At 37.4% G+C, this 115,343-nt stretch carries 109 protein-coding genes, 1 tRNA gene and 1 other RNA gene (2 of these 111 cut by a window edge); 10 read left to right on the plus strand and 101 right to left on the minus strand.

Annotated features, from left to right (window positions below; translation table 11 throughout):
* A protein-coding gene (locus tag AC4PG0_RS12875; protein WP_010991236.1) for an alpha/beta hydrolase crosses the window boundary here: on the plus strand, positions 1-531 show its 3' portion. Its footprint begins 228 nt before the window's first position; 531 of the gene's 759 nt are visible here — the last part of the coding sequence; its start codon lies off the left edge, out of view; the stop codon is at positions 529-531.
* Between the two features lie 38 nt (positions 532-569).
* On the opposite strand, the gene gad is transcribed toward AC4PG0_RS12875, so the two are convergent.
* Positions 570-1,973 carry a glutamate decarboxylase gene (gad, locus tag AC4PG0_RS12880; RefSeq protein WP_492167760.1) on the minus strand — a complete coding sequence of 468 codons (1,404 nt, stop codon included), beginning with the start codon at positions 1,971-1,973 and terminating at the stop codon, positions 570-572.
* A gap of 125 nt (positions 1,974-2,098) precedes the next feature.
* Here gad and AC4PG0_RS12885 point away from each other — a divergent pair, with 125 nt between their 5' ends.
* Positions 2,099-2,407, plus strand: coding sequence for an SdpI family protein (locus AC4PG0_RS12885; RefSeq protein ID WP_003763830.1), 309 nt, complete (start codon positions 2,099-2,101; stop codon positions 2,405-2,407).
* Positions 2,408-2,466: 59 nt separating this feature from the next.
* On the opposite strand, the gene licT is transcribed toward AC4PG0_RS12885, so the two are convergent.
* Entirely contained in the window at positions 2,467-3,324 is an 858-nt protein-coding gene (gene licT, locus AC4PG0_RS12890; RefSeq protein ID WP_003763832.1) for a BglG family transcription antiterminator LicT, read from the minus strand.
* A 268-nt stretch (positions 3,325-3,592) separates the two neighbouring features.
* Between licT and AC4PG0_RS12895 the strand changes: the two genes are divergently transcribed.
* A complete protein-coding gene (locus tag AC4PG0_RS12895; RefSeq protein WP_010991239.1) occupies positions 3,593-4,003 on the plus strand; it encodes a VOC family protein in 411 nt (136 codons plus the stop codon).
* Positions 4,004-4,021: 18 nt separating this feature from the next.
* On the opposite strand, the gene AC4PG0_RS12900 is transcribed toward AC4PG0_RS12895, so the two are convergent.
* Positions 4,022-4,534: a ClbS/DfsB family four-helix bundle protein gene (locus tag AC4PG0_RS12900; protein WP_194317647.1), complete on the minus strand. Its 513-nt coding sequence runs from the start codon at positions 4,532-4,534 to the stop codon at positions 4,022-4,024.
* Between the two features lie 122 nt (positions 4,535-4,656).
* Here AC4PG0_RS12900 and AC4PG0_RS12905 point away from each other — a divergent pair, with 122 nt between their 5' ends.
* The gene (locus tag AC4PG0_RS12905) at positions 4,657-4,998 is read left to right on the plus strand and encodes a YxeA family protein (protein WP_010991240.1); all 342 of its coding nucleotides are present in this window, start codon (positions 4,657-4,659) and stop codon (positions 4,996-4,998) included.
* Positions 4,999-5,030: 32 nt separating this feature from the next.
* On the opposite strand, the gene AC4PG0_RS12910 is transcribed toward AC4PG0_RS12905, so the two are convergent.
* From AC4PG0_RS12910 to AC4PG0_RS12945, 8 genes are all read right to left on the minus strand, one after another.
* On the minus strand, positions 5,031-5,414 hold the full coding sequence (locus tag AC4PG0_RS12910; protein WP_492167761.1) for a GyrI-like domain-containing protein: 384 nt from the start codon (positions 5,412-5,414) through the stop codon (positions 5,031-5,033).
* A 54-nt stretch (positions 5,415-5,468) separates the two neighbouring features.
* A complete protein-coding gene (locus AC4PG0_RS12915) occupies positions 5,469-6,365 on the minus strand; it encodes a helix-turn-helix transcriptional regulator (protein WP_194318594.1) in 897 nt (298 codons plus the stop codon).
* A 40-nt stretch (positions 6,366-6,405) separates the two neighbouring features.
* Entirely contained in the window at positions 6,406-6,975 is a 570-nt protein-coding gene (locus tag AC4PG0_RS12920) for a YdcF family protein (protein WP_492167762.1), read from the minus strand.
* Between the two features lie 161 nt (positions 6,976-7,136).
* Positions 7,137-7,506: a transfer-messenger RNA gene (gene ssrA, locus AC4PG0_RS12925) on the minus strand.
* A 115-nt stretch (positions 7,507-7,621) separates the two neighbouring features.
* Positions 7,622-8,674, minus strand: a complete 1,053-nt coding sequence (locus tag AC4PG0_RS12930) for an internalin N-terminal domain-containing protein (RefSeq protein WP_194318595.1) — start codon at positions 8,672-8,674, stop codon at positions 7,622-7,624.
* Positions 8,675-8,726: 52 nt separating this feature from the next.
* Positions 8,727-12,659, minus strand: a complete 3,933-nt coding sequence (locus AC4PG0_RS12935; RefSeq protein WP_194318596.1) for a TIM-barrel domain-containing protein — start codon at positions 12,657-12,659, stop codon at positions 8,727-8,729.
* 14 nt (positions 12,660-12,673) lie between these two features.
* Entirely contained in the window at positions 12,674-13,618 is a 945-nt protein-coding gene (locus tag AC4PG0_RS12940) for an internalin N-terminal domain-containing protein (protein ID WP_185334534.1), read from the minus strand.
* A gap of 55 nt (positions 13,619-13,673) precedes the next feature.
* The gene (locus tag AC4PG0_RS12945) at positions 13,674-16,949 is read right to left on the minus strand and encodes a TIM-barrel domain-containing protein (RefSeq protein ID WP_492167763.1); all 3,276 of its coding nucleotides are present in this window, start codon (positions 16,947-16,949) and stop codon (positions 13,674-13,676) included.
* A 382-nt stretch (positions 16,950-17,331) separates the two neighbouring features.
* Here AC4PG0_RS12945 and AC4PG0_RS12950 point away from each other — a divergent pair, with 382 nt between their 5' ends.
* A complete protein-coding gene (locus AC4PG0_RS12950; protein WP_010991248.1) occupies positions 17,332-18,240 on the plus strand; it encodes a helix-turn-helix domain-containing protein in 909 nt (302 codons plus the stop codon).
* Between the two features lie 54 nt (positions 18,241-18,294).
* Here the strand turns inward: AC4PG0_RS12950 and smpB are convergent, their stop codons facing one another.
* From smpB to AC4PG0_RS13040, 18 genes are all read right to left on the minus strand, one after another.
* Entirely contained in the window at positions 18,295-18,759 is a 465-nt protein-coding gene (gene smpB, locus AC4PG0_RS12955; protein WP_003723350.1) for an SsrA-binding protein SmpB, read from the minus strand.
* A gap of 15 nt (positions 18,760-18,774) precedes the next feature.
* Positions 18,775-21,156: a ribonuclease R gene (rnr, locus tag AC4PG0_RS12960; RefSeq protein ID WP_031649562.1), complete on the minus strand. Its 2,382-nt coding sequence runs from the start codon at positions 21,154-21,156 to the stop codon at positions 18,775-18,777.
* Positions 21,157-21,189: 33 nt separating this feature from the next.
* Positions 21,190-21,936, minus strand: coding sequence for an alpha/beta hydrolase (locus AC4PG0_RS12965; protein WP_492167764.1), 747 nt, complete (start codon positions 21,934-21,936; stop codon positions 21,190-21,192).
* Between the two features lie 363 nt (positions 21,937-22,299).
* The gene (gene secG / locus AC4PG0_RS12970) at positions 22,300-22,533 is read right to left on the minus strand and encodes a preprotein translocase subunit SecG (RefSeq protein ID WP_003739713.1); all 234 of its coding nucleotides are present in this window, start codon (positions 22,531-22,533) and stop codon (positions 22,300-22,302) included.
* An 89-nt stretch (positions 22,534-22,622) separates the two neighbouring features.
* A complete protein-coding gene (locus tag AC4PG0_RS12975) occupies positions 22,623-23,366 on the minus strand; it encodes an alpha/beta hydrolase (protein ID WP_003763862.1) in 744 nt (247 codons plus the stop codon).
* 182 nt (positions 23,367-23,548) lie between these two features.
* Positions 23,549-24,268: an alpha/beta fold hydrolase gene (locus AC4PG0_RS12980; RefSeq protein ID WP_492168008.1), complete on the minus strand. Its 720-nt coding sequence runs from the start codon at positions 24,266-24,268 to the stop codon at positions 23,549-23,551.
* Between the two features lie 131 nt (positions 24,269-24,399).
* Positions 24,400-24,573, minus strand: coding sequence for a hypothetical protein (locus AC4PG0_RS12985; protein ID WP_010991252.1), 174 nt, complete (start codon positions 24,571-24,573; stop codon positions 24,400-24,402).
* A gap of 102 nt (positions 24,574-24,675) precedes the next feature.
* The gene (gene eno, locus AC4PG0_RS12990) at positions 24,676-25,968 is read right to left on the minus strand and encodes a phosphopyruvate hydratase (RefSeq protein WP_003727923.1); all 1,293 of its coding nucleotides are present in this window, start codon (positions 25,966-25,968) and stop codon (positions 24,676-24,678) included.
* A gap of 133 nt (positions 25,969-26,101) precedes the next feature.
* On the minus strand, positions 26,102-27,634 hold the full coding sequence (gene gpmI / locus AC4PG0_RS12995) for a 2,3-bisphosphoglycerate-independent phosphoglycerate mutase (protein WP_045552570.1): 1,533 nt from the start codon (positions 27,632-27,634) through the stop codon (positions 26,102-26,104).
* A 1-nt stretch (position 27,635) separates the two neighbouring features.
* The gene (gene tpiA, locus AC4PG0_RS13000; protein ID WP_003726581.1) at positions 27,636-28,391 is read right to left on the minus strand and encodes a triose-phosphate isomerase; all 756 of its coding nucleotides are present in this window, start codon (positions 28,389-28,391) and stop codon (positions 27,636-27,638) included.
* 45 nt (positions 28,392-28,436) lie between these two features.
* Positions 28,437-29,627, minus strand: a complete 1,191-nt coding sequence (locus AC4PG0_RS13005) for a phosphoglycerate kinase (RefSeq protein WP_070752472.1) — start codon at positions 29,625-29,627, stop codon at positions 28,437-28,439.
* A 134-nt stretch (positions 29,628-29,761) separates the two neighbouring features.
* On the minus strand, positions 29,762-30,772 hold the full coding sequence (gap, locus tag AC4PG0_RS13010; protein WP_003726583.1) for a type I glyceraldehyde-3-phosphate dehydrogenase: 1,011 nt from the start codon (positions 30,770-30,772) through the stop codon (positions 29,762-29,764).
* A 33-nt stretch (positions 30,773-30,805) separates the two neighbouring features.
* Complete coding sequence (locus tag AC4PG0_RS13015; RefSeq protein ID WP_003727920.1) at positions 30,806-31,852, minus strand: sugar-binding transcriptional regulator; 1,047 nt, start codon at positions 31,850-31,852, stop codon at positions 30,806-30,808.
* Positions 31,853-32,294: 442 nt separating this feature from the next.
* Positions 32,295-33,638, minus strand: coding sequence for an RNA polymerase factor sigma-54 (gene rpoN, locus AC4PG0_RS13020; RefSeq protein WP_003763875.1), 1,344 nt, complete (start codon positions 33,636-33,638; stop codon positions 32,295-32,297).
* A 150-nt stretch (positions 33,639-33,788) separates the two neighbouring features.
* Positions 33,789-34,715 (minus strand): dipeptidase, encoded by a 927-nt coding sequence (locus AC4PG0_RS13025; RefSeq protein ID WP_492167766.1) that lies wholly within the window; start codon positions 34,713-34,715, stop codon positions 33,789-33,791.
* Between the two features lie 78 nt (positions 34,716-34,793).
* Entirely contained in the window at positions 34,794-36,956 is a 2,163-nt protein-coding gene (locus AC4PG0_RS13030; protein ID WP_041918401.1) for an MMPL family transporter, read from the minus strand.
* Between the two features lie 78 nt (positions 36,957-37,034).
* Entirely contained in the window at positions 37,035-37,643 is a 609-nt protein-coding gene (locus AC4PG0_RS13035) for a TetR/AcrR family transcriptional regulator (RefSeq protein ID WP_010991256.1), read from the minus strand.
* A 16-nt stretch (positions 37,644-37,659) separates the two neighbouring features.
* Positions 37,660-38,058 carry a hypothetical protein gene (locus AC4PG0_RS13040; protein WP_003772373.1) on the minus strand — a complete coding sequence of 133 codons (399 nt, stop codon included), beginning with the start codon at positions 38,056-38,058 and terminating at the stop codon, positions 37,660-37,662.
* 190 nt (positions 38,059-38,248) lie between these two features.
* Between AC4PG0_RS13040 and AC4PG0_RS13045 the strand changes: the two genes are divergently transcribed.
* Complete coding sequence (locus AC4PG0_RS13045) at positions 38,249-38,584, plus strand: YjgN family protein (RefSeq protein WP_194318600.1); 336 nt, start codon at positions 38,249-38,251, stop codon at positions 38,582-38,584.
* A gap of 53 nt (positions 38,585-38,637) precedes the next feature.
* Here the strand turns inward: AC4PG0_RS13045 and AC4PG0_RS13050 are convergent.
* Both AC4PG0_RS13050 and AC4PG0_RS13055 read right to left on the minus strand, forming a co-directional pair.
* Positions 38,638-38,709, minus strand: a tRNA-Arg gene (locus tag AC4PG0_RS13050).
* Between the two features lie 120 nt (positions 38,710-38,829).
* Entirely contained in the window at positions 38,830-40,266 is a 1,437-nt protein-coding gene (locus AC4PG0_RS13055) for a lytic polysaccharide monooxygenase (protein WP_010991298.1), read from the minus strand.
* A gap of 157 nt (positions 40,267-40,423) precedes the next feature.
* On the opposite strand from AC4PG0_RS13055, the gene clpP reads away from it, so the two are divergent.
* A complete protein-coding gene (gene clpP, locus AC4PG0_RS13060; RefSeq protein WP_003768278.1) occupies positions 40,424-41,020 on the plus strand; it encodes an ATP-dependent Clp endopeptidase proteolytic subunit ClpP in 597 nt (198 codons plus the stop codon).
* A 50-nt stretch (positions 41,021-41,070) separates the two neighbouring features.
* Here clpP and bcaP read toward each other — a convergent pair whose 3' ends face one another.
* The 46 genes from bcaP to degU form a co-directional block, all read right to left on the minus strand.
* Entirely contained in the window at positions 41,071-42,462 is a 1,392-nt protein-coding gene (gene bcaP, locus AC4PG0_RS13065) for a branched-chain amino acid transporter BcaP (RefSeq protein WP_492167767.1), read from the minus strand.
* 239 nt (positions 42,463-42,701) lie between these two features.
* On the minus strand, positions 42,702-43,718 hold the full coding sequence (gene namA / locus AC4PG0_RS13070) for an NADPH dehydrogenase NamA (protein WP_070752463.1): 1,017 nt from the start codon (positions 43,716-43,718) through the stop codon (positions 42,702-42,704).
* A gap of 25 nt (positions 43,719-43,743) precedes the next feature.
* Positions 43,744-44,715: a DNA-binding protein WhiA gene (whiA, locus tag AC4PG0_RS13075; RefSeq protein ID WP_003768282.1), complete on the minus strand. Its 972-nt coding sequence runs from the start codon at positions 44,713-44,715 to the stop codon at positions 43,744-43,746.
* 7 nt (positions 44,716-44,722) lie between these two features.
* A complete protein-coding gene (locus AC4PG0_RS13080) occupies positions 44,723-45,691 on the minus strand; it encodes a YvcK family protein (protein ID WP_492167768.1) in 969 nt (322 codons plus the stop codon).
* Position 45,692: 1 nt separating this feature from the next.
* A complete protein-coding gene (gene rapZ, locus AC4PG0_RS13085) occupies positions 45,693-46,568 on the minus strand; it encodes an RNase adapter RapZ (RefSeq protein WP_003763899.1) in 876 nt (291 codons plus the stop codon).
* Positions 46,569-46,676: 108 nt separating this feature from the next.
* Entirely contained in the window at positions 46,677-48,407 is a 1,731-nt protein-coding gene (locus AC4PG0_RS13090; protein ID WP_492167769.1) for a phospho-sugar mutase, read from the minus strand.
* A gap of 44 nt (positions 48,408-48,451) precedes the next feature.
* On the minus strand, positions 48,452-49,513 hold the full coding sequence (locus tag AC4PG0_RS13095) for an aldose epimerase family protein (protein ID WP_492167770.1): 1,062 nt from the start codon (positions 49,511-49,513) through the stop codon (positions 48,452-48,454).
* Between the two features lie 15 nt (positions 49,514-49,528).
* The gene (gene galE / locus AC4PG0_RS13100) at positions 49,529-50,512 is read right to left on the minus strand and encodes a UDP-glucose 4-epimerase GalE (RefSeq protein ID WP_033838239.1); all 984 of its coding nucleotides are present in this window, start codon (positions 50,510-50,512) and stop codon (positions 49,529-49,531) included.
* A 115-nt stretch (positions 50,513-50,627) separates the two neighbouring features.
* Entirely contained in the window at positions 50,628-51,587 is a 960-nt protein-coding gene (gene trxB, locus AC4PG0_RS13105; protein ID WP_003772358.1) for a thioredoxin-disulfide reductase, read from the minus strand.
* Positions 51,588-51,664: 77 nt separating this feature from the next.
* Positions 51,665-53,140: a tetratricopeptide repeat protein gene (locus AC4PG0_RS13110; RefSeq protein ID WP_003772357.1), complete on the minus strand. Its 1,476-nt coding sequence runs from the start codon at positions 53,138-53,140 to the stop codon at positions 51,665-51,667.
* Positions 53,141-53,224: 84 nt separating this feature from the next.
* Positions 53,225-53,722 (minus strand): acyltransferase, encoded by a 498-nt coding sequence (locus AC4PG0_RS13115; RefSeq protein WP_003772356.1) that lies wholly within the window; start codon positions 53,720-53,722, stop codon positions 53,225-53,227.
* Between the two features lie 3 nt (positions 53,723-53,725).
* Positions 53,726-54,379 carry a pyrophosphatase PpaX gene (gene ppaX, locus AC4PG0_RS13120; protein WP_003763908.1) on the minus strand — a complete coding sequence of 218 codons (654 nt, stop codon included), beginning with the start codon at positions 54,377-54,379 and terminating at the stop codon, positions 53,726-53,728.
* Positions 54,380-54,421: 42 nt separating this feature from the next.
* Positions 54,422-55,255: a prolipoprotein diacylglyceryl transferase gene (gene lgt, locus AC4PG0_RS13125; RefSeq protein WP_003772355.1), complete on the minus strand. Its 834-nt coding sequence runs from the start codon at positions 55,253-55,255 to the stop codon at positions 54,422-54,424.
* 91 nt (positions 55,256-55,346) lie between these two features.
* The gene (hprK, locus tag AC4PG0_RS13130) at positions 55,347-56,285 is read right to left on the minus strand and encodes an HPr(Ser) kinase/phosphatase (RefSeq protein WP_003763911.1); all 939 of its coding nucleotides are present in this window, start codon (positions 56,283-56,285) and stop codon (positions 55,347-55,349) included.
* A 186-nt stretch (positions 56,286-56,471) separates the two neighbouring features.
* Positions 56,472-56,825: a phage holin family protein gene (locus AC4PG0_RS13135; protein WP_003763913.1), complete on the minus strand. Its 354-nt coding sequence runs from the start codon at positions 56,823-56,825 to the stop codon at positions 56,472-56,474.
* Between the two features lie 8 nt (positions 56,826-56,833).
* Positions 56,834-57,034: a PspC domain-containing protein gene (locus tag AC4PG0_RS13140; protein ID WP_003772354.1), complete on the minus strand. Its 201-nt coding sequence runs from the start codon at positions 57,032-57,034 to the stop codon at positions 56,834-56,836.
* Positions 57,035-57,057: 23 nt separating this feature from the next.
* Positions 57,058-58,269 carry a DUF4097 family beta strand repeat-containing protein gene (locus tag AC4PG0_RS13145; RefSeq protein ID WP_010991307.1) on the minus strand — a complete coding sequence of 404 codons (1,212 nt, stop codon included), beginning with the start codon at positions 58,267-58,269 and terminating at the stop codon, positions 57,058-57,060.
* A gap of 67 nt (positions 58,270-58,336) precedes the next feature.
* Complete coding sequence (locus AC4PG0_RS13150; RefSeq protein WP_033533637.1) at positions 58,337-59,590, minus strand: DUF4097 family beta strand repeat-containing protein; 1,254 nt, start codon at positions 59,588-59,590, stop codon at positions 58,337-58,339.
* Between the two features lie 208 nt (positions 59,591-59,798).
* The gene (gene uvrA / locus AC4PG0_RS13155) at positions 59,799-62,669 is read right to left on the minus strand and encodes an excinuclease ABC subunit UvrA (protein WP_003772352.1); all 2,871 of its coding nucleotides are present in this window, start codon (positions 62,667-62,669) and stop codon (positions 59,799-59,801) included.
* A gap of 7 nt (positions 62,670-62,676) precedes the next feature.
* A complete protein-coding gene (uvrB, locus tag AC4PG0_RS13160) occupies positions 62,677-64,653 on the minus strand; it encodes an excinuclease ABC subunit UvrB (protein ID WP_010991310.1) in 1,977 nt (658 codons plus the stop codon).
* 247 nt (positions 64,654-64,900) lie between these two features.
* Entirely contained in the window at positions 64,901-65,140 is a 240-nt protein-coding gene (locus tag AC4PG0_RS13165; protein ID WP_492167771.1) for a CsbA family protein, read from the minus strand.
* Positions 65,141-65,161: 21 nt separating this feature from the next.
* Entirely contained in the window at positions 65,162-65,809 is a 648-nt protein-coding gene (locus AC4PG0_RS13170; protein ID WP_003763925.1) for an HD domain-containing protein, read from the minus strand.
* 21 nt (positions 65,810-65,830) lie between these two features.
* Positions 65,831-66,217: a hypothetical protein gene (locus tag AC4PG0_RS13175; RefSeq protein ID WP_003763927.1), complete on the minus strand. Its 387-nt coding sequence runs from the start codon at positions 66,215-66,217 to the stop codon at positions 65,831-65,833.
* Between the two features lie 106 nt (positions 66,218-66,323).
* The gene (locus AC4PG0_RS13180) at positions 66,324-66,629 is read right to left on the minus strand and encodes an ArsR/SmtB family transcription factor (protein ID WP_010991311.1); all 306 of its coding nucleotides are present in this window, start codon (positions 66,627-66,629) and stop codon (positions 66,324-66,326) included.
* A 270-nt stretch (positions 66,630-66,899) separates the two neighbouring features.
* Entirely contained in the window at positions 66,900-67,559 is a 660-nt protein-coding gene (gene phoU / locus AC4PG0_RS13185) for a phosphate signaling complex protein PhoU (RefSeq protein WP_003772348.1), read from the minus strand.
* A 12-nt stretch (positions 67,560-67,571) separates the two neighbouring features.
* Positions 67,572-68,351, minus strand: a complete 780-nt coding sequence (pstB, locus tag AC4PG0_RS13190; RefSeq protein WP_003722628.1) for a phosphate ABC transporter ATP-binding protein PstB — start codon at positions 68,349-68,351, stop codon at positions 67,572-67,574.
* Positions 68,352-68,365: 14 nt separating this feature from the next.
* On the minus strand, positions 68,366-69,181 hold the full coding sequence (gene pstB / locus AC4PG0_RS13195; protein WP_003763935.1) for a phosphate ABC transporter ATP-binding protein PstB: 816 nt from the start codon (positions 69,179-69,181) through the stop codon (positions 68,366-68,368).
* A gap of 27 nt (positions 69,182-69,208) precedes the next feature.
* Positions 69,209-70,093: a phosphate ABC transporter permease PstA gene (gene pstA / locus AC4PG0_RS13200; RefSeq protein WP_003722630.1), complete on the minus strand. Its 885-nt coding sequence runs from the start codon at positions 70,091-70,093 to the stop codon at positions 69,209-69,211.
* A complete protein-coding gene (pstC, locus tag AC4PG0_RS13205; protein ID WP_003741167.1) occupies positions 70,090-71,013 on the minus strand; it encodes a phosphate ABC transporter permease subunit PstC in 924 nt (307 codons plus the stop codon). Before pstC ends, pstA begins: the two co-directional genes overlap by 4 nt.
* Before the next feature lie 93 nt (positions 71,014-71,106).
* Complete coding sequence (locus tag AC4PG0_RS13210) at positions 71,107-72,015, minus strand: phosphate ABC transporter substrate-binding protein (RefSeq protein ID WP_003763937.1); 909 nt, start codon at positions 72,013-72,015, stop codon at positions 71,107-71,109.
* Between the two features lie 255 nt (positions 72,016-72,270).
* On the minus strand, positions 72,271-74,046 hold the full coding sequence (gene pnpS, locus AC4PG0_RS13215; protein WP_492167772.1) for a two-component system histidine kinase PnpS: 1,776 nt from the start codon (positions 74,044-74,046) through the stop codon (positions 72,271-72,273).
* Entirely contained in the window at positions 74,046-74,756 is a 711-nt protein-coding gene (locus AC4PG0_RS13220) for a response regulator transcription factor (RefSeq protein WP_010991313.1), read from the minus strand. The genes pnpS and AC4PG0_RS13220 overlap by 1 nt, the downstream gene beginning before the upstream one ends.
* Before the next feature lie 140 nt (positions 74,757-74,896).
* Positions 74,897-76,072, minus strand: a complete 1,176-nt coding sequence (locus tag AC4PG0_RS13225; RefSeq protein WP_492167773.1) for a PDZ domain-containing protein — start codon at positions 76,070-76,072, stop codon at positions 74,897-74,899.
* Between the two features lie 30 nt (positions 76,073-76,102).
* Positions 76,103-77,551: a cardiolipin synthase gene (cls, locus tag AC4PG0_RS13230; protein WP_003768327.1), complete on the minus strand. Its 1,449-nt coding sequence runs from the start codon at positions 77,549-77,551 to the stop codon at positions 76,103-76,105.
* A 121-nt stretch (positions 77,552-77,672) separates the two neighbouring features.
* Entirely contained in the window at positions 77,673-78,986 is a 1,314-nt protein-coding gene (locus AC4PG0_RS13235) for a murein hydrolase activator EnvC family protein (protein WP_010991315.1), read from the minus strand.
* Between the two features lie 120 nt (positions 78,987-79,106).
* Entirely contained in the window at positions 79,107-80,303 is a 1,197-nt protein-coding gene (locus AC4PG0_RS13240; RefSeq protein WP_003772338.1) for an NlpC/P60 family protein, read from the minus strand.
* Between the two features lie 75 nt (positions 80,304-80,378).
* Positions 80,379-81,263 (minus strand): permease-like cell division protein FtsX, encoded by an 885-nt coding sequence (gene ftsX, locus AC4PG0_RS13245; protein WP_010991316.1) that lies wholly within the window; start codon positions 81,261-81,263, stop codon positions 80,379-80,381.
* Positions 81,253-81,939, minus strand: a complete 687-nt coding sequence (gene ftsE / locus AC4PG0_RS13250) for a cell division ATP-binding protein FtsE (RefSeq protein ID WP_003772335.1) — start codon at positions 81,937-81,939, stop codon at positions 81,253-81,255. The genes ftsX and ftsE overlap by 11 nt, the downstream gene beginning before the upstream one ends.
* A gap of 504 nt (positions 81,940-82,443) precedes the next feature.
* On the minus strand, positions 82,444-83,307 hold the full coding sequence (locus AC4PG0_RS13255) for a YitT family protein (protein ID WP_003772332.1): 864 nt from the start codon (positions 83,305-83,307) through the stop codon (positions 82,444-82,446).
* Positions 83,308-83,312: 5 nt separating this feature from the next.
* Positions 83,313-84,414 (minus strand): peptide chain release factor 2 gene (gene prfB / locus AC4PG0_RS13260; protein ID WP_115848561.1). Its coding sequence is split into 2 segments (ribosomal slippage): positions 83,313-84,341 and positions 84,343-84,414, totalling 1,101 coding nucleotides; the frame shifts between segments, so codons are not numbered across the junction.
* Between the two features lie 85 nt (positions 84,415-84,499).
* A complete protein-coding gene (secA, locus tag AC4PG0_RS13265; RefSeq protein WP_003772328.1) occupies positions 84,500-87,013 on the minus strand; it encodes a preprotein translocase subunit SecA in 2,514 nt (837 codons plus the stop codon).
* Between the two features lie 229 nt (positions 87,014-87,242).
* On the minus strand, positions 87,243-87,806 hold the full coding sequence (hpf, locus tag AC4PG0_RS13270; protein WP_003722643.1) for a ribosome hibernation-promoting factor, HPF/YfiA family: 564 nt from the start codon (positions 87,804-87,806) through the stop codon (positions 87,243-87,245).
* A gap of 192 nt (positions 87,807-87,998) precedes the next feature.
* The gene (locus tag AC4PG0_RS13275) at positions 87,999-88,655 is read right to left on the minus strand and encodes a ComF family protein (RefSeq protein ID WP_045552588.1); all 657 of its coding nucleotides are present in this window, start codon (positions 88,653-88,655) and stop codon (positions 87,999-88,001) included.
* Positions 88,648-89,967: an ATP-dependent helicase ComFA gene (locus AC4PG0_RS13280; RefSeq protein WP_492167785.1), complete on the minus strand. Its 1,320-nt coding sequence runs from the start codon at positions 89,965-89,967 to the stop codon at positions 88,648-88,650. The genes AC4PG0_RS13275 and AC4PG0_RS13280 overlap by 8 nt, the downstream gene beginning before the upstream one ends.
* Positions 89,968-90,162: 195 nt before the next feature.
* Positions 90,163-91,014: a DegV family protein gene (locus AC4PG0_RS13285; RefSeq protein WP_003763963.1), complete on the minus strand. Its 852-nt coding sequence runs from the start codon at positions 91,012-91,014 to the stop codon at positions 90,163-90,165.
* Between the two features lie 20 nt (positions 91,015-91,034).
* The gene (gene degU / locus AC4PG0_RS13290; protein WP_003722647.1) at positions 91,035-91,721 is read right to left on the minus strand and encodes a two-component system response regulator DegU; all 687 of its coding nucleotides are present in this window, start codon (positions 91,719-91,721) and stop codon (positions 91,035-91,037) included.
* A 383-nt stretch (positions 91,722-92,104) separates the two neighbouring features.
* Here degU and AC4PG0_RS13295 point away from each other — a divergent pair, with 383 nt between their 5' ends.
* The 3 genes from AC4PG0_RS13295 (at position 92,105) to AC4PG0_RS13305 (ending at position 94,511) form a co-directional block, all read left to right on the plus strand.
* Positions 92,105-92,740 (plus strand): YigZ family protein, encoded by a 636-nt coding sequence (locus AC4PG0_RS13295; protein WP_003772318.1) that lies wholly within the window; start codon positions 92,105-92,107, stop codon positions 92,738-92,740.
* 1 nt (position 92,741) lies between these two features.
* Positions 92,742-93,287 carry a GNAT family N-acetyltransferase gene (locus AC4PG0_RS13300; protein WP_033533647.1) on the plus strand — a complete coding sequence of 182 codons (546 nt, stop codon included), beginning with the start codon at positions 92,742-92,744 and terminating at the stop codon, positions 93,285-93,287.
* A 174-nt stretch (positions 93,288-93,461) separates the two neighbouring features.
* Positions 93,462-94,511, plus strand: coding sequence for an LCP family protein (locus tag AC4PG0_RS13305; RefSeq protein ID WP_003772314.1), 1,050 nt, complete (start codon positions 93,462-93,464; stop codon positions 94,509-94,511).
* A 37-nt stretch (positions 94,512-94,548) separates the two neighbouring features.
* Here the strand turns inward: AC4PG0_RS13305 and AC4PG0_RS13310 are convergent, their stop codons facing one another.
* The 24 genes from AC4PG0_RS13310 to AC4PG0_RS13425 form a co-directional block, all read right to left on the minus strand.
* Positions 94,549-95,601, minus strand: a complete 1,053-nt coding sequence (locus AC4PG0_RS13310; RefSeq protein WP_033533648.1) for a glycosyltransferase family 4 protein — start codon at positions 95,599-95,601, stop codon at positions 94,549-94,551.
* Positions 95,602-95,608: 7 nt separating this feature from the next.
* Positions 95,609-96,733 carry an o-succinylbenzoate synthase gene (menC, locus tag AC4PG0_RS13315; RefSeq protein WP_492167774.1) on the minus strand — a complete coding sequence of 375 codons (1,125 nt, stop codon included), beginning with the start codon at positions 96,731-96,733 and terminating at the stop codon, positions 95,609-95,611.
* Position 96,734: 1 nt separating this feature from the next.
* Positions 96,735-97,469, minus strand: coding sequence for a WecB/TagA/CpsF family glycosyltransferase (locus tag AC4PG0_RS13320; RefSeq protein ID WP_003772308.1), 735 nt, complete (start codon positions 97,467-97,469; stop codon positions 96,735-96,737).
* Between the two features lie 122 nt (positions 97,470-97,591).
* Positions 97,592-98,434, minus strand: a complete 843-nt coding sequence (locus AC4PG0_RS13325; RefSeq protein ID WP_492167775.1) for a 3D domain-containing protein — start codon at positions 98,432-98,434, stop codon at positions 97,592-97,594.
* 389 nt (positions 98,435-98,823) lie between these two features.
* Positions 98,824-99,189, minus strand: coding sequence for a single-stranded DNA-binding protein (locus tag AC4PG0_RS13330; RefSeq protein WP_270908543.1), 366 nt, complete (start codon positions 99,187-99,189; stop codon positions 98,824-98,826).
* A gap of 254 nt (positions 99,190-99,443) precedes the next feature.
* Positions 99,444-99,878, minus strand: a complete 435-nt coding sequence (gene fabZ, locus AC4PG0_RS13335; RefSeq protein ID WP_003763977.1) for a 3-hydroxyacyl-ACP dehydratase FabZ — start codon at positions 99,876-99,878, stop codon at positions 99,444-99,446.
* A 21-nt stretch (positions 99,879-99,899) separates the two neighbouring features.
* Positions 99,900-100,895 carry a rod shape-determining protein MreB gene (gene mreB, locus AC4PG0_RS13340; RefSeq protein ID WP_010991326.1) on the minus strand — a complete coding sequence of 332 codons (996 nt, stop codon included), beginning with the start codon at positions 100,893-100,895 and terminating at the stop codon, positions 99,900-99,902.
* 162 nt (positions 100,896-101,057) lie between these two features.
* Positions 101,058-102,350 (minus strand): UDP-N-acetylglucosamine 1-carboxyvinyltransferase, encoded by a 1,293-nt coding sequence (gene murA, locus AC4PG0_RS13345; protein ID WP_003772302.1) that lies wholly within the window; start codon positions 102,348-102,350, stop codon positions 101,058-101,060.
* 180 nt (positions 102,351-102,530) lie between these two features.
* Positions 102,531-102,767 carry a DUF1146 family protein gene (locus AC4PG0_RS13350; protein ID WP_010991327.1) on the minus strand — a complete coding sequence of 79 codons (237 nt, stop codon included), beginning with the start codon at positions 102,765-102,767 and terminating at the stop codon, positions 102,531-102,533.
* A gap of 122 nt (positions 102,768-102,889) precedes the next feature.
* Positions 102,890-103,294 carry a F0F1 ATP synthase subunit epsilon gene (locus AC4PG0_RS13355; protein WP_003723461.1) on the minus strand — a complete coding sequence of 135 codons (405 nt, stop codon included), beginning with the start codon at positions 103,292-103,294 and terminating at the stop codon, positions 102,890-102,892.
* 21 nt (positions 103,295-103,315) lie between these two features.
* On the minus strand, positions 103,316-104,737 hold the full coding sequence (gene atpD, locus AC4PG0_RS13360) for a F0F1 ATP synthase subunit beta (protein ID WP_003772293.1): 1,422 nt from the start codon (positions 104,735-104,737) through the stop codon (positions 103,316-103,318).
* Between the two features lie 60 nt (positions 104,738-104,797).
* On the minus strand, positions 104,798-105,670 hold the full coding sequence (locus AC4PG0_RS13365; protein ID WP_003723463.1) for a F0F1 ATP synthase subunit gamma: 873 nt from the start codon (positions 105,668-105,670) through the stop codon (positions 104,798-104,800).
* A gap of 37 nt (positions 105,671-105,707) precedes the next feature.
* Complete coding sequence (atpA, locus tag AC4PG0_RS13370; RefSeq protein WP_003739782.1) at positions 105,708-107,222, minus strand: F0F1 ATP synthase subunit alpha; 1,515 nt, start codon at positions 107,220-107,222, stop codon at positions 105,708-105,710.
* 26 nt (positions 107,223-107,248) lie between these two features.
* On the minus strand, positions 107,249-107,788 hold the full coding sequence (locus tag AC4PG0_RS13375; RefSeq protein ID WP_003772291.1) for a F0F1 ATP synthase subunit delta: 540 nt from the start codon (positions 107,786-107,788) through the stop codon (positions 107,249-107,251).
* Positions 107,785-108,297, minus strand: a complete 513-nt coding sequence (gene atpF / locus AC4PG0_RS13380) for a F0F1 ATP synthase subunit B (RefSeq protein WP_003739784.1) — start codon at positions 108,295-108,297, stop codon at positions 107,785-107,787. The genes AC4PG0_RS13375 and atpF overlap by 4 nt, the downstream gene beginning before the upstream one ends.
* Before the next feature lie 87 nt (positions 108,298-108,384).
* Positions 108,385-108,603 carry a F0F1 ATP synthase subunit C gene (gene atpE / locus AC4PG0_RS13385; RefSeq protein WP_003723467.1) on the minus strand — a complete coding sequence of 73 codons (219 nt, stop codon included), beginning with the start codon at positions 108,601-108,603 and terminating at the stop codon, positions 108,385-108,387.
* Between the two features lie 71 nt (positions 108,604-108,674).
* Positions 108,675-109,391 carry a F0F1 ATP synthase subunit A gene (atpB, locus tag AC4PG0_RS13390; RefSeq protein ID WP_003723468.1) on the minus strand — a complete coding sequence of 239 codons (717 nt, stop codon included), beginning with the start codon at positions 109,389-109,391 and terminating at the stop codon, positions 108,675-108,677.
* Positions 109,392-109,397: 6 nt separating this feature from the next.
* A complete protein-coding gene (locus AC4PG0_RS13395) occupies positions 109,398-109,796 on the minus strand; it encodes an ATP synthase subunit I (RefSeq protein ID WP_003729250.1) in 399 nt (132 codons plus the stop codon).
* A 193-nt stretch (positions 109,797-109,989) separates the two neighbouring features.
* Positions 109,990-110,157, minus strand: coding sequence for a hypothetical protein (locus tag AC4PG0_RS13400; RefSeq protein ID WP_072218559.1), 168 nt, complete (start codon positions 110,155-110,157; stop codon positions 109,990-109,992).
* 470 nt (positions 110,158-110,627) lie between these two features.
* The gene (gene wecB, locus AC4PG0_RS13405) at positions 110,628-111,767 is read right to left on the minus strand and encodes a non-hydrolyzing UDP-N-acetylglucosamine 2-epimerase (protein ID WP_033838236.1); all 1,140 of its coding nucleotides are present in this window, start codon (positions 111,765-111,767) and stop codon (positions 110,628-110,630) included.
* 117 nt (positions 111,768-111,884) lie between these two features.
* The gene (upp, locus tag AC4PG0_RS13410) at positions 111,885-112,514 is read right to left on the minus strand and encodes a uracil phosphoribosyltransferase (protein WP_003764001.1); all 630 of its coding nucleotides are present in this window, start codon (positions 112,512-112,514) and stop codon (positions 111,885-111,887) included.
* 137 nt (positions 112,515-112,651) lie between these two features.
* On the minus strand, positions 112,652-113,893 hold the full coding sequence (gene glyA, locus AC4PG0_RS13415) for a serine hydroxymethyltransferase (RefSeq protein WP_003772282.1): 1,242 nt from the start codon (positions 113,891-113,893) through the stop codon (positions 112,652-112,654).
* A gap of 135 nt (positions 113,894-114,028) precedes the next feature.
* The gene (locus tag AC4PG0_RS13420) at positions 114,029-114,436 is read right to left on the minus strand and encodes a low molecular weight protein arginine phosphatase (RefSeq protein WP_203574113.1); all 408 of its coding nucleotides are present in this window, start codon (positions 114,434-114,436) and stop codon (positions 114,029-114,031) included.
* Positions 114,433-115,343, minus strand: partial view of an L-threonylcarbamoyladenylate synthase gene (locus AC4PG0_RS13425; protein ID WP_194320394.1) — the 3' portion only. Its footprint extends 127 nt past the window's final position; 911 of the gene's 1,038 nt are visible here — the last part of the coding sequence; the start codon falls outside the window, past its right edge — the gene reads right to left on this strand; it ends in the stop codon at positions 114,433-114,435. Before AC4PG0_RS13425 ends, AC4PG0_RS13420 begins: the two co-directional genes overlap by 4 nt.

A 115,343-nucleotide genomic window follows, 5' to 3' on the forward strand; every position in this document is an offset into this window, starting at 1 on the left:
CATAGTTTCTATTCTAATATGGTTCACGGTCGCGATTTTTTCCAATTTGTCAGTACTGAACTTCCTCACGTGATGAAAAACTGGTTCCCACTTTCGGACAAAAAAGAAGATACTTTCATAGCTGGGCATTCTATGGGTGGTTACGGTGCGTTCAAAGTTGCACTTACTTTCCCAGAAAAATTCCAAGCCGCTGCAAGCATGTCTGGTGTCATGGATATTAATTATATCATTAAAGAAGATTGCTTCGAAAATTTCAGCACACGTGCCATCACTGGAGAAATGACTAGCCAAACTGGTACGGAAAATGACTTATTTCATTTATTAGAAACTAATCTAACGAACAACGTGGAGTTACCAGCTCTTTTCCAAAATTGTGGTACAGAAGATTTTCTTTATGAAGACAATCTTCGTTTCCGTGATTTTGCGCTTGCCAAAAACGCTCCACTAGAATACCGCGAAGGTCCTGGTGATCATGATTGGGATTTTTGGGATAAAAGCTTAAAAGAAATTATCGACTGGCTTCCACTTTAATAAAAAGAAGACTTGGACTCGCATCCAAGTCTTCTTTTTTAATGCGTAAATCCGTATGAATCGTTTCGTTCCTTATCATGATACAGCACTCTAGCATGTTCTAAATTATGGAGTGCATCCGCGAAATCAGCTGCAAATTCTTCCGCCACATTATAACCTAAGTCCGCCCGGCAAACAAACCGCTGAATAATCGTATCACTTAAATCAGCCGGCAGCGGATAAGCCGGAACTTGCCAGCCTTTCATAAGAAGCTGGTCCGCAAGATCATAGAGCGTCCACTCAACATCAAGGCCATCTTTCAACTTATAACAAACAATCGGCAAATTAGAGCCATCATTAATAATTTCAAAGTAGCCACTTTTTTCTACCGTTTTTGAGAGATATAGTGCTGTTTTCTTTGTTTTTTCGTGAATTTCTCGATAGCCTTCAAAACCATAACGCAAGAAATTATAATATTGACCAATAATTTGACTAGCACTACGCGAAAAATTAATCGCCATGGTTGGCATTGAACCACCTAAATAACTCACTTCAAAAATAAGCTCTTTTGGTAAATATTCTTTATCTTTCCATAAAATCCAACCAACACCCGGATAAACTAAGCCATATTTATGACCAGAAGTATTGATTGAAACCACATTTTTAAGCCTAAAATCCCACGCTAATTCTGGATTTACAAATGGAGTAAACATTGCGCCACTTGCCCCGTCAATATGAATCACTAATTGATGCTCGTTTGCTTCATTATAAGCTTCTACTTTTTCATCTAATAAAGCAATATCATCGAATTTCCCTGTGTAAGTAATACCTAAAATCCCAACGATACCAATCGTATACTCATCCACTAACTCAAATACCTTCTCAACATCAAGGCTTAGATGCTCTTTATCCATTGGAACGACACGCATATCAACATCCCAGTACACACAAAATTTTTCCCAACACACTTGGTAGCCTGATGAAATAATTAAATTTGGCCGTTTCGCTTGAATATCTAGACCACGTTTTTCAGCATTATTACGCCAACGAAATTTCATTGCCAAGCCGCCAAGCATACACGCTTCCGAAGAACCAACAGTGGAAGTGCCTAGATAAGACATTTCTTTTGGCGCATTCCATAAATCCGCTAAAATATTAACGCAGCGATTTTCTAGTTCTGCTGTTTGTGGATACTCAGATTTGTCGATAGCATTTTTTTCCAGTGTTTCTGCCATCAATATTTCGGCTTCTTTTTCCATATATGTCTGACAAAAAGTCGCCAAGTTCTGTCTCGCATTTCCTTCATCCATCAGCTGATCTTTCACTAATTGATAAGCAATGCGCGGTTCCATTGGTTCCTTTTTTAATACGTATTTCGGGATGCTAGTACTTTCTTCTTCAGATCCAAAGAGCGGGATTTGATAACTTTCATGTTTTCGCTTGTCGTTTTCACTATAAAGCATCTTTTTTCCTCCTTTAAAATAACTGATCATCTCTTTCACCAATACCCATTAAAGCAAATAGGCAAACCGTTCAATTTTTCACAAGAATTTGTTATACTACGGTGGTACGTAAAAGGAGGTTTGCTATGTTTGATTTAATTTTCCCGTTTTTATTAATTATTATTGGCATTTTTTACAGAGTTAATCCACCCAAAAATAAAAATGGCCGCTTTAGTTACCGGACGAATGCTTCTTTAAAAAACGACGCCAACTGGAAAAAGGCTCATCGATTGCTTGGAATTTACTGGATAATCATTGGCGTGTGTATTCTAGTTTTTTCACTGATACTTGCATTTATTCCAATGTATGCCATGATTCGCAGCTCCATTTTATTAACTACTAGTGTTTTCGCAGTGTTATTTTCGGTCATATTAGTAGAGAAAAAATTACAATAAAAAAAGCACCGCGATAAGCGGCACTTTTCTGTAATCCATTACATATAAGTCCAAAAAAATTATTCTTCTTCTTTTGCTATTGTGTTTCTTTCAGTAACGCGGTAAATATGAATTGCGAGGTAAACACGTTCGTCTCTTGTTAATTCCGTATGATGCGTATTAATCAGATATGCATCAATTTTTTTCGTACAATTAAAAGCTTCTGGATACTTAATTTGCACTTGTTCATATAAAAAGTCATCGCCGGAATCGACAATTTCTTTTCGAAGTAAACGTTGTGCGAAATACTGTAAATGAGTAATAAAACGTGTATAGTTCAGTGAAGTTTCATCTAAAACCATACCATAATGATACGTGACAATGCTTAAAATATCTTGAACAATTTGGGTCATTGCTACTGTCATGTGCATTTGTTGTCCGTCTTGTCTCGCATTTACAATGTGGAGAGCAATAAAACCAGCTTCATCTTCGTCTAGCCTAATTCCTACTTCTTTCTCAATAAAATCAAGGGCCTTCATTCCAACTAAATACTCTGCGTGATAAAATCGTTTTATTTCCCACAATAGTGCATTTTTCAAGTTAATACCTTGATTATAACGTGATACTGCAAAATTAATATGATCTGTGAGAGTTAAATAGATATTATCGCTTAAGTCTGTTTCAAGTGTTTCTTGCGCGTACTGGACAACATCATCCGCGATACGTAAATGTTTCAGCGGAATCTCACTAAGTAATTCTGAAAGCTTTTCTGAAAGTTCGTGTGTTTCCATTACAAATGTTTTTTCAATCTTGGATACCTCCACCTCATCTCCAAGTTTCTTTTGAAAAGCAAGACCACGGCCCATCACTACAGACTCCTTGCCACTTTTACCCTCGGCGATTACGACATTGTTATTCAGTATTTTTTTGATAATCATGCATTTTCACCTCTTTCAAAAGAAAAAAACCCAAACTAATTCCAACGCTATTAATATCAAAATAGCACTTGAATTAATCTAGGTTTTGCCTGCCTCAGCAGTAACAATCCTATTCTTTTCTCTAACATTATAGTACAAAAAGAAACCGATTACAAGGGGTATTTTTGATATTCAATTTTGGATTACTTTATATCTTCCCTACTTTAACATAACTTATTCATTGACAGGAAGTTTTCTGCATGCTATTTTTGGCTGGAGGTGATAAATTATGGCAACACGCTCGGAACAAATTTTTATTAATTTGCCTGTAAAAGATTTACAAGCAACCGTCGCTTTTTTCACAGAACTTGGCTACGAATTTAATCCTCAATTCACAGACGAAAATGCTACCCAAATGCTCATCGGAGAAAATATTTTCGCCATGCTCTTGAAAGAAGATTTCTTCCAGACTTTCCATAAAGAAGGCATCGCTGACACAACAAAAGCACGCGAAGTCCTCATCACCATCACCCAAGATAGCCGCCAAGCCGTTGACACACTGGTCGATCATGCGCTAAAAATTGGCGCAAAACCAGCAGGCGAAACACAAGACTACGATTTCATGTATAGCAGAAGTTATCTTGACTTAGACAACCATCTCTGGGAAATCGCTTATTTAGACGAATCCGCTTTAAAATAAAAAAAGAACCGCTGGAATTCATTTGATTCCAGCGGCTTTTTTAAATTTCCGTATTTTCTTCATAGCCCATTCATAGTGGCTCGTTGTGCTTGAAATAAAAATAGCACCAAGCGACGTTGTATTCGTCCACTTATAATATTTTTTAGTAAACAGTTCTTCATCCGAGTGTTCCGCGATAATTTCCATTTCCGCATGATGCGTTTTATTTAGTAATTCCATCGCCTTCTCTAAATCCGTTTCCTGGTACTTTTGCCAAATAACCAAATTCAGTTCTGGCGTGGTCCTCCAAGTATAACCTTCCGCCGGCATAAAAGGTTTATCGCCCCTCATCCCAATTTGGTACCAATCAAGCGCCATATTGTGCCATTCATGCAAATGCACTACAACGTCACGAATATTCTTATCCCTGTCCTCAAATGGAAACGCAAGCTGCTGTTTTTCTTTTGGAATAGAGTCAATTAAATCCAATAGCTTTTGATAACTTTCCGCACTTTGTTGAAGCAATTCTTCTTTATTTTTTGGTCTCGCCATGAAATATTACTCCTTTCTAACAAATATGTAAGTTTAAAAATCCATTTCGTTGCCTTTTGCGAGGGTTTGTCCCGCTCTTTTCTTATACAATAAGTGTAATAACTCAGCAAAGGATGATTGACTTGAAAAAAATCGTTATACTTATTATAAGCGTACTATTACTTGGTGGAATTATCGGTGGCGTATATTACTTTAAAAACGCCAACAAAATAGGTGCAGATGCTTCCTATGTTAAAATTACAAAAGATCCCACAAAAAGTAATGAAATAAGCTTCAACAATAATTATACTCTTCCTGCATACGACGAAAATGGTAAAGAGACAGAAGTTACTTTTTCTGCAGATAAAGAATTACGTAAAGGTGCTTATTTAAAACTTTATATTAAAGAAGACAAAGGCGTAACTTCATTTGAAGAAGTGCCTGAAAAAGAAGTCCCAGCTAAAGCAGCTGAAAAACTTAAATAATGACAGAATCTCCTCCTTGTGAGGGGATTTTTTTAAATAGAAATATAAACTTCTATTTTTCCATTCGTATGATACCATTCAAAATCTGTTTTATAAGCGCGCTGTAATTCACTATCCCTCGCCCAGATTTCTTGCCAAACTTCCGCCACGCCTTTATGACTCGTATTATCTACAGTAAACACGAGATATTCTCCAGCTTCAATTACTGTACTTTTTTCTTCATCCCAGTCGCTAGTCCCTACTAATAAATCATATTCACCCGTAAAATCACTCGCATAATTACTATACACCGCAAAAATATCTCCGGCTGGCTTTTCAACCATGACTTCACCCCAAAGTTCTGCAATTGGACTAAAATCACTATTACTTGTACGTATTTGCTTTCCATTAATCACTCTATTTTCTTGTAACTTCATTGTTTGTCGCCTCCTCTAACATCATTATAGCGATCAAAACTTGACAACTATCTGTCAAGAATTCAAATTAAAATAAAGTTTTTCCACTTCGGACTTATATTCTTTTTGTAGCGAATCCGGTTCTAAAATCTTCACCGCACTTCCAAACATCAATAAAAACGGGATAATATTCCGCTCAGAATCATATTGAAACGTTACACGAACCAAATCTAACTCCATTTGCATTTCTTCTAACAAAAAGTAATCCAGTAATTTTCCAAGCTGATTTTTCGGAAACTCTAACACAATTTTTTCTGTTACTTCAGCTTGTTTTTGGTCTTCTTCTATTTTCATACTAGTTTTACTCGTTTCTTTCAAAGACGTTATTCTTGTTAATTTAAAGTGGCGAATGGCTGCTCTTTTGTGACAGTATGCTTCTAAATACCAACTGCCATCCATTAAGTTTAATTTTTGAGGTGAAATTTCTCGGTTTGTTTCTGTTCCGTCCATCGCAATATATGTTATATCTAGCTGTTTTTTCATTGTAAAAGCTTTTTGAATATAGGCGATTTTTCGTTTTACTTCAGCCTCAATTTGTTTGCGATGTTGTGTCGCTGAATCAAAGAAAATATAATTGCTAGTTGGTTTTTCTGTTTGTAATAAAGTGATTTTTTCTCGTAAAGTTTCTTGGCTATCATTCAACATAAATTCCGAACGTGCCTCTAAAGCTTCAAGCAAAATCCGCTTCTCTTCCTCCGAAAAAGTAAACGTCGCTAATTTATATGTATCAAGCATCGTAAATCCGCCATTTTTCCCCGGTAAAGCAACGACTGGAAATCCCGCATAAAGGAGCGTATCCATATCGCGGTAAATCGTTCGTGTGCTTACCTCGAATTTTTCAGCGAGCTCACTTGCTAGTACTTTTCGCTCTAAAATCATGACTAATATTGCTAAAATCCGCTCTAGTTTCATCCCAAAACCTCCAGCCCTTTTAGCCTTATTATAGCATGTATTATCGGTCAAAAACCCATGCATATGTGATGGATAAAACTTCGCGCATCATTCCTTTGTACTTGGCAGGTGTCCGAGATTTTGCTGGAAGACCGGTTGCATTTATCCCCTGACGTTTTGCTAGCATTAGCGCCCTATACATATGATAGTCACTTGTCACAATCACTGTTTTTCCTAAATCAAATTTTTCATTGCTATATTTAATATTTTCTTCCGTTCTTTTGGATTTAGTTTCCTTTTTAATCCGATTTCTCGCAATGCCTTCATTAACCAAATATTCTTCCATAACCGCAGCTTCCGTCGTGCTTTCATCAGCACCTTGCCCACCACTAACAATCACCTTTGCCTTTGGATATTCATTCAAATAAGCCACTGCCGTATCCAATCTTTCCTCTAAAACTAACGACGGGGTAGCCGGATCCCCATTAATTTTCGCACCTAAAATAAGTACCGTATTTACGTTTTCATCAGGTTTGGCCCACGTCCCGCTAAACATAAATGCCGCTACAATCAAGACATATATAAATCCAATTACAATTAAAATAACGAAAAATTTCTTAAAGCGTAGCATCTTATTTCTCCTCTCCTTACTTCTTTTTTTAGTTTAGCAAATGATTCTTAATAAAAGAGAAAGAAATACTCAAGTTAATGGAAAATAAAAAAAGGTCCTATGTTCTTAAATGGCTTAATAACACCATTAAAGAACATAGGACTTTCTTTACGCGTTTCAAAATATGGAGATGGTGGGAGTCGAACCCACGTCCAGAAATATCGGCACTTGAATATCTACGAGCGTAGTCACCGTATTAGCATTTCGCATAAACATCAGCCCGGTAACAGGCTTCCATTCAGCTAGTCTGATTAAGCTCTTCTATTTAACCTCAGACGGAGATTAACTAGTGTAGCCCACTTAGAGTGAGACCCTTACCGTAGCACATGGGCGATGCACGGAGGATCAGCTATGCTACTGCTTATTAGGCAGCGAAAGCTAGGTTTTGTTTTTCTTTGCCAGTTATTATTGGCTTTGACGTTGATAACGAGGACGATCCCCCCGACTCGCAACTCAAGCTCGAACTATCCCTGTCGAATCCGTAACATCCCCAGAGTTAAAGTCTAACATTAGATATTATACAGGAAAAAACGAGCCTTTACAAACAGAAAAAACTTGTGACACAGCCAAATGTACAACTATTATTTAGCATGCCACAAGTTTTCAATTAATTGATAGTTAATTTCAGTGAGTATTTCATAACTTCGCCTTCTTCAATATAGGGCTCTATTCCATTAAAATCAATACCAATCGTGTACTCGCCTTTATCAAGATTACTTGTAGGAACAATAATTTGCGCCTTGTCCTCATCATAATTTACTTTAAATGAATCAAACACTTTATCATCATCTGAATTTCGAATCCACACTTCTTGAACACCATTAATATCCTTTAAATCATACAGTTGTGTATAAATTGGTAGTGTGATATATGCATCTTCCCCATAAGCAACCGTTTGATCTGGTAAAGTTCCAATTTGGCCTAGTACAGTTATTTTATCAACAATAGTAGGTGGTAGTATGTTTAAATAATTATAGCTCAAATCCATACTTACCAAACTATCCAAATGAGTGAAATCTGTCATTTCTGTTGTGAATTGATTCGACTCAAAGTTTACTTCCTGTAAATTTTTCAAGTTTGTAAAATCAGGTACATCTTCTGAAGCAAGGCCACATTCATTTAGCAACAACGTTTCTAGTTTAGGAATATTAGAAAAGTCAGGCAAGCCCCCCACAATAGTTCTACTACCAAAATTAAGGTACTTTAATTCTGGATAATTTTGATAATCTGGTACGGTAATATTTTCAGGTGGTATTTCACTTGTTATACTTACTTCTGCTCTTAAAGTATCTAATAGGGGTAAAGTCGGTAAATCCGGAAATTTAGTGAACTTTGTTTGGGTAGGATAAATCATAATATTATTTACATTGCTAAAATAAGCATTTCCTAGCATTTCTAAAGTTTCATCTGTTAAGTAATTTGTAAAATAGCCCAATCCTAATGATGTCGCTGCATTTATATCATCTTGCGTAATGACGTCTGTAACATCACTTTTGTGCAAGTTTTCTACCATATCTTCTGCTAAGTTTTCATTTGGAAAAACATCAATTATTCTGGCTGGCAATGGATATACCTCTGTCACACTAGCATTTGCATCCATTGCATTCAAGCTAACAACTCCAATAATAATCAAACTAAATACTATAAATAGTCTTTTCATCTTTTCTCCTCCTTAAAGAAAAGAGCGGGATAAATCACCCCGCTCTATCTAATTATTTGGCAGATGGCATAACTCTAACATTATCAATATGAATACTTGTTCCGCCTTTAGAGTCCATCACAAAACTTGTATTAATATTTCCTGTTGTTACTTTGACATTCTTAATAGAAACATAGTGCCAAACATTATCTGCTACTAAATCAATAGTCTGACCTTCACTGCTATCGTAGTTATTAACTGTCATTTGTGCTTTTGCAGTATCATCTTTACTTACTTTAACCCAAGCTTCCACATCGTAATTCGCATTATTAGTTGGAACTGCGATTTGTTGCGCTAGTGTTTGCTGGTAAGCTCCTGGTAGGTAGAAATAAGCGCTCTGACTTCCAAAAGCTGGTGATTCTGGAGGATTGACACCTGAACCACTATCAACGCCATATGCCTTATCCTGACCGTCTGGATGAGACTCTACCCAATTAGTAGTTGCAGCAGGGTCACGTTCAAAACCGCCGTTATCAAGTAGATTTACTTCTGATTGAACGGGACTGTTAATCGGATCCGCTGAGACAAGGATTCTATCAATATTGATATTTCCTGTAGTTTCACCGTCCATTAAGAAAGTGATTTTATTTGTACCCGCTTTTAAATTCACAGCTTTTTCTGTATCAGTCCAAATATTCCAGTTTTCCCCTTCTGAAGGGAAAGTTACGCGAGAATTATAAGTACCATTTGTGTACAAATCAAGCGTTTGCGGCATCCCACTTCCATTTGCAGTTCGGGTATTTAGCACATATTCCCCGTCTGCTGGCACATCCACTTCAAACTTGATTTCATCTCCTGCTGCTCCAAAGCCACCAACAAAGCCTTCTCCACTATAGAACCAATGATCATTTGCCACTTTTAAAGTTCCAGATAGAGCTGCTTCTTCCGCTTCTACTTTTGCTACAGTTGGAGTGAAACCGATATTTACTTTGTCTAATGCGACTTGATCTGCTTTGTCGCCTGTGTCTGTAACCACTTTATAAGAGATACTATTTTTCCCTGCTGCAAGTGGTAAGTTTTCCGCTTGAACAGTCCAATCTGCTGCTGGTTTTAAAGTTGTTTGTTTTACATATTCTCCATTTACAAAAATACTTAATGATTGGTTATCTTCGGAAGCATTTTTGTATGTTAAATCGACATTATAATCGCCAGCATCTTTTACATTTGCATAAATTGTTGTTCCAGAGCCATCTGAATCATATCCATCTACATAGGTTTGTTCAGTTACAGGTTTCTCGGCAACTGTATTTGCAAAACTAGAACCTTTTTCCATTTCATATGTTCCAGTTTGTTCCACGCTTTTAGAACCGGTTGCTGTGATGACTGTATCTGTGTCTCCTTGAGCTGGTACTTTCACATAAGTTACTGCACCATAAATATCGCTAGAAACAGCATAACCACTTCCATCTGCATTTTCGAGTGCAGATAAATCATCGTATAATTTGCTATCAGTGCCATTAACTTGGACACTTTCAGCAGCATTTCCGTGTAGTTTTACAATGTAATTTTCTGTGTCAGCTTTGTAACTTCCTTCTTTCGCGCCAACTGTGAAAGTAGTAGTATCTGCTGTTTTCGATGTTGTCATTTTTTGTTTCAAATAAACTTCTTTTTCATAATCAAAAGATTTTCCATCGTCATCATAATGTGTAAATGAAGTATCTTTTTCAGAAGCAAATGTGTCTAAATAAACGGTTTTAACTGCGGATTCACCAACATAGTTTTGCGGCTGTTGCATTGGTATAATTGCGCCTTGTTTAACGAACATCGGAACATCCGTCCAGTCTTCGTCATTTACTTCATAATTGATAGTTTGGTTCCCTTCGTAGATATCACCACGATTATAGTCTATCCAAGTTCCCGCTGGTAAATAGATTTCACGCGAACCAGTACCCTCTTCTAAAATAGGAGCTGCAAGGATAGCATCACCAAACATCCATTCATTTGTTAGGTTAACTACATTTTCATCTGTTGGATTATCAAAAGTAAGTGGTTGAACAAGTCCTACTCCAGATTCATAAGCTTGTCTTTCATAGGCATACATGTATGGAATCATTGAATAGCGCCAAGTCATACTACTTTTCGCCACTTCTTCTGCAGTCCCGCCGTAATACCAAGGTTGACGTTGTTGATTATCATTACCATGTGTTCTAAATACTGGTACAAGAGAGCTAAACTCCATCCAACGACTATAAAGTTCTGGATCTGGATTTAATACTTGTCCAGAATTGGCATTAAAACCACCTGTGTCCATGCCCCATTTCGTTTGTCCTAAATTGATAGTAGACAACATCGTACTTGGTTGTTCTTGCATTCCATTTGCCCAGTCAATTACTTCGCCTTTTTTCCACTGGACGCCGATATCGCCTGACCAAATGGATGTTGAATAGCGCTGAGCTCCTGGATAATATGTTCTTCCAGTCTGCCAAACACGTTCATTTGTGTAATCACGTTGACCTTCATACATTGCTTGAGACGTGAAACCTGTTGTGAAATTACCAAACCAATAATCCGCTCCATTGGAGGATACTTTGTCAGTTTCATCATTCCACCAACCGACGATACCTTTATCCAGCGCATCTTCAGAATGAGACCACCACCAATTACGTTCATCCGGATTATACGGATCGATACTTCTAACAGTAACTGGGAACGCGTAATCTTCATACGCTTCTTGGCCTGGATACCAGTAACCATTTGCCTCAGCATCTTTACCTTGTTGCGTTTCCGTTCCATCTTGTAGATTAGTTACCACACGAGGTTTAGTAATACCAATCATTTTTACACCTAGTGCATCCATATCATTTTTTAAAGTAGTGTCTTTTGCGGATGGGAAATTAGTTGTATTCCAAGCAAATTCACCGTAATCCCCTCCATAAACAGGATCTCCGTAAAATTTCCAATCGTAGTCAAAAGCAAAAGAATCAATCGGAATTCCCTTAGCACGATACGTATCAATATTTTTACGGAATTCATCTTCATTTGTTCCCCATTCGAAATTGGAGAAACCAAGAGACCATTTTGGCATCATAGGAGTGTGACCAGTTACATCAGCGTAAGAGGACATGATTTCTTCAGGTTCCCCTGACATCAAGTACATTTCTACATTTTCTTTTTCGTAACGACGGCCTTCAACAACCGTATCCCCGTAATAGAATTCTAGCTTTTCTTCGTCTGAAACAGAATAAGGATAACCCCCGTCACTATCTACTAAAAGACCATAACCTGCAGTAGACCACATAAACGGGCCACCAGCATTACCTTGTTGACCTGCTTGAGCTGTCTTTCCGCTATTTGCAGCTGTATTATCTCGCTCCATCCCAAGGTCTCCGTCGCTAAAACTAATACCATAAGCCCCATAAACATGGTCAGCTGCACCGCGTTTAAATCTCACACCACCATCGAAAATCCCACCATCAGCCGACTCAGATAATAAAGTTTTTCCCTCTTTATCTTTAAAAGTCATTCGCGCTGGTTCTTTAGAAATTTCAAGTGTGCATTCGTCCGTTGAAATAACCATAGGATCGGATTCTAAATCAATCTTAGCCCCAATTGCTGTAAAAGTTGCATTAGGATCAATCATCGGTGTCGACTCACTATTTTCGATATTTCGCGGTCGTAAATTAACTTTAAGCAGATTATTGGCAAGTGGTGAAATTTCTAAGTAGTCATCTTCTGCTTCATCCCCGTTATCGATTTTCAGCGTGATAACATTGTCTGTTACAGTTGCCTCTAAAACATTTCCAAGTCCTTCTTCTGCACTTAGCTTCGCATATTCTTCTTTACTAAGCTGTTTTGCAGTTTCTCCATTCGCTTGTTGTTTCACTTCTTTTTTCTCTGTTTCTTCTGCGTTAACTTCCACTTCTAATGGTTGCGTTATCCCTAAGTTCAACCAAACAAGCGGCACAACAGCCATACTGACACAAACTTGTTTCATCCCTTTTTTCATCATCTCGCTCCTTTTCATTCAGTAATTGTTACAGGAAAATCATACCACCCTAAATATTCTGATCCATTGTAATTTAGTGAGATTTCTAACAAATGTTCACCAGGCTCTAATCCTGCTGTTTCAATAGTGTACATGTAAGAACCCGTATAGGATGGATACACTGGTTTATAAAGAAATTCACCGTTATCATTAATTATCATCTCGTTCCCAGGAGCTGGTGCGATAAAATCTAGCGCTTGATAAATAAACGGCACAAAAACATCTAAATTTTCGCCTTGTTTAATTGTCCTTGGAGGATAGGTAGCTGTCTGTCCATCAAATGAACGATTCCTAATTTGCCCAGTTAGAAAAATATCTTCTGGAATTGAAATTAAATGATTATCACGAAGAAGTAATGTATCTAAATTAGGCATATTCATCCAAATGTCTTTCGCTATATATCCAGAAAGCTCTGCTTGCTCCATGTTAATGCTAACTAATTCTTCCATCCCAATGAACTCAGGAATATTAATTCCGAAATTATTTTTACTAAAATCTACTGTCGTTAAATTAGGATATTTTGCGTTTGGAAATTGAGTAATGTTTGCATCAGATGCTTTTATAGTTTCTAAAGCAGGAAGACTCTCCGATAAGTCAGGCATCTCGCCAATATTATTACTCCAAATAGCTAATTCTGTTGCGTTTGTAAAAACTTCATTATTCAATACATTCAAATCTTCCCCAGTTAAATTTAACCCTGGAAATGGTAGGATTGTGATTGTATCTAAATCTTCTTGCGTGATAATATCATTTACAGAATCTTTATCCAATTCTTCAGCAATCGCCTCAGCAATTGCTTCAACTGGAAATGCCTCAATGATTGGAGCTGGCAAAGGAACTGTATCCGCTTGCACTTTTATTGTTGGCGAAAGTAAAATACAACAACTTACAATGAACAACAATCCAATTATCTTTTTCATCTCTTACTCCTTTCAAAGTACCACCCTCTTCACCTCGAAAAGGGTGGCAATGTGTTTATTTTTTAATTACAACATGATCAAAGTTAATTCCCGCTGTATCGCCTGCTTCAAAATCAAAGACGACTTGGTTAATACCATCTTGCAAGGTTACTGGCACTTCCACTACGTCCCAAGTATCCCAGTCAGCCGTTTTCGGTAAAGCAATTTGTTGTTTGTTGCCATTTACATAAACCGTTCTTGTAGCATCTTCCACACCCGCGCTATAACGCACTTCCATCGTATAATCGGATGCGCCATCAACTGCATCAATATCAAACTCAACTGCTTCTTTTTCTTCATCAAATCCAGCTACAAAACCAGTTCCAGTGTAGCCAGCATGGTCACTTGCAGTTGATACATTTGTTAAATGCCCGAATTCCGCTTCATAAGGTGCATGATTTACACCATTTAAAACGATAGCTTGAGTAGTATCTGTTGCTGCAGTTTTGATGTAAGTTAAGTTTTGTACAGTGTCATAGTAATAAGCGCTCGTTGCTTCATTAAAGGCATCTAGTGTGTCTGCTTTAGCTACCTCAGTTCCTGCAACTGTTACACTTGTTGGCTCTGTACTGAAAACTTGCATCGTTGTTTCATCTGCCATTGCCGGAAGATTAACCGTAACTTTTTCATTGGCAAAATCTTCAGAAACGCTAATATCACGCATCTCGCCACCATTTACATCATCATAGAAACTGTACTCGCTGTTTCCTGATGGGTAAACTCGGAACGTTAAATTATCATATGCTTTTAAATCGTTTCCTACATTTTGTCCTAGTTGGTAACCATCTGTCATATTCATTGGAATAATCGCTCCAGCTTTTGCAAATACAGGTAACGTATCAACATCTGCATAGTAAGAAATTGTTTCGCCACCTGGATGGATACCGCCGTTCCAAATATCTATCCATTCGCCTTCTGGTAAATAAACTTCTTTTTCTGTTTGGCCTTCTTGTACAATTGGTGCTACAAGTAAATCATCGCCAAACATATATTGTTCATCTAAATTACGCGTATTAATATCTTCTGGATAATCCATAGCCATTTGACGCATCATAGATTTCCCATTATCAGCAGTATCTTTTGCCGCTGTATAAATATAAGGAAGTAAATTCATACGTGTATATAAATATTTTTGGAATGTTGGTAAAATCGTTTCGTCGCCAGTTCTAGCTACTGCATTCCACGGTGAGCGTTCTTCACTTGGCGATGGATCTGATTTTTCCGAGTGGAACTGCATAATCGGTGCAAAAGCCGCCATTGCTGTTGCGCGTTTATAAAGTTCTGCTGTTGGATAATTTCCTGTGAATCCTGCCATATCCCATGCCCAGTAAGAAACGCCTGATGTTGATGCACTAAGACCTGCTTTTACGGATGCTTGGAAAGAATCAAATGTAGAAGTTTGATCTCCAGACCAGTAAATGCCCGATTTTTGTGCCCCTGAAGTTCCAGAACGGCTAAAGGAAACTGCCTCTGGATTTATACTTTTTGCAAAATCGAAATAGCTGGAAACATAATCTGTTGGATAACGGTTTCTCATTTCTTGCCCTTTTTCCCCGTTAGAAAAAGTTGTATCACGGCCCCAAACCATTTCTCCACCATCTGTCTTGAATCCATCAATTCCGACATCTGTTAGTAAATATTCACGTTGAGATGTCCACCAATTTACCGCATCTTTATTTGTGAAATCTAGTAAAATCCCGTTACCAAACCACTGAGATGCTGGAACTCGGTAAGGCGCCCCTGTTCCATCGTCCGCACTGTACCCTTGACTTATCATGTAGTCTTCATCATTATCTCTTTGTTCATACACTGTATTATCATCTTTTAATACAGGAACTTGCCATAATACAATGTTCATTCCTGCATCATGTACGCTGTCTACCATTGCTTTTGGATTTGTCCATTTCCCGTTAAATGTAAAATCATCATAGGCAAAAGGTTCACCATTTTTCTTCGCAGTATATGTCGCGTCGTTCCAAATGTAGTAAGTTTCTTCATCACTCCATTGTTCTAATACAAATCCCGTTGCTGGAATTTCATTTTCTTTTGCATTAGAAAGTGCTGTACTTACATCAGATTCTCTATCCCATTCATTTGCTGACATCCAAAGTCCGAATGCCCATTTTGGTAATAATGTAGTTTTTCCAGTAATATCTGTGTAGTTATTTACAATATCATTTTGATCTTTTCCGCTGATGACATAATAATCAAGCATATTCGTCATATCGCCATCATTATCTAAAATAAAGCTATATTTATCTTCTACTTTTGAAGCCATTTGGAATTGTGAATGAAAATCAGAATTCACAAACATACCATATTTATTTGCACTTACAAAAAACGGTACTGCTAAATAAGTTCGTTCAGTTTGTGCTTGGTCTTGGTACTCATTATAAACATAGGTTTCAACATCTTTGCCTCGTTGATTAATAGTATCGTAACGTTCACCAAAACCATAGAACGCCTCATCACTTGGCGTCATAAAATTATTTTGATACTGATTGATAACATTTTTGCCATCTGTCAACCAACCTAAGCTGTTGGCAGTTGTATATTCACTTGTAAGTAGAGTTCCATCTGCTTGGTACACTTCCATGCGGTAAGGAGACTTTTGGATTTCTACTCGCAAATCGTCAGTTGTAACTGTTACTTTATCTGCACCATCATCTACTGTGTAACCAGTTTTTCCAGCATGTCCAGTTTCTTTACCGGTTGGTGATAGTTCCATACGAAGTGTATCTAAATCCTCAAACGAAAGATATAATTTTGGAGTGAATTCACCTGCAGTAGCTGTCATATTTAATGTAATAGAATCTCCATTATCTACAACGCTGCTGACATCTTGCACATACTCCCAGTCCGTCACGTAAAATGTAAACGGACCACTTTCATATTCAGTTCCTCCGTCAGTAGAACCTTTTGTTGTATAAGTAATTTCATCGCCTTTTTCAAATTTTCCTAAATCTGCTTTCCAGTAAGTATTGTTCCCGCTATTATAATCATAAGCTGCTGTAACATTTTCTTGTGCTACCCCGTTTTTAGTCCATTCTACCCAAACATTTTGTCCATCTTCAATTGGCCAGGTAGTAATATTTAATGTCACGTCTTCACCAGCTTTTGGATCTCTAGGAGAACGTTCTGTTGGTTGGACAGTATATAGATCATCATCCCCATATGGCGAGTGATATTCCCCATCCATCGCGAAAACGTTTGTCCCAAATCCACTTAAACAACTAAATATTAGTATGGTCAAAATGAAAATTAAACTAGATTTTCTTCCCTTTTGCTTCATCTCTCTTTCCTCCCTTAATGTATATTTTTACTAAAAACATATTACTTTTGATTTATTATTTCGCAAAATTATTAATTTTTGCATATCTATGATTGTAGAAATAATCACATAATGTTATAATTCTTTCACAGATACACTAAAAAAGTTCAAATTACTAATAATCCTACAAAAAAACGCAACTATGCCAGACCATTCTTCATGGAAAAACAATAATTGCGTTCATCAGAAGACCTTGCTTAAAAAACTTTAAAACAACCAGTTAATACTTTTGAACAAAGTTAACATGTCTTCTCCCTCCTTTTTCATCTATACAAAAATACTAACTCACAAATCTTACATAAAATTAAAAAGCATCAAATTTGAACAAATGGAGCTGAGTTTTATGCAAAATATTGGTGATACATTAAAATTTATTCGGAAAAGTAAAAACTTAACACAACAAGAGGCCTGTACAAATGCTCTCAGTCGTTCTAACTATCAAAAAATCGAGAATAATAAAATCATGCCTAGTATGGACCGTTTTATTCAAATCTTACTTAATTTCAATATGACGTTAGAAGAATTTGAATTTATAAAACGAGACTTTACACCTTCTCCAAAAGAAAATATCCTTTATCTATACTCCAAGATTATTACCTCCTCAGAAACAGATATGATACTTAATGTTATTTCCAAATGCGACGACTACTTAGAAACCCACAACGATATTTTTATCTCTGACATTAAAGCCTCACTTGAAGGCATTTTACTAGCTGAAAAAGAACATAATTTTAAACTTGCTCGAAAGAAAGTAACCTACATTTGGGACAGGCTTTCGGAAGCTGATGAATTATTTTGGAATGACATATTAATATTAAGAAATATTTTCTTTATTTTTGAAAATGAAACTGCTCAACATATTGTAAATCGTCTTATTTCTCAACTTAAAAAATATCGTTACTTATATCCAACACTTTCGATTGAGATTTCTCTTCATGTTAATCGTGCTACTTATTTAATTTTGGACGAAAAATATGAACTAGCTTTGCACTACATTGAATTATCTATTAAAATCGCTAAGCATAACCATTATTACTTACAATTTTGCATGGCTGTTGCGAAAAAAGGAATTGTTCTGTATAAGCTAGGTGAAAAACAAAAAGGTAAACACTTTATGCAACGAGCGCTCAGAGTGGCTAAAGTGCTTGAAGAAGAACGTATTTTAAGCGGGATTAAAAATGAAATCGATTATTTTCTTCATGATGAGATGCATAACCTCTCTTTGAATGAATTTACAAAAATAGACATATAAAAAAAGCCTAAATCTAGCTTCTTCAACTGTTGTTGAATGACTAGATTCAGGCTTTTATTGTTGGCGCTCTTTAAAGGCGCGTTCAATATCACGTTTTGCTTCTTTTTGTTTTAAGTCTTGGCGTTTATCGTATTTCTTTTTACCTCGAGCTACACCGATAAGTACTTTTGCGTAGCCATCTTTAATATACATTTTTAGTGGAACAATCGAATAACCGGACTCTTTCGTTTCTCCAATTAAACGGCTGATTTGCTTCTTATGTAAGAGCAACTTGCGCGTTCTTAGTGGATCATGATTGTAGCGGTTCCCTTGTTCATATGGACTAATGTGCATATTGTGTAAGAAAATTTCCCCTTTGTCGATACGTGCATAGGAATCTTTTAAGTTTACCCGTGCGTTTCTGACGGATTTGATTTCAGTACCTTGCAGGACAATGCCAGCCTCAAAAGTTTCTTCAATTGCGTAATCGTGGCGCGCTTTTTTATTTTGCGCGACTAGTTTACCATCACCTTTTGGCATAACTCCCCATCCTTTCTAGCGACGTTTTTTCTTCTTCGGGCTTTCTTTTGCTACACCTTGATAAAAAGGTTTTTTCTTCTTTTTCTTTTTAGGTTTTGTATACCATTCGTCTTCTTTACGTTCTGATTTTGGTTTCACGTCTTCTGATTTACCAGTTCTACGTTTGTTACGACCTTTTTTTTGGTTACTCTTAAAGTTTCTAGTTTTATCAATCGGTTTTTCACGTTGACGTTTTTGTTTATCGCTCACCGGACCTGGTTTGCCTTCACTACGAAGAGCAAAATCGATTTCACGAGCATCTACGTCGACTTTAGTTACTTCTACTTCCACTTCATCACCAATACGATAAATTTGGCCTGTTCTTTCGCCAATCATCGCTAATTGATTTTGGTGGAATTTAAAGTAATCGCCTTTCATTGCGCTCACATGGACTAAACCTTCAATTGTGGTCGGAAGTTCGATAAATAAACCAAAATTGGTTACAGAGCTAATAATTCCGATGAATCGTTCGCCCACTTTATCGACCATGAACTCAGTTTTCTTCAGTTCGTCAGTTTCACGTTCAGCTTCTACTGCACGTCGCTCCATTTTCGAGCTGTGTTCAGCAATCTCAGGAAGCTCCTCAGCGCGTTTTTCTAAAGTTTCCGGACGAACATCCCCGTTTATTAAATACTCTCTAATAAGCCTATGAACGATTAAATCCGGATAACGACGAATTGGCGACGTGAAATGTGTATAAAAATCAGTAGACAAGCCAAAGTGTCCCGCGCTTACTGTATCATACTTCGCTTGTTGCATCGAACGTAGCATTACAGTTGAAACAACCATCTCTTCTGGTTTACCTTTTACTTCTTCTAGTACTTGTTGTAAGGCTGCTGGGTGAATATCATTGGCAGTTCCTTTGACAATCAAGCCAAAATTAGTAATAAATTCAAAGAAACGTGCTAATTTATCTTCTTTTGGATCTTCATGAATACGATAAATAAATGGTACATCCATCCAGTGGAAATGTTCTGCAACTGTTTCGTTCGCAGCAAGCATAAATTCTTCAATCAAATGCTCTCCCGCTGAACGTTCGCGCATCACGACTGCTTCTGGATGACCTTCTTCATCAACAACTACACGTGCTTCTTTGAAATCAAAATCAATCGCACCACGTTTTTCACGTTTGCGGCGAAGGATTTCAGCTAAATGTTGCATCGCTTCAAGCATTGGAACGATTGGCGCATATTTTTCACGCAACGCTTCGTCTTTTTCAACTAAAATATCATTAACGTCTGTATAAGTCATTCGTTCCGTTGTTTTAATAATACTTTCAAAAATTTCATGATTAACCACGTGGCCCTCTTGGTCAATTTCCATTTCACAACTCATTGTAAAACGGTCTACTTGTGGGTTAAGTGAGCAAATGCCATTCGAAAGTTTATGTGGCAACATTGGAATTACTCGGTCGACCAAATAAACACTTGTTCCGCGGTCTTGCGCTTCTTTATCAAGTGGCGAGCCTTCTGTTACATAATGCGTTACGTCTGCAATATGAACGCCTAGCTTCCAGTTGCCATTTGGTAATTGTTTGACAGTAACTGCATCATCCAAGTCTTTGGCGTCTGCCCCGTCAATTGTAATTATCATTTGGTCACGAAGATCACGACGATTGCCAATATCTGAATCATCAACCACGTCAGGTGCTTTACTTACTTGCTCCATGACTTCTTCCGGAAAAGCAATCGAAATTCCATGTTTATGAATAATCGATAAAATATCTACTCCCGGATCATTACGGTGGCCGATAATTGACTTAACAACACCTCGAGCCCTAGCATGTCCAGTTGCATATTCAGTTAATTCCACGATAACTTTATGACCATCTACCGGTTTTAAGCCATCCTCTAAATCAATTTCTACTTCACCGAAAAGACGTTTATCATCTGGCATCACAATTGGAGTACCAGCTAAGTCTTCCATATAAGTTCCGACGATTTGTGTTGTCTTCCGTTCGACAATTTTCTTAATCGTACCTTCTGCCAAATTATCGCCTTTACGTTTCGTGATCGTCGCAAAAACTAAATCACCGTTCATTGCATCTTTAACTTCATTTGGCGGGATAAAAATATCGTCCATTTCTTTCTCTTCTGGGAGAACAAAGCCAAAACCTCGTTCATGTGCACGAAATGTTCCTTTTACTAAGTCCATTTTTTCTGGTAATGCATACCGATTCTTCCTTGAGCGGACAATAGTTCCGGAATCTTCCAGTTTTACTAAAGCTTTCACCATTAATTTAAAGTCATCCGCATTGTTTAAAGCTATTTCTATTTCTAAATCTTCTAGCGCAAATGTTTTATCAGGCGCTGAAGTTAATAGATTCATAATTTTTTCTTCCATTTGTTTTTGTTCCACTTCTGTCCCTCCTCTCTCTGTTTTAAAAATTGTTTATTCTTGCCAATCTAAGCTATCTAAAAATGTTAAAATTGATTGGTTTACGTCTTTTCTTTCTTTGTCTAATGTGATGACATGACCAGATTCTTTAAACCAGTGTAACTCTTTCTTTGTTGATTCTACTGTATCATAAATCAGCTGTGCCCCGCTCACATCAACCATATCGTCTTTTTCACCTTGAACGACCATGATTGGTGCATAAATCATATCTATTTCAGACACGACGCCATTAATTTCATCTTTTAGTTTAGCGATAGTATTCATTGGCGCGTCTTTATAGGCGACCATTTCTGCATCGATTTGTTCAGGCGTTTTACCTTCTAATTTTTTATAATTACGCACATAATCTAAAAAGCCTTGAATTATTGGTGATGAGCTGTCCATTCTTGTTGGAGTACTCATGGCTATAATTCCCTTTAACGGCCTAGAAAAACCTAATTTTAGTGAAAAAAGTCCACCGAGCGAAAGTCCCGCTACAGCAATTTCCGTGTAACCGAGTGATTTTAGGTGATCATAGGCTTTAAGAACATCTTCCCACCAGTCGTTTGGTCCTGTTTTTAGTAGTAGGTCTGGTGATACGCCGTGGCCTCTGTATTGAGGCGCATAGCAAGTGTAATTGTTTTCTTGTAAAAACCTACCTAATATTCTTACATCCGCTGAGCTACCTGTGAAACCGTGTAAGAGTAACACTGCTCTTTTGCCTTTTTCGAATAGGAATGGTTGTGGTGGTGTTATTTTCATAGTAAATATCGCTCCTTGGTTCTTTTTGGAGGTTTGGTTGGTCTGAGGTGGGTGTTGTTTTTGTTGGAGTTTTAGGGGATTTGTTGTACTTAAAAATTTGTGCTCCCCTTTTTGTGTTGTTCGTCCACTTTTTTATGGAAAACAATACTCCACCTTGTTACGCCTTGTATTGGAGTTCTAGGGGATTTGTTGAACTTAAAAATTTGTGCTCCCGTTTTTGTGTTGTTCGTCCACTTTTTTAATGGAAACAACGCTCCACTTCGTTACGCCTTGTATTGTAGTTCTAGGGAAGCGGACTACGCTTCTGGAGAACTACAATAATAAAAAACCACCTAAATTTTCATTCAGGTGGTTAACATCTCGTTACTGTACAAAATATGCCAGTGCAATTAGTATTGCGAAGAAAACAATGGATAGAACGATGGTTGTACGATGTAGAATAAGTTCTAGTCCTCTTGCTTTTTGCTTACCGAATAATTGCTCAGCTCCACCAGAGATGGCACCGGATAGCCCAGCACTTTTACCTGGTTGAAGTATGATAACTGTAATTAACAGTACTGATACGATGATGAGTAAGACCGTTAAAACTGTACTCATTGTTCTTTCCTCCTAAAACCGCCCAATTTGACTAAGGTTAATTTTACCATATTTGGTATTGTACGTAAAGGTTTGTTTCTATACAATAGTTAAACAACTTTTTCCTCAAGCCAAACTAGATCGTCTAAGAAGTAAATCAAGTCTTCTTCTAAAATATCTTTTTCACAGTCGTTCACAATATCGTGACCTGAACCTGCGTAGAAGCATAGTTGTTTATCATTTGTATGAATGTGTTTGAAGATATAATTGGCGTTATCTGCGTCGATTTCTTCGTCTTGGCAGCCTTGACCAATCATCGTTGGCACATGAATCTTTTCAATATCACGCGCAACATTTTTGTAGAAAGTAGCACGTGCTTCCGTCATTACGTCTATTTCAGGAAGGTAGTTTTTTAACATATCATCTGCTTCTTGTTCTACTATACCTTGTTTCTTTAATTGTTTAGTTAAATAGTTTTCGATTGGGATATAGCGCATTTTACGGTTTACATTGGCGCATAAAGGAACAATCGCTTTTGGTGAAAACGATTCTGCCATTTTAAGCGCAAAAACACCGCCCATTGCCACACCGACAATTGCAATTTCATTATATCCGTCTTTTTCAAGTTGACGATATCCAGCCACCGCATCTTCATACCACATTTCCGGTGTTGTTTTCAAGAAAATAGCGGGTTCATCCCCGTGACCTCTGAAGTTTGGTGCATGTACTGTGTATCCATTTTCTGCTAGAGTTTCTCCAAGTTCTCTTACGTCTTCTGTAGTCCCTGCAAAGCCATGCAAGAGCAAAACAGCACGATTTCCCGCTTTTAACGTAAAGCTACGATCCGCACTCATTTTTACGCAATCCTCCTAATATCATCACTTTTATAATCCACTCTATTGTAGCCCATCTGAACTAAATAAGCTACCTTTTGAGTTCTGACCAATAGACCAATATTAACGCTATCCAAGGAACTTGTCAAACACTTTTTTCTCGACCCTCAAACACGTTGGTAACAAAGGGTTTCAAGGCGATTCTATTTGTGAATTTCCGCGCTTAAATTGGAAAAGAAAGTATGAATTAATTGTAACAATTGTTTTGGTTTTTGCCTAGGTAAATAATGAAGCCCATTTCTAACAATAACCATTTCGCCGTGTTGAACAGAATGTACCATTTTCTTCGTATCTTTAGAAGAAATCAAATCGTATTCACCAACAACTGCCAAAAGTGGTGCGCTTATTTTCTTTAAATCCGCTTCTGACATATGTGGATGATAGATGGTTAAAGCAAGTTGCTGTTTCATACGTTCAAAAAAACGGCTAAACGGAGCTAAGAGAACTGTAGCTCCATAAGCAATGCGGCAAAACAAATCTGGTAAAAAGCGGATTTGGTTTACATGGTAATTTGTGCCAATAACGACAGAGGCGATTTGACGTTTTGGTTGCATTTTGCCCATTACTAGAGCAACAATACCACCGTCGCTATAACCAACGACTTTATATTTATCAATTTTCAAAAAATCGAGTAATGAAAGCATATCGAGAGCCATTATTTCAAAATCAAGCGGCATATTTCCTGCGTCACTTCTACCGTGTGCGCGACTATCTACAGCGATTACTTGATGATTAAGTGCTAAGTCATCAATAATTCGCTTTAAGGAACGATGATTTTGACCATTTCCGTGAATAAGAAGAATTGGTTCGCCAGTCCCGTAAATTTGATAAAACAAGTTAATTCCATTGATTTTTGTTATCATAAAGCATTTCTCCTTGCTCAAGACTTCTAATACTCTTATTTTACATCTGATTATACTTGATTTCATATAAAAATGCTTCTAATATATTAAAATACGCCTGATTCTAATCAAGCTAGAATCAGGCGCACTATTTATTTCATAAGTCTACGATGGTATTGTTGTTGCGGTACGTCTGCATCAATAATTTTCTTTGGTACAGAGCGCTTTTCGGCTAAGGGGTGGCTTTTTTCATGCACCACAGCGTCTTTGATTTTCGGAGTTTCGAGCACTTTTGAGGCCTGACTATTTTTTACTTTCATCAGCATTACCTCCTCTTCCAAATCATTACCCCTCTATCTATTTTTAAAACAGAAAAAACTCCGCGAAAATGTTACTTTTCGCGGAGTTTAGCGTTTTATTCAATCAACTTATTTTTTTAAGTTGTAGAAAGTGTCGTTACCATGATATTCAGCAAGATCAGCCAAATTGTCTTCGATGCGGAGTAATTGGTTATATTTTGCAACACGGTCAGTACGAGTAGGCGCACCAGTTTTGATTTGACCAGCGTTTGTAGCTACTGCAATGTCAGCGATTGTGGAATCTTCTGTTTCACCAGAACGGTGAGAGATAACTGCAGTGTAGCCAGCGCGTTTAGCCATTTCAATTGCATCCAATGTTTCAGTCAAAGTACCGATTTGGTTAACTTTGATTAGGATGGAGTTAGCGATACCTTTTTCGATACCTTCTTTAAGTTTAGTTGTGTTAGTTACAAATAGATCGTCACCTACTAATTGAACGCGGTCACCAATACGTTCTGTAAGTAATTTGAATCCGTCCCAGTCGTTTTCGTCTAGGCCATCTTCAATAGAGATGATTGGGTATTTAGTAATCATTTCTTCATACCAAGTTACCATTTCTTCAGAAGTACGAGTTACGCCTTCACCTTTAAGTTCATATTTACCAGTTTCGCGGTTATAGAACTCACTTGATGCAGCATCCATCGCAAGTTTAACTTCTTCGCCAGGTTTGTAACCAGCATCTTTAATTGCTTGCATGATTGTTTCAAGAGCTTCTTCGTTGGATTTAAGGTTTGGAGCGAATCCACCTTCATCACCAACACCAGTGTTTAAGCCTTTACCTTTAAGTACAGCTTTAAGTGCGTGTAGGATTTCAGCACCCATACGTAGAGCTTCTTTAAAGTTTGGAGCTCCAACTGGCATTACCATAAATTCTTGAACGTCGACATTATTATCAGCATGTTCTCCGCCGTTAAGGATGTTCATCATTGGAACTGGAAGAACTTTACCGTTCACTCCGCCAAGATATTCATATAAATGTACGCCTAGTTCGTCAGCAGCAGCACGAGCAGCAGCTAAAGAAACACCAAGAATAGCGTTAGCACCTAATTTACCTTTGTTAGGTGTACCATCAAGTTCGATCATTGCTTTGTCAATTCCGATTTGGTCAGTTACGTCAAAACCGATAATTTTGTCAGCAATAATGTCGTTTACGTTTTCAACAGCTTTTAAAACACCTTTTCCAAGGTAACGAGCTTTGTCGCCGTCGCGTAATTCTACAGCTTCGTATTCACCAGTTGAAGCACCACTTGGAACTAATGCACGACCAAACGCGCCAGCTTCAGTATAAACTTCAACCTCAACAGTTGGGTTACCGCGGGAATCTAAGACTTCGCGAGCATAAACTTCAGTAATAATAGACATTTATAATTCTCTCCTTTGTTGGGATTAATTGAATGAAATGAACAAGAATTCACTTCAAATCAAAGACCCATCCGTTTTTAAATTCGTATTTATTGTAGCTCTGTTTGCAAAAAAACTAAAGTAATAACTAAAATTATTTTTGAATTAAACTTTCACCTGTCATTTCGGCAGGTTTTTTAACGCCAAGTAAATCAAGCATAGTTGGCGCAACGTCAGCCAGACGACCACCTTCACGAAGCGTTACACCTTTTTTCGTTACAATTACTGGAACTGGAACGGTAGTGTGCGCAGTGTGCGGTTTTCCTTCTGGAGTAGACATTGTTTCAGAGTTACCATGGTCAGCAAAGATAATAGCTGAGCCACCTTTTTCTAAAATAAGATCTACTACACGACCAAGATTTTCATCTACTGCTTCGATTGCCTTAATCGTTGGCTCAAGCATACCTGAGTGTCCAACCATGTCTGGATTTGCGAAGTTTAAGATGATCGCATCGTGTTTGTCGTTTTTAATGTCTTCAACAAGTGCATCTGTTACTTCATATGCGCTCATTTCAGGTTTTAAATCGTATGTTTCTACTTTTGGCGAATTGATTAGAATCCGGTTTTCACCAGGGAATTCTTCATTTCGTCCACCATTCATAAAGAATGTTACGTGTGGATATTTTTCTGTTTCAGCGATACGCAGTTGCGACAAACCTTCATTAGAAAGTACTTCGCCGATAACATTTTTCATTTCAATTGGCTCAAAAGCAACTTCAGCATCAATGCTTGGGTTGTAAAGAGTCATTGTAACGAATTTGATGTTTTTAGGGTGATCTGCCCCACGGTCGAAATGATCCCATTCTTTATCAGTGAATGCATTAGAAAGTTGAATCGCACGGTCAGGACGGAAATTGAAGAAAATAACTGCATCGTTGTCTTTAACTGTTGCAACAGGTTTGCCACCTTTAGTAATGATAGCAGGAACAACGAATTCATCATTTTTGTCATTAGCATAAGAAGCTTTGACAAGTTCGATTGGATCTTCAAATTTTTCACCTTCAGCGCTTACGATTGCTTTGTATGCTTTTTCAACACGTTCCCAGCGTTTATCACGATCCATCGCGTAGAAACGTCCAGAAACAGTAGCAATTGCACCATAGTTTAAGTCACTAATAGCTTTTTCTAGTGTTTCTAAATATTCTAGTGAAGATTGTGGAGCCACGTCACGTCCATCAAGGAATGCATGGATATAAACGTTTTTCACGCCTTTATCTTTTGCAGTTTCTAAAAGTGCAACGAGGTGATTAATATGACTATGCACGCCGCCGTCTGATAGTAAACCGAAAAGATGTAAGTCCGAGTTGTTTTCTTTTGTATGAGTGAAAGCATTGTTTAGGGCTTTGTTCTCTTGGAATTCGCCTTCTTCAATAGCTTTGTCAATACGAGTTAAGCTTTGGTAGACAATACGTCCAGCTCCGATGTTTGTATGGCCAACTTCAGAGTTACCCATTTGACCTTCTGGAAGACCAACATCAAGGCCGGCAGCTTTAAGTTCCCCGTGAGGAAAATTAGCCCAATAACGGTCGAAATTTGGTTTGTTTGCTTGAGCTACAGCATTACCTACTGTTTCTGCACGTTTACCAAAACCATCGAGGATAATAATTGCTACAGGTGATTTACTCATTTTATTTTACTGCCTCCAATAATGCTAAGAACGATGCTGGTTCTAAGCTTGCTCCACCTACAAGAGCGCCGTCAATGTCGGACTCTGCAAGATAATCAGCAATGTTTTCAGGTTTTACGCTACCGCCGTATTGAATACGAACTGCGTCTGCTGCTTTTTGAGATACAGCGTCAGCAACTTCTGCACGAATAACTGCACAAGTTTCATTAGCATCAGCACTTGTGGAAGATTTCCCAGTACCGATTGCCCAAATTGGTTCATAAGCAATAACGGATTTGATTACTTGTTCTTCAGTTAATCCAGCAAGAGCTGCACGGATTTGACCACGTACCCAAGTATCTGTTTGACCAGCTTCACGTTGGTCTAATGTTTCACCACAGCAAATGATTGGTGTCATGCCGTGTTTGAAGATTGCGTGTGCTTTTTTGTTAATATCTTCATCTGTTTCGTGGAAGTACTCACGACGTTCAGAGTGTCCGATAATAACATAAGAAACACCTAAGTCAGCAAGTGCAAACGGGCTAATTTCGCCAGTGAAAGCACCTTCGTCTTCAAAATAACAGTTTTGTGCAGCTACGCGAAGATTAGTTCCTTCAGTAAGACGAACTAATTCTTGTAAAAATAGAGCCGGTGCAGCAACTACTGATTCAACAGCATCGCTTGATGGCACGTTATTTTTTACGTCTTCTGCAAATTGTCCTGCTTTTGCAGCAGTTTTATTCATTTTCCAGTTACCAGCAATAATTGGTTTACGCATTTGGATAAACATCCTCTCGATATTAAAAATTATTTTTGGTTCAGCTTATTTGTCGCTAATAGAAGCAACTCCAGGAAGCTCTTTACCTTCAAGATATTCTAATGATGCACCGCCACCAGTGGAAATATGTGTGAATTTGTCAGCAAAACCTAAGTCCATAGCTGCTGCTGCAGAATCCCCACCACCGATGATTGTTGTTGCATCAGTTAAGTTTGCAATAGCTTCACAAACGCCAATTGTACCTTTAGCGAAGTTGCTAAGTTCGAATACGCCCATTGGACCATTCCATACAACTGTTTTAGCGCCTTGAAGTTCTTTTGTGAATAAGTCAATTGTAGCTTGACCAATATCTAGTCCCATTTCATCAGCTGGAATGCTATCTGCACTCACTGTATGGAAAGGAGCATCGTTACTGAATTCTTTAGATACAACTGCATCAACAGGTAATACTAATTTATCGCCAGCTTTTTCAAGTAAGCCTTTAGCAAGTTCAACTTTATCTGCTTCTAAAAGAGATTTACCAATTTCTTGACCTTGAGCTGCCATGAAAGTGAAAGTCATTCCGCCACCGACAAGTACTTTGTCTGCTTTTGTAAGTAAGTTTTCGATAACACCGATTTTGTCAGAAACTTTTGCGCCACCTAGGATTGCTACTAGTGGGCGTGCTGGATTATCAACTACACCGCCGATGAATTTAATTTCTTTTTCCATCAAAAATCCGGCCGCTGATTCTAAGTTAGAAGCGATTCCAACGTTAGACGCGTGCGCACGGTGAGCAGTACCGAAAGCGTCATTTACGAAAACGTCGCCAAGGCTAGCCCAGTATTTTCCAAGTTCTGGATCATTTTTGCTTTCTTTTTTACCATCAATATCTTCAAAACGTGTATTTTCAAAAAGAAGTACTTCACCGTCTTTTAACTCATCAACTGCTTTTTCAAGTTCTGGACCACGAGTAGTAGGAACGAATTTCACTTCTTTTCCAAGTAATTCGCTTAAACGAGCGGCTACTGGACGAAGAGATTTCCCTTCTTTATCTTCTTCTGTTTTTACTTTTCCAAGGTGAGAAAATAGAATTGCTTTACCGTTTTGTTCTAAGATGTATTTAATTGTTGGAAGTGCAGCTACAATACGGTTGTCGTTAGTGATTTTGCCGTCTTTCATTGGCACGTTAAAGTCGACACGAACTAAAACTTTTTTGTTTTTTAAATCTAAATCAGTTACAACTTTTTTAGCCATTTAGAGTTCCTCCATTAATTTTAAAGGATTGGGGTCGCCCCCGTTATTTCAGAAAATAAGCGGAAACAATAGTGTCTCCGCTTATTCTTGTTATTGCTGATGTGACTAGCACTTCAGTAAAATTAATCTGCTAATTATTTAGCGATTTTTGCAAAGTATTCTAAAGTACGAACTAATTGAGCAGTGTAGCTCATTTCGTTATCGTACCAAGCTACAGTTTTAACTAATTGTTGATCGCCAACTGTAAGAACTTTTGTTTGAGTTTCGTCAAATAATGAACCGAAAGTCATACCTTTGATGTCAGAAGAAACAACTTGGTCACTAGTGTAACCGAATGTTTCTGGATCAGAAGCTGCTTCCATAGCTGCATTTACTTCATCAACAGTAACTTTTTTGTCAAGAACTGTTACTAACTCAGTAAGGGAACCAGTTGGAACTGGAACACGTTGAGCAGCTCCGTCTAATTTACCTTTAAGTGTTGGTAATACTTCACCGATAGCTTTAGCAGCACCAGTTGTATTAGGGATAATATTTTCGGCAGCAGCACGTGCACGACGGAAGTCACCTTTTGGATGTGGAGCATCTAATGTATTTTGGTCACCAGTGTAAGCGTGAATTGTAGTCATTAGACCTTCAACAACACCAAATTTGTCTTCTAAAACTTTAGCCATAGGAGCTAAACAGTTAGTAGTACAGCTTGCGCCAGAGATAACTGTTTCAGTTCCGTCTAATGTTTCATGGTTTACATTGTAAACGATTGTTTTCATGTCGCCAGTTGCTGGAGCGGAGATAACAACTTTTTTAGCGCCAGCTTTAATGTGTAATTCAGCTTTGTCTTGTGCTGTGAAGAAACCAGTACATTCTAGAACGATGTCTACTCCTAGGTCACCCCATGGAAGTTCTTCTGGGTTACGGTTAGCTAATACTTTAACTTCTTTACCGTTTACGTTGAAGAAACCATCATGTACTTCTACTTCACCGTCGAAACGGCCTTGAGTTGTATCATATTTTAACAGGTGAGCTAACATTTTAGCGTCTGTTAAGTCGTTGATTGCAACAACTTCAATTCCTTCCACATTTTGAATACGACGGAATGCTAGACGTCCGATACGTCCAAAACCATTAATACCAACTTTAACTGTCATAAGTCAATTTCCTCCTTGAAAATAGTGTTTTTTTTATTTCAAAAGGGTATTACTCCCTTTTAAAAGCGATTTTGCTGCTCCTTCATCCGTGATTAAAATCGTATTTTTTGGAGCGCTTTTCATATACGACTTGATTGCTTTGGCTTTTGATGTACCGCCTGCAACAGCGATAATGTGCGGGATTTGCGCTAAGTCTTCGAACTGAAGACCGAATGTAGGAACCTTATGTACAACCTCGCCTTGTTCATCAAAATAATAACCAAATGCTTCACCAACAGCTTTACGACGGATGATTTTTTCAAGTACATCTTCGCCGGTATGTCTGCGTTTCGCCATCGCGAGCGCATCACCTATGCCTAAAATAATAGCATTTGCGGATTGTACTAATCGTAAGCCTTCTTGAATTGCCGGCTCTTTCAGTAAAGAACGATAGGCTTCTTCGCCAAGTTGTTCTGGTACATAGAGAACACGGTGTTTTGTGTTTGTCTTTGTTGCCATCTTATCACAAATTGTATTCGCTTGATTGTCAAGGTCTTCACCAATACCTCCACGACCGGGAACGAAAAGTAGTTCTCTGCCTTTTGCGAAATCAGTTGTCATCATTTCGGCAACAGTTGCCATTGTAGAGCCGCCCATAACTGCGACGATGTTTCTTTTCTCCGTGAGAGCCATGTCTAATTGTTCTACAGCCACACGTCCCATTTCTTCGCGGACCCATGGAGTATCATCGCTATCACCTTGCACTACCAAGCATTTTTTGATTTGCAATTTTTTCGCTAATTGTTCTTCCATTGAATGTAACCCTGAAAGCTGGTTCATGACATTTTCTAAATCACGAAAAACTACCAAACCTTCTTTTGTAACGGTCATTCCGGAAGAAGCAATTTCTACTAAACCTTGTGCTTTCAAAAATTCTACTTCGCCGCGCAGGACTCGTTCACTCATGCCTAACATTCCGGCGAGTGTTCGTCTTCCTACTGGTTCAGAAAAATATATCGAGCGTAGGATTTGATAGCGTTTTTGCATAATCATTAAAACGTCGGGCAATAACTTTTTCTGAATGTTAATTAAGTCTGACATTTTTAATTGCTCCTCATCTTTGGACGCTTTACGACCCACTTAGTCATCTGGCGTCCCGTTAGAACTAAAAAAAGTAGAGATAGAGGTTTTTACAACTTTCAAGACTATTAAACTAGCTACTTCAGCTTGTTAACAAAGTGTCTCTCAATGTGATTTTTACCCCTTCTCTTTCTGCTTACGCTGGTGAATCTTTTTTTAATGTTCTTTAACTACCCTACGTTCCCTATTCTAACAGTCTTGGCACAAATCTTCAAGTGTTAAGTGGGACATTTATGAAATATTCACCTGAAATTTACAATTAAGTTTTAAAATGTAAACTTCTAACTAGGCTATACTAGTTGTTTTCCACGTCTATTAAAAATGAAACATGCTCTTGCTGATTTTTTTATTTTAAAAAGACATTTTTTGTCCCACAGCCTAGTTGTGAGGCAAAAAATGTCTTTTAAAATCTTTTTCTTTTGGAAGATGATGGAATATTTAACTCCAAGCGATATTTAGCGATAGCTCTTCTTGAAACTTGAATTTCTTTTTCTGCGAGCATATCAACTATTTTTTGATCTGAAAGTGGTTTTAGTTTATCTTCTGCTGCTACGAATTCTTGTACTAGTTTTTTAATCGTTGTACTGGAGATGTCGCCAACATTTTCGTTTTCCGAAGATTTTTTCTGTAAACCAGATGCAAAAAAGCGTTTTAGTTCGTACACGCCGGTATTTGTTTCCATATATTTGCCATTTACCGCACGACTTACAGTAGACTCATGCACCCCAAGTTCTTCTGCCACTTCTTTTAAAGTTAGGGGTTGTAAATGGGCTGAATTGTCGAGAAAATAGGCTTTTTGGTGACTTACGATTGCCTCACCAACTCTTTGTAATGTGTTTTCCCGTTGTTCAATTCCTTTTTTTATCCAATCAAATTCACCCGCTTTTTCACGGAGAAATTGGGCCACGTCTTTTTCTTCTGTTGCTCGCATTGTTTCATAATAAGCCTCTTGGAACCTGACTTGTGGTAGAAATTGTTTTGCTAAAGAAACGGTAAATTCATTTCCATGTTGGAGTAAAATTAAATCTGGTACTACATACTGGACACGTTCTGACTCAAACTCAGAGCCAGGTTTAGGATTTAATGTTTGGATGTAATCGGAAACTTCTTGAATATCTTGCAAGCTTACATCCATTTCTGAGGCGATTTTCTTCCATTTTTTCTCCGCGAATTCCGTGAAGAATTTTTGGATGACATCGTAAGCAATATATGGAGCATCAGGCGAACGTTCGATTTGTAGTAAAATACATTCTCTCGCATCCCTCGCTCCCACCCCAGCAGGTTCCATCCCTTGTAAAATTTCAAGTCCTTCTAAAACACTGGAATCGTCCATCAGAAGTGCTGCACTGACGTCTTTTAAATCTATTTGTAAATAACCATTGTCATTTAAACTTTCTATTAAATATAAAACAATAATTTTTTGGGTTTGCGTTACATCCATTAAATGCAACTGTTCTTTTAGCGCATCGGCCAACGTCAGCTTGTTATCGGCTATTTGTTCTAACCAATCTGTATCATCAGAGCTTCCAGAGCTTTTACGGCTACTATAGGAAAAATCTGTTGCAAAATCCGAGCCTGGAATCACTTCTATTAATGGGTTCTCGAGTGCTTTATCTTCTAAAAATGCCACTAAATCAGCTGTCGCAAATTGAAGCATAGCAATAGACTGTGACAATTGTTGCGTCATATTTAATTTCAGCGATTGTTTTTGTTGTTGCTTTTGGACGAAATTAGATTCTAAACGCACATTAAAACCTCCATTAAAAATCAGTCTGATACTACTACCAAACTGGATTATATTCCATTTCTAGTCTTCATTATAACATGCCATTTTTCAAAATACAGCACATTATATTTGAAAAAAGTCCAAGCACGAGTTAGAGTGCTTGGACTTTTTTTATTTTGGTAAATGGTTTAAGAAATTGCGAGATGCAAATCCTTCTACTTCTTCTTTCGTATAGTGTTTCTCTAATGTTTGGAGGAAGCTTTGGTACTTACCGACATGTTCCAGTCCTTTGACATGATTTGGGATACCATCAAAATCCGAGCCAAAACCAATATTTTTCAATCCACCAAGTTCACAAATATGATCAATATGGCGAATAACATCTTCCATATCAGCCACACCGGAGTTCGTAGTAAATAGCGGGTGGAAAATAACATCAATCATTGCATCATGCTCTATCATCGCTTTAATTTGATCATCATCTAAGTTTCTTGGGTGAGAACAGATTGCTTTAGCGCTGGAGTGGCTGGCAATAACAAATTCAGCTTCATCTAAAGTTTCCCAAAAAGCTTTCACGCTCAAATGCGAAACATCTGTGAATACTTTTCTTTTATTTAAAAGCTGGATGATTTCTTTGCCAAAATGAGTTAAGCCTGCGCCGCGTTCTTCCATAATACCATCCGCTGCCAAGTTAGCATTATTCCAAGTTAAACCGACAGATAATACTCCACCATCAAGCAATTGTGTTAGTTTATCTATGTCACGTCCGATTGGTTCAATGCCTTCTAATGTTAACATTGCACCGATTTTATCTTCCGGCAGATTTTCTAATTCGCACCATTTCTTCACATGCTGAATCATTCCGCCTTTATGAAGAACGTGTTGTTTAAAAATATTAACTTGCTCAACTGCTTTCTTCCATTTATGTTCAACAGGAACCTCTTCGTCAAGAAAAATGGCGAATCCTTGTAATAACATTTTAGCTTCTATAAGCCGTTCAAAATTCACATCAAGTTCTTCTGCATCTTGGAAAGTGTATTTTCCTTTTCCAGCCTGTAACTTATAAAGCGCATCACAGTGGGTATCAATTACTCTCATTTTCTGTCGTTCCTCCTTTTAGATACATCTATTATATACCTTTCAGAGGAATAGACAAGAAGTTTATTTAGGACATTATTATTTTGTCATTTTATGTTGTTTACCTGGCCAAAATGCCCATTTTCCAAGGAGTACGGTAATTGATGGAACAAGGAATGGACGAACGATAAATGTGTCTAGTAATACACCAATCGCAGTAATTAAACCGAATTGTACTAATAGCTGGATTGGCAGCGTGGTTAAAACACAAAACGTTCCTGCTAATATTAAACCTGCGGAAGTGATAACTCCACCAGTTTGACCAACACCTTCTGTAATGGCTTTTCGAAGCGGCATTGTCTTGCTGTTTTTCCAAATACTAGAAATCATAAAGATATTGTAATCTTCTCCGAGTGCCACAATAAAGACAAAGGCATATAGTGGAATCAAGCCAGAAATAGCCTCTACTCCCATTGCATAATGGATAATGACCCAACCAAGTCCGAGTGCTCCAACGAATGAAAGTAGAACTGTTGCCACTAAGTAAAGCATTGCTGTAATCGAACGTAAATAACAAAGTAGTAAAATGGCAATTAAGGTAATCACGAGTGGGATAATCACTTTTTCATCATGCTGTGTCACTGCCCGGTCATCATATTGTGTTGCTGTTTGGCCGGCTATATAAACATCATTGCCTTTATCAGCAGCGGCGCGAACTTTTGGTACGACATCCATTGCTTCATTGCTATAAGGATTGTCTTTCAAAATAAGTGTGTATTTTTGGTATCCCTTGCTTCGTTCTGGCCCAGTAACCGAAGCTACTCCATCCACATTTTCAAGCGAACTTTTCATTGATTCTTTGGAATTAACAACCACTTCCATTGGTGCGAGCATACCCGCACCAAAATGATCACTAATTAGTGTGAAACCTTCTCGAGATGGCATGTCTTCTGGGAATGTCGAAAGTGTATCATACGTATATTTGACTTGAGTCGTGAAAATTCCACAGCCAATTAGGATGATTAAAGTAATAATCAAAATACGCACAGGATGTTTTGCAGACATTTCACCAATTTTATGCCAAAAACGGTTTTCTTTGTGGTGTTTCGGTGTTTTCCCTTTTTTCTTTGCACGGGCTTCTTCCATTTCTATTGTTCTTGGGATAAATGGCCAGAATGAAACACGACCAAATAAGCCAAGTAGCGCTGGTACAAGTGTTAACGAAGAAATCATCATAATGAAAATCGCCAAACTAAAAGGTACGGCAAAGTTATGGAACGAACCGTATTCGGCAGCTAAAAGTAGAAGTAACGCCGCCATAACAGTCAAGCCACTAAGCGCAATTGCCCCCGCTGTCCCACTAAAAGCTTCTTTAAATGCTTGGAAACGATTTTTTTCTGTGTGTAAATGGCTTCGGAATCTAGCAATCAAGAATAAACAGTAATCTGTTCCGGCACCAAATAGTAATACGGTCATTATCGAGAGTCCTTGTGAACCGTATGTGATAATCCCTTCTTTTGCGAGTAATCCAAGAATCGGCGTAATTACTAAATAAGCAAACCCTACTGCAATCAAAGGAATTAATGCCAAAATTGGCGAACGATAAATAACTAATAAAAAGACTAGAACAAGAAGAACCGTACCAATTAACAGTGAAACATCTGCGTCTTTAAATAATCCGCTCGCATCCACACTGATACCAGCTGGCCCAGTTGTCCGAGCAACTAGTGTGTCATCAGCTGACACTTTCTTCGCAAAAGGATCTTCGCCAATCGTTTCTTTAGCAGTTGTTTCGAGTTGTTTAAAGCTCTCAGCTAGTTGATCTGACGTCGCACTATCTTTCATAATAACGGTTTGAATAAAAGTGGTCCCATCTTTAGAAACTTGTTGTTTTAACGCAACTGGTGGCATTTTATCATATGGAACTGCCATTTTTTGGAAGTCAACTGGGTTTTTAGTTAATTCTTTGCTGTATTTTTGAATATTAGTTAAATCTGCTGTTGTTAAGCCAGTTGAACGATACCAAGTAACAAGTGCTGGCGTCCCGTCTGTCCCAGCAAATTTATCATCAATTAGTTTTTGAGCAACTACTGAAGGCTCTGAACTAGGTAAATCTTTCGCTGCATCGTCTTTGTAATCAGCAGCTTTTGGAAAGAAAAACTGTAAAATTATAATAGCGATAATCCATATACCTAGTGTTATAAATCGACCTTTCTTGCCACCTACAAAACTGGCTATTTTACTTAAAAATCCATCTTTCATTATAAATCCCCCTTTAGTTTGCTTATTTTTTCGTTTATCAAATGATAAGTGAAACGCCAAAAAAAGAAGCACGCTAAATTATACCTCTTTTTTACAAATACCAAACATCATTAAATTGATTAATTCATCGATTTGTTCTGTAGTCGTTTGTTTTTGCGCGAAACTACCTTTACCAGAAAACAGTGGGCTAATAGTTGACAAGCAGTATCGTGCGGCCGTTTCAGCACTGACACCTGCGCGCAACTCTCCTGCATTTTCTAAGCGCTCAAAAAATTGTTGAAACGGCATTAAATATGTTTGTTGCCATAACTTATATAGTAAAAACTGATTTTCCGGCTTCATTTCATTAAGAATATCGTGAATCATTAGTAAAATATTAGTCGGATGTTCTTCAATTAACATAATCAACATATCATGTAACTGTTCTTCTTTCGGCTTATTCAATTGTAAAATCGGATGCATTTCCACCTGAATATTCTGCGTCAGTTCACGAACTACTTCAATATAAAGTGATTCTTTATCTTCAAAATGATGATAAAGTGCTGGTTGGGTAATTTTGGCGATTTTAGCAATTTCTCTTGTTGACACTGCCCGGTAACCTTTTTCCATGAATAAATCCCGCGCTGTGTCGAGAATTTTTCTTCTTGTTATTCCTAGTTCTTCTGCCCGAGTTCGTTTCTTTTCCATCATTACCCCACCTTTCTCATTTGTTTGTAGTAAGTAGTTGTATATTTTTATCAATTAATTTTTGTAAAGTTTCTTTGTGCCATTTCCGTCCTAGAACTCGTTTACTTACAAGATATTTTCCTTCTTCTAGTTCGCCGTCCTCTGTTACCGCACGGATAAATAAACGGTACACCAATTTCTTTTTAACTAGCGCAATTTGTTGAATCGTTTTTGCATCTAAAAAGTGCATTTCTGCGTCACTTAATTTGAAAACAAATGTAAAAATCCCAGCTTCCGTAAAGGCTAAAATAAGCGAGTGGCGTCCTCGCATATGAGGTCCTGCATATAAAAAATCAATTGTTTGAACGTTCAAATGATTATCTTCGCTATATGTTCTTACTTCTTTTTCTAACCGTTCTTTCAAACTAGCAGCCAAAATAAGCGCCTCCCTTGCTGATTTATATTTTACCAGAAAATGCTGGGTTGAAGTAGACTAATTTTAGCAGAAAGTTAAATAAGGTATTTATCTCTTCTACTAAACATGGTAATATCAATCTTGGCATTTAAAAAGTTAGTATAAACGTTATTGCGATTATATAAATATTAAAAAGGAAGTTGGTAAGAGAATGGAAGAACAGCACGTCATTGAAACACGAAACGGGAGAACATCATTTTTCGATGGAGGTTTACTGCAATATATTGGTTGGACAATACTTGGCACTTTGGTGACGATTTGTACCATTGGGATTTGCTATCCATGGGCTTTATGCATGGTTTATGGTTGGAAAATTAATCATACTGTTATCGAAGGCAAACGTTTGAAATTCCAAGGATCAGCCTTTGGACTTTTTGGACATTGGATTAAATGGTTACTTCTAACTATTATTACTATCGGAATTTATGGTTTCTGGGTTTTTATTAAGTTAGAAGATTGGAAAGTAAAAAATACGATTTTTAAATAAAAAATAAAAACATCTTACAAATGAGCTTTCGCCAATTGTGAGATGTTTTTTTATGCCCTCGGAGGGAATCGAACCCCCATTTTAAGAACCGGAATCTTACGTGCTATCCGTTGCACCACGAGGGCTTTATGTACAAAGAAAATGTTTACCGTACGAATAATAATTATAGCGAAATTCGTATGTTTTTACAAGCTTTATTTTGAATGAAGAAGCCAGCGCATCCTGAGATTTGCTGGCTTCAATAGTTAATTTACCACTATCCAAATAGATGAACTATCTGGTTTTTCACCTCGTACCCACCATTTTGCTTGGTAGATTTTACCATTGTATGAAACTTTTTCTCCGCCATTATAGGCTTTTTGGGTGTTCCAAACTGGCAATTCGGTGCTGTTTGATTTCCATACATCGCTCGTATCTGGTGCGTTACCTTTAGTCCACCATTTCGCTGTGTAAGCTATCCCATTATAATAAATTTGGTCGCCTGCATTATAAATTCGATCAGCTTTCCAAGTATTCATTGGGTCTAGTGGTTTAGTTTTGGCTGTGATTTCGTTACTTACTAGTGAACGATTACCTGATGTATCAACTGCATATACTTTGTAGCTATAACTTGTATCACTTGCTAGCTTTGTATCTTCAAACATCGTGGAAGTCGTTGTTGCGATTTTCGTATTATTTCGATATAGTTCATAATTTTTCACTTCAACATTGTCCGTTGAGGCTTGCCAACAAAGTGCAATAGTAGTGTCTGTTTGTGCATGTGACATTAAACCTTTTGGTGCTGTTGGAGCTTCGTTATCAACAGCTGGTGCTTCTTTCGTTGTTAATTTAGCGCTATTACTAAGTGAAGATGTATTACCAGAAAAATCTTTTGCGCGCACTGTATACGTATAGGTTGTATTGTCTTTTACAGTTGTATCTTCGTATGCGGCAACTTGACTTTCCCCGATTACTTTTCCATCACGTAAAATTTCATATCCTTTAATTCCTACGTTATCCTTAGAAGCAGTCCATGTTAAACTTACTTTTTTAGCAGTGGTTGTTCCTGTTAAATTAGTCGGTTCAGTAGGTGCTTCATTGTCTAAAACTGGTTCAATATCAGAATTAATGATGTTTGCGTCGATAACTTGGTAAAATGCATTTCCAGTGTCCGCAATTGACCAAACACCTAAGATAACATAATAACCAGAACGATCATTTGGAATAGTTATTTCTTGTTTTGATAATCTATCTGGTACGCTACCATCAGCTGTAATTGTGGCTAACGGTTCAAAGTCTGCTCGTGTTAAAGGTTTATTTGGATCCCAACCTTTTTTGGTAATAAAATAATCCCAACTACTTGTTCTATGTGGCGCTGTTAAAGTCCATTCTACAGTTAATGGGCCTGATTCTACATCTACTTTTGCCCATCGATCTTGTGTTTGAGCATCTAACAGTGAGTATTTTCCTCCGCCTGCAATTTTGCCATCAACAGGGCCACTTGCTGGAAAACCTTTTGGTGCTTCTACGCTTTGTGGCTCGTACTGTGCTGCCCCAACTCCCGTATTAATCCCTTGATTAGCTAAATATACCCGACTCGCTGGTTTAGATATGTATCCGTGAGCAGAGGCATTTGTTTCGAAAAGCACGACAGATAATATTGCAACAACAAAAAACATTCCAATTTTTGAAAATTTATTCATGGTGCACCTTCCTTTCAGTATAGTTCATTATACCTTTTTGTTAATTTTTTTAAAAATAGTTTGCTCCAAACTTTATCATTTGACCTAATTTGACCATTCGTGTATGATATAAACAAAGCTAAATTAAAATATACAATTTAACAGGAGGAATCTTGATATGAACTTAATTCCAACAGTAATTGAACAAACTAGCCGCGGTGAACGCGCATACGACATTTATTCTCGTTTATTAAAAGACAGAATTATTATGTTAGGCTCTGCAATTGATGATAATGTTGCTAACTCAATTGTTTCCCAATTATTATTCTTAGATGCACAAGATCCTGAAAAAGATATTTTCTTATATATCAACTCTCCAGGAGGTAGTATTTCAGCTGGGATGGCAATTTACGACACAATGAATTTCGTTAAAGCTGACGTGCAAACTATCGGTATGGGGATGGCTGCTTCAATGGGCTCATTCTTACTAACAGCCGGTGCAAATGGTAAACGTTTCGCTTTACCAAATGCAGAAATCATGATTCACCAACCACTAGGCGGAGCTCAAGGTCAAGCAACTGAAATTGAAATTGCTGCTCGTCATATTCTAAAAATCAAAGAACGTATGAATACGATTATGGCTGAAAAAACTGGGCAACCTTATGAAGTAATCGCTCGCGATACCGATCGTGATAATTTCATGACTGCTCAAGAAGCAAAAGATTACGGTTTAATTGATGACATCATCGTTAACAAATCTGGCTTAAAAGGCTGATTAAATAAAAAAAGTGGGCTTGAAATTACAAGCCCACTTTTTTTGTTGCCTTATTTTAAACGTAAAGCAGAATGTTTTCTTCCATAGAATGTATAAACAATAATTCCAAGTACAAACCAAACACCAAACGCAATCCAAGTTGTTTTAGATAAATTAAGCATTAAGTATACACAAAGTAAAAACGAAAGTGCTGGTACCACTGGATAAAACGGTGTCTTAAAGCCTTTTTGATTAAGCTCAGGGTTGCGACGTAAGAAGAAAATTCCGACTGAAACCATCGCAAAAGCAAATAACGTGCCGATATTAATTAATTGTGCCAAATCTTCCATTGGTACTGTTGAGGCAATCAAGCCCATTACTGTCGCAAAAATCATCGTATTTCTAACTGGCGTATCGTTCTTGCTGATTTTTGAAAAAGATTTTGGTAGTAGTCCGTCACGTCCCATTGCAAACAATAATCTAGTTCCACCGTAAGACATAACAAGCACTACTGTTGTCATTCCAACAATTGCTCCAACTGAAAGCAAGCCTGCAATCCAGTTTTGATTAATCGCTTGAAGCGCAAAAGCAACTGGTGCACTAACTCCAACTAAATCAGTGTACGGAACAACGCCGGTTAGAACTGCTGATAATAAAATATAAAGCAACGTACACACTGCCAAGGAAGCGATAATCCCGATTGGCATATTTTTTTGCGGATTTTTCACTTCTTCCGCCGCACTAGATACGGCATCAAAACCAATGTAAGCAAAGAAAACGGTAGAAGCTCCCGTAATCACACCTTGCACTCCAAATGGTAAAAACGGCGTCCAATTATCTGGCTTCACATAGAATGCACCTACGATAATAAATAAAATAACAACTGCAATTTTTACTAACACCATTATATTATTTACTCTCGTAGATTCGCGAATACCAAAACTAAGTAAAATTCCAATAACCATAACTACTACAAAAGCGAGTAAATCAAAGTAAGTACCTGCGCTTGGGTTATAAGCGGAAGATATAGCTGTTGGAATGTGTAAATCAAAACCCGCTAGCAAGCTCTTCATATAAGATGACCAACCACTTGCAATCGCTGCTACCGCAAGCCCATATTCCAAAATAAGTGACCAGCCAAGAATCCACGCTACTCCTTCTCCAAATACGTGATAGCTGTATGTATAAGCGCTACCCGCGACTGGCAGTTTTGAAGCGAATTCCGAATAACAAAGAGCCGCCAAACAACAAGCAATGCCTGCAATAATAAATGAAATAATAATTCCTGGTCCCGCTATGACAGAAGCTACCTGTCCTGGAAGAATGAATATCCCACCCCCAACAACCGCTCCAACTCCAAGCATTGTTAAATCAAATGCGCCTAAAGTTTTGTTTAAATGATGTTTATCTGTCGCTGGGTTATGAAAACTCTTTTTTCTGAAAAAAGAATTAACTTTCGTCATAAAAATCCCTCCTACTTATATTCCAATTTTCAGTTAATTTATTTGTGTATTTTTAAACTAACTAGAAAACTATTATTCATACTACCACAAACACACTGAAAAATATACCACATATGTATAACTTTATTTAAAATGTAAAAATTTTTTTAGTGTTGTATTACTTGAAATTACATTTACATCCAATCAGTTTAAATAAAAAAGCTTGAAGACGACAAGTTGTGGTCTTCAAGCTTTATTAATTATTTCCAAGCTCGTGAATATTGTTTCGGTGCTTCGATTGTTTCACCTAACGTTTCAGCAGCCTCTTTAGCAAAATAAGGATTTCGTAATAATTCACGACCGACGATAATTAAATCTGCTCGTTCGTTGCATAAAATTTCTTCCGCTTGCTCGCCTCGTGTAATAAGCCCAAGTGCACCTGTTGCAATACCAGCCCCGCGACGAATTTCATCAGCGAACGGTACTTGATAACCCGGGAAAACTGGTGGTGCTACGTTGACTAAACCACCTGTACTTACATCAATTAATTCCACGCCATCTGCTTTCATCCATTTGGCAAAAGGAATATGGTCTTCTAATTGCAAACCGCCATGTGCATAATCAGTAGCGGAAACTCGAACAATAATCGGTCCATCCCATACTTCTTTTATTGCCTTAATAATATCGCTTAAAATTTTATAACGATTGCCAGCAGGTCCGCCGTAATTATCTTCGCGACGGTTTGAAATTGGGGAAAGGAACTGATGAATTAAATAACCGTGCGCTGCGTGAATCTCGATTACATCAAAGCCAGCTTCCTTAGCCCGGTAAGCCGCCCGTTTAAAATCAGCGACAACTTCTTTAATTGCTTCTTTCGTAAGTTCTACCGGTTTAGCAGATTTTTCGTCAAAAGGAATTGCAGAAGGAGCTACAATTTCGCCTGGTAAAACAGCTTTTCGACCAGCGTGTGCTAATTGAATACCTGCTTTTGCCCCGTGATAATGAAGTCCATCTACTAGACGTTTTAAAGCTGGTACTTGCTCGTCATTCCATAAGCCTAAATCAAATTCAGAAATTCTGCCTACTTCTTGAACCGCAGTAGCTTCTAATATTACAAGGCCGGTACCGCCAGCTGCTCTTGAAACGTAATGCGCAAAATGAAAGTCTGTTGCGATCCCGTCTTTATTTTCTACTGAATACATACACATTGGCGACATAACAATTCTGTTTTTTAGCGTTACATCTTTTAATTTATATTCTGAAAATAATTTTGACATTCTAATTCGCATCCTTTTCTTTTAATTAACTATTGCTAACTTTTAACCCTACTTGCGCTGGAGTTTCACCGCTTCTGAGTCGTTCTGCAATTTGATCCAGTTTGCGAAGACGATGGTTAATGCCTGATTTACTTACTTGACCAGTTGTTAGCATTTCACCCAACTCTTTTAAAGTAACATCTTCATTTGCAATCCGAAGCGCGGCAATTTCACGCAGTCGTTCTGGTAAAGCTTCAAGTCCAACTGTTGACTGGATATACTTAATATTATCAATTTGCCTAACAGCAGCGTTAATAGTTTTATTGAGATTCGCTGTTTCACAGTTAACTAACCTATTCACTGAATTCCGCATATCGCGCATAATCCGAACATCTTCAAAATGAAGAAGCGCACTAGTTGCACCAATAATACTTAAGAATTCCGTGATTTTTTCCGCTTCTTTCAAATAGGTAATAAAACCGTTTTTCCGTTCAAGGGTTCGCGCATTGAGGTCGAATTGATTCATTAAAGCGCAAATCGCCTCATTATGCTCCTCATAAACAGAAAAAATTTCTAGATGATACGATGAAGTTTCCGGGTTATTAACTGATCCACTTGCCAAAAAGGCTCCACGTAAATAAGCACGTTTGGCGCTCCTCTTCTTAACAAATCCCCTATCAATCGACTTCGTAAACGTCATTGGAGGTTCAAGAATTCGTAAATCTTCTAAAATCCCTCGCGTGCCAGACTTTAATCGCACAATATAGACATTATTTTTTTTAAGTTTCATTTTACGGCGTACTAGAAGTTCAATTGGCACTTCATACAAATCTTTTAGTAATTGGTACATTCGTCTAGCTATAGCTGCATTCTCTGTTTGGACATCCATTATAACTAATTGATTCGAAAACGAGATTGCGCCATTCATTCGAATAAAAGCTGCGAGTTCCACTTTTGCATCGCTATCACTTACGTCCATATGGGTTAATTCTTTCTTCGTTTCCGATGCAAATGACATGGCTTACTCACTCCTTTTCATTATTTTTATTAGGCAACATTGCTAAAAGCGCATCCGCCACCTTATCAGCTGCATGGCGCACAAGGCCATCTTCTGTAGAAAGAAAATCTTGATAAATAGCTTCTACTCCAAGTTTTTCCATTTCTTCCGCATTATGCTCCACTTGCGCCACATCTTCAGGAAATAGTAATTCTTTTGGAACAGTTGTAGTGTTAATTAATGTTTTATCGATAAAAGATTTACCAACATGTTCGTGGATGACTTTAATATGATCCGCATCTGAGAAAAAGTCCGTTTCCCCAATTTGCGTTAAAATGTTCGTAATGTATACTTTCTGGGCTTTACTTGCTGTAATTTCATCAGCTAATTCTTCTAATAATAAATTAGGTAAAATACTTGTATATAAGCTTCCAGGACCAATAACAATCAAATCTGCTTCTTTGACTGCTTCTACTGCTGTTGGATATGGTTTCACATTTTCTGGTTCTATAAATACTCGGTTAATATGTTTGCCTTGAAGTGGAATAAGCGACTCGCCGTGGACAATTGATCCATCTTCCATTTCTGCATTTAAAATAAGTGGTTGGTCGGTTGCTGGAATGACTTTACCACGAATTTTTAGTACGGTAGCAAGAACATTTATTGCATCAACGTAACTATCATTAAGTTGCGATAATGCCGTCAAAATCAAGTTGCCAATCACATGACCTGATAAATCCCCATCTACAGCAAAACGATATTGGAACAAGTCTACCACACGCGGATCAACATTAGATAAAGCAAGCATGACGTTACGAATATCTCCAGGAGGAAGAACGTCCATTTGTTCGCGAATTTTACCAGAACTACCGCCATCATCAGCAACTGTAACAATCGCTGTTAAATGAATCTTTTTTTTCTTAAGCCCTTTTAAAACGACTGGGAGACCTGTTCCGCCGCCTATAACGACTACTTTCGGCTTCGTTTCTTTGCTCATATTAGCGTTCCTTTCTACGTTTCATATCTCGGTGTGAAATCGTTGTTTCATATTTTTGCTGGATTGCTTTACCAACATATTCTGTTAGAGCAACAGAACGATGCTGTCCTCCCGTACATCCAATTGCAATCACAAGCTGTGTTTTTCCTTCTCGTTTGTAAAAAGGAAGAGTAAACATTAATAAATCAACTAATTTATCTAAAAAGGCCATTGTTTCCGGCCATTTCATCACGTACTCATAAACATCTTCATCAAGCCCTGTCAGTGGGCGCATCTTATCAATATAATGCGGATTTGGTAGGAAACGAACATCAAATACTAAATCTGCATCAATTGGAATACCATATTTAAAACCAAACGACATTAATTGAACATTGAAAACATCCTTGTCTTCTGTTTGAAATTCATTGTTAATTCGTTCTCTAAGTTCACGCGGCGCCATATTGGAAGTGTTAATTACTAACTGCGAGCGCCCTTTTAAATCACTAAGCAGTTCACGCTCAGCATTAATTCCGTCAAGCACAGAACCATTAGGCTCCAGTGGATGGTGGCGGCGAGTTTCTTTATAACGCGAAACAAGCACCTTATCATCAGCCTCTAAAAAGAGGATTTTCGTTGTTATAAAATTGGTATTATCTAGTTCATCTAGCGCTGGCTCAATGGAGTCGAAAAACTCACGACCACGAAGATCCATTACGAGCGCGATTTTATCCATCTTATCGCTTTCTTTCATTAACTCCCAGAATTTTGGAAGTAAACTTGGCGGTAAATTATCTACACAAAAATAACCGAGATCTTCTAAAGACTGCATTGCAACTGTTTTCCCTGCCCCAGACATCCCAGTAATAATTACTAATTTTAATTGTTTAGAAGCCATATACGCCTCATCCTTTCGCACAAATAATATCTACCTTTCATTTTAGCACACTTCCCACTAGAAAATCCCGGAAAAGTCTCTAAATAGAGTTTCCGGGATTTTTCTTTTTTAAGCTTCGATATATTGCATCAAATCAGCTTTTACTTTTTCAAGTTTTTGCGTGCTTTCTGCTTCATTTTCACCGCGAATGCTAAAATAGAATTTGATTTTCGGTTCGGTGCCTGATGGACGCAAGCAGAACCATGAACCATCTTCAAAATAACATTTAATTACATCTGCGGTCGGTAATTGAATCTCTTCAGTTTTACCTGTTTCAATCCAAGTAGTTTCGCTTCTTAAATAATCTTCCGCGCGCTCAATTCGGAAACCGCCCATGCTTGTAGGAAGTTGCTCTCTAAAGCCACTTGTAATTTCTTTAATGCGCTCTGATCCATCTTTTCCACTTAAAGTGAGCGAAACTAAATCTTCTTTATAATAACCAAATTCAGCATAAATTTGTTCTAACTCTTCTAGCAAAGTCCGCCCTTCCGTTTTGCTTACAAGCGCCACTTCAGAAATCGCGAGAACTGCCTGAATAGCATCTTTATCACGAGTAAACGACTTAACCATATAACCATTACTTTCTTCATAGCCAAATTCAAATGTATGCTTCCCTGTTTCCTCAAAATGCTTGATTTGTTCCGCGATAAACTTGAACCCTGTTAAAACTTCAATCATCTGTGCACCAAAGTGTTTCGCGATTTCCGTCCCAAGATTACTTGTGACAATTGATTTTAAAACAGCCGCATTTTCTGGTAGTTCATTTTGCGCTTTCTTTTGTTTTAACAAGTAATGTAAAATTATCGCACCAATTTGATTACCGGATAAAATCTCATATTCCCCGTCATTATTCCGTACTGCAACTCCTAAACGGTCAGCATCCGGATCAGTTCCTACTAATATATCGCCATCATGTTTTTTGCCATATTCAATTGCGAGCGAAAATGCTTCTTTATTTTCTGGATTAGGTGATTTTACAGTACCAAAATCAGGATCGTTCACAAATTGTTCCTCTACTTTAACGATATTCGTGAAGCCGACACTTTCAAGCGCAGGAACGCCTAAAATCCCACCTGTACCATGTAGTGGCGTGAAAACAATTTTCAAATCTTTACCACGTTCTTGCACCAACTCATTATTAACAATTACTTCTTTTAATTTTTCCAAATAAGGACGGTCCACTTTTTCGCTAATTATTTCAAGTAAACCTTTTTCAATTAATTCGTCTTGATCTGCTTCTTCTACAGAAAAAATATCTTCCACTGCACTTATGTAATCTATTACAGCACTTGCACCGGTTGGCGGCATTTGCCCACCGTCTTCTCCGTAAATTTTATAGCCATTATATTCTGGCGGATTATGACTTGCCGTAATTACTATCCCACCAAACGCATTTAAAAATCTCACTGCAAAAGAAAGTTCTGGTGTTGGTCTAAGCGCATCAAACACATAACTTTTAACACCATGGTGCCCTAAAACCGCCGCTGACTCAAAGGCAAATTCACGCGACATATGACGAGGATCGTAAGCAATAACAATTCCGCGTTTCTTAGCCTCTTCACCGTTTTCAGCTACAAATTGCGCTAAACCAAGTGACGCTTTTCGAATAGTATAGATATTCATCCGATTTGTTCCAGCTCCTAGAACACCACGCATCCCCGCCGTACCAAATTCCATATTACGATAAAAACTATCTTCTAATTCTTTTTCATTCTTTTCTATATCTACTAATTGTTTTTTTAGCGACTCATCTAATTCTTTATTTGTAATCCATTTTTGGTATTCCTCTTGCCAGTTCATTCCCGACACTCCTTCACATTATGCTACTTTCATTTTTATCATTCTTAGCTTTCAACCGCAAAACGAAAAGCTGTTTTCGATTTAAATGGTTGGTCTGGTCTTAATACGATATTACCGAACCCTTCATGATTAATCGCATCCACCAATCCTTGTGTTTCCATCGTGATACCCGCATATTTCGGTACTGGTTTGTTTTGAATAGAAAAGTTACCAGTTAGACTATTAGCTGTATAAATTAACACGGAGTCAGCTTCTGTTTCCATTTCTACTCGCCGCCCCGACTGCGTATCAAACAACACCGCATCAGGTCGCCCGTTTTCATGTTTTAGAATAAAGGCATGATCCAGTCCACCACCAACTAGTTTTATTTGTTGGTCTTGACTCCTAGTAATCTCAGCAATTTCACGACCCGCTCGCAAGTCAAAAATAGTATTTTCTGTCGGCGCGATGGCTCCAGTTGGCAAAGATTCATTATTTATTGGTAGAAACGCCTCACTACTTACCCAAAGTTGGTGCGCTAACACATCCGTACCAGCCTCGCCTGTTAAATTAAAATAAATATGATTGCTTGGATTATAAATAGTTGGTTTGTCCGTTTTTGCTTCATAGTGAATTAGCCATTCGTTCTTATTATTCAGTGTATAAGTCATTGTAGCATCAATATTTCCGGGATAGCCATTTTCGCCGTCTGCCATGTGATATGTAAACGTCATAATCACTTCATCTAATTTCTCTTCGACTGAAACATCCCAAAGCTTTTTACTAAAATTAAGCTTCCCTCCATGACGATGGTTAGCGCCTTCATTTTGCGTTAATTGAAACTTTTTACCGTCCAAAGAAAATTGACCTTTAGTGATACGCCCAGCCACCGGACCAAGCGTTGCACCAAAGTACGGCGAATATGCTAAATAATCCTCTAAATTCGAAAATCCTAGACTAATATTAGCAAATTCACCAAATTTATCTTTCGTTTCAATGGAAGTAACAATCGCGCCATAATTTAAAACGCTCATTTTCATCCCATGGTCATTTATTAACGTCCATTGCCATACATCATTTTCTTCCAACCGTCCAAAATGTTCTTTTAATACTTTGATATAAACCACATTCTTTCGTAGTTATTAATAGCCATTTGGATGTGACACGTGCCAGTTCCAAGCAGTAGCAATAATATCTTTTACATCCGTATACGTTGGTTGCCAGCCAAGGATTTCACGCGCTTTATCGCTAGAAGCAACAAGCGTCCCTGGGTCACCAGCCCGGCGCGGCACCACTTCAGCTGGAATTTCTTTACCAGTTACAATTCGAGCTGCTTCAAGCATTTCTTTCACTGAAAAGCCATTGCTGCTGCCGAGGTTGAAAATATTACTTTCTCCACCTTTTTTCAAATATTCAAGCGCGCGGATATGCGCATCAATTAAATCTTCTACTTGGACATAATCACGAATACATGTACCATCAGGTGTATTATAATCATCACCATAAATTGCTAATTTTTCTCGTTGACCAAGAGCAACTTGTAAAATAATCGGTACTAAGTGAGTTTCTGGTTTATGATCCTCACCAATTGATCCATCCGCTTTTGCACCAGCGACATTAAAATAACGTAACGCGACAAACTTCATTCCGTAAGCTTTATCGCACCATTTCATCATTTTTTCCATAATTAGCTTTGTCTCACCGTAAGTGCTTTCTGGACTTGTCGGCATATCTTCTGTGATTGGAACTCGCTCTGGTTCCCCGTATGTCGCAGCACTAGAAGAAAATACAATATGTTTAACACCAAATTGTTCCATAACTTCTAAAAGAACTTGCGTACCGTATACATTATTATTCAAATATTCTAAAGGAACTTCCATTGATTCACCAACAAGCGAACTCGCGGCGAAATGAATCACACTGTCAATAGATTCTTTTTCAAAAACAGTACTTAAAAAAGCTTTATCCCGGATATCACCTTCATAAAATTTTGCTTTTTTGTGAATAGATTCTTGATGGCCTGTTCCTAGATTATCTACCACAACTACCTCATAGCCACGATTAATCAGTTCATCTACTGCGTGAGAGCCAATATAACCCGCTCCGCCAAGTACGACAACGCTCATCATTTATCTCTCCTAACTAGTCTTTGTATTTCATTTTACACTACTCAGGTCAAGGTAGTCACGCAAAAAAATGGACCTAAGATAAATAATCTTTAGATCCATTTTTGTTTTTTTATTATTTAGCTGCTTCTGCTTCCAAAGCTTCTTTTAATTCTTCTACATATTTTTGCGCATTTTGTCCAGCAAGTCCACCATCACCTGTAGCTGTTACGATTTGGCGTAAGCTTTTCGCACGTACATCCCCCGCTGCAAAAATACCAGGAAGATTTGTACGCATTTCTTCGTCTGTCACAATATATCCTTCTTCATCAGTAATACCTAGACTTAAAAATGCTTTCGTAAGTGGTACAAGCCCAACATAGATGAAGACCCCATCTACTGGCATAATTGATTCAGAACCGTCAACAGTAGAAACTAGTTTGACGCTAGTAACTTTTTTGCCATCGCCAATAATTTCTTCTACCGTGTTATTCCAAATAAAATCAACTTTTTCATCTTTAAAAGCACGATCTTGTAGAATTTGTTGTGCACGTAATTTATCACGACGGTGTACAATTGTTACTTTATCTGCATAACGAGTCAAATAAGTTCCTTCTTCAACTGCCGAGTCACCGCCACCAACAACGACTAATTCGCGATTTTTAAAGAATGCTCCATCACAAACTGCACAGTAAGAAACGCCGCGTCCGCTAAGCTCTTCTTCACCAGCTGCGCCAAGTTTACGGTGTTCAGCTCCAGTTGCAATAATAATCGCACGGGCTTTATACGTTTTTGACCCTGCTGTTACAGTTTTAAATTCTTTGCCGTCAATAACTTCTTTAATATCACCATAAGCGTACTCAGCGCCGAATTGTTTCGCCCCGCTAAGCATCTTGTCGGATAAATCTGGCCCTAAAATACTGTCAAAGCCAGGGTAATTTTCTACCTCTGCTGTATTTACCATTTGTCCGCCTGGTACACCACGTTCAATCATTAATGTATCTAAATCTGCACGGGAAGTATATAAAGCCGCTGTCATTCCAGCAGGTCCCGCCCCAATAATAATCACATCATAAATTTTTTCTTCACTAGCCATCCTTTTGCCCTCCTCATTAATGTGTATACAATAGTTAGTCTAAATTAATCCTAATACGGAATAGCAAAAAGGTCTATTTATCTGCTCAGAACTTGTTCAATATCTCTTGCACACTTGCTACATTCAAATTCATCTACTGAAGCGAGTTTCATTTCAGGTAAAAATATTTTTGCAATCGCGCTAGCAACCGTTTCAATCTTATAGCGACCAAGAATTAGCTCTTTTCTATTTTCCATCAAGACTAATGAAAAAATTGTTTCGTATAAAGGAAGATTTTCTTCATTTAACAAAAGTCCATTTTCCCGTAAAATAGTCATTGCTTTCATAATTAAGTAGCAGTTCTGTTCTACGTTCCCGTCTGGAAAATAATCAAAATCGGTAAACATCAAGTGCTCCATATACGACCAACTACTCATATCAAGCAGTGGATGAAATAGGACAAATTCCGGTCGATTTCCCGAGACTGTCATCGCATAGACTCCAAGAAGATGCGTCATATCACTTTCCGCTTGAAGCATCTCTAAAACTAACCGAGTATCGTTGGTTAAATCTGCCTCTTGCTCCCAAGGAAATCTAGTATCTTCATATAAATCACACTCTAAAAAGGAATGCCAAAACATTTTCGCCTCTTCAACTTCATCTAAATAATATGCTGATTTTGCGCGATAATAATAGTATTTACTACGCTCCGTAACTTCCAAATCCGCCACTTGTTCAAGTAAATCATCAGCTTCTTCGTAGTCGCCCATCATCGCATGAATTAAGCCGATTTTTTCTTTATGATGCGAGAGAACTGGCAAAACATCCCGCAACTCCGAGTAAAGTGAGTCAGCTTCTTCCCGATTACCTTTATAAAAATGATAAATAAACAAGTCACATAAACCCAATAAATTCCCCGGGTTTCTTGCAATTAAATCACTTAATACCTTAACGCCTTCCTCTTCTTTTAATTGCTCAAAATAAAGTGCAGCTAGCTGATTATAGGCAGGCCAAAAGTTCGGTTTCTCATCAATCACTTTTTTCAAAATATCACATGCAGAAGCACTATCTTCTTCCGCTAAATAACGATTAATTTCTTTCTTATATGAATAAAATTCCTGTTCTAATTTAGAAAAACCATTTTCAATTGTTTCACCAAATGGCGTTTCTTCGAGTAATACTTCAATTAAATCTTTAGCTTCTTCGGCATAGTCTCCATCAGCTGCTATTTCTAAATAACGACTTGCATATTGAAGCGCCCTACGATAATCTTTCATATAAGCAAAATTATTGGCTATAAAATAATAGCAGTATTCCATATTACCAAGACGTTTTTCCATTATCTCTCTTAGTAATTGATTTGATTTATGAAATTGACCGATCTCCGTATAGCAAATTGCTAATTGACAAAGTATCACTGGCTCTCCAGGTTCAAGTTCTGACGCTCGTACTAGATAACGAATCGCTTCTTTAATTCTTTGCTCACGAAACGCCTCTACTCCACGCTCAAAATAAAATTGACCATTTGGATAAAATGGATAAATTTTTGCAGTTGTTTTTTTGTCTTTTTCCATTTTCCCACCTCCAACAATATCCTTATTCTTCTGAGTATAACATAGAATTTATTTCTTTGGGCAAGAAAAAAAGCTACTCTGATTTCACTCAAAAGCAGCTTTTTCTTTTATTACTAAAGGATTTCCATATGCAAAACTTTCTGGCGGAACATCCTTCGAAACGACTGCCCCAGCAGCAACAATCGCACCGTCTCCTATTTCGATTCCAGGAAGAATGGTTACATTTGCCCCAACCATCACATTCTTACCAATAACGACTTCTCCAACATGATACTCAGACAACAAATATTCATGAGTTAAAATTGTCGTATGATAGCCAATAATAGAATTTTCTCCAATCGTAATCTTCTCAGGAAAAAATAAATCCGGCATAACTTTATAGGCAATAGCAGTTTTCTTACCAATTTTCATTCCAAGACAAGCACGGTAAATATTACGTTTCCCGCCCATCCAAGGAAAAAAACGTCCAAATTCAACTACTACAGTATTCTTTACGACTTTCCAAAAAGAAATGGTTTTATAAACCTGGAAAAGCGTGTTGACTTTCTCATCCGGCGCCTTAAACCTATTCAGCCGTCTCAAAATTTATTCCTCGTCCCTTACAATAGCAAGCAGGTCACTCATTTTTTCTAACATAAAGTCTGGTTGGAACTGCGCCAAATGTTCTGGACCTTTAATCGCCCATGCTACTCCAGCAGTTAACGTTTCCGCATTTTTCCCAGCTTCAATGTCATGATAATTATCACCAATCATAATGGCTTCTTCCTTCGTTGCATTTAGCAGAGAAAGAGCCATCTCAATACCTTCTGGATCTGGTTTCGCATTAGATACTTGATCTAACCCAATCACCACTTGGAAAAATTTATCCAAGCCAGTCACTTTAAGACCTCGCATAATCGTATCGTACATTTTCGTCGATACAATTCCTAGTTTATAATCTTCTTCATACAAAGCTCGAATCGCTTCATACACTCCATCATACTCTAAAATTAAATCATCATGATGTTTCAAGTTATATTCCCGGTAAAACACACGCATTTCTTCCGCATGTGCTGGATTTATTTCCCGAAACGTTTCCATTAGCGAAGGACCGATAAACGGTAAAATATCTTCTCTTGTAAAAACACGGTCAGGTAAGAATTCTTGTAATGTTGCTTGGAAAGTTTTAATAATCAACTCATTCGTATTTATCAGTGTCCCATCTAAGTCAAATAACAATGTAGTAATTTTCCCAGTCATAATTTCTTCCTTTCTTATACAAACTCGAAAAGCTTCAACTTTTTATTTCTTTTTAGCTACTTTACCCAATTTATCTTCCATATAATACGGCGGATTCATTTTCACGCGACGATAAATAATTAAACCAATGGATAACACAATTAGCAGTAAAGATAAAACCTGTGAAACTCTAAAGTCGCCCCACATTAAACTATCTGTTCGCATTCCTTCGATAAAGAATCTTCCGAACGAGTACCAAATTACATAACTAAGAAAAAGTTCCCCGCTACGTATCTTGGTCCGACGAATAATTAATAACACGATAAAACCAAGAACATTCCATAAACTCTCATATAAGAATGTCGGCTGATAATAAGCACCATCTATGTACATCTGGTTGATAATAAATTCTGGCAAATGTAAGCCCTCAAGAAATGCTCGAGTCGTTTCCGCCCCATGAGCTTCTTGGTTCATAAAATTACCCCAACGACCAATAGCCTGAGCAATAATCAAACTAGGTGCAACAACATCCGCAAGTTTCCAAAACGAAATTTTCTTAATCCGCGAGAAAATGACTGCAGTTAGCACGGCACCAATTAACGCACCATAAATCGCGATTCCACCATGCCAAATCTTCACTATTTCGCCCAAATTATTCTTATAAAAATCCCACTCAAAAATAACATAATAAATGCGGGCACTAATAATCGAAATTGGAATCGCCCATATTAGTAGATCCACAATAATTTCTTTGTCCATTTTACGTTTATTTGCTTCACTAAGCGCAAGAAGTAACGCAATTACAACAGCTGAAGCGATAATAACTCCGTACCATTTTACGGAAATACTACCAATTTGAATCGCCACCGGATCAAGTGGCTGAACACCATTACCCATAATTCCCCTACTTTCAAAAAAAGACAACTCCGCAACCAAACAAGATTATCGTACTGTTTGTTTAGGCTGCGGAGAACTTTTCTCTATTTATTTAATCATTCATGCTACTATTATGACCTATTAAATTGTTTAGGTCTTGTGTAAATTGTTCTGCCGCATTGTAGCCCATATTTTTCAAACGGAAATTCATTGCTGCTACTTCTATAATAACAGATAAATTTCGCCCTGGACGAACAGGAACAGTAATTTTTGGAATGTCCATATCAAAGATTTTAGTCTTCTCTTGGTCCAACCCAACGCGATCATAATGCTTATCTGGGTCCCAGTTTTCAAGGTGCACAACGATAGTAATTTTTTTACTGGAACGTACAGCTCCTGCTCCAAATAAAGTCATTACATTAATAATTCCGAGGCCTCGAATCTCTAGTAAATGCTCGATAATTGCTGGCGATGAACCGATGAGCGTCATTTCATCTTCTTGACGAATTTCTACATTATCATCTGCTACGAGTCTATGTCCACGTTTTACAAGTTCGAGCGCTGTTTCACTCTTACCAACACCACTACTACCTGTAATTAAAACGCCAAGTCCGTAAATATCTACTAAAACACCATGCATTGAGATAACAGGTGCCAATCTGCTTTCTAAATAGTTCGTAATATAAACGGATAAACGCGTAGTCTTTAAGCGCGAACGAAGAACTGGAATATCTGCTTCTTTCGCTGCTGCTACTAATTCTTTCGGCACTTCTAAATTTCGAGAAATCACAAAAGCAGGCGTCCGTTTCGTACACATTTGCTTATATCTTTTAAGTCGTTCTTCCGGCTCCATACCTTCTGAAAAAGAAATTTCCGTCATTCCAAAAAGCTGCACACGGTCTTCTGGATAATACGAGAAAAATCCAGTAAGTTCCAAACCAGGCCGAGATAAATCACTTGTTAAAATTGGTCTTTCAAGTCCCGTTTCTGAACAAATTAGCTCTAAATTAAGTCGTTCCTTTAAATCCTTTACCGTAACCGATTTTGTCATGCAAGTACCTCCAAATGAATTATAAAAGTCCATTACTGTTCGCTACAAAATATTGTTTAGAAAGCTCCTTATCATTTTAGCACTTTAGAGAGAATCAAGCTACCTCTTTCTTCCCAAATGGCTCTACACAGCAAAACCAGCTACATTTAAAAAGCCGTTTGAAGCCTAAAAATGTAACTGGAATGTTTAATTTTCTTTATTACCCCATAAAACGGAATTAATAATCATGTTTGCAAAAGCCATAATTGCTGCAATAATCAACGCTGTACCAAAACCATCAATTTGGAAAGAATCTCCAATAAAGAAGGTAGTCATTTCAAGCATAATTGCATTAATCACAAAGGTGAAAAGCCCAAGTGTAAATATATTAATCGGTAAAGTTAAAAGGAGTAAAATAGGTCTAATTAGCATATTAAGAATTGCTAATATAAAACTCGCTAGTAGCGCCGTCGTGAATCCATCTACGTGGAAACTTGTAAAGAATCCAGATAATGCTACAAAAAGCACCGAGTTAATGATTACGCCTATAATCCAACGCATATTTTAGTTCACTCCCATTCTGATTCAGGTGTTGCTTTTGGCATAATAATCGCAGCTAGAATATACAGTAAAATCCCAGTACCTAAGAATAGAACTGCTCCAGCCCAAATTAAACGAATGATTGTTACTTCAATACCAAAGTATTCTGCAAGCCCACCACAAACACCAGCAAACATTTTTTGTGATGAAGATTTATATAACTTTCTCATTGTTTTCCCTTCCTTTCATTTTATTAAACGTTCTTTGTTTCGAGTTCAGAAACTTTGATAATTCCATTTCCTACTTTCGCTTGAAGTGTTGCCATACTTATCTCTTCTGCATTTTGAGTGAAAACAAAAGTTCTTTCTGCGTCATCCCAAATTTTTGCATTTTTTAAGTCGAAGTAAATTTTTTCTTTCTTCGTTCCGAGTGTTCCATCAACATTCCACGTTGGCGGGATTTGAATCCGAATATCGCCATTTGGTGCTTCTAAATCTGCAGCTGAGGAAGTTTCATTTTCGAGAATATATTCAACATCCCCTTGAGCCGCCTTAGCAATTGTTGTATGGAAATTACCTTGAAGAGCAATGTCTCCTTTAGCAGTAGACATATCTACATTTTCAACTGAGCTGCGTTTGAAGAAAATTTCGCCGTCTTTGGATTCCGTGCTGAGGAATTTACCACTAGCTCCTGAAGAACGAATATCGCCGTGACGTGTTTTGATAATAGCATCTTCTGCAGCTGTATCATCATATTTCAAATTACCATTAAGTAATTGAATTTTTACTTGTTCATATAAACGTTTTGGAATAGTAACAACTAAATCTGTTTTTAGTAATTCATTTTTTGATTCAAAAGTGAAACTATCTGGTGAAATGTCTAGCATTGTTTGGCTAAAGAAGTAATCCCAGAGTTTTTCTTCACTTAATTGACGAATGGAGCGTGCTTTTTCGTGTACAGCTAGTACGGCACGAATTTTCATTTGATCTTTGTCCCAAGAACGGATAATAACATCCCCAGTAGCTACTCTAATTGTAAAAGAGCGGAAAGTTGCATCGTCAAAATTGAATTCTCGCACTGGACGAGGACGAGCTTCTTTTCTTCTTGCTCCGTGATGGATTGGTTCTGGTCTAACTGGTTTTTGTCTGTTGTGATGACGGCTATTTCTCATCGCTTCTCGCACTTCCTGTCTCGCTTCATTCCGGTCAGCGTGGCGTCTTCTTTTTTCATCAACGCGGCGACGGTGCCGTTCAAGTACTTCCTCATTACTTGTGTCAGAAGAAGGAATCACAAACAAGGCAACGATGTAAGCAATAATCGCAATACCGGTTTTCATCGTAATAATCGTGATGATAATATAGATAAGGCGTAGAAGTGTGGCATCTATTCCTAGAAATTCGGCTAGTCCGCCAAAAACACCGCCGACTTTCCGGTCCACTCTTGATCTTCTTAATTTTTTATCCATGTTAGCTCTTCCTTTCTTATTTCTATGTAAAATCTAGCGCGCTTTCTCCGCGCTAGATTTCAATTAATTATTTTGCATCACGAATCTTAACGGAACCTGTAGTTGCTTCTGCTTCGATTTTTAGTGAAGAATCAGCTGCTGTTGGTAGTTTAGTAAATACAATTGATTTACTTACTGATTCAGTTTTTGATTGAAGTACTTCTGCATCTTTTAAGTCTAAATATAGTTTTCCAAGGTTTGTATGGAAGCGACCATCTACACCAATAGTTGTTGGTACGATTACTTCGATATTACCGGCACCAGTTTTAGCTTTTAAGAAAGTAGCTTCATTACCAGTTAGCTGATAATTAACGTTACCATTTTTAGTTTGCAAGTTTGTTGAGTAATAATTACCTTTTACTGCCACATTACCGTTAAATGTTTTAAGTGCTACATCACGGATTTCACCATTTTGGATACGAACATTCCCATTAATCGATTCAATTTCAGCTAAAGTAGCGTTTAGTGTACCAATGCTAACATTACCGTTTGTTGTTTTTACAAATAAATCGCGGCCTGATAATTCATCCATGTGGAAATTACCATTCAGCATTTTTACAGAAACATAATCATACTCACGACGAGGCAAGTACACAGTTAAGTTCGTAACGATTTGTTTCGATGTTGATTCAAAACGCAATGTTTCTTCATCTACACGTAAAGTTGTTTTATCAAAAAAGATTTTAAGTGCTTCATCTTCTGGATATTCTTTGAAAAGTTTAATCATCGCGTGAACTTTAATATCATTTGAGTCGGATGGTTTAAATTCAACATTACCATTAGCAATTTCAAATTCTAAAATTGAAAGCGTTGTGTCGTGGTAAATGAAATCACGTTCAATCTTAGTAGATGTAAGAAATGGAAACGGCATATCTTTTACTTGTTTAAATGCGCTGTTTAGGAAAGAACCGATTTTCTCACCAGCTTGTGATAAGTCATTGACCATATTGCGCATGGAGTCTTCACGGTCTTTAGAAGAATTTTCATTTCCTTCTTCTTGGTGCTCATGGTTTTCTGGAGTTGGTTCTGGGCGTCTCTTACGGCTTTTCGGAGCGGTGTAAGGATTTCCTTCATTGTTCCAACCTTTGCTATAATCATAAGTTGGTTCTTCTTCCGGTTCTTCAACACGTTCTTCTCTTGGTGCTGTAGAACGACGGATATTTTCTTTTGCTGCGGATTTACCTTCTTTTTTAGAAATATTTTCAAGTAGGGTAAGGGCCTCTTCAGTAGAAATGATACCTTGTTTCACTAATTCGAGAATACGTTTACGTTCATTTTCCATTTTCATTTCCTCCTAATTTTTCGGTTTAGCTATTTTAGGCTTGCTTCATGTGCAAGTAATCTATCTGTTTTATCTATGACTCTATTATGAAGGAAAAAATAATTTCTGTCATACAACCAGAGGATGATTATTTGTTTAGACTTTGGGTGGTTTGGTCTTCGGCACAAGAAAAAAATCCCGCTTATTAAAATATAAGCGGGATTTAGATTTATTTTTTCTTAGCTGTTGCAATACGTTCTTCTGTGCGTTCTTTGTCACGTTCTAAAATTGGTTTTAAGTATTTGCCTGTGTATGATTTTTTAGAACGAGCAATTTTTTCTGGTGTGCCAGTTGCGATAATTTGACCGCCGCCATCGCCACCTTCTGGACCTAAGTCAATCAAGTAGTCAGCTTGTTTAATAACATCTAAATTATGTTCAATAACAAGAACTGTATCGCCGTTTTCTTCTACAAGTCTTTGTAATACTTTTAGTAAACGGCCGATGTCATCTGCATGGAGTCCAGTGGTTGGTTCATCAAGGATATAGAATGATTTACCGTTGCTGCGTTTATGAAGTTCGGACGCTAGTTTCACACGTTGCGCCTCACCACCAGAAAGAGTTGTTGCAGGTTGACCGAGACGAATATAGCCCAGTCCCACATCGACAATGGTTTGCAGTTTGCGAGCAATTCTCGGTTGGTTAGTGAAATATTCTAACCCTTCTTCCACAGTCATTTCTAGCACTTCGGCAATGTTTTTCCCTTTGTAGCGAATATCCAAAGTTTCGCCATTATAGCGTTTACCATGACAAACTTCGCAAGGTACATAAACATCTGGTAAAAAGTGCATTTCGATTTTTATGATACCATCGCCCTTACATGCCTCGCAACGACCGCCTTTTACGTTGAAACTGAAACGGCCTTTTTTGTAACCACGGACTTTGGCTTCATTAGTACTCGCGAATAGATCACGAATATCATCAAACGCGCCAGTATATGTTGCTGGATTAGATCTTGGTGTTCTACCGATTGGAGATTGATCGATATTGATGATTTTTTCTAGGTTTTCGATTCCTTTTATTTCTTTATGTTCACCTGGTTTGGCGTGATTTCGATTAAGCTTTCTCGCTAGCGCTTTTCTTAGTACTTCATTGACTAGTGAGCTTTTTCCGGAACCGGATACCCCAGTCACACATGAAAAAGTAGCTAGTGGTATTTTGGCATTTACATTTTTTAAGTTGTTTGCTTTAGCTCCGACGATTTCTAATTCAAGTCCGTTTCCTTTTCTTCTTTTGGCAGGAACAGGAATGAATTTTTTGCCAGAAAGATAATCCCCGGTGATAGAGTTTTTGTTCTTCGCCACTTCTTCTGGCGTTCCGGCTGCAACAATTCGCCCGCCATGTTCTCCAGCACCTGGACCAATATCAATCAGATAATCTGCTGCCATCATTGTGTCTTCATCATGTTCCACGACAATAAGCGTATTTCCAATATCTCGCATACTTTGAAGTGTGTTGATCAATCGATCGTTATCACGCTGATGAAGTCCAATGGAAGGCTCATCAAGAATGTAAAGTACGCCAGTCAATCTCGAACCAATTTGGGTTGCTAGTCGAATTCGCTGTGCCTCTCCTCCTGATAAAGTTCCAGCAGCACGGCTCATTGTTAAATAATCAAGCCCAACATTTTTTAAGAACCCTAGTCTAGCTCGCACTTCTTTGAAAATTGGCGCCGCGATTTGCGTTTCTTTTTCTGAAAGCTCTAGGCTATCAAAGAAATCAAGAGCTTCATTGATGGAAAACTCGCTAATTTGCCCTATGTGATGATTGTTCACTTTGACAGAAAGTGTTTCTTCTTTAAGACGATATCCTTTACAAGATGGGCAAGGTAAATCCGTCATATACTGCGCCATTTGATCGCGAGTGAAATCTGAATTAGTTTCACGGTAACGACGTTCGATGTTTGGCAGAATTCCTTCAAACGGAATCCAAGTTTCTCGTGTCATACCAAAATCATTTTTGTATTCAAAGTAAAATTCTTTGTCTTTTGAACCATTTAAAACAATATCTAATGCTTCTTTCGAAAGTTCTTCTATCGGTGTATCCATATCAATTCCAAATTCTTTACAAGCAGAAGCTAGCATTTGTGGATAATATTGTGAACTAATCGGTCTCCACGGGACAATCGCGCCTTCATTTAATGTTAAGCTTCTGTCTGGAATAACCGTATCCACGTCTACTTCTAATTTTGTTCCAAGTCCATCACAAGTAGGACAAGCACCAAACGGGCTATTAAATGAAAACATTCTTGGCTCTAATTCACCAACCGAAAAACCACAATAAGGACATGCATAATGTTCGCTAAATAGTAATTCTTTATCACCCATAATGTCCACTACTGCGTATCCATCAGCCAGGCGTAGAGCAGCTTCAATAGAATCATATAGTCGAGTATTTATGCCTTCTTTAATGACAATACGATCGATTATAATTTCGATAGAATGTTTTTTGTTTTTTTCGATTTCGATTTCGTCGTTAATATCGTATATTTCTCCATCAACACGAATACGTACGTAGCCTTCTTTTTTAATTTCTTCAATTGTTTTCTTATGTGTTCCTTTTTTACCAGAAACTATAGGCGCCATAATTTGAATACGTGTTTTTTCTGGGTATTCGAGCACACGGTCTACCATTTGTTCGATTGTTTGCGAAGTGATTTCAATTCCGTGATTTGGACACACTGGATGCCCCACTCGCGCATAAAGTAAACGCAAGTAATCATGTATTTCTGTAACTGTCCCAACGGTAGATCGCGGATTACGGCTAGTAGTTTTCTGATCGATAGAAATAGCTGGGCTTAACCCTTCAATTAAATCTACATCCGGTTTATCCATTTGACCTAAAAATTGGCGAGCATAAGCAGACAAAGACTCTACATAACGTCTTTGTCCTTCTGCATAAATTGTATCAAAAGCTAGCGAAGATTTTCCTGAACCAGAAAGTCCGGTCATCACTACTAATTTATCTCTTGGAATCTCTACATCAATGTTTTTTAAATTATGGGCTCTTGCACCTTGAATGACTATTTTTTCTTTATCCAATTCCGCTTCATCCTTCCGCTTTTATTTCCAGTAAAGCATCACGAAGTTCAGCTGCACGTTCGAAATCAAGTGCTTTGGCTGCTTCTTTCATCTCGTGTTCCATACCTTCAATGAAAATATCTCGTTCTTTCTTAGACATTTTACTTAAATCATGTTGTTTTATTGCTTCTCGTTCATCTGCGGCAGAAGTTGCTGCGATAATGCCACGAATTTCTTTTCTAATTGTTTTTGGTGTGATGCCATGTTTTTCATTATATTCAATTTGGATTTTACGACGCCGTTCTGTTTCACTAATTGAATTGCGCATGGAATCTGTCATTTTATCTGCGTACATAATTACTCGTCCATTTTCATTACGGGCAGCTCGTCCCATCGTTTGGATTAAGGAACGTTCTGAACGTAAGAAACCTTCTTTATCGGCATCTAAAATTGCTACCAAGGACACCTCTGGTAAATCGATTCCTTCACGGAGTAAGTTAATCCCAACAATAACATCGTATACCCCTAATCGAAGGTCACGAATAATTTCAATTCGCTCTAATGTTTTTACCTCAGAATGTAAATATTGAACTTTTACGCCGGCTTCTTTTAGGTAATTCGTCAAATCCTCCGACATTTTTTTCGTTAAAGTAGTGATTAGAACTCGTTCGTTCTTCTCAACTCGATCATTGATTTCATCCATTAAATCATCTATCTGACCTTGGATAGGACGTATTTCGACAATTGGATCTAGTAGTCCGGTAGGTCGAATGATTTGTTCAATTACATCTGGATTCTTTTCTAATTCGTATGGGCCTGGGGTTGCAGAGATAAACATAATTTGATTAATATGCTTTTCAAATTCTTCTAATCGAAGTGGACGGTTATCAAGTGCGCTTGGCAACCTAAAACCATGATCGACTAGCATTTGCTTTCTGGCTTGGTCCCCGTTGAACATGCCACGAATTTGAGGCATCGTTACATGTGATTCATCAATAACTATTTGGAAATCATCTGGGAAATAATCTAGCAATGTATATGGAGTTACTCCCGCTGGACGTAGTGATAAATGTCTTGAATAGTTTTCAATACCTGAACAATAACCCATTTCTTCCATCATTTCTATATCGTAATTGGTTCTCTGTTCAAGACGCTGTGCTTCCAGTAGTTTATTTTCTGCTCTTAAGACTTTAAGGCGGTCTTCAAGTTCTGCTTTTATATTAACAATTGCTTTTTTCATAATATCTGGTCTAGTAACAAAGTGAGATGCTGGGAAAATAGAAACGTGCTCTCTGTCGCCTATGATTTCTCCAGTAAGGGCATCTACTTCTCTAATACGTTCAATTTCGTCGCCAAAAAATTCAATTCTCATACAGTGTTCATCTCTAGATGCCGGGAAAATTTCGACCACATCTCCGCGGACACGAAAACGACCGCGCTGGAAATCAATATCATTTCGGTCATACTGAATATCAACCAGCTTGCGTAACAATTGGTCTCGGCTAATCTCCATGCCTACCCGAAGCGAAACTAGCATTTCTCCGTATTCGACCGGCGAACCTAAACCATAAATACAAGATACACTGGCGATAATAATTACATCTCTACGTTCAAAAAGTGCTGCTGTAGCGGAGTGACGAAGCTTATCTATTTCGTCATTGATACTAGCGTCTTTTTCAATGTAGGTATCACTCTGCGGTACATAAGCTTCTGGCTGGTAATAATCATAGTAACTAACAAAGTATTCCACTGCATTATTCGGGAAAAACTCTTTGAATTCACTATATAATTGTCCCGCTAGCGTCTTATTATGTGCCATAACAAGAGTTGGTTTATTTACTTCTTGAATTACATTAGATACAGTAAAAGTTTTCCCTGTACCGGTTGCCCCAAGTAAGGTTTGGTGTTTTAAGCCTTTTTTTAATCCCGCAACTAATTGTTCTATTGCTCTAGGTTGGTCTCCTTGTGGGCTATACTTAGAAACTAACTCAAATTTATCCTTCAACTCGGATTCCCCCATTCCTTATCGGTCCGATTCTGGCATCTAAAAGCTTTAACTGTAAAATATCCAGCAAAGCAAAAAGCGGATTTTTCAGATCCGTTAATGTTTCTATTTTATCATAAATATTTTAATTAGCCTAGCAAAAACCGAACATATTTTCGTATTCATTTGAAAATAAAAAACGCAACCTGTTGATTACGCTTTTCTTTATTTTATCACTTTTAAAGTATTCTACCTATCTATTTGCTCTTTAAAAGTCACTGCCGCTTTTCTTTAAACGTCGTAACATGTATGTGGCTACGACAAAACCAATTGTCATCGAAAAGGCGTCTATCGTGATTAGCCAAAACGAACTTGTGTAACCCAATTTAGCAGAAGCGGATATCAAAACCACCATAAGCACTAAGGCGACATAACGGTTATACGTGATGCGCGCAAAGAGAATGACAAGCAGACAAGGGAAAATAAGTGCAGATATAATTTGATCCATCTTACTTCCCTCCCCAATTTTTTACTCCTCACGCAATGCTTTTGTCGTTATTTCTGTAGTAAGTTGTGGTAATTCCGTCTTTTCAATGCCTTTTTCAGCAAGCATATCTGGTAAAATTTCTTTTAAAAAATATTTTACACTGGCCATTTCTCGGTATTCATAAATAGTCGCAAGTGCTTCACTATAAATTTCAACAAAAATGTTTTCTGGATTACCTTTTTGAATCTCTCCAAAGGACTCATATAACAAGTCTACTTTATCAGATATAGCGAGAATTTTCCCTTCTAACGTACTGTCTTTCCCTTCTTTTAACAAGTGCCGATAAACAGGTTGGAAAGTTGCTGGTATTTCGCGGCTAATAAAATTTTTAGTCATGCTTTCTTCCACTTCAGAGAGCATTTCTCTTAGTTCTGTCGTTGCGTATTTTACAGGTGTTTTAATGTCACCAATAAAAAGCTCTGAATAGTCATGATTTAATGCTTTTTCATATAAAGCACGCCAATTAACCTCATTGCCCGCATCTTCTTCTACAGCTCCAAAAAACTGTGCAATAGAAGTAACCTTGTAAGAGTGTTCTGCAACCGAATGCTCTTGATATTTAAATTTTCCCGGACAACGATAAATGTTCTCTAAATCCGATAAACTTTGGAAATATTGATGAATTCCCATACTATCACTCCATTCTTCGTTTTATTCCTCTCTTTTTTGTTTTTTATTGGCAGGATTAGTATTTTCGATTTCGCGCATCATTAATGCTGCACAGTAACCAATTAGAGCGATCATTGCTGCGGAATAGGTTCTAAAATTATCTGTAGCAAAAATAAAAATAATTGCTGAAAACAGAAGTGTCGTTAATATTCCCCAACTAAAAAGTTTCGTACCTCGTGCTGTTCCTACTTTCATATGCGAATATATTCCTACATAACATACCAACTGAATAATAATAAATTGTGCAACCGACAAACCAATAACTGCCGCAAGATTGCTATTCCAAATAACTGCTAAAATAGAAATAATAACCATGACAACTATTCCCGCAATGACGATAAATTTTTGCACTGGCGATAATTTGCTCAAAATGTTTCCTCCAAATTTTTATTTGTTAACTACTTTATCATAATCTCTCATTATTTGGCATAAAAAACACCCATCATTCCTAAAAAGGTTTTCTGAGCGCTTGTTGTTAGTGATGGTGCACGTGGCGAATTGCTTGGGTCAGTAATTCTAATACGTGATTATCATCTTGCATATAATAAATTGTAGTGCCTTCACGTCTTGATTTCACAAGCCTTAAGTTTTTTAAAAAACGGAGCTGGTGTGAAACCGTTGTTTGATTAAAAGTCAGCGTTCGCGCAATTTCATTCACAGAGTATTCTCGCTCTTGAAGCAGGTTTAAAATTTGAACACGTGTCGGATCAGAAAGCGCCTTGAAAATTTGCGTTACACTAAAAAGCGTCTCTTCATCTAAAGTTTGTTTTGCGTTTTCCATCAGAATCACCTCATTCTTCATATATGGTCATATATTCATATGATACTTAAATAGGAATGATTCCGCAAGTTTAACTACCTCTTCATTCAAAAATGATTAAATATGAGCAAAAAAGTAATATTCTCTCTTAAAATGATACAATTTCTTTATAACAACGAAAGGAGTATTGGAGGATAGCTAAGGTTTTAAATATTTGAGAAGTTATTTAAACCGCCTAACACACACCAAAAAGAGCCCGATTAACCTGTGGAAAGGAAAATCGGGCTTTTTTTATCTATTTAAATCTTCAATTTCGCCACTCTTCAAGTAAACAATCCATTCACAAACATTCGTCACATAATCACCAATGCGCTCAATGTATTGAGAAACTAAAAGTAATTGCGATACGTCTTCAATGTGCTCTGGTTCTTCTTGCATAAAATTAATACATTTTTGATAAACGATTTTATGCAGTTTATCTACTTCATTGTCGCGTGCTGCTATTTCACGAGCAGCCTCATCATCTTCCGAAAGATATGCTTTTAAGACATCTTGCAGCATTGATTTTACAATTTCACCCATTTCTGGAATTTCAGGAATCGGCTTTAAAACTTTACTTTCGCCAATTAAAATAGCTGTTTTGGCAATACTTACTGCGTGATCACCAATACGTTCTAAATCTGAACTTGTTTTGAGCACGGTAACAATTTTCCGTAAATCCATACCAACTGGTTGTTGCAAAGCGATTAACTCAAAAGAGCGTTGTTCCAGTGAGAGCTCCATATTATTAATTGCCTTATCTTCTGCGACTACTTGTTTAGCAAGCTCCGTGTCACGATGTACGAGTGATTTTACTGCTTTAAAAATCGCTTCATTCGCAAGCATTCCCATTTCCATTAGATGTTGATGCAAGTCGTTTAACTGTTCTGTGAAAATTTTTCTGACTACCATAATAACACTCCTTTATCCAAATCTTCCTGAAATATAGTCTTCAGTTTCTTTTTCTGCTGGGTTGGTAAAAATACTTGTCGTATCCGCGAATTCCACGATGCGGCCATTAAGGAAAAAGGCTGTTTCATCCGAAATCCGGGATGCCTGTTGCATATTGTGCGTCACAATTACAATCGTATAGTCTTTCTTTAATTCTAAAATCAAATCTTCTACTTTCGCTGTCGAAATCGGATCTAGTGCAGAAGTCGGCTCATCCATCAAGATAACATCCGGTTTAACTGCAAGCACACGTGCGATACAAAGTCGTTGTTGTTGACCACCTGACATACCAATTGCCGAACGATCTAATCTATCATGAACTTCTTCCCAAAGAGCCGCCTGACGCAAACTTCTCTCAACAATCTCATCTAACACTTTTTTGTCTTTTATACCGTGCATCCGTGGACCATAAGCTACATTATCATAAATTGAAAACGGAAATGGATTGGCTTGTTGAAAGACCATACCCACTTTTTTTCGTAAATTAACCATATCAATTTTCGGATCTTGGACATTTTCTCCGCCAATATGGATTTCGCCAGTTGTTTTTACATTTGGAATTAAATCATTCATCCGATTAAGCGTCCTTAGAAAAGTAGATTTTCCACATCCCGACGGCCCAATTAATGCGGTAACTTGATTCTTTTTAATATTTAAAGCGATTTTTTGTAGTGCTTGTTTGGAACCATAAAATAAATCTACGTCTTTTGTTTCAATAATGTACTCTACTTTTTCAGCAGTTTCGGTTGTCATAAAAAAGCTCCTTTCTAGCCAAAGTTACCAGAAATATAGTCTTCGGTTTGTTTTTCTTGTGGATTCGTAAATAGTTCGGATGTTCCTGAGAATTCCACGACTTCTCCTAGATAAAAGAAAGAAGTATAGTCTGAAACCCGTGCTGCCTGTTGCATATTGTGCGTTACGATAATAATGGTATATTTATTTTTCAATTCATTGATTAAATCTTCAATTTTACTTGTGGAAATTGGGTCTAGGGCTGAAGCAGGTTCATCAAGTAGCAATACTTTAGGCTGCATTGCTACAGCTCTAGCGATACAAAGGCGTTGTTGCTGTCCACCGGAAAGTGATAGTGCACTTTTTCCTAAATCGTCTTTTACTTCGTCCCAAAGAGCGGCACGGCGCAAGCTTTTTTCAACTCGCTCCATGATTTCTTTTTTGTTTTTCATACCATGGCGTTTAAGTCCAAAAGCAACATTTTCATAGATGGATTTCGTGAATGGGTTAGGTTTTTGGAATACCATGCCTATTTCTTTACGAACATTGTATAAATCGACTTCTTTGCGGTTGATATTAATGCCGTCGTATAAAATTTGTCCTTCCATACGGCAACCGTCAATTTCATCATTCATTCGGTTTAATGCTCTTAAATAAGTCGATTTCCCGCAACCAGATGGTCCGATTAAAGCTGTAACTTTATTTTCAGGGAACGTTAAATCGACACCTTTAATTGCGTGATTATCTCCATAATATACGTGCAAATCCTCTGTCGCCATCGCAGCAGGAAGTGAGTGAGGATCTGGTGTAGTTTGTAAAATTGTATTAATTTCAGGTTTCTTCGTTAACATCATTTAAAATCTCCTTTTCCTGGCTTTTTAAGACGAGGTCATGCGTTTATAAACAAATTTTCCAAGCAGGCGAGCTAGGACGTTGAAAAGTAATACGGAAAGAATTAATACAGCAGATGCTCCGTCAGAAACAGCTTGCGCATCTGGCATAATTCCCTCACCATTAATTTTCCAAATATGAACAGCTAACGTTTCTGCTGGGCGGAAAATATTTAGTGGTGAAGCTGGATTGACCGGGTTCCAGTCAGTGAAATCAAGGATTGGTGTACTTTGTCCTGCTGTGAAAATTAACGCTGCTGCTTCACCAAATACCCGTCCTGCTGCTAAAATAACCCCGGTAATAATTGCTGGTAATGCCGCTGGAACAAGTACTCGCGTAATTGTTTCCCATCTGGATAAACCGAGAGCAAGTCCTGCCTCACGTTGCGTGTTTGGAATAGCATTAAGCGCCTCTTCGACAACACGAATTAATAGTGGTAAATTGAAAATCGTTAGTGTAAGCGCCCCGGAAATAACGGAGAAGCTCCACCCCATTTGAATAACAAAAACAAGGAAACCAAATAGCCCTACGACAATAGATGGAAGTGAGGAAAGCACTTCAATCGTTGTACGAATTAAATCTGTAATCCAATTTTTACGCGCATATTCTGCCATATAAATTCCCGCACCGAGCGAGATAGGAACAGAAATAATCATCGTGATAACGAGCATATAAAATGAGTTCCAGATTTCAGGACCGATTCCGCCGCCAGCTTGGAACGACTGTGGTGGGGTCGTCAAAAACTTCCAGCTAAGTTGCGGAACACCTTTTACTAAAATATAGCCGAGTAAACCAGCTAAGATAATGACAATTAATACAGCAATGGCATAGAAAACGCCTGTCGCGATTTTATCTTTTGTTTTTACATTCATTTGACTTTCCTCCTACGTCCGATGAAACGGATCACAATGATGAAAAATAGTGACATTGCGAGTAGCACCATTGCAAGTGACCAAAGGATATTATTATCAAGCGTACCCATAACCGTATTTCCCATTCCCATTGTTAAAATACTAGTTAACGTGGAAGCTGGTTCAAATAAGGATGTTGGAATAACAGCAGAGTTCCCAATAACCATTTGTACAGCAAGGGCTTCACCGAATGCACGAGCCATCCCAAATACAATCGCCGTCAAAATCCCTGAACGCGAACTACGAAGCACTACTTTCCAAATCGTTTGGAAACGTGTTGCTCCAAGTGCCAAAGAAGCTTCTCGGTAATGACGCGGAACTGATTTAATTGCATCTACGCTGAGTGAAGTAACAGTAGGCAAAATCATTACTGTTAAAACAACGGTCGCAGCTGCAATACCAAACCCACTTCCCGAAATATGGTCACGAATAAATGGAACGACAACGCTTAGTCCAATGAATCCATAAACAACAGATGGAATACCAACTAAAAGTTCCATAACTGGTTGCAAAATCTTCTTACCAAACTTAGGTGAAATTTCTACCATAAAAATGGCTGCACCGATTGCAAGTGGTCCTGCAATACAAGCGGCAAAAAGCGTTACTGCAAAAGAGCCAATAATCATTGGCAAAGCGCCAACTAATGGATTTCCATTTGCATCTTTTTGCGAAGGGTTCCAGTCTGTTCCAGTTATAAAATCAACAAAAGACACTTTATTGACAGTAAATGTTGCTAAACCTTTCGATATAACAAAAAACAAAATAGACGCTGCGGCAATAACCATGATAGAAATACAAATGAATGTAATAATTTTGCCTCTAGTTTCTAGATGCGCCTTTTTAGAAGTTTGTGTAAGCTTCTTTTCTTTTATCGCTTCCAAGTCACGTAAGCTCCTTTCTCCTCCCATGTTTACTCCTAACATGGGTATACGTCTATCCTGATATTACTAGGATAGACGCCCATTTCATTCTTTTTATTTTACGTCAGTTAGTTTACCAGATGCATCGCGTTCCACTTTCATGGATTTGATTGATTGGTAACCAAGTTGTGGTACGATATTGTTTTGTACTTCATCAGAAGTCATATATTTTAAGAAAGTTTTTGTTAGGCCTTTTGGTTCGCCATTTGTATACATATGTTCATAAGACCAGATTTTCCAATCGTTAGTTGCAACTTTTTCTTCTGTTGGTTCAACGCCGTCTAATGAAAGACCAACTACGGAAGCGTCAATGTAAGAGAATGCTAGGTAGCTGATTGCTCCTGGAGTTTCGCTTACGATTTTACGAACTGTACCGGATGAATCTTGTTCTTGTGCTTTAACTGGTGTTTTACCATCAAGTCCCCATTTTTCGAAAGTAGCACGTGTTCCGCTTCCTTCCGCACGGTTGATGATTGTAATTTTTTCGTCTTTACCGCCAACGTCTTTCCAGTTAGTTGTTTTACCAGTGAAAATGTCGATTAATTGTTGTTTAGTAATATTTTTAACGCCTACATCTTTGTTTACTACAGGTGCCATTCCAACAACTGCTACACGATGATCAACAAGTTTTGAAGCATCTACGCCGTCTTTTTCTTCAGCGAATACGTCCGAGTTACCAATTTCAACTGCACCTTGTTGTACTTGTGTTAAACCAGTTCCAGAACCGCCGCCTTGAACATTGATTTGAGCTTTAGGGTTAGTGTTTGTAAATTCTTTGGAAGCTGCTTCAACGAGTGGTTGAAGTGCAGTGGATCCGACTGCTGTTAATGAGCCAGAAACTTCTTTATCCCCTTTTGTTGATCCGTTTGCTTTATCTTTTGAACTGCTGTCACTTCCACATGCTGCGAAGACAAGCATTACTGCTGCTAACATTGCTACTATTCCCAAATACTTCTTTTTCATTATCTTATTCCCACCTTGTTTTTTTAATAGTTATTCCTTACAAGTATCACTATAACGCGTGAGATTTAAGGTGGTGTGTAGCTAATGTTAAGTAATTGTAAATTACCTCATTTTTTGTCGAAAATGTAAACTTTTTTATGAATATCTTTCAAATAAAAGGCAAACTGGTAAATTATTACACCAAATTTGTGTCTTTCGTAAATAAAATAAAAATATCCTGTCCGAAAGATTACATTCTTTCAAACAGGATATTTATTAGGCTTTTTTTGGTAAAGTGACGCGGAAGGTCGAGCCAACTTCTTCTTGGCTTTCTACTTCGATTCGTCCGCCACAGTTTTCAACTAAATGTTTGACGATGGAAAGTCCAAGTCCAGTGCCTCCTGAGTGTCTACTACGTGCTTTGTCCACTCGGTAGAATCGTTCAAATACGCGGTCAATATCTTTAGCAGGTATTCCAATTCCGTTATCGGTTACTTCTATTATAATCTCTGCTTCTTGATTAATTAATTTAACTTCGACTTTTCCATCTACTGGGGTGTAGTTTATCGCGTTAGAAAGTAAATTAATTAAAATCTGTTGCAATTTATCACGATCAGTTTCAATAATGATTGGCGGAATTGTTTTTTCTGGAACAGATACTTGGATATTTTTTTCGGTCGCCATTTCAAAAATAGTCCGGGAAGATTGTTCGATAACTTCATCTACATCTACTGGCTCAGTGTTTTCTGCCACAGGATTTTGTTCAATTCTAGAAAGTGCGAGAATATCCATTATCAATCGATGAAGTCGATCACTTTCTTCTTTGATAATCGTTAAGAATTTTTTGAGTAGCATTTCATCGTACATTGCGCCGTCTAGTAGTGTTTCCGCGAATCCTTTTAGTGCAGTTACTGGTGTTTTTAGTTCATGGGATACGTTTGTCACAAATTCAGAACGGACATTTTCCAGATGGCGGATTTGAGTAATATCATGTAATAGTAAGATAATCCCGGTAATTTCACCGTTTTCTGCTAAAATTGGCGAAACACTTGCATCTAAAATCATCTCCCGCGGGAAATAAAGAATGATTTCTTTTTGTTGCATCGTTTTTGTTTCAAAAGTTGCATCGATTAATTGACTAAGTGCGAAACTTTTAATTACTTCATAAAATGGTTTTCCAGTAATTTCAGTTTCTCCTAAAATTTGGTACATTGTTCGGTTGGTCATGATTACTTGTTTGTCGACATTGATAAGCATTACGCCGCTCACTAAGTTTTGAACAATAGCATTAAGTCGTTGTTCATTTTGCTTAATCTCGAACATCTGTGTTTCTAAACTTTCTGCTAACATATTAACGCTGACAGAAAGGTCTTGAAGTTCGCCGCTTACTTTACCGTGAATGCGGCTGTCGTATTTATGATTAGCCAAATCGGTCGAAACTTCAATAATTTCATTCACTGGTCTAGTAATTTTTCTGGCGATGAAAACACTGATGGCTGCGATAATGACTAGAGCAATACCGAAAATCAGAGCTAAATTGCCCCAAAGTTTAGCAACTGCTGCATCCACCGACTCAAGGGAAATTGAAATCCTTAAAACGCCGTCTGTCTTCCCTTGATGTTTAACGGGAACCGCAACGTAAAGCATACTATAACCAAGTGAATCACTTTCCCGAATTGAAATGCCAACATTCTTTCCTTTTTCAAGAATATCAGCTACTTCCGGGCGGTTCATATGATTGTTTAAGTTATCAGGATCTTTTTTAGTGTCAGCTACAACATCACCATCATTATCAATCACCGTAATACGAGCATCAATTTCATCACCAAGCGGATCAAGTGTTTTTTGAATCGTTCCTGCATCTTCATCCAAATTTAAATTCTCAATGTTAGTTGTTTGCAGTAAGATTTTCGCGTCATCTTCTAGCTGGTTTTCTTTCATCGTTAAATAAGTGGATTTCATTAATTCCCCAGAGAAAATACCTACAATAACCATCACAACGAAAAATAAGATAAAAAAAGATAACCCGATTTTCAGCCATAATTTTTTCATTATTTTACATTCTCCATTTTATAACCGAATCCACGTATTGTTTTAATGTATTTCGGTTGTTTAGTATCTAGTTCAATTTTATCGCGTAAATGGCTAACGTGAACATCTACAATCCGCGTTTCACCTACATAATCATAATTCCAAACCGTATCAAGCAATTGATCTCTCGAAAAAACTTTGCCGCGATGATTGGCTAGGAATAAGAGTAGCTCAAATTCTTTCGGCGTTAAATCTAATAAATCATCTTGCAAATATACTTCATAACTATCCGGTAAAATTTTCAAATCACCAATTAAAATAGTCGCTTCTGTATCTTCCGTTTTTTCTTCGGTAACTTCGGCCTTGCCTTCTGTCCGTCTTAAAATGGCTTTAATCCTTGCGACAACTTCTCTAGGGCTAAACGGCTTTGTCATATAATCGTCTGCACCTAACTCTAAACCAATGATCTTATCTAGTTCTTCATCTTTGGCAGTTAACATTAGTATTGGAACTCCAACTTTATCTTGGCGGAGTTTTTTCGTTACTTCAATTCCGTCCATTTCAGGAAGCATTAAATCAAGTACAATTAAATCTGGTTTTTCCGATAGAGCAAGTTCGTACCCAGTTCTACCATCTTCAGCTGTGACTACATCAAACCCAGCTTTTTCAATATTAAATTGCAACAAGGTAACAATAGAAGCCTCATCATCAACTACAAGAATTTTTACCAACTTACTTCCCATCCCTTCTTTATGTAACCCTTTTATCTAAAATATAGCATGAATTAACTATTTTCGGGTAGAAATGCATTTATATTAATCTTATCTTTACAAAAACTTAAAACACCAATGCTGCCACTGGTGTTTTAAAATCATCTCGGTTCAACTAATAATAAACCCAGTTCAAAAGATTCATTTTCATAAAGTGCTGTTTGTTCAAAACGTGGCTCACCAGCGTTATCAATTACTTTTAACTTGCAAAATGCGCGGTTTAAGTTAAGCGCCTCGTATAGTTCTTCACGATTGTGCACTTTTTGTCCGTTAACTTCTGTAATTTTTTCGCCTGCTTTTAAATTCAAACGGGTCGAAGGAGTGCTTTCACGGGCACCAAGAACTACAAGCCCATCAGGTTGCGGACCAAATTTTTTCGGTAGTAATTGTTCGGAGCGGTAATGACGATAGGAAATCCAAAATCGACCGATCACAGCGAACATAAACGCAAAAAGTGTTAGTACTGGCATTACGATTCCAATCAAACCAGCTACAGCAATAATCGTTGCTAATGTAGTTACTTGAACGGCAATTTTTTTACTAGCTTCTTCTGGCAATTGCGCTTGTACTTGCTGCTGGAAACCAATGAATAATGGCAAAATAATTAACGAATATGACTCGGACCCAATTGTAAACACAGGCCACCACTCAAAAATCTTCGTAAACACATCTCCAGGAATAAAAACAACAAGTGGTACAAACCATAATTTTCTTAACTGAAATGAACCGACTAACTTACCACGTTTACTTTTACGAAGAGATGGTGACGGATTTTTCGCGCTTGTGTATTGAATCAAGAAAGCTTCTACAAACAGCAAAATCGCCAGTAAAAATGTCATCGAAATCATAAAATTATCTATAAATATTGCATCATATGTAAACTCTAGATTGGTAAATGGTGACAAGTTAACATCGAAATAATAGCAGAAATAAAAGATTAAGCTGGTAATTCCAATAGTAAAAGCAGTAGAGCTAAGTCGGAACATCCCGACAATTAATAAGAAACAAGCTACGGCATTAAAAATCGCAATCCATTCAATCGTCACGCTAAATCCAATAAGGGTTGTAACAATGGATAGCACTAGACCAAACAACAAACTCACGCCAAAGAAATTCTTCAGTTCTAACCACGGTGAATAAATGCTAATACTAAACGATTTCCGTTCCCATTTCACTCGATTAAAACCAGCAATTATCACTAAAATAATTCCTACATACAATGCTGGTTGTAGAAGTAGTCTCCCTATTCCATTGAGTATTTCACTAAAAACATCCATTTTCTACACCAGCTCTCCCTTAAGTTACTTCTATAATATAGGCGATAAAAGTCGACTTACCGCTTCTTTAAATTTAATCCATAAAGATCGTTTTGCATATAATTCAGGTGTTAATTGGTACGATTTCAAAATATCTTCTAAAAATGCATCTTCTAATTTTTGAACCATTTTCTTTTCATAAATAAAAGCATTGACTTCAAAATTCAAGCGGAAACTCCTAAAGTCCATATTGGCAGTTCCTACAGAAGCAATTTCACCATCAACAACTAAGGTTTTTGCATGAATAAAACCATTATCATAAATGAAGATTTTAGCTCCTGTTTCCATAAGTTCACCGGCGTAATTAGTTGTTGCTCGGTAAACAAAAGCATGGTCAGGTTTATTCGGAATCATGACACGAACATCGACTCCTGAAAGTGCTGCAATTTTTATCGCCTCAAGCAAGCTCGCATCTGGAATAAAATATGGAGACTGCAAGTAAATCGTTTTTTTAGCAGCATTTATCATTTTAATATAACCATTCTTGATTTGTTGCCATTCGGAATCAGGACCACTAGACACAATTTGCATGCTTGTATGGCCTTTACCGTGAAATGTTGGAAAATATCTCGCTTTATAGTCAATTTTATGAGTAGATGATGCCGAATTCCAGTCCATGATAAATCGGGTTTGCATAGCATATACCGCTTTACCATGCACGCGTAAATGTGTATCGCGCCAATAACCAAATTTTTTCGAACGTCCAAGATATTCGTCACCAATATTAAAGCCACCAATATAACCAACATCTCCGTCAATAATCGCCAATTTTCGGTGATTACGATAATTTAAACGGAAATTAATTAATGGTAATTTAGATGGGAAAAATGGTCTTACTAAACCGCCATTTTTTTCGAAAGTACGGAAAAATGATTTTTTCGTCGTCCGTGAACCCATTGCATCATAAATAATTTTTACATTTAAACCTTCTGCTGCTTTTCTTTCAAGCACTCGCATCAAACGGTTTCCAAGCTCATCCGAATGAAAAATATAGTAGATGAGATGAATATGATCTTTTGCTTTTTCAATATCTGCTATTAAAGCATCAAATTTTTCGTGACCGTCAATAAAAAGCTCTACTTCATTATCTTGCGTCAAAATAGCTCCATCATTAACAAGCAATAAGTAAATTAAATCGCGATGTTTTTTTACATTTGGATCGCTAAATGGAAATTCTTTTTGACGTATCATTTCTATTTGATTTGCTGTTGACTCTTGTATCCCGATTTTTTCTTGTCCCTTCCAATCAAAAATCTTTTTCCCTGAAAGCTTTCTCCCAAAAATTAAATAGATAATGAATCCAAATATTGGAACAAAAGTTAAGACTAGTAACCAAGCCCAAGTGGCGGATGTATCGCGTCTTTCTAAGAAGACCGTCACTGCCGCAAAGAATACGTTTAAAATCAGCAAAATGACTAATAAATAAGCTAATAGTCCCATTGTGTTCCCCCTTTTCTTACACAAACTGATAGTAGTATCATATCATAAAAACCGTATTTAGCCTATTCCAGTTCGTTTTCACCTAAGAAAAACCATTGATTTATCATCAATGGTTTTCAAATTAAATATAAGGTGCTGGATCAACTGGAATACCATTTTTGTGAATCTCAAAATGAAGATGTTGTCCGGTTGATTGACCGGTGGATCCCATAATACCAATTGGTTGTCCTTGTGATACTTGTTGACCAGTTACTACTTTCAAGCTACCGGCACGCATATGAGCATATAATGTTTGGAAGCCATTACCATGATCAATTTTCACGACGTAACCATAACCTCCAAAGCCACTACCTGTTGCGCCAAATCCTGAAAATACGACTCTACCAGATGCCGCAGCGGATACTGTAATCGTACCTCCGCCCGCAATATCTTGACCTTTATGAGATTCATATTTTCCAGTAACTGGGTTAGTACGCTCACTAAATCCAGATGTTAACATTCCTGATGCTGGCTTGATAAACTGCCCGCCACCAGAACTTACTGTATCTGTTGCGCCAGTTCCTGCTGAAGATGTTACAGAGCTTGGTTGCTGCGCTGCGACAGTGGCATTTTTAGCCGCTGCTTCTTGCATGCGTTTTTCTTCAGCCGCTTTGATTGCAGCTTCTTGTTTTGCTTTTTCACCAGCAATATTAGAAGCAAGTTTCTTTTGTTCGTCTGAAAGAGCACCTTGTTCATTAGTTAAAAGTGTTTGTTCACTTTTCGTTAAGTCTTTTTTATTTGCAAGAGCCATCACTAAGTCATTCTTTTCTTGTTTTTGGCTTTCCATGTTGTTTCTTGATACTTCTAGCTCAACTGCTAGCACTTTTAAGTTTTCTAATTTTTTTTCTGAACTATTTTCTGCTACTTTTAGTTTATTTTGATCGTCTTTTTGATCTTGCATTATATTTTGGTCCGCTTTAACAATTGCAGATACAACTGTCACGCGGTCGATAAGTTCTTTAAAATCATCAGCTTCAAAAATCATGTCTAAGTATGATGTGGCAGTTCCTGTTGTTTGAATAGCTCTCGCTCGACTATCAAGCACTTTTTGACGGTCGCGAATATCATTGCGTAGCTTTTCAATTTCTTTCTTTAGTTTTTTCAGCTTTTCATTTTCAGAATCAACTTTATCTTCTTGTTCTTTCAACTTTTTATTCGTTTCATCAATGCTATTTAAAAGTGATTCTAATTCTTTAGCAGCGTCTTTTTCAGCGTTTTCTAAATGGTTTAATTCTGAGTTTTTTGTGTCTAGATTCTTATTTAGCTCTGATTTTTTTTGCTCTATTTCGCTTTGGCGTTTTTGCATGTCATTAATACTTTCCGCCTTAACACTTGTTAATGGTGCAGAAATAATCAAAAGGCTAAGTGCTGTTACTACCCCATATTTTTTAAGCATAATAAGCTCCTTTTCTATTATCTATTTGACTAGGAACTTCTTCATTCCCTTAACGTTCCATATAAAAAAGCACCTTTGTTTTTAAAACGACAAAGGTGCTTCTTAACTTTTCAATACTTATTAGAAGTTAGCTACGCGGCCATATCCTACAAGATATTTAGCCCAGTAACCGCTAGTGATGTTGTCATATTTAACACCGTTGTTTTGAGCGTTAATCATTTGACCACCACCAACATAAATTCCAACGTGAGCAATTCCGCCACCGTAGTTGAAGAACACTAAGTCACCTGGTTTTGCTTGGCTAGCACTAATTTTGGAAGCTGCTGCATATTGTCCGCCAGAAGTTCTTGGTAGAGAAACTCCTGCAGCGCGGAAAGCATAAGATGTAAATCCAGAACAGTCAAATGCGCTCGGGCCAGTTGCTCCAAGGCTATAAGGTTTTCCAAGTTGAGCTCTTGCTGCTGCGATCATTGCAGAATATCCACCACCTGATGGAGTTGCAGCGCTTGGTGCTTCACTATTGTTAGTTGATTCTACTTTGTTTGAAGTTTTGCTGTTAGATGAAGCATTAGTGTTTGTTGTTTGTTGTCCAACATTTGCATCAGTAGCTTCACGTAAAGCTGTTGCGCGAGCAGTTGCTTCTTTTGCTGCTTTATCACGTTCACTTACAAGACCAGCTTTTTCGTTTTCAGCACTTGCTTGATCAGCTGCTAATTGAGCAACGATTGCTTCTTTTTCAGCTTTTTGTGCTTCAATTTTATTTTGTTGTGCTTCGAATTCATGAATTGCAGTTGCTTGTTCTTCTTGTTTTTTCTTCACTGCAGTTTGTTTAGTTTTTAAAGCTTTTTCATCTTTTTGTTGATCTTCTAAAATAGATTTGTCAGAATCAACTAATTGGTTTACTGCAGAAACACGACCTACTAAGTCAGAAAGGTTTTCTGCATCTAAGATTACTTCAAGATAGGCATTAGAATTAGAAGTTTTTTGCATTGCACGAGCGCGTTCTTTTAAAACAGTTTCGCGTTCTTTAATACGTTCATTGATATCTTTAATATCTTGATTAAGTTGTTTAAGTTCTTTGCCTGTTTGGTCAAATTCTCCTTGTAAAGATTTCGCTTTTTCTTGAGCTTTCTCAAGATCTGCTACTAAACTAGAAAGATCTGATTGTAACCCTGTTTTTTTAGACTTAATGTCATTGATTTTTTTATCTTGATTTTGAATGTCTGTATTTACGTCTGCAAAAACATTTGTTGTAAAGGCTGGCGTCAAACTGATAACTGCTGCGAGTGAAATCGCAATAAACGTATTCTTTTTCAAAAAGTTTACCTCCTAAAAAGCTCCCTAAGCTTTTTCTTTTAAATTATTTTTATTTCAAGTTAAGTAATTTCTTCGTTAGACTTTCAAGAATCTACGGATAGAGATAACACTACCCCAAATTCCTATTAGAACTCCGATTGCAATAATCAAAGCACTGATTTGATAGGCGAACGGTGTTGGAGGCAGAAGTGATAGTGAACTTGTCACCAACTTCGGATTTACCAAGTTGTAAATATTAACATAGCCTATAAATGTTAATACAACCGGGACAATCGAACCAATTAACCCAAGCCATGCACCTTCTAAAACGAAAGGCCAGCGTATGAACCAGTTGGTCGCTCCTACTAATTTCATAATTTCTATTTCTCTACGACGGGAGAAAATCGCAATCTTAATTGTGTTTGATATTAAGAACATCGCTGTTAGTAATAATCCAATGCTTAGGATAATACCAGCATATCGTCCCCATTTTAAGGTATCAAACAATTTGTCGACTGTTTTCTCACCATATTCTACATTATCTACGTACTGTAATTTTTCTACTTTTTGAGCAATCGCCTTCGTTTGTGTTGGCTCTTTAGCCTCTACAACGAACACATCGTATAGTGGATTATCTTGTTTAAACAATTCGAAGTTTTTGCCGTACGCGCCAACTAATTTCTTCAACTCATCATCCTTGGAAGAAAAACTGACACTATCAACTCCATTAATCTTCTCAATGTTTTTCTCAAGTTCTTGCTGCTGTTTCTTGTCTGCGCTTAGAGAAATATGTACGTTAATTTGTACATTGTTTTCTACATCTGTTGCAAGCTTGTTCATGTTGATCAATATTGCAAAAAACACGCTGACTAAGATAAGTGTTACTGTTACTGCACTTGCTGCTGCAAAGGTCATCCAACCATTCCGGTAAAGGCTCTTAAAACTTTCTCTTATATGTCTTCCTACAGTCCTAAATTTCATAGCCATATTCTCCTTGCTGCTCATCTCGAACAATTCTTCCATTCTCGATAGCTACTACCCGGTGTTTCAATGTGTTAACAATTTCTTTGTTGTGGGTTGCCATTACAATGGTTGTTCCGCGATTGCTTATTTCTTCAAGGATATTCATGATTTCCCATGAAGTATCAGGATCTAGGTTACCGGTCGGCTCATCTGCTATTAATACTTTAGGCATATTGGCAATCGAGCGGGCAATGGATATCCGCTGCTGCTCACCACCGGAAAGTTCATCCGGCAACATTCTTACTTTATGCTTGAGGTTGACTAAATCTAGCACTTCCATAACACGTTCTTTAATTACGGTTGGCTCAGTTTCAACCACTTCCATCGCATAAGCAATGTTTTCATAAACAGTTTTGCTTTGAAGTAATTTGTAATCTTGGAATACCACGCCTACGTTTCTACGTAAATATGGGATTTCACGATTTTTCATATTAATCAAATCAAATTTGTCTACGATGATTTTGCCTTTCGTCGCTCGTTCTTCTCTGTAAATCATTTTAATAAAGGTTGATTTACCAGCACCACTCGGGCCTACTACATAAACAAATTCCCCTTCACCAATGTTAATATTGAGTCCATTAGCGGCAGTTATGCCATTGGGGTATTTCTTATAAACATCTTCCATTAATATCATTTTATCACCTTACTATGCCTTTCTACTGAGTTACATTTTAGGTAATGCATGGTAACCATGAAGATGAACTGTTTGTTGGCTCGAATTTAAACTCACAACATAAGCTTAATTATACCATGACAGTTTTTCATCTATAGGTTAATTGCATTACAATTATATTTCAGGGTATGACAATATCTCGATTATTGTAATAGGAAACACAATTTTTGATTTTAAATTCTTTTGAAAAGTTATCCGTGGTTCTTATTTTCTTAGACAAAATAAAAAAGCACCTGTGTTGGTCTTTTCTACTGCTAACATTGTAACTTGTTTTTACCCTAAATAACATTACAGGTAGATTAAAAAACATTACAGTTATCGCTACCGGAATAGACCAATTAGAACAAAACTGCTTCAAGTCTACTATTACGCTAAAGGTTCCTGTCATCAAATTGTTAAATAGGGAGGTAAAAAACTTGAAAAAGGCAACATTTCTCCCCTAAAAAGAGGAGAAAATGTTGCCTTTTATGACGTGAAACCTTCCCCCATTACTTCACTTGCGCTCATTACAACGACAAAAGCTTCTGGGTCAATTTCTTTTATTACTTCTTTTAGTCTAGAAAACTCACTTTGAGCAATAACACAAAGTAAGATTTGCTTGTCATCTTCAGTATAGCCACCCTTTGCTGAAAGGCGAGTAATACCACGATCAATTTTAAAGAGGATTGCTTGTCTGATAGCTTCTTGATTCTCTGAAATAATAAACACTGTTTTGGATTGATTAAGCCCAACTTGCACTAAATCAATTGTTTTACTAGTTGCAAAAAGACCAATAAGTGCATAAAGTCCAGATTCAATATCAAAAACAAACATTGCCGAGATAACTACAAAGCCATCAATTAAAGCTACACATATCCCCAATGTTAAATGAGAATATTTATGCAAAATTTGGGCAGCCACATCTGTACCACCAGTTGAGGCCTTGCCACGAAAAACAATTCCAAGTCCCATTCCTACTAGCACGCCCCCAAATAATGCAGCGACTAGCGGTTCATGCGTCCATGGTGCTAATCCTTGTGTTAAATACACAAAGAAAGGTAAAAGCATTGTACCAACAAAAGTTTTCAAACCAAATTGATACCCTAAGAAGAATAATCCAGCAAGAAATAAAGGGATATTAAAAGCCCACTGGATAAATGCTGGATTCCAACCAGTTAAATAGTTAATAATCGTACTTATCCCACTCACACCGCCAGAAGCAACATGATTAGGCAAGAGTAAAACATTGAAGGCTAGTGCAATTAAAGCAGCACCAATAATAACATATAAATACTCAATTAATTTAGAAACCATTGGGGATAAAGGTTGCTTTTTCCTTTTATTTGTCATCGTTCTTATCCAATCCTAGAACGCAAATATGCATTGATAAAGTCGTCTAAATCTCCATCCATTACCGCTTGAATATTACCGGTTTCGTAATTTGTACGATGGTCTTTCACCATGGAGTAAGGGTGGAAAACATACGAACGAATTTGGCTTCCCCAACCAATTTCTTTTTGCTCACCACGAATTTCTGCTAGCTCGCGTTCTTTTTCTTCTTGTTCTTTTTGATATAGTTTTGTTTTCAACATTTTCATTGCTTGTTCACGGTTTTTAAGCTGCGAACGTTCTGATTGGCACGTTACTACAATCCCGGATGGAATATGTGTCATCCGAACTGCTGAATCGGTTGTATTAATATGCTGTCCACCAGCACCAGTTGCACGATACGTATCAATTTTCAGATCTTCTGTACGTACTTCAATTTCAATATCGTCATCTAATTCTGGCATAACATCCACTGAAACAAAAGATGTATGACGTCTACCTGATGAATCGAATGGCGAGATACGAACTAAACGATGCACACCTTTTTCTGCTTTCAAATAGCCGTATGCATTGTGCCCTTTGATGAGTAATGTAACGCTTTTAATACCCGCTTCATCACCCGCTTGATAATCGAGCATTTCGACTTTAAAACCTTTTTTCTCAGACCAACGTTGATACATGCGTAATAACATTGAGCCCCAGTCTTGTGATTCTGTTCCACCAGCACCTGGATGCAATTCTAAAATAGCATTATTTTTATCATATGGATCACTTAACATTAACTTGAGTTCAAATTCACTTATCGTCGCCATATATGCTTTAATATCTTTTTCTAATTCTGCTTGTAAATCTTCATCCGCTTCTTCTTTTAGTAGTTCTAAACTGATTTCCATGCTTTCTTGTTCTTCTTCAAGCGCATGAAAAGCTTGATATGTTTCTTTGTATCCATTTGACTCATTAATTACTTTTTGAGCCGCTTGTTGGTCGTTCCAAAAATTCGGATCCAACATCTGGTCTTCTAACTCAGCGATTCGAACTTCCATGCTGTCTAAGTCAAAGAGACCCCCTAAAGTCTTTGATTTGCTGTGCTGTTTTTTCTAGTTCATTACGAATTTCTGCTAATTCCATTCTTAATTCCACCTTTTTTGAATTTACTTACAAACTTTCATAGCAAAAAGCGCCGTCTTGCAGGCGCTTTTTTAGTTGTTTCAATCTATGCTTCTTTACCATGACAATTTTTATATTTTTTGCCGCTACCACAAGGACAAGGATCATTACGTCCAATATGTTGGTCTTTACGAACGGGTTGGCGTTTCGCTTCTGGTTTTCCTTCAGCAGGATTGATTGCTTCACCTTTAGCTACTTGTTCGCGCTCAAGGTTTTGGCGAATTTCTGCTTTCATGATATAACGAGCCACGTCTTCATCAATGGATGATACCATTGCTTCAAACATCTCGAAACCTTCTGATTGATACTCACGAAGCGGATCAATTTGACCATAAGCACGTAGATGAATACCATCACGTAAATGATCCATTGCATCAATATGATCAACCCATTTCGTATCAACAACACGAAGCAATACTACTTTTTCAAACTCATTAAATTCTTCAGGAGGCAACAATGTTTCTTTTTCATCATATGCCGCTTTTATCTTGTCCAAAATAAGGTTTTGAATATCTTCACTTGTTCTGTTTTGTAAATCTTCTAGCGTAATTGTACCTTCTGGAAGTAAGTTAGCATCGACATAATCGATAATACCTTGTAAATTCCATGCTTCTTCTGGTTCATGGCTTGATGCATTACTAGAAACAATGAAATTCACTGTACGCTGAATCATTTGTTCAATGATTTCGCGAAGACTGTTTTCTGCATTAATTACTTCATAGCGTTGTTTATAAATAACTTCCCGTTGTTGGCGAAGTACATCATCATATTGTAAAACTTGTTTCCGTGAATCAAAGTTATTTCCTTCCACACGTCTTTGGGCTGATTCAACCGCACGACTCACCATTTTACTTTGGATTGCATCTTCAGCCATACCAAAACGTTCCATCATGCTCTTCATGTTATCAGAGCCAAAACGGCGCATCAGTTCATCTTCCATAGAAAGATAGAATTGTGTTACACCTGGATCCCCTTGACGACCAGAACGACCACGTAATTGGTTATCAATACGACGTGATTCATGGCGCTCTGTACCAATTACAGCTAGACCACCAGCATCAATAGTACCTTCACCAAGTTTAATATCCGTACCACGACCAGCCATATTGGTTGCGATTGTTACTGCACCGCGTTCACCAGCGTTTTTAATAATATCCGCTTCACGTTCATGTTGTTTGGCATTTAAGACATCGTGCTTAATTCCTTTGCGTTTTAATTTGCTCGAAATAAGCTCTGATGTTTCAATCGCAACAGTACCAACAAGAACAGGTTGTCCCTTTGCATGACGGTCAGCAATATCTTCTACTACTGCATTAAATTTCGCTTCAATCGTTGTAAAAATTAAATCTGGACGATCATCACGAATAATTACTTTGTTTGTTGGAATTTCAATAACACGCATATTATAAATATCGCGGAATTCTTCTTCTTCCGTTTTCGCAGTACCGGTCATACCAGCAAGTTTTTTGTACATACGGAAATAGTTTTGGAATGTAATAGTTGCCATTGTTTTAGATTCGTTTTGAATAGTAACGCCTTCTTTGGCTTCCAGTGCTTGGTGTAAGCCCTCACTGAAACGACGTCCTTTCATAATACGACCTGTAAATTGGTCAACAATGAGAACTTCATCATCTTGAACTACGTAATCTACATCTAAACTCATCGTGTAGTTTGCTTTAAGCGCTTGAGCAATATGATGTAAAATCACCGTATTTTCTAAATCAAAAAGGTTTTCTACATCAAAGTAGTTTTCCCCTTTTGTCATACCATCTTCGGTTAATTGGACAGATTTAGTTTTAATATCAACTGTATAATCTTCCTCTTCTGTCAAAGTTCGTACGAATGTATTAGCACGAACGTATAAGATAGTGGATTTTTCAGCTTCACCAGAAATGATTAAAGGTGTTCTAGCTTCATCGACCAAAATAGAATCGACTTCATCAATAACGGCAAACGCTAATGGACGTTGTACCATTTCTTCTTTGTAAACCACCATGTTGTCACGTAAGTAGTCAAATCCTAATTCATTATTTGTACTATACGTAATATCACATGCATAAGCTTCTCGTTTTTCTGTGCTAGATAAAGCATTTAAGTTAAGCCCTACAGAAAGACCTAGGAAATTATATAAAACACCCATTTCTTCTGCGTCACGGTGAGCCAAATATTCATTGACCGTAACTACATGTACACCTTCACCAGAAAGCGCATTTAAATAAACTGGTAACGTCGCTGTTAATGTTTTACCTTCACCAGTTTTCATTTCTGCAATATTACCTTCGTGAAGAACGATACCACCCATTAATTGAACTTTAAATGGATACAGTCCTAGAGCACGCTTAGCACCTTCTCTGGCAACAGCAAAAGCTTCTACCAATAAATCGTCTAGCGTTTCACCTTTTTGAACTCGTTCTTTAAACTCTACTGTTTTCTCGCGTAGAGCTTCATCTGAAAGAGCTGCAGTTTCGTCTGCTAAAGCGATAATTTCATCTGCTTTTCTCTCCAAATATTTAACATCTTTTTTTCCTGATTCAAAAATCTTTTTCAATAGTCCAGCCATTTAAATTCTCCTCTACTGTTTTCGCTGTCGTCGCGCAGTTTCATCTATGATAACTTTCAGGAATTATCTTCTCTTAAAATATACACACTAATTCTATCACTTATTAGATAAAATATACAACTGGTTATCTCTTTTTAACAAATAAAAATGCAAAAACGTCATAGATTCTTCATTCCTAATAAAAATGGGAGCCAAAATTTTGGCCCCCATGCTCATTATCTTTGTACTATTAATTAGTTTCAATTAATCCATATTTACCGTCTTTACGTGAATACACAATGTTAGTTCCATTCGTTTCAGCATCAGTATATACGTAGAAACTATGTCCTAGCAAGTTCATTTGTAAAACAGCTTCTTCACTGTCCATAGGTTTTAAAGAAAATTGTTTTGTTCTTACAATTTCAAGATCAAAATCTCCTTCATTTTCTTCTGGTGGTGTGCTGCCGTTAACATCCGAATATGCAAAATAATCTCTTTCTGCACCTTTATCACGGAATTTACGATTTACTTTTGTTTTATGTTTACGGATTTGACGCTCTAATTTATCCACAATCAAGTCGATGCTAGCATATAAATCTCCACTAGTTTCTTCTGCACGTAGCACAAGATTTGGGAGAGGAATGGTCACTTCAACCTTCGCATTTTTATCGGAATATACTTTTAAATTAACATGAACGTTAGCGTCTGGAGTTTCTGTAAAATATCGTTCTAGTTTATCGATTTTCTTTTCTACGTAATCTCGAATCGGTTCCGTTACTTCAATATTTTCACCACGAATGTTGTACTTAAGCATAGCAATTCCTCCTTTGAAATAAAACAAAATAACGATAAAGAAGAGTATTCTTCTTACCCTTAGTCTACGTGAAAACGATAGCTTTTGCAAACATTTGCACAAAGAGTAAAGAAGCGTTTATCTACTTATCTTTATTTAGTATTTTATTCCCTAAAAAGCCTTTCGCAAACCTCTTTCAGCGATAAATCTCAACTATCTAAATATGGTTAAGGAGCTTACCTTTTTCACCCCTGATTCTTTTAACGCTTGCGCCGCTAAGTTAAGAGTACTACCTGTAGTGTATATATCATCAAATAAAATTATTTCCTTTTCACTGCTTCCAATCTCTTCATCTACATAAAATACTTGCTCTGTTTCTAATCGTTCTCGCTTTGTTTTCTTAGATTGTTTTTCAGAGTGTTTTTTTGCTAAAAGTTCCTCATAGTGAAGATTAGATTGGTTCAATATTGCTGTTGTTTGATTAAATCCTCGCTCTAATTTGCGGACTTCACTTACCGGGATTGGGACAATAGTCGTTTTGTTCGCGGCGAAGTATTTTTTTAGTTCCTTTTGAAAAATAGCTCCGATGATATAATCACCTTGAAACTTAAATTTTTTCATATATTCTTTGGCAAAATCATTATATTGGTACAAAGATCGATTACTATCTAGAAAAAACTCTCTACCTTGACAATCTTTACAAAATTCATCAGATGATTCCCTGCTACACATATTACAAAGCGGTCCAGTTAATTTTTCAAAGCCCGCTACACAATCGGAACAACATAAAACTTCCTCACTAAGAAACCAACTAAGTTCCCAACTAGCTGATTGTTTAACAGGTTGTAAACAAAGTAAACAGTTAATCATCTAATAATCCTTCTTTAAAACCTAATTGATTCATTTTTTTAATATGCGTAATAGCCCGATTCATTTCTGTAGTCTTTCCATAATGAAAAAAACAAACATCTCCAGTTGGATGAGTTAATTTCCTTCCCGCACGCCCAGCTATTTGCACTAATGCAGCTTCTGTAAAAATCCTCCCCTCACTTCCAAAAACAGCTACTTGAACATCTTTAAAAGTGACCCCTCTTTCTAATATAGTTGTCGTAAGTAGTAGCTTGATTTTGCCTTCACGTAGCCACTCAACTTTTTCTTTGCGTAACTGATCTGCCGAATGAACGGTCACTGGGCGAGTAAAATCATAATTTACGAGCGCTTCAGCAAATTGATTCATTGCTTCAATTTCTGGAAAGAAGATTAATACTGGTTGATTTTTAAGTTCTGCTTTTTTTATCCAATTAATCAACTTAAGGGTTATTTTTCCTTGAGCTAAATTTTTCTTCCACGGACCAATCCAGCAAGTTCTAGGAACAGGTAGCTGCTTTCTATGGTAACGGGCAGGGATTTTTACAAAGTTCCGTTTACCGGTCGCGCATTCTTGTTGCCACTTTTTCTCTGGAGTTGCTGTGATTATAATTGTTGAACCTACTTTAGTTCTAGCCTTTCTAACTGCGTATTCTAAAAAAGGATCTTTTGCATATGGAAAAGCATCTACTTCATCTATAAAAATAACTTGAAATGTATCATAAAAACGGATTAATTGATGTGTTGTGGCAACCACAAATTGCTCACCTTGATATTTGTCTTTGGAATCTCCATACAAACAAACTATATCTACCTCTTTGAAAACAGCTTGCAAACGCGGATATAATTCTAAACATACATCAACCCTAGGAGAAGCTATACAAATTCTAAAACCTTGCTTTAATGCTAAATCCATTCCTTCAAACATCATTTCTGTTTTACCAGACCCAGCGACTGCCCATAAAAGCATATCAACTCTCTGCTTAATACTTGAAACAACTGCACTTGAAGCCTTTTTTTGTCCTGGTGATAAAGTTCCTTCCCAGCTCAAACAAGATTCTATTCTTTCCGGCAGAATGTCTGCTTTTTGATAGTATAACTTCTGACAGCTGTTCACCCGCCCCATAACAATACAGTTTCTGCAGTATAAACAATCCTCTCTCCCACAAGAGGCACAAGTCATTTTGCCGAATAAAAATGGATTTGTATTTCCACAACGAAAACAACGATTAGCTGAAATAGCAAGAATTTCCAGTAGTCCCTCAACTGTTTCGACTTCCTTCTTTAGATATAACCTTCCAGGAAAAATATCCATCACTTTTCACCTCTCCTAAGTTATACACTTTTTTAGATTTCTTTGCAGAAGTTAATTTCTTATTTTCCAGCCTCAATTTGACCATAAAATACTATTTTCGCTAAAGAAAAACAACCATTTTCAATAGGTGAAATTGGTGAAAATACAACTTTAGCCTAAATAAAAAAATCTCTAGCTAAAAAGCTAGAGATTCGATTATTTTATTGACCAGGTTAATCCCAGTGCGCCTTCACCTAAATGTGTGCCGATAACTGGGCCAAAATAGCTCAACTCGAACTCCACTTCTGGAAACTTGGATTCTAAATGTTTGCGCCATGTTTCTCCTTTTTCTGGATCATTTCCATGGATAACGTAGGCTTTTTCTGCATTTTTATTTTTGATAGCTACTTCAAGAATATCTTCAATCCGTTTTAATGCCTTTTTTTGAGTTCTAACTTTTTCAAAAAGAACAATTTGCTTATCATTAAAATGAAGGATTGGTTTAATTTGAAGCAAACTACCGACAAGCGCTTGTGCCCCGTTTAAGCGACCACCGCGTTGCAGGTTATTTAAATCATCTACCATAAAATATGCATCTTGCGCCTTTTTAATCTTATCTAATTCGGAAATAATTCGTTCTAAAGGTTCATTTGCTAAAGCCATTTCAGCCGCTTTAACAGCAAACATCCCTTGCGCCATACATGAAAGCTCTGAATCATAAGCAACTACATTCAAACCATCAATTAGTTCACCTGCAGAAGCTGCGTTTTGGAAAGTCCCGCTGATGCCACTGGATAGATGAATACTAATTACTGTATCAAAACCTTGTTCTTTTAGTTTCTCAAACAATTGAATAAATTCACCAGGGGCAGGTTGCGAAGAAGTTGGAAAATTTTCTGCTTCTTTTACTTTTTTGTAAAAATCAGCCGTAGAAAGTTCTTCTCCTTCACGATAAGATTTTCCATCAATTATTACGGAAAGTGGTACGACATTAATTCGTAGCTGCTCTTTCACTTCATCTGGCAAATAAGTGGTGCTGTCAGTAACCACTGCTATTTTTTCGTTCATATAGTCCCCCTGAAATTTCTTTAGCGAATATAAACCCAGCCGTGCTTAATTGCCGTTACCACCGCTTGAGTTCTATCATTCACTTTCATTTTTTGTAAAATACTGCTGACATGATTTTTCACTGTTTTTTCACTAATGAAAAGCGTTTCCCCAATTCCGCGGTTACTTTTTCCATCGGTAAGAAGCTGTAATACTTCACACTCTCTATGCGTTAAAATATGCAAAGGCATTTTTACTTCGGGTTGCTGGTAACCATAAACCCCTTGCGAAGTATTCGTGCTTGCTAAATGTCGATATTCGCGAATTAATTTAATCGCTACACGCGGATGAATATACGCGCCCCCATTATCTACTATTTTAACAGCTTCTACAAGTTCATGTGCATCCATTTCTTTTAATAAATAACCTACTGCTCCTGCTCTAAGTGCCTCTGTTACATACTCATCTGTATCGTGAATAGTCAATACGATAACTTTGATACTAGGGAATTGACGTACTAACATTTCTGTTGCGTCTAACCCATTAACAGTTGGCATATTAATATCCATTAAAACGATGTCTGGTTTATATTCGCGAACTTTTGCTACGATATTCTTACCATTTTCAGCTTCCGCTACGACTTCAAAAGAATCTTCCAACTCTAAAATTCGCTTGATACCTTCGCGAAACAACTGATGATCATCTACAATCATGATTTTGAGTGCCATAATGACTACTCCTCCTTCACTTATCTAATTTCACCAAGCCACTTTGCAATCGAAAACATCATCCTTTTTAAGTAGCAAAACGCTTAACCTTATAATCCCTGCCATAAAATTGGCAAATAAACTTTTCTCTTTTAAGTACTATTTACTCAAACTAACCTATTTTCATTACAAACTGTAGCTCAATTATACAGCAAAGTTTTAGAAAATTACTTCTATATGCCTATAAAATGCAATCGAAAACCAGTCTAAAGTAATAGTAGTTTTTATTATAACACGAATTTGCCACCACTTCACCCGCTGCACTTAGAAAAATATCTATACAATCGCTTTGCTTTCGGATAAAATAAAAGCAGACTGAATGTATCAACTTATGGAGGTTCCTTATGTTGGATCATTATTTAACCATTCGTAGCGATGGAAAACATGAAATAATAATTGAAAAATCTCGCTTTATTTGCCATATTAAGCGAATAAAAACAGAATCCGAAGCACAGACATTCATACAAACAATCAAAAAAGAGCACCGTGATGCTACTCATAATTGCTCTGCCTATATTATAGGAGAAAATGACCAATTTCAAAAAGCACATGACGATGGTGAACCAAGTGGAACAGCAGGGGTTCCTATGTTAGAAGTTTTAAAAAAGAAAGCTTTAAAAAATGTTGTTGTGGTTGTTACTCGCTATTTCGGAGGAACTAAGCTCGGCGCAGGGGGCCTTGTCCGTGCATATGGTGGTGCTGTCAGTGAAGCAATCCAAACTATCGGTATAGTCGAATGCAAATTAGCTACTATTATTGAGTGCTCTTTTGCCTATCCACTTTTAGGAAAAATAGAGAATGCACTTGAGCAGAAAAATTATCAAATCGTTCATAAAGAATTCACAGAAAAAGTCGTACTTCAAGTATTTGTTGATAATGAGGATCTTTCAACTTTTTCCACTTGGATAACAGAGGTTTCAAATGGCCAAGTTACTTATAAAGAAGGCCCACAAAAATATAGAGAAAAGGATGTTACTTAGAATGTCCACAAACATATTTTTACATTTACCCACCACTATTTCTACGGAACGAACTATTTTGAGAAAAACTTCTTTTGCAGATGCAACTACCTTATTTGATATTTGGTCTGACAATGACGTTGCTCAGTTTATGAATATCGAAAAATTTTCTACCATCCTTCAAGCGGAGGAAATGATTCAAGCCATCGAAAATGAACCAAATGCTTGTAGGTATACAATTTTTACTATGGATAATTCTTTAAAAGCAATCGGCTCACTGGGCATAAACGATATTAACAAAAACAACCAAACAATCGAGATCGGTTATGAATTAGCCAAAAGTCATTGGCGTCAAGGGCTTATGTTCGAGATTTTAACAACTTTTTTAAATACAACTAAAGCTCACCTCCCATACAAAACAATTACGGCCAAAGTGCTCCCGGAAAATACAGCTTCCATAAAACTACTTACTAAGCTTGGTTTTGAGCTCGTTTCAACGGGGCAAGAACTAGATTTACACTCCGGCAAAATTTGTGAAATTAGTAATTACCAATTAATACTCGAGTAGGCAAATATTACATTTTTGAAAGATATCATCTTTTTTGTATTTTTTTTCAATGAAATTCTGTATAATAACATCAAAGTTGAAAAATTAAAGAAACCGTAAATAACGCGTAACATTCTTTAGTTCAACAAATGATACAATAAAACTTAGAAAAGTGACTATAAGGAGAATTAATATATGAGTAAAGGCACTGATGATAGCCGAAGAAGCAGCAAGAAATACAAGCGTAGAAGAAAAATTTTATTCTGGATTCTAATTCCTGTGATGTGTTTAGTACTTGCAGGTGTCGGATACGGCACTTACCTTTTTAGCAAGACGAAACTCGCAGCAGACAACTCTTTCGATAACGTGAGGAACGGAAAAGCTTCCACACTTCGAACAAATGATGTTGAACCTATAAAAGATAGTTTTTCTATTTTAATTATTGGTGTTGATACGAGCGCTACAAGAGCAGCTAACGGAAACCCTCGTAGCGACTCACTTATCCTAGCTACATTTAATGTAAAAGATGCGCGCGTAGAAATGACAAGTATTCCCCGTGATTCTTACGTACACATTGAAGATTCTGCAAAACAGATTAATAAATACACGAAAATCAATGCAGCTCATGCATATGGTGGTCCAGAACTTACCATGAAAACAGTAGAAGAAGAATTCAAAATCCCAATCGACTACTATGTTCGATTTGACTTTGATGCTTTCCTCAAAATCATTGATGCATTAGATGGTATTGATGTAGACGTTCCAGTAAACTTTACTGAACAAGATTCAAAAGATAACCAAAACGCAATTACGCTTAAAAAAGGGCCGCAACATCTTAATGCTGAACAAGCCCTAGCCCTTGCACGTACAAGACATATTGATAGTGATATTGAACGTGGTAAACGACAACAACTTATTATTAAATCTATTGTTAGTGAAGCGACTTCTGTTTCTTCCGTTAGCAAATACTCTGACATTATTGAAGTAGTTGGCGATAACATGAAAACCAACTTAACTTTCAACCAAATGCTTTCAATTGCAAAATTCGGAATGTCTAATAAGATCGATGTTAAATCACTCAACCTTAAAGGCGATAGTAATCCAATGGACGGTATTTATTATTACAAACTGAATGAATCATCCGTTCAAAGCATCTCGAATGAATTTGCTAGTGAGTTAGGAATTAAACAACCATTCCCTGGCGCAGCACCTTATTCAGATGAAAGTTCCACTGCATCAAACTAACAAAAAGCCAACAACTAATAATTAGTTGTTGGCTTTTTTATTTGCGTTTTCGATGTATTTTTTGAAGTAAATTTAAGATTGGTCGGTAATCTTCGCCAATTAAACCGATAAATTCAACAATAATTTCAATACAAAAAATTAGTAATAAGAGTAATAGTAATGCTCCCCAAGTTGTAGAAAAAGAGAATACAAAACCAGTCATAGAGAATAGTAGCGCCATGCAGTAAATTAACAACACTGTTTGTTTTTCTGTAAAACCAAGTGCCATTAATCTATGATGGATGTGCGAGCGATCCGCAGACGATATAGGCATGCGCTCTTTCAACCGCCGTACGATAGCAAAAAATGTATCTGATAAAGGAACACCTAAAATAATAAGTGGCACTAACAAAGAAATAAAAGTTACGTTCTTAAAGCCCATAAGCGATAAAACAGCTATCATATAGCCTAAAAATAAAGCTCCGGTGTCTCCCATAAAAATACTTGCAGGTGGAAAGTTGTAAATTAAAAAGGCAGCAACCGATGCGGCAAGAATAAGTGCGACTGGAGCAACAAATGCATCTTTAAGAAGTAGAGCCATACCTGCAATTGTCATTAAAGCAATAATAGAAATCCCACCAGCAAGCCCATCTAACCCATCTATCAAATTAAGTGCATTGACTATGGCCACAATCCAAACAATAGATAATGGTATCGCAAAATATCCAAAGTCCAATTCCCCGTAGAAAGGAATATTAATAAAATTAATTGTTATTTCGCCCCAAACAGTGACACAAAGAGCAGCTAAAATCTGCCCTACCATTTTCCATTTAGGAGATAAATCAAATATATCATCAATAAACCCTGTTACAATAATAATTAGGGCACCAAAATAAATTGGAACAAACCCTGATTTATCGATTGGTACTAACAACATCCCCACTGAAAAACTTATAAAAATAGCTAATCCACCTAGTGTGGCTGTTGTTTTTGTATGTTTATGTCTTTCACGCGGCGTGTCAACCGCATTGATTCTGAATGCAAACTTTCTAATTATTGGCACCATGATAATACCAACAGCAAAGCTAATCAATATACTCCATATTAGCAATATTTTTTCAGCTCCATCCTTTATTTAGCAAAATTTCTTCTGTTGATTTAGTGTATTTTTTTAATACTTTTAAATCTAGCGTTACACCGATGCCTTCGTTCGTTGGCACTTTGAGTCTACCTTGATTTAATTCAAAAGCAGGTGTTACAATATCCTCCGCAAAGAAACGATTCGAGGCAGATATATCCCCTGGAAAAACAAACTCGTCTCTCGCTGCTAGTGCAATGTTATGAGCTCTGCCGACACCAGCTTCAAGCATTCCCCCACACCAAACTAGTATTTCATTTAGCGCGCAGTACTCTGCTATTTTAAGGGCAGATGACATACCTCCAACACGTGCCAGCTTCAAATTAATAGCCCGACAACTACCAAGGCTATGCGCTTGCTCTACGTCTTTTACGGATCTAATATTCTCATCTAAACAAATTCGTGTTTTTAATTGTTTTTGCAACCAAGCATGATCCACAAAATCTTTCGTTCCAAATGGCTGCTCAATCATTTCTAAATCATATTGATCTAGTTCTTTTAATAACAAGAAATCTTCTCTATTATACGCTGAATTCGCATCTGCCATCAAGCTTAGTTTTGGAAAATTTTTACGAACAGCTTCAACAAATTGAATATCTTTGTTTGGTGCGATTTTTAGTTTCACTCGTTCATAGCCCTGATCGACGTATTGATTAACTAATTGAAGTAAAGTTTCCACATTCTGTTGTAAACCAATACTGACTCCAACTCTGATAGATTCTTTAGTAGCCCCAATCATTTTAGCTAATGATCTTTTTTCCATTTTAGCAAAAGCATCCCAAACAGCGAGTTCAACAGCCGCCTTTGCCATCTCATTACCTTGAATCCAACTGAATAACTCCTGTATTTCTTCCGGCTTACCAAGCTTTCTTTGAGCGAGGAGAGGTAGTAGCTGCTCCTTAATAATTAGAATAGCAGAACTAAGTGTCTCTTCAGTGTAATCTGGTAACGGAAATGCTTCTAATTCACCATATCCGTGGATTCCTTCTTCATTTATTAATTCAATAATATAAAAATCTTTGCTTTTCAATTCGCCATAACTAGTTTTAAACGGCGCCAAAAGCGGTAGTTCAGCATGAATTAACCTTGCCTTCTGAAAATACATTCTACTCACCCTTTTTCAAACGTTTGCGCTCTTTTCGGATAACAAGCATAAATTGAGGTATTGCAAAAAAACGTCTCCATCTAGAAGGATTCGCTAGCAATCTGTATACCCATTCAAGTCTCAGCTTTATCCAAATTTTAGGCGCTCGCTTTACATTATCAGTTAATACATCAAAGCTCCCACCAACACCAATAAAAATACCTTTGGAAAAATTAGCCATCTGAGATAAAATCCATTTTTCTTGAGCAGGTGAACCTAGAGCAACAAAAATAACATCCGGTTCAGCAGCGATTATTTCTTTAGCAATCGCCTCACTCTCAAGCGCATCAAAATAACCATGATGAACACCACAAACAATTGCTTGCGGGTATTTTTCGTTCACTTTACTCTCCACGCCTTGACTAACTTCTGGTTTCGCCCCTAAAAAATAACAACGTAGCGGCTTTTCTAATAAACCAATCATTGTATCATAACCAGTAACTCGTTCTTTTAGCGGATTCCCAAGTTTTTCAGAAGCCATGATAATACCAATACCATCCGGAACAATATAATCAGCTTGACGTAAAATCCCCTCAAACTCTTTATCAGTCCGAGCATGCATTACAATTTCAGGATTAGCAGTTACAACAAAACGTCTTTCCCCATTTTGAGCAACATTATGTAATTCCTCAATAAATTCAGCTTGGGTTGTATTATAAAAAGGTATATTTAAAATTGAAATTTCCTGCTTTTTCATTTGAATCTCCTAAAAAACTTTATTATGTATAAGTTTATCATAAAAAAGAGCCTCTTCCTATTTTTAATCAAAAAAAGCTGCAAATAGCATATGCCATTTGCAGCTTTTCGATATGGAGTAGATTAATCTAAAATTTGTACTTTAACTTGTTTTACACCCCAGTTATTAACTTCTTGTACTGAGTTTAAATGTACATCAATTTTATTACCTTTAATTGCGCCACCAGTATCGGCTGCAATTGCTTCTCCGTATCCTTCAACATACACTTTTGAACCTAGAGGAATAACAGATGGATCAACTGCAATAACACGTGAATTATCGTTTAAATCGATTCCTGTTGCTGTCATATGGCTCATTCCTGGTTCAGCTTTACTATAAGCAGTTGCTGTAACTGTTAGCTCTTTTGAAACATTTCCTTGAGCTGACGAGGAGTTAGATGAGGAGTTATTTGACGATTCATTAGATGTTGTTGATTTTTGAGTTGTTTGTGTTGATTTTTCTTCTTTTGGTTGCTGTGCTGGTTGTTCTGTAGCATTACTTTCTGATTTGTTGCTTTCAGAAGGAGTGCTTTCACTAGCTTTAGCATTTTCACCTACAGACAATTTTTGACCAACTATGATTAAATCAGATGAAAGATTATTCCATTCCTTTAATTGGTTAACTGTCACACCGTTATCTAATGCAATATGTCCTAGTGTGTCACCAGCTACAACTGTATATTTCGTACCGTTACTAGTAGCAGCTTTTTTCTCGCCACTATTTACTTGTAACGTTTGGTTTGGAAAAATTAAGTTTGAGCTTAAGTTGTTATCTTCTTTCAATTGTTTTATAGAGATATTATTTTCATTTGAGATTTTCCAAAGTGAGTCACCGTCTTGAACTTTATACTCAGCCGCAAAAGCTTGAGTTGAACCAGATCCTGCAATAATTAAACCAGCCGCAATGGCTACTACTGTTTTCTTCATGTAATTAATTCCCTCCTTGATTACTTTCGAGAACAATCGTACCACATGAAACTTTAGACTTGGTTACTAAAAAATTAAGCATGTATGACAGGCGCCTGAATAGCCCCGAGAATCCTGCAATATTTGTAAATTACCATTATTGTCTGATTTTTATTGTTTACACCTTCAATTGGTTCTCAAATTCTTTCAACATAACTCGCCGTTATAGTTCACGCCTCTTTTATATCCCAATTAAATACTTCATAAAATAAACTATTTATATTTAAAAGATAGAATTGGAAAATTTTTCCATTACAAACAACTCCTAAAATCAACGCTTTTAATCGCTATTTCAACCAAATTTTTATAAATTATAAGTTAAATCTAGCTTTTTATAACAAAGTATTACATCATTCATCTTCTTCATGAGAGATATTAACTACATTTTCGCTTTTACCTCTACTTGATAGATACCTAATTTGGTGAACTAACACCTCAGTAATATAGACTTTCTGTTCCTCTTTATTCAAATATTGTCTAGATTGTAGTTCTCCGATTACACCTACTAATTGTCCTTTACTACAAAATTCAGCAGTTGCTTCTGCTCGCTTTCCCCAAATAACGCATTGAATAAAATCTGCATCATTGTCGACTCTCTTATTCTTTCCAAAACGATTTAAAGCTATTGTCAAATTCAAAACAGCCCTATCTTCTGTGGTCCATTTCAGTTCTGGCTCTTTTGTTAAACGTCCTACTAAAGTTACTTGATTAATCATATAATCGCCTCTTTCTTTTGGTGTAAAGCGATTATATTTGATAAAAATTTCTTTGTAAAATAGCTAAAGTTCCATTTTCATGGGGGTTAAAGAAACAAAAAAACCGTTTTCTGTTAGAAGAAAATAATACTTTTCTAGAGAGATAATGAATGCAAAACACTATTTTACTAAATTGCAACTTTTTTTAGCACATGCTATTCTGAGAACATCAAAAAAGCACCAAAATCCATTTTGGACTTCAGTGCTCATTATTTCTATTGTGGTAAATCTGATAAAGCGAACATAATTTCCGCTTCACAAACCAAATCGCCTTCTACTGTAGCCTTAACTTTGGCCTTGGCAATAGCGCCTCTCATTCGAGTGATTTCTGCTTCAAGTAAGAGTTGATCACCTGGCACAACTTGACGTTTAAAGCGACATCCATCAATTCCCGCAAACAAACCAATTTTGCCTTTATTAGCTTCACTTTGCATCATTGCAATCCCACTTGTTTGAGCAAGTGCTTCTACAATTAGGACACCCGGCATTACAGGATACTCCGGAAAATGGCCATTAAAGAATTCTTCATTAGCTGTTACATTCTTTATAGCAGTTACTTTTTTTCCTTCTTCAACAGAAATAACTCTATCCACTAATAAAAATGGATAACGATGAGGTAAAATTTCTTTGATTTTCTTAATATCTAACATATAAATCCCCCAAATTCAAATTTAGATACGACCACGTTTTTTATTTGTTAGTGATTCAAGCAAAATGCCAGTACCGAGAGCTACAACATCTAAAGGATTTTCAGTAATTAGAACCGGAACTTTTAATTGTTCAGACATTAATTCGTCTAAACCATGTAATAATGAACCGCCACCAGTCATAATAATTCCTCTATCAATAATATCTGCTGAAAGTTCTGGAGGTGTTTGCTCTAAAACTTGTCGAGCTGCTAAAACCATTAAGTTCAATGAATCATGAATAGCTTCTTCTACTTCAGAACTAGTAATGGAGATAGTCTTAGGTAAGCCACTTACTAAGTCTCTACCGCGAATCTCCATAGTTTCTTCTTTAGTACCTCGGGAAGCAGTTCCAATAGTTACTTTAATATTTTCAGCAGTTCTTTCACCAATAAGTACGTTATACTTTCTTTTAACATAATTTAAGATATCAGCGTCCCATTTATTGCCGGCCACTTTTACGGATTGGCTTGTTACGATGTCGCCCATAGATAATACGGCTACATCCGCAGTTCCACCACCGATGTCAATAATCATATTACCAGAAGGCTCAAAGATTTCCATGCCAGCACCAATAGCTGCAACTTTAGGTTCTTCTTCAAGAAACACTTGTTTTCCACCACTTTTTTCAGCAACTTCTCTAATTGCTTTTTGCTCAACAGAAGTAATATTCGTTGGGCAACAAATTAAAATGCGAGGACGCGAAAAAAAGGTTTTCAGGTTCAACTTTTGTATAAAGAAACGTAGCATTTCTTGAACAATATCAAAATCAGCAATAACCCCATCTTTCATAGGCTTGATTGCTGTAATATCCCCTGGAGTTCTACCAACCATATCTCTAGCTTCTGTTCCAACTGCTAGAACTTGTCCAGTCTTATTGTTTATAGCGACAACTGAAGGTTCATTAACAACGATTCCTCTTCCTTTAACATGAATTAATACATTAGCTGTACCTAAATCGATACCAACATCTTTTGCCATTTACATTTTAACTCCTTTCGTGGTGTACACCTAATTTTACATCTCATTCTGAATTATAGCATAATTTACGTTACGCTGAAATGTATATTTCATGACAACGTGGTTTTTTTCACGATAATAAAAAAAACCGTACCAAAAGATACGGTTTTAACAAATTTAATTTTAGAATAGAGAAGCTAAATTCGTTACATCGATTTTAGAATCATCTACACGTTCTACATCTGCACCAAGCGCTTGAAGTTTTCCGTGGAAATTATTATAGCCACGGTCTAAGTATTTAAGTTCCGTTACTTGTGTATAACCATCCGCAACAAGACCTGCAAGAATAAGTGCTGCTGCTGCACGTAAATCAGTCGCCGCAACTTCAGCTCCTTGTAGTTTTGCTGGACCGGAAATAATAACAGAATGTCCTTCAATTTTCATATCTGCATTCATTCGACGCATTTCTTCAACGTGCATGAAGCGATTTTCAAAAACAGTTTCTGTCATAATGCTTGTGCCTTCACTTAGCATTTGAATAACCATCATTTGTGATTGCATATCAGTTGGGAAACCAGGATGTGGCATTGTTTTAACATCCACTGCTTTCAATTTATCTGGTCCAATGACACGAATGCCATTTTCTTCTTCAATAATTTGAACGCCCATTTCCTCTAATTTAGCGATTAATGAACTAATATGTTCAGGAACTGCATCTTCAATTAAAACATTTCCTCCTGTAATCGCTGCAGCAATCATAAACGTACCAGCTTCAATACGGTCAGGAATAATAGAATGTTCAGTAGCAGTTAATTCTTTAACTCCTTCAATTCTAATTACTTCAGTTCCTGCTCCAATAACTCTGGCACCCATTTGGTTAAGGAAATTCGCTAAATCTACAATTTCAGGTTCGCGAGCAACATTCTCAATCACTGTTGTTCCTTCAGCTAATGTAGCAGCCATCATAATATTTTGAGTTGCTCCAACACTTGGGAAATCTAAGTATACTTTAGCCCCTACTAATTTTTCAGCAGTAGCTTCAATATAACCATTTTCGATTTTTACAATTGCGCCCATTGCTTCAAAGCCTTTTAAATGTAAATCTACTGGTCTTGAGCCGATTGCACATCCACCTGGCAAAGCTACACGAGCTGAACCAGTACGAGCTAATAGTGGTCCCATGACAACAATAGAAGCACGCATTTTTCGAACATACTCAAAAGGTGCATCAGAAGTGATTTCTCCTGTTGCATCAACTGTTACTTCATCATTTACAAAAGAAACATCAGCATTTAAATATTTAAGTACCTCATTAATTGTGAATACATCAGACAAATTTGGGACATTTTTTAATACGCTAGTACCTTTACTCGCAAGTAATGTAGCAGCTATTACCGGTAATACAGCATTTTTGGCACCTTCCATTTTTACAGAACCATTTAACTGTTTTCCACCGCGTACAATAATTTTTTCCAAAAAGAACCCCTCCGCGTTACTAATAACTAAATCATTTATCGAATTTTATTAATCGAAATTTAAAATTAAAACATATCTTAGTAATTCTACCACTTATCACCCTAAAATATCAACTGATTTTAACCTAATATTAAACTTGTTATAAGCTTATATTAAATTTTTACTACAATAGTACTTTTTCTAGCCAAAAAAATTAATTAACTGCTTAGATGCCGCTAAGTAGTCTAAGAAAAAGTTACTTAATGTATAACCGAGCACAATCGAAATAATCACAAATAGTAGTCTAGCTTGCGTTACATGATTTTTCTTAATGAATTTTTCGTAGTTGATTGCTTGCAAGGACCAAAAAGTAATAACGATAAATAGTAAATGTGAAATGATGATGACATATGGTGATTCCATAATAATATTATACATGTGTTCGCTCCTCATTTTTTGCTACTACTCATTTTAACAAATACAGGGAGGAAAAAACAGTTAATGCACTTATGGTTATATAAAAAAACTTCCTGGCTAAAAACCAGGAAGCTAAATTATTATTAATTGTGTTCTTTCGCGTGAATTCGGTTGATAGCTCTTTGTAGTGCTAGTTGAGCCATTACTTCATCCACTTTTTGTTCTTTTGCTCGGCTAAGTTCTTCTTCTGCACGTTGTTTTGCTTTTTCAGCGCGATCAATATCAATATCTTGTTCGCGTTCAGCAGTATCCGCGAGAATGTTAACTTCTTCACCGTTTACTTCCATAAAGCCACCATTTACAGCGACCCATTCCTCACCAGACTCAACTTTTAAACGAACAATGTCGATTTTAAGTGGAGCAACTAGTGGAACATGGCCAGGTAAAATACCGAGTTCACCTGCTTTTGTTCTAGCAATAACCATTTGAGCAACGCCTTCATAAACAGGGCCGTCTGGAGTAACAATACTAACATTTAATGAACCCATACGTATTTCCTCCTGTTTTTATCAGACTTCAACGCCCATATCTTTTGCTTTTTCAAGAACATCCTCAATGCGTCCAACTGAACGGAATGCATCTTCAGGAATATGGTCGTATTTTCCGGCTAATAAGTCTTTGAATCCTTTAACTGTTTCTTTAACAGGGACATAAGAACCTTTTTGGCCTGTAAATTGTTCTGCAACGTGGAAATTTTGAGATAAGAAGAATTGTACACGACGCGCACGAGAAACAGATTGTTTATCTTCATCAGATAACTCATCCATACCAAGGATAGCGATAATGTCTTGAAGTTCTTTATATCTTTGTAATAAACGTTGTACTTCCGTTGCTACTTCATAGTGTTCTTCCCCTACGATATCAGGAGAAAGAGCACGAGATGTAGAAGCAAGTGGATCTACCGCTGGATAAATACCTTGTTCTGTTAATTTACGTTCCAAGTTAGTTGTTGCATCTAAATGGGCGAAAGTTGTAGCCGGAGCCGGGTCAGTATAGTCATCGGCTGGCACATAAATCGCTTGGATAGAAGTAACGGATCCAACGTTAGTAGATGTAATACGTTCTTGTAATTGACCCATTTCAGTAGCTAGGGTTGGTTGGTAACCTACCGCAGATGGCATACGACCTAGTAAAGCCGAAACCTCTGAACCAGCTTGTGTGAAACGGAAAATGTTATCAATGAATAAAAGTACATCTTGGTGCTCTTCATCACGGAAATATTCAGCAATTGTTAAACCTGTTAAGGCTACACGCATACGCGCACCTGGTGGCTCGTTCATTTGACCGAATACCATCGCTGTTTTTTCAATAACACCAGAATCTTTCATTTCAAAGTAAAGGTCGTTCCCTTCACGAGTACGCTCTCCAACGCCTGCGAACACTGAAATACCACCGTGTTCTTGTGCGATATTATGGATAAGCTCTTGAATTAGAACGGTTTTACCTACACCGGCACCACCGAACAGTCCGATTTTACCACCTTTTAAGTATGGAGCTAGCAAGTCAACTACTTTAATTCCTGTTTCAAGAATTTCTGTTGTTGTTGCTAATTGATCGAAAGTTGGTGCTTCGCGGTGAATTTTATTACGTTTAATATCGCTTGGAAGTGGTTCGTCCAAATCGATGGTGTTTCCTAATACATTAAATACACGACCAAGAGTTACTGTACCAACTGGAACGGTAATTGGGCTCCCAGTATCAATAACTTCCATACCTCTTTGAACACCATCTGTTGATGCCATTGCGATTGTACGCACAACGTCATCACCTAATTGGATGGCTACTTCTAAAGTAAGTTGGCTAGTTGGTGCTTCTTCTGCATCAGATTTATATTCAATAACTAGGGCGTTGTAGATTTCAGGTAAGTTTCCACCTTCAAATTTAACGTCTACAACCGGACCCATAACTTGGATTACTTGTCCTTTAGACATGCAATTATTCCTCCTCACTTACCTTCCCATTTATTGGGACGTTACAAGAAACGCCGACTTCTATTCGAGCGCGGCTGCTCCTCCGACGATTTCGGTAATTTCTTGCGTGATCGCAGCTTGGCGAGCACGGTTATATTGTAGTGATAAGTCACTGATTAAATCGGATGCATTATCTGTCGCGCTTCTCATGGCAGTCATACGAGCAGCATGTTCAGCGGCTTTGGCATCCAGAAGTGCTCCGAAAATTAGGCTTTCCACATATTGCGGTAATAATACTTCCAGGATTTCTTGTTCGGAAGGCTCAAATTCGTAAGTAGTTAAATCTACATCCGTTTCTTTACCTTTTTCGTGAAATTCCGTCAGTGGCAATAGTTGCTCTTTTCTCAGTTCACTAGAAATAGAATTGATATGGTGATTATAATAAATGAAAACCTCGTCATAAACACCATCTTCAAACATTTGAACTGTGTTACTAGCAATATCTTTAATTTCCGCAAATATCGGGTGATCTGTAATACCTTGTACTTCTAAAACCACGTTCATTTGGCGCGCTTTGAAGAAGTCACGAGCAGATCTACCTACAGTGATTATTGCATATTCATCACTTGACGTATGCTTTTTATTAATTTCTTGAAATACTTCTTTGATTACGGAACTGTTGTAAGAACCTGCAAGTCCAGTATCAGAAGTAAGTACGATATAACCAGTACGGTGAACAGGTCTAGATACAAGCATTGGATGGTCGCTGCTGTTACCAGTGCTAGCAACATGTGTTACTACGTCTTTAATTTTAGAAACGTAAGGCTCATATGAACGAGCGTTTGATTCTGCACGACCTAGTTTTGCTGCTGATACCATTTGCATTGCTTTTGTAATTTGACTTGTTTTACGCGTAGAAGTTATTCGTTGTTTAATATCGATTAAAGATGCCAAAGATTTTCACCACCTTTGAATTTATTCCGAGTCTAAATTATTTTTCTTCAGAAGGAACAAATGTATTTTTAAATTCTTTTAATGCTGCTTCAAGTTTCGCTTCGTCAGGAAGTTTTTTCGTTGTACGAATTTCTTCCAAAAGCTCTGGGTGATTATGATCAAACCATGTATTCATTTCGGACTCAAAACGCAGAACATCATGAACTGGTACATCATCCAGATATTTATGAACAAGTGCATAAAGAATCAATACTTGTTTTTCAACTTTCAAAGGTTTGTGCAAATCTTGTTTTAGAACTTCTACTGTACGTTTACCACGTTCTAGTTTCGCACGAGTAGCTGCGTCTAAGTCAGAACCGAATTGTGAGAAAGATTCTAGCTCACGGTAAGCGGCAAGGTCTAGACGAAGTGTTCCGGCAACAGTTTTCATTGCTTTAATTTGCGCTGATCCACCTACACGGGATACAGAAAGTCCGGCGTTGATCGCTGGACGTACTCCGGAGAAGAATAAATCAGATTGCAAGAAGATTTGTCCGTCAGTAATTGAGATAACGTTTGTAGGAATATAAGCGGAAATGTCTCCGGCTTGTGTTTCTACGAATGGAAGAGCCGTAATGGATCCGCCACCTAAGCTATCATTTAATTTTGCAGCACGTTCAAGTAAACGGGAGTGTAAGTAGAAAACATCCCCTGGATAAGCTTCACGACCTGGAGGACGACGAAGTAATAGAGACAGCTCACGATAAGCAGCTGCTTGTTTGGATAAGTCATCATATACAACTAAAACGTGTTTACCGCTGTACATGAATTCTTCAGCCATAGCAACACCAGCATAAGGTGCCAAATAAAGAAGTGGCGCTGGTTGAGATGCTGCTGCAGTTACGACGATTGTGTAATCTAATGCGCCGTGATGACGTAATGTTTCTACGGCATTACGAACAGTAGATTCTTTTTGACCGATGGCAACATAAATACAAATCATGTCTTGGTCAGCTTGGTTTAGAATAGTATCAATTGCTACAGATGTTTTACCAGTTTGGCGGTCACCAATGATTAACTCACGTTGACCACGACCAATAGGAACAAGTGCATCAATTGCTTTAATACCTGTTTGTAATGGTTCGTTTACCGATTGACGTTGCATAACACCAGGTGCTACTGCTTCAATCGGACGAGTTCCAGTTGTTTCAATAGGTCCTAAACCATCAACTGGTTGACCTAATGAGTTAACTACACGCCCAATAAGCGCTTCGCCAACAGGAACTTCCATGATTTTACCGGTACGGCGAACTTCATCGCCTTCACGGATTTCAGTGTAAGGACCTAGAATAATGATACCAACATCATTTGTTTCTAAGTTTTGGGCCATACCCATTACACCATTTGAGAACTCTAACAATTCACCAGCCATTGCATTATCGAGTCCATGAGCACGCGCAATACCGTCACCAATGTAGGTAACCGTACCAACATCACTCACTTTTAGTTCAGATTGATAATTTTCAATCTGCTGTTTTATGATTGAGCTGATCTCTTCAGCCTTAATGCTCATTGATTTCACCCCTCGTTAAACGGAAACTAGGCTTTAATTTGCCGTTCCATGTCCTTTAATTTCGTTTTTAGACTGTCATCATATATACGGGTTCCAATAACCACTTTGACTCCACCAAGAAGGGATTTATCAATGTGATTTTGAATGTTTAATTTTGTTTTGTTCATTTTTGCAGCAAATACTCTCGAGAGCGCCGTAAGTTCTTGTTCAGAAAGCGGTACAACAGAATAAACATCTGCATCCGCAACTCCGCGCAAGTCGTTTACGCGTTTTTGGTAAACGTCCGCAATAACAGAAAGATAATCTTCTCTGCTACGGTCAATTAAAAGATAAATAAAATCTCTTAATGTCGGATTGATTTTTTCAAAAACAGCGCTGGCAAGATTTTTCTTTTGCTCGGTCGTGAAAGTAGGATTTTCAAGTAGTTTTACAAAATCTTTATTTGCATTTAATGCCGCTTTTAATTCAGTTAGTTCTTCTGAAAAAACGTCGACTAAATCTTTATCTTGAGCTACTTGAAAAAGCGCATTGGCATAGCGACCTGCAACTTCCAAATCTTTACTCATTTGTCATCCCCTAGCCTTTCGATATAATCTTGGATAAGGTTAGATTGTTCTTTTTCATCCAGATTTTTTTCGATGACTTTCGATGCAATAAGAACAGATAAGGAACCGACTTGTTCACGAAGAGCAGAAATAGCATCTTCTTTTTCACGTGCAATATCGGCTTTTGCTTCTTCTTTTATACGTTCTGATTCACGTCTAGCAGTTTTGACAATTTCTTCGCGTTCTTTTTCACCAAGCTGTTTTGCATTCTCAATCATTGTTTGAGATTCAACACGAGCTTGTTGTAAAACACTTTTTTGTTCGGCAAGTAGTTGTTCTGCTTGAGCACGGCTTTCTTCAGCCGCATCAATTTCAGAACCAATATGCTCTTCACGCTCTTTCATAACTCCCATAAGAGGTTTCCAAGCATAAATTCGGATTAAAACTAGCAAAATCGCGAAAGCAAAAAGTGTGAAGAATGCATCACCAAACGTAAATGCGGAACCAATTACTAAATGTGGTTGTAACACGCCAGTTTCACTCCTTTCTATACATTCGCTTGAATTATTCGTTCAAAACGAAAGAGATGAGGTTTTATTTCCTCAACTTCCTTCAAATTATTTATTAAGAACCATGAACGCAATAACTACAGCGATGATAGGAAGGGCCTCAACAAGACCGATACCAATGAACATGATTGTTTGTAGCATAGAACGCGCTTCTGGTTGACGCGCAACACCCTCGACAGTTTTTGATACGATAAGACCGTTACCAATACCCGCACCTAATGCACCTAATCCAACAGCAATAGCAGCTGCAATAACACCTAAAGACATATAATTATCCTCCTAATTTTTCTAAATATTATTTTTTATTACTTTTATAAATGACTTATTTGAAAGTTAGTTTAATGTTCGTCACTTACCTTATGCGACATGTAAACCATGGTCAGCATAGTGAAAATGTACGCTTGAATTGCCCCAATGAAAATTGAGAATCCTTGCCATAGTAACGCAGGAATTATTGCTAGCACACCTACAAATATGTTCATATGAGCAAGTTGTGTTGCAATGATGGTTAACAAAACTTCGCCGGCAAAAATATTACCGTAAAGACGTAAACCAAGCGTTAAAGTATTAGCAAATTCTTCTACTAATTTAAGTGGGAATAAAAATTTCATTGGACTAAAGTAAGTACCAACAAAATAGTGCTTGAAACCACGCATTTTAATACCATAGTAATGCGTTAAGCCAAGAACCATTATCGCAAGTGTTAATGTGACAATTGGATCCGCTGTAGGTGAACGCCACCATACTTCATCGTTAATCGCGATTTGAAATGGCAGTCCTAGCATATTAGCTACGAAAATAAACATTAGTAGCGTAATACCAAGCACATGGAATCTCCCACCGGTTTTCCAATCCATATTACTATTAATAATACCTCTGACAAAATCCATAACCCATTCAATGAAGTTCTGCTTTCCGGTAGGTCGGCGTTGCAGATTTCTGGTACAGATAATGGCTATTAGAAGAACGATGACACAAGTCACAGTAATCATCAAAATATTAGATAGATTAAAGTCGATCCCTAATAGGCTTATCGTTGGAAATTCCTCTTCCAATTAGGTTCACCCCTCTCTTTTTAAAAACTTTTTTCTGCGGTACATGGAATACACAAAAAAATCCAGAAAAATAATTGCATATGCAAGCCCAAGTCCGATTACCATGCTATAAACATGAAAATATTCCGGCAGTTGCGTCGCTATAATAGTAGCAAATAACACGCTCCCCATTCTAAATGGCATTCCCATACCATAAAAAGAACGATTTTCAGCCAAAGCTCTAGTCATTGATTGTGTACGCCTCATTAATAACCAGTAGTTAAACCAGCCGACGATTAAACCCAATTTAAGTCCCAAGAAAATATGTATGTAAGGGGTTAAAAACCATCCACAAAGACAAACAGCAATAAAAAGAACCATATACTTTTGATGACGATGATACATGCCAATTAGCGATTCTAACATTCGGGGCGCAATCCTTTCTTTTTCAAAAGATTTTTCTTTCCAGATGACCATTTTGAAATCTCAGGGAGTAAGTTTGGTTTGTGAAAACAAGCACATTTTCCCCAATTCATCCCAATCCCAAACACACATGAAAGCCTTATCAGCGTGTCAGTTCTTAGCATACAACAGCCAAAAGAGAAAAGTCAATACACTTTCACAAATTGTGCGTACATCTATTACTAATAGTACCACAATTGACCCTATCCATAAAAGAATAGCCCATTATTTCTGAGATTTTTTTGATTTCAAAATCTAGTCGTTTCTTAGATTGCCACGCCAGAATTATCTTTGTCCATTTAACAGCAACCAACACCTCCGTAATCGATGGAAAACTTGCCTCCTGTTCGTGTGATATTTCACAAAAAAGGCGACAAAAACTCTCTTTCGTACAAATAAAAAAACTTCTACCATTATTGGTAAAAGAATTCGATACGATTATTCGCAAATTTCGCGACCGAAAGTTCTTTTCCCAAGAAAAAGAACGGAAAAAACAGCCGGACTCACTTATCATGAGTTGCATTTTGATATAGAGTGCCCGTATAAATTCCAATTCAGTCAACGCGAAAACTAGCGTCGGCGGGATTGTAGTGAATACTGAGCGCAGTCTTCTATCCCTATGCTAAAAACAAGCTATTTTTTGGGCTCTTATATTAATAACATTGACCATCTTATCACATGTAACATAAAAGAACTAGTGAAAATCGAGCGTGTAACATATCTGTAACAATAAGGCGCTTTCATTCTAAAAAAAGAGGAAAACTAGACTTTTAACGCCTAGTTTTCCACTGTGTTTTACACGATAAAATCTTCTGGTCGCTTCGTTCCATTAAACTGACTTTTGATTGCTTCTAAAATTCTATTTGCAGCAAGTCCATCACCATATGGATTGGCCGCTTTCGCCATTTTATCATGGCTTTCTTTATTATCAAGTAATTCTAATGCTTCTTTTATGAGATTTTCTTTACTCGTCCCAATTAGTTTTAACGTGCCTGCTTCGATGCCTTCTGGGCGTTCTGTTGTGTCTCGTAAAACTAAAACAGGTACTCCCATGCCCGGCGCTTCTTCTTGTACGCCACCTGAATCAGTAAAAACAAGATAAGATTTGCGTAAGAAATTATGAAAGTCAATAGCATCCAGTGGTTCAATCAAATGAATGCGATCATGGCCACCTAAAATACTCATTGCTTTTTCCCTAACAGCTGGATTCAAATGCATCGGGTAAACAAGTTCCACGTCCTCACGACTCTCAACGATTTCGCGAACCGCTTCAAACATACCTTGCATAGGTTCTCCCAGATTTTCTCTCCGGTGAGCAGTCATCAGTATTAAGCGATTATCACCAAGATTCTCTAAAATAGGATGATGATAATCCTCTTGAACAGTTGTTTTAAGGGCATCAATGGCAGTATTTCCTGTTACAAAAATAGTAGCTGGATTTTTCCCTTCCGCAAGCAGGTTTTCTTTAGCTTGTTTCGTTGGAGAAAAATGCATATCCGCCATTACTCCAGTTAATTGACGATTCATTTCTTCTGGGAATGGTGAATATTTATTCCAAGTTCTAAGTCCCGCTTCGACATGTCCAAGCTTTTTTTGTTGATAAAAAGTAGCTAGTCCGGCGGCAAAACTTGTAGTCGTATCACCGTGAACTAGGACAATATCAGGATTTTCCTTAGCAATAACCTCATTAATTCCGTTCATTACGCGTGAAGTTATATCAGCTAAGGTTTGTCCTTTTTTCATTATATCTAAGTCAATATCAGGTTTTATATCAAAAATTTCTAAGACTTGATCCAACATTTCACGGTGTTGCGCGGTAATAACTACCGTTGACTCAAACGTTTCTGATTCTTTTTCTAATGCCAAAACGAGCGGCGCCATCTTGATTGCCTCTGGTCTTGTTCCAAAGATGCTCATTACTTTGATTTTAGCCAATTGCGAACCTCCTTATAAAAAAACTCCTCAGAAATAGCTCGACAAAAAATTTTCCAGTCTGCCAAAAAGCAGCACTGTTTATAATTCCTTATCTCACTAAACCGAGGAGATTGTTAATTATTTAGTTCCGAATAATCTATCGCCAGCATCTCCTAAGCCTGGACGGATATAACCATTTTCGTCTAGCTTCTCGTCTAAGCCAGCCACATAGATTTCTACATCAGGATGTGCTTCTTGAAGAGCTTTAACGCCTTCAGGAGCTGCTACTAGACACATGAATTTCATGTTGCGAGCGCCGCGTTTTTTCAAGCAATCGATAGCCATAATTGCGGATCCACCAGTTGCAAGCATTGGGTCTACAACGATGAAAAGACGTTCTTCCACATCAGAAGGTAGTTTTACAAAATATTCTACTGGTTCAAGTGTATCATGATCACGGTAAAGACCTACATGGCCTACTTTAGCAGCAGGGATAAGTTTTAAAATGCCATCTTGCATACCAAGACCAGCTCTTAAAATTGGCACTACACCTAATTTTTTACCTGTAAGTGTTTTTGCAGTTGTTGTTTGTAGTGGTGTTTCAACTTGGATGTCTTCAAGTTCCATATCACGTGTAATTTCGTACGCCATTAATGTAGCGACTTCATCTACAAGTTCGCGGAATGCTTTTGTTCCCGTATTTTTATCTCGAATAATTGTTAATTTGTGTTGTACTAAAGGGTGATTAATTACGTGTACGTTTGCCATCGATTAGTTCGCTCCTTTGATATTGAAAATTTCCTTCTCTTATTGTATCAGAACAAGACACAAGTGCAAGGATTAATTTGCTATACATGAAAAAAACCGGATTTCTCTAAAATTCAGAAAAAACCGGCTCACTTATTTTATAAACTTGGATAAAGCGGATATTCATTTGTTAAAGTAGCTACACGAGCTTTCACATCTGCTAAAACTTCTTCATTTTCTAAGTTGTGCAGCACTTCAGAAATAAGTACTCCCACTTTTTCAATAGCTACTTCATCGAAACCACGTGTTGTAACTGCCGCAACTCCTACACGGATACCGCTCGTTACAAATGGGCTTTCTGTTTCAAATGGAATGGTATTTTTATTCACGGTAATACCAACCTCATCTAATACTTTTTCAGCAGCTTTTCCTGTTAAGCCAAGTGGTTTTAAATCAATTAATAGTAAATGATTATCCGAACCGCCTGTTAAAACAGCAACATCATTAGCTTGAAGTGTTTCTGCTAATTTTTTAGAGTTGCGAATGATTTGTTCACAGTACGCAGTGAATTCAGGTTGTAATGCTTCACCAAATGCCACTGCTTTCGCTGCGATTACGTGCATTAATGGTCCACCTTGAATTCCTGGGAAAATCGATTTATTTAATTTTTGTTCCCATTCAGCTTTTGCTAAAATCATTCCGCCACGAGGTCCACGAAGGGTTTTATGAGTGGTTGTAGTTGTAAAATCAGCATAAGGAACTGGATTTTGATGTAAACCTGCTGCAACAAGACCAGCAATATGCGCCATATCAACCATTAAGTATGCGCCAACTTCATCAGCAATTTCACGGAATTTAGCAAAATCAATTTTACGTGGGTAAGCACTTGCACCTGCTACAATCATTTTTGGTTTATGTTTTAATGCTGCTTCACGAACGATTTCATAGTCAATTTCCTTCGTATCTTCACGAACGCCGTATTCAACAAAATTGTATAAAACACCACTAAAGTTCACTGGACTACCATGTGTTAAATGGCCACCATGTGAAAGGTTCATACCAAGCACTGTATCGCCCGGTTCAAGCACAGTATGATAAACTGCCATGTTCGCTTGAGCACCTGAGTGTGGTTGAACATTCGCATATTCAGCGCCAAATAATTTTTTCGCCCGGTCGCGTGCTAAATCTTCCACAATATCCACGAATTCACATCCGCCGTAGTAACGTTTTCCAGGGTAACCTTCTGCATATTTATTCGTTAATACAGAACCCATTGCTTCCATTACTTGCTCACTAACAAAATTCTCAGATGCGATTAATTCGATATTCGCGCGTTGTCTACCAAGTTCTAACTTAATTGCATCAAAAACTTCCTTATCTTGCTTTTGTAAATAGACCATCTGTGGACCCCATCCTTTTCTGATAAATTTTTCAAGTGAACTGTTATGTATTATCTTTAATAATTACTTAAATCGGGTAGAAAAGCAAGTATTTTGGAGCAAAAAAACGCAATTTCCGATAGTGAAGCGCTTCACTTATTGAAAACGTTCGGAAATTGCACTTTTTAGTTCGTAATAGGTAATTTCATATTGTTCAATTGGTCCTCCGTACGGGTCTGGAATATCGGTTCCATCTTCAGAAATCAATTGGATTTTGTTACTCGCGGCCGGAAAAATACTTTTTAGCTCAGCTTGGTGATTTTTGGTCATTACATAAATCTCGTCAGCCCAGTCAATATCAGCTTCTGTAATTTTCTTCGCGGTATGTTCCCCTGGTAAATTCATTTGCAGAAGTATCTCGCGGGAGTTTTCCGATATAGTGTCACCGTCTAATGCGCGAGTCCCTGCTGAACGAACTTCTAAATCAGGTCGCATATTTTGTAAAATTTTTTCGGCTAAAGGACTTCGACAAGTATTTCCCGTACAGACAAATAAAATATTCATTCGCTAATCCTCCTATTCCCAGCAGCTTTTTCTAATCGGTTCATAATCGCTGCTCCGAGTTCTGTTTCTGGATAGACTTCGGCAAAAATAATATCAACATCAGCATGGTCAAAAGCCCGTAAGCCTTTGTAAAGACTAGTAGCTATCTCACCCATTGCTTTAATGCTGCCGGTTGATTGAATGACCGCACTTGTAGCCAATTTGCTCGTCAATTCTTTTGTAGCTAAAATACCCAGTTTTTTCCCCGCGATTTCCACTTTATTAATTTCACTCTGCCAAAATTGGCTAGAACCTTCTACAAGATAAACTGGTGCTTTTGGCGCGTAATGAGTGTATTTCATGCCTGGCGCTTTTGGTTTTTCTGTTTCTGTCGTGCTATTGGTCGATAAATCAACTGTTCCGATAACTTGCTCGATTTGTTCTATAGTAATGCCACCTGGACGCAAAATAATGGGTACATCAAGTGAGCAATCTATCACGGTTGATTCTAAACCAACACCCGTAGGACCGCCGTCAATAATACCGGCAATTTCTCCGTCTAAATCTTCTATTACATGTTCGGCTGTGGTTGGGCTTGGTTTTCCGGAACGATTGGCGCTCGGGGCTGCTATAGGAATATTCGCTGTTGCTATTAATTCTAGGCTTACTGGATGTTCCGGCATGCGGACGCCCACTGTGGATAAGCCAGCAGAAACGTTAGCTGCTAGACTGTCTTTTTTTAAAGGGAGAATAACCGTTAGCGGACCTGGCCAAAATGCTTCCATTAGTTGGAGCGCTTTTGGGGGATAACTCGCGATAAATTGATCCATTTGTTCACGCTTAGCAATATGGACGATTAACGGGTTATCTGACGGACGCCCTTTTGCTGCGTATATTTTTTGAATGGCAGCTTGATTTGTCGCGTCTG

It is taken from the genome of Listeria sp. MAN/IMW/UF464 (assembly GCF_058683955.1).

Coding starts and splice junctions, on each gene's coding strand:
- gad (WP_492167760.1), bottom strand. CDS start 1,973: ATGCTTTATAGTGAAAACGACAAGCGAAAACATGAAAGTTATCAAATC.
- AC4PG0_RS12885 (WP_003763830.1), top strand. CDS start 2,099: ATGTTTGATTTAATTTTCCCGTTTTTATTAATTATTATTGGCATTTTT.
- licT (WP_003763832.1), bottom strand. CDS start 3,324: ATGATTATCAAAAAAATACTGAATAACAATGTCGTAATCGCCGAGGGT.
- AC4PG0_RS12895 (WP_010991239.1), top strand. CDS start 3,593: ATGGCAACACGCTCGGAACAAATTTTTATTAATTTGCCTGTAAAAGAT.
- AC4PG0_RS12900 (WP_194317647.1), bottom strand. CDS start 4,534: ATGGCGAGACCAAAAAATAAAGAAGAATTGCTTCAACAAAGTGCGGAA.
- AC4PG0_RS12910 (WP_492167761.1), bottom strand. CDS start 5,414: ATGAAGTTACAAGAAAATAGAGTGATTAATGGAAAGCAAATACGTACA.
- AC4PG0_RS12915 (WP_194318594.1), bottom strand. CDS start 6,365: ATGAAACTAGAGCGGATTTTAGCAATATTAGTCATGATTTTAGAGCGA.
- AC4PG0_RS12920 (WP_492167762.1), bottom strand. CDS start 6,975: ATGCTACGCTTTAAGAAATTTTTCGTTATTTTAATTGTAATTGGATTT.
- AC4PG0_RS12930 (WP_194318595.1), bottom strand. CDS start 8,674: ATGAAAAGACTATTTATAGTATTTAGTTTGATTATTATTGGAGTTGTT.
- AC4PG0_RS12935 (WP_194318596.1), bottom strand. CDS start 12,659: ATGAAAAAAGGGATGAAACAAGTTTGTGTCAGTATGGCTGTTGTGCCG.
- AC4PG0_RS12940 (WP_185334534.1), bottom strand. CDS start 13,618: ATGAAAAAGATAATTGGATTGTTGTTCATTGTAAGTTGTTGTATTTTA.
- AC4PG0_RS12945 (WP_492167763.1), bottom strand. CDS start 16,949: ATGAAGCAAAAGGGAAGAAAATCTAGTTTAATTTTCATTTTGACCATA.
- AC4PG0_RS12950 (WP_010991248.1), top strand. CDS start 17,332: ATGCAAAATATTGGTGATACATTAAAATTTATTCGGAAAAGTAAAAAC.
- smpB (WP_003723350.1), bottom strand. CDS start 18,759: ATGCCAAAAGGTGATGGTAAACTAGTCGCGCAAAATAAAAAAGCGCGC.
- AC4PG0_RS12965 (WP_492167764.1), bottom strand. CDS start 21,936: ATGAAAATAACACCACCACAACCATTCCTATTCGAAAAAGGCAAAAGA.
- secG (WP_003739713.1), bottom strand. CDS start 22,533: ATGAGTACAGTTTTAACGGTCTTACTCATCATCGTATCAGTACTGTTA.
- AC4PG0_RS12975 (WP_003763862.1), bottom strand. CDS start 23,366: ATGAGTGCGGATCGTAGCTTTACGTTAAAAGCGGGAAATCGTGCTGTT.
- AC4PG0_RS12980 (WP_492168008.1), bottom strand. CDS start 24,268: ATGATAACAAAAATCAATGGAATTAACTTGTTTTATCAAATTTACGGG.
- AC4PG0_RS12985 (WP_010991252.1), bottom strand. CDS start 24,573: ATGCTGATGAAAGTAAAAAATAGTCAGGCCTCAAAAGTGCTCGAAACT.
- eno (WP_003727923.1), bottom strand. CDS start 25,968: ATGTCTATTATTACTGAAGTTTATGCTCGCGAAGTCTTAGATTCCCGC.
- gpmI (WP_045552570.1), bottom strand. CDS start 27,634: ATGAGTAAATCACCTGTAGCAATTATTATCCTCGATGGTTTTGGTAAA.
- tpiA (WP_003726581.1), bottom strand. CDS start 28,391: ATGCGTAAACCAATTATTGCTGGTAACTGGAAAATGAATAAAACTGCT.
- AC4PG0_RS13005 (WP_070752472.1), bottom strand. CDS start 29,627: ATGGCTAAAAAAGTTGTAACTGATTTAGATTTAAAAAACAAAAAAGTT.
- gap (WP_003726583.1), bottom strand. CDS start 30,772: ATGACAGTTAAAGTTGGTATTAATGGTTTTGGACGTATCGGACGTCTA.
- AC4PG0_RS13015 (WP_003727920.1), bottom strand. CDS start 31,852: ATGTCAGACTTAATTAACATTCAGAAAAAGTTATTGCCCGACGTTTTA.
- AC4PG0_RS13025 (WP_492167766.1), bottom strand. CDS start 34,715: ATGAGAGTAATTGATACCCACTGTGATGCGCTTTATAAGTTACAGGCT.
- AC4PG0_RS13030 (WP_041918401.1), bottom strand. CDS start 36,956: ATGAAAGATGGATTTTTAAGTAAAATAGCCAGTTTTGTAGGTGGCAAG.
- AC4PG0_RS13035 (WP_010991256.1), bottom strand. CDS start 37,643: ATGGAAAAGAAACGAACTCGGGCAGAAGAACTAGGAATAACAAGAAGA.
- AC4PG0_RS13045 (WP_194318600.1), top strand. CDS start 38,249: ATGGAAGAACAGCACGTCATTGAAACACGAAACGGGAGAACATCATTT.
- AC4PG0_RS13055 (WP_010991298.1), bottom strand. CDS start 40,266: ATGAATAAATTTTCAAAAATTGGAATGTTTTTTGTTGTTGCAATATTA.
- clpP (WP_003768278.1), top strand. CDS start 40,424: ATGAACTTAATTCCAACAGTAATTGAACAAACTAGCCGCGGTGAACGC.
- bcaP (WP_492167767.1), bottom strand. CDS start 42,462: ATGACGAAAGTTAATTCTTTTTTCAGAAAAAAGAGTTTTCATAACCCA.
- namA (WP_070752463.1), bottom strand. CDS start 43,718: ATGTCAAAATTATTTTCAGAATATAAATTAAAAGATGTAACGCTAAAA.
- whiA (WP_003768282.1), bottom strand. CDS start 44,715: ATGTCATTTGCATCGGAAACGAAGAAAGAATTAACCCATATGGACGTA.
- AC4PG0_RS13080 (WP_492167768.1), bottom strand. CDS start 45,691: ATGAGCAAAGAAACGAAGCCGAAAGTAGTCGTTATAGGCGGCGGAACA.
- rapZ (WP_003763899.1), bottom strand. CDS start 46,568: ATGGCTTCTAAACAATTAAAATTAGTAATTATTACTGGGATGTCTGGG.
- AC4PG0_RS13090 (WP_492167769.1), bottom strand. CDS start 48,407: ATGAACTGGCAAGAGGAATACCAAAAATGGATTACAAATAAAGAATTA.
- galE (WP_033838239.1), bottom strand. CDS start 50,512: ATGAGCGTTGTCGTACTTGGCGGAGCGGGTTATATTGGCTCTCACGCA.
- trxB (WP_003772358.1), bottom strand. CDS start 51,587: ATGGCTAGTGAAGAAAAAATTTATGATGTGATTATTATTGGGGCGGGA.
- AC4PG0_RS13110 (WP_003772357.1), bottom strand. CDS start 53,140: ATGGAAAAAGACAAAAAAACAACTGCAAAAATTTATCCATTTTATCCA.
- ppaX (WP_003763908.1), bottom strand. CDS start 54,379: ATGACTGGGAAAATTACTACATTGTTATTTGACTTAGATGGGACACTG.
- lgt (WP_003772355.1), bottom strand. CDS start 55,255: ATGGGTAATGGTGTTCAGCCACTTGATCCGGTGGCGATTCAAATTGGT.
- hprK (WP_003763911.1), bottom strand. CDS start 56,285: ATGACAAAATCGGTTACGGTAAAGGATTTAAAGGAACGACTTAATTTA.
- AC4PG0_RS13135 (WP_003763913.1), bottom strand. CDS start 56,825: ATGCGTTGGATTATAGGCGTAATCATTAACTCGGTGCTTTTTGTAGCA.
- AC4PG0_RS13140 (WP_003772354.1), bottom strand. CDS start 57,034: ATGAGAAAGTTATATAAATCTTCATCACAAAAAATGTTTGCTGGTGTT.
- AC4PG0_RS13145 (WP_010991307.1), bottom strand. CDS start 58,269: ATGGATAAAAAATTAAGAAGATCAAGAGTGGACCGGAAAGTCGGCGGT.
- AC4PG0_RS13150 (WP_033533637.1), bottom strand. CDS start 59,590: ATGGAAAATGAACGTAAACGTATTCTCGAATTAGTGAAACAAGGTATC.
- AC4PG0_RS13165 (WP_492167771.1), bottom strand. CDS start 65,140: ATGGATCAAATTATATCTGCACTTATTTTCCCTTGTCTGCTTGTCATT.
- AC4PG0_RS13170 (WP_003763925.1), bottom strand. CDS start 65,809: ATGGGAATTCATCAATATTTCCAAAGTTTATCGGATTTAGAGAACATT.
- AC4PG0_RS13180 (WP_010991311.1), bottom strand. CDS start 66,629: ATGGAAAACGCAAAACAAACTTTAGATGAAGAGACGCTTTTTAGTGTA.
- phoU (WP_003772348.1), bottom strand. CDS start 67,559: ATGGTAGTCAGAAAAATTTTCACAGAACAGTTAAACGACTTGCATCAA.
- pstB (WP_003722628.1), bottom strand. CDS start 68,351: ATGACAACCGAAACTGCTGAAAAAGTAGAGTACATTATTGAAACAAAA.
- pstB (WP_003763935.1), bottom strand. CDS start 69,181: ATGTTAACGAAGAAACCTGAAATTAATACAATTTTACAAACTACACCA.
- pstA (WP_003722630.1), bottom strand. CDS start 70,093: ATGAATGTAAAAACAAAAGATAAAATCGCGACAGGCGTTTTCTATGCC.
- AC4PG0_RS13210 (WP_003763937.1), bottom strand. CDS start 72,015: ATGAAAAAGAAGTATTTGGGAATAGTAGCAATGTTAGCAGCAGTAATG.
- pnpS (WP_492167772.1), bottom strand. CDS start 74,046: ATGAAAAAATTATGGCTGAAAATCGGGTTATCTTTTTTTATCTTATTT.
- AC4PG0_RS13225 (WP_492167773.1), bottom strand. CDS start 76,072: ATGGATGTTTTTAGTGAAATACTCAATGGAATAGGGAGACTACTTCTA.
- cls (WP_003768327.1), bottom strand. CDS start 77,551: ATGGGACTATTAGCTTATTTATTAGTCATTTTGCTGATTTTAAACGTA.
- AC4PG0_RS13235 (WP_010991315.1), bottom strand. CDS start 78,986: ATGCTTAAAAAATATGGGGTAGTAACAGCACTTAGCCTTTTGATTATT.
- ftsX (WP_010991316.1), bottom strand. CDS start 81,263: ATGAAATTTAGGACTGTAGGAAGACATATAAGAGAAAGTTTTAAGAGC.
- ftsE (WP_003772335.1), bottom strand. CDS start 81,939: ATGATATTAATGGAAGATGTTTATAAGAAATACCCCAATGGCATAACT.
- AC4PG0_RS13255 (WP_003772332.1), bottom strand. CDS start 83,307: ATGACAAATAAAAGGAAAAAGCAACCTTTATCCCCAATGGTTTCTAAA.
- secA (WP_003772328.1), bottom strand. CDS start 87,013: ATGGCTGGACTATTGAAAAAGATTTTTGAATCAGGAAAAAAAGATGTT.
- hpf (WP_003722643.1), bottom strand. CDS start 87,806: ATGCTTAAGTACAACATTCGTGGTGAAAATATTGAAGTAACGGAACCG.
- AC4PG0_RS13275 (WP_045552588.1), bottom strand. CDS start 88,655: ATGATTAACTGTTTACTTTGTTTACAACCTGTTAAACAATCAGCTAGT.
- AC4PG0_RS13280 (WP_492167785.1), bottom strand. CDS start 89,967: ATGGATATTTTTCCTGGAAGGTTATATCTAAAGAAGGAAGTCGAAACA.
- AC4PG0_RS13285 (WP_003763963.1), bottom strand. CDS start 91,014: ATGAACGAAAAAATAGCAGTGGTTACTGACAGCACCACTTATTTGCCA.
- degU (WP_003722647.1), bottom strand. CDS start 91,721: ATGGCACTCAAAATCATGATTGTAGATGATCATCAGTTGTTTCGCGAA.
- AC4PG0_RS13295 (WP_003772318.1), top strand. CDS start 92,105: ATGTTGGATCATTATTTAACCATTCGTAGCGATGGAAAACATGAAATA.
- AC4PG0_RS13300 (WP_033533647.1), top strand. CDS start 92,742: ATGTCCACAAACATATTTTTACATTTACCCACCACTATTTCTACGGAA.
- AC4PG0_RS13305 (WP_003772314.1), top strand. CDS start 93,462: ATGAGTAAAGGCACTGATGATAGCCGAAGAAGCAGCAAGAAATACAAG.
- menC (WP_492167774.1), bottom strand. CDS start 96,733: ATGTATTTTCAGAAGGCAAGGTTAATTCATGCTGAACTACCGCTTTTG.
- AC4PG0_RS13320 (WP_003772308.1), bottom strand. CDS start 97,469: ATGAAAAAGCAGGAAATTTCAATTTTAAATATACCTTTTTATAATACA.
- AC4PG0_RS13325 (WP_492167775.1), bottom strand. CDS start 98,434: ATGAAGAAAACAGTAGTAGCCATTGCGGCTGGTTTAATTATTGCAGGA.
- AC4PG0_RS13330 (WP_270908543.1), bottom strand. CDS start 99,189: ATGATTAATCAAGTAACTTTAGTAGGACGTTTAACAAAAGAGCCAGAA.
- fabZ (WP_003763977.1), bottom strand. CDS start 99,878: ATGTTAGATATTAAGAAAATCAAAGAAATTTTACCTCATCGTTATCCA.
- mreB (WP_010991326.1), bottom strand. CDS start 100,895: ATGGCAAAAGATGTTGGTATCGATTTAGGTACAGCTAATGTATTAATT.
- AC4PG0_RS13350 (WP_010991327.1), bottom strand. CDS start 102,767: ATGTATAATATTATTATGGAATCACCATATGTCATCATCATTTCACAT.
- AC4PG0_RS13355 (WP_003723461.1), bottom strand. CDS start 103,294: ATGGGTTCATTAAATGTTAGTATTGTTACTCCAGACGGCCCTGTTTAT.
- atpD (WP_003772293.1), bottom strand. CDS start 104,737: ATGTCTAAAGGACAAGTAATCCAAGTTATGGGTCCGGTTGTAGACGTT.
- atpA (WP_003739782.1), bottom strand. CDS start 107,222: ATGAGCATTAAGGCTGAAGAGATCAGCTCAATCATAAAACAGCAGATT.
- AC4PG0_RS13375 (WP_003772291.1), bottom strand. CDS start 107,788: ATGAGTAAAGATTTGGAAGTTGCAGGTCGCTATGCCAATGCGCTTTTT.
- atpE (WP_003723467.1), bottom strand. CDS start 108,603: ATGTCTTTAGGTGTTATTGCAGCTGCTATTGCTGTTGGATTAGGTGCA.
- AC4PG0_RS13395 (WP_003729250.1), bottom strand. CDS start 109,796: ATGTTAGAATCGCTAATTGGCATGTATCATCGTCATCAAAAGTATATG.
- upp (WP_003764001.1), bottom strand. CDS start 112,514: ATGGCAAACGTACACGTAATTAATCACCCTTTAGTACAACACAAATTA.
- glyA (WP_003772282.1), bottom strand. CDS start 113,893: ATGGTCTATTTACAAAAGCAAGATAAGGAAGTTTTTGATGCAATTAAG.
- AC4PG0_RS13420 (WP_203574113.1), bottom strand. CDS start 114,436: ATGAATATTTTATTTGTCTGTACGGGAAATACTTGTCGAAGTCCTTTA.